Origin of the sequence: Sorangium sp. So ce117 (assembly GCF_051524395.1) — a bacterium.
Lineage (GTDB): Bacteria > Myxococcota_A > Polyangia > Polyangiales > Polyangiaceae > Sorangium > Sorangium cellulosum_B.
Window position 1 is genome coordinate 12,674,433 of the sequence record NZ_CP150309.1, and the last position, 115,343, is coordinate 12,789,775.

Below are 115,343 nucleotides of genomic sequence, written 5' to 3' on the forward strand. Positions count from 1 at the left end.
TTCGCTCCACGCGGCCTGGCGCTGACCGAGACCAACAGGCTGTTCGTGCACGCGTCGCTCAGCCGCACGGTGACGGTCTACGACGTCGCCGACATCGTCAGCTCGCACGACCTCATCACCAAGAAGCTGGCCGAGATCCCGACGGTCGCCGTCGAGAAGCTCGACCCGCAGGTCTTGCGCGGCAAGCAGCTGTTCTTCAACTCGGCCGATATCCGCATGAGCGACCAGGGCTACATCAGCTGCGCGTCGTGTCACTTCGACGGCGCGGAGGACGGGCGAGTCTGGGATTTCGGCAGCGCGGGGGAGGGGCTCCGCAACACCGTCTCGCTGCTGGGGCGGCGCGGCACGGGCCACGGCAACGTCAACTGGAGCGGCAGCTTCGACGAGATCCAGGACTCGGACGACAACATCCGCCACCTGTTCGGCGGGAAGGGCTTCCTGACCGCCGAGCAGCTCGCTGTGGGGACGGTCGGCACGCCGCGCGGCGACAAGAAGGCCGGCCTGAGCCCAGAGCTCGACGCGCTGGCGGCGTTCCTCGGTTCGCTCGACACGCACCACCCGAGCCCCTTTCGCAACGCCGACGGCTCGCTCACCCAGGACGGCGTCGCGGGTCGCGCGATCTTCAAGCGCCTGGGTTGCGGCTTCTGCCACACGGGTGCCGACGGGACCGACAGCGCGGGTGGCAAGCTGCACGACGTCGGCACCGTGAAGCCGTCCTCCGGGATGCGCGCCGGTGAGCCGCTGTTCGGCATCGACACGCCGACCCTGAACGGCGTCTGGGAGACGGCGCCGTACTTGCACGACGGCTCCGCGCCAACGCTGCTCGATGTCCTCGTCACGGCCAACCCCGAAGATCGTCACGCCTTCACCAGCGCGCTCAGCGAGGCCGAGCTCGGGCAGCTCATCGCCTACGTGCAGCAGCTGGACGGCACCGTCGACCTGGAGCCGAGCGAGGTGGACGGCGCGGATGGGGAGCCGAGCGAAAAGGGCCTCTTTGGCTGCAGCGTGGCGGGCGGGCGCGGCGACCGCCACGCGCCGCTCCTGGCGCTCGCGCTCGTCGCGGGGTTGATGGCGTTCGGCGTCCGCCGAGGGAGGCCCGCGTGAGGCGCCTGCAGAGCCTGTGCCTGGTTTCGCTGCTGCTGGCGGCGTGCGTCGGCGAGATCGGCGGGGGCGCTGCCACGGACGGGGCGACGACCGACTGGGACACGCTGCCGTCCGTGAATCCTCCCGACCCGGAGCTGTCGGGCCTACCCAGGCGCGAGGCGCAGCACCGCGCGCTGTGCGCGACGCCGCGCGGCGACAGCTTCTGGCAGGCGGTGTGCGAAACGCCCCGCCCGGACATCACCGACTTCGCCAGCTTGCTCAGCGTCGCGAAGCTCGACGAGAATCGCGCCTTCGCGCTCACCGGCAACTCCACCTCGCTCGTGAAGGGCGCCGTCTCCGCCGTCAATCCGCGCCTCATCGTCTTTCCGCGCGTGACCGAGATGCGCGAGAGGCCGGCTGAAATGACCGCGCTCGGCTTCGTCCGCGGCGAGCCCTTCGTCGAGATCGTGAGCCGCGACCTCTCGACCGGGGACTACAATTTCTACCTGTTCACGTTCGAGCGGCAGTGTGATTACGACGGCAGCTGCGATCTGGCGAGCCTGCTCACCGAAGAGATAGAGCACGGCTGGACCGCGTTCAGCGTTTACAGCGAGGAAGACGTCGAGAACACGTCGTTCGACTGTCGCTCGTGCCACCAGCCCGGCGGCCATGGCACGAAGAAGATCTTGCGCATGCAGGAGCTGGAGTTCCCCTGGATGCACTGGTTCCCGCAGCGCTTCGTGCAGCGGACGGAGTCCGATCGGGTGCTCACGGCGCAGTTCCTGGAAGCCCACGCAGCGGACGCGCAGTACGGCGGCATCCCCATTGCGGTCATCCAGAATGCCATCGACGAGGGCAGCGGCGCGCAGCTGGAGGCGTTGCTCGTCGCCGAAGGCCAGGCGGCGCAGCCGAACGCGTTCGACCCGCGCATCGAGGCCGAGGCCAAGGCCGGCTCGTCGAGCCCGATCTGGGAGGAGCAGTTCGCCTTGTCGCAGGCGGGTGATTCGATCCCGGTGCCTTACCCGCTCGTGGACGTGACGGATCCCGCGCTCCGCGCGGAGCGGGCCCGGTCCTATCTCGACGTGGTGACGGGCGCGGCCCCGCGACAATCCCTGCTCGATCTGCGCGACCTCTTCTCCGCAGACGCCAAGGTGAAGCTCGGCCTGGTGCCGCCGCCGGGGGCGAGCGGGCGCGCCGTGCTCACGCAGCTCTGCTCGCGCTGTCACGACGGTCGCGGGAACCCGGCGCTGAACCGCGCCAAATTCAACGTGAAGAACCTGGACGGCATGTCGCGAGAGACGAAGGACAAGGCCATCTTTCGCTTGCAGGAGCCCGCGACCTCGGCGCTGCGCATGCCGCCGTGGCGCGCCGCCGACGAGCTGCCCCCCGCGGAGCTCGCCGCGGCCATCGAAGAGCTGGCCAAGTAGCGCCGTCCGCGTGACCGCAGCGCGCCAGTTTGTGATTGACGCCGGCCATGTGAGCGTTCACATTTGCGCTGCAGGACCTGCATTGCCTTGCCCGCTTCGCGCTGGCGTGACGTAACGGAGGCGTACAGCGGCCGGCGATCGTGGCCTGGCTCCGTTACTGGATCTACAAGGACACCGGTGGGAAGCACTATGTCTACGGTGATGATTGCGTGATGTGCACCTCCCCTGGGTGAATCCCCAGCGCAAGAGCTGGGAATGACCTGGCGCTGAGGCAGACGGCGCGGCCCCATCCACCATCGGAGCCGCGGAGCCCCGCGCCCGTCCCATCGGTTGGTTGGGGAATGTCGCGATTCGCAGCGTCGTCGTGGGCTTGCGTACGGATCTCGCGTACATCTTCGGGGATGTCGACCTTGCCACCCCGGGCGCGCTCCGGATACAGTTCAGCACCTAGCGAATGACAGATGAGGGATTAGGGGAGATCGGGCGTCTCAGGGCAGAGATCGCAGCGCTGCACGCGCGCGTCGAGGAGCTGGAGAGCGCGCTGGCGGAGCGGTCGAGCGGCGGGGCGGCCGGGGGAGCAGCGCGGCCCGACGCGGTGAGCGCGGACGCTCACGCCGCCTGCGGCGCGCTCGCGTGGCTGCTCACGCCGGCGCCGGCGCTGATCCACTGGCGTCCCGATGGCGTGGTGACGCGCTGGAACGAGGGCGCCGAACGTGTCTTCGGCTGGAGCGAGGGCGAGGTCGTCGGCCGCAGGCTCTCCGAGCTCGTGGGCGCAGATCCCGTGTCCCCGGACGCGGTGCGTGCGCTCCTGCTCGACTGGGCGGAGAACCGGTTCTCCTCGGCCACGAGCGAGGGCAGGACGAAAGACGGGCAGGCGCGCCTCTTCCGGTGGACCCACGCGGTGCTGCGCGACGACCGCGGCGGCGCGCGTGAGATCGCGGCGATCGTCGAGGACGCCGGCGACCCACCGGGGAGCCAGCACGTGCTGCTCGGGCGGCTTCAGCTGCTCCTTCAGCTGCTGGACCACTCGCGCAATTCCATCTTCGTCAAGGACACAGGCGGGCGCTACGTCTTCGTCAACCGAGCTCACGCCGAGGTCCTCAAGAGCCACGTCTTCGAGGTCATCGGCAAGAACGATTACGAGCTGGGCCCCCTGGCCCCCCAGGCCATCGAGGAGGTCGTGGCGAGAGAGCACGACGTCATGGCCGGGGGAAAGGCGATGCAGTACGAAGAGGTCCTGCTGGTCGGCGACACGAGTATTCATTTCTCCACTGTCAAGTTCCCGATCCTCGACGGACGTGGCGAGCCGATCGGCCTCGGCGGTGTCGTCACCAACACCACCTTGCTGAGGCACGCTGAGGCCGAGCGGGCCGCGCTGCAGGAGAAGATCATCGTCGCCCAACAGGCGGCCCTACGGGAGCTGTCCACGCCGCTCATCCCGATCGCCGACCGGGTGGTGGCGATGCCGCTCGTCGGGACGATCGACAGCGCGCGCGCAGCGCAGATCATGGAGACGCTGCTGTCCGGCATCAGCAGTCAGAGCGCACACACCGCGATCCTGGACGTCACCGGCGTGCGCGCGGTCGACGCGCACGTCGCCGATGCGCTGACGCGGACCGCGCGCGCCGCCCAGCTGCTCGGCACGCGCGTGGTGCTCACCGGCGTGCGCTCGGAGGTGGCGCAGACGCTGGTCACCCTCGGCGTGGATCTGTCCGGTATCACCACGCTGGGCACCCTGCAAAGCGGCATCGCGCACGCCCTCCGCCACCCGGGGAACCAGCGGTCAGCGGGTTGAATCCGTCTGAGAGAGCAGGAGCTCGGGCGGACGCCGCCGGAGGGGCGGGCGGCAAGGCGCGTGGTCGGCCGGCGGGAGCTGGCCGGGAGGCTACAAGTGCCCGCCGGATCGGTTACGTTGTCTGGACCCCATGACGATCGACACCTCTCCCGACGCGCCCATCCCGTCGGTGCTGTCGAAGCTCGACGAGATCCGGCAGCGCATGGCCTCCCACACCGATCGGGACGACGAGCGGCGGGTCCTGGAGATCCTCGCGGGCTCGACAGCCGTCGAGCTCGACCAGCTGCTCCTCCAGCTCGATCTCCCCGCCCTGATCGGAGACATCGACGATCGCCTCATCGGCCCCGACAACCGCACGGCGCTGCTCGATCTCCTGACCGCCGAGCGCCTCGGCGACCTCGGGATCCCGGCCCGCGCGGCGCTCATCTCGGCGCTGCAGCGCGGCCGGACGGGTAGCCTCGACGAGCAGGCGCTGCGCCGCATCTGGCTCGGCACGCGCGGCGCGGACGTCACGCGGCTCAAGAACGCGCTCGACGGCCGCGGCGGCTACCGCGACCTTCACCAGCTCTTCTACCACGATATCGACGACGACTCCCTGCGCGAGGCGATCCTCGCGCACTTCGCGCGAGAGGCGGTCTCGGCGTCTGGCTCGGTCTCGGTACGCGAGGTGAAGATCCTGTCCGATATCGACGATACGTTTTATGCGAACTGGAAGGACGCCCGGTACCCGAAGAAGACCGTCTATCCCGGCGTCCTGCAGTTCTATGCGGAGCTCGACCGCGGCCCTGGCCCCGTGCCCGGGCGGGCCGGTGATCTGACCTTCGTCACCGCCCGCCCGGGCGACCGCCTCGGCCTCGTGGAGGACGCGACGATCAAGGCGCTCGCCGAGCGCGGTCAGCTCACCGCGACCGTGCTCGCGGGCTCGTTCACCCGCCTCATCGGCAACCGCACGATCGCGGAGAAGAAGCTCGAGAACTTCCTCGAGTACCGGCGGCTGTACCCGGAGTACGATTTCGTCTTCGTCGGCGACAGCGGGCAGGGCGATATCCACTTCGGCCAGCGCATGCTCGAGCTCGCGCCGGGCGCGGTGAAGGCGGTTTTCATTCACGACGTGGTCGCCACGCCCGATCTCGCGCGCAAGGAGCTCGCGGCCTCGGGCGTTCACCTGTTCGATACCTACATCGGCGCCGCGCTCACGGCCCTCGAGCGCGGCCTGCTCGGCCCCGAGGGCGCGGCGCGCGTGGCCGAGGCCGCCACGGCGGCGTTCGCCGCGATCCCGTTCCCGTCACAGGCGGACCAGGAGGCGCGCCGCCTCGAGATGGCGCGCGACGTCGCACGGCTGAACGAGGCGCTGCCGCCTTCGCTGCGGACAGGACAGCCGTGAAGGAGCGCGGCGGGGTTTCCCACGACCCCAGAGGGTATCAGGCTAGCCGCGCCGAGCGCCGCCCGGGCCTCGAAAGGGTAGACTGACAGGCATCATGAGCGGCGAGGGACGTCTGCTTGCGTGGTTCTTCGAGGCCATGGCGCGCCATCAGCCGGACGACGCGCTCTCGTTCACAGAAGCACAGGCGAACTTCACTTCGGTGCTGAAGGGCCTCATCGCGGTGGAGCGCGGCGGCGGGATGGTGTTCGGGTGGGTGCTCTCCGGCGAGCACGCCGATGCGGTCGTGCGCGCCGCGCCGCCGGCGCTCACGGACGCGGCGCTGGCCTGGCGCGCGTACTTCGAGCGACGTTATGGCGCGCGCGGGCGCCAGGAGGTCGCCCGCATCGCCGCCGCGCTCCGCTACACGCCGTTCCTCGACCGCGGCCCCCTCCGCGCCGACGCGGGCGTCGACGAGGCGCTCGCGGGGTTCATCGACGCCTGCCTCGACCCGCGCCACGCCGCGCCGCGCGCCGACGGGCCGGGCGCGGCGCCCGCGGACGACCGGCTCGGCGACACGCTCCGTGGCGCCATGGCGCAGCGCGACGCCTCCTCGCCGTGCGCCGGCCGCTCCGTCGCGGTGAAGACCCCCTCTCCGGATCGCCTCCTCGACGTGGCCGAGGTCGAGGGGCGCCACGGGGCGTTTCACCCGCAGATCGAGGCGCTCTACGCCGCCATCGACGGCCTGGCGCTCCTTGATTCGGCCTCTCCGCCGTCCCGGGTGCCGTGGCCCGCCGCTCTCCCGCCGGGGGCGCTTGTCCTCGTGTCGCCGCTCGCGTGGGCGAGCGCCGTCCGCAAATCGAGCTCGTCGAGCGCGATGGGCGAGATGCAGCTCCTCGTGCTTGCCCGGCTGCCACAGTACATGCTGCCCAGGGAGTCCGAGCGCGGCGTCGAGTTCACCGTGAACCTGTATCTCGCGTTCCGCGTCGGAACGGCGGAGATCTACCTGACGGACGAGTTTTACGGCTCCCCTCCGCTCTTGCTCGCGCGCGACGTGGTGACCTTCTTTCGCGCGATCCGCGGCGCGGCCCCGCGGCTGGAGGGCGTCCTCGCGGCCCTGGCGAAGGCGCTCGGCGGCGGCGGGTCGCGCGCTGGCTGATCCCGGGCCGCGTCGCAGCTCCGAGCCTCCCCCTCGCTCAGGCCGCGGCGAGCGCGGCGACGAAGCGGTCGATCTCGGATTCGTCGTTGTAATAATGGACCGAGGCGCGCACCAGATCGGGAATCCCGCGATCCTCGAAATCGAGCAGCGTCCCGGCGGCGGTCGACACGCTGACATGGATCGCCTGCGCGGCGAGCCGCTCCTTGATGGCCGTGGCGTCCTCGCCGGCCCGGGTGAAGGTCACGATGCCGCAGCGCTGCTCGCCGAGATCGCGCACGGCGACCCCGGGGAGCTCGGAGAGCCGCGCGCGCAGGCGCTCGGCCAGCGCACCCACCCGGTCGCGGATCGCCGGCAGGCCCAGCCGGAGCGCATACTCCGCGGCCGCGCCGAGCCCGAGCCGGCCGGCGACATAGCTCTCCCAGTTCTCGAACCGCCGGGCGTCGGGCCGCAGCTCGTAGCGGTCCGGCGCCGTCCAGCGCGCCGCGTGGAGATCGAGGAACGGCGGCTCCAGCCGGTCGAGCAGCGCGCGCCGGACATAGAGAAAGCCGGTGCCGCGCGGCCCGCGCAGGTACTTGCGCCCGGTCGCCGACAGGAGATCGCAGCCGATGGCCTCGACGTCGATCGGCAGCTGGCCCACCGACTGGCAGGCATCGAGCAGGAAGGGCACGCCCGCCGACCGGGCGCGGCGGCCGATCTCCTCCGCCGGGTTGACGAGCCCGCCGTTCGTGGGGACGTGGGTGATGGCGATCAGCTTGACCCGCTCGTCGAGCAGGCGATCGAGCGCGGGCAGCGAGACGGCGCCGCGCTCGTCGCTCGGGACAGGGACGATCTCCGCGCCGGTGCGCCGCGCGACCTGCAGGAACGCGATGTAGTTCGAGGCGTACTCGGTCCGCGCGGTCAGGATGCGATCGCCAGGGCCGAAGCGGAGCGAGTAGAACGCCATGTCCCAGGCGCGCGTGGCGTTCTCGACAAGCGCGATCTCGCCGGGCGCCGCGCCGATCAGCCGGGCGATCGCGCCGTAGACCGCCTCGAGCCGCTCGCCGGCCTCCGCCTCGGCCTCGTAGCCGCCGACGGTCGCCTCGCGGCGCAGGTGCTCGACCACCGTGTCGACCACCACGGCCGGAGGCAGCGAGGAACCCGCGTTGTTGAAGTGAAGGACGCTGGCGCAGGCCGGGGTGTCGCGGCGCAGCGCGGCGATATCCATCGTCATGACGTCGTCTCCTCGAGAGGCCGACACGCTGCCGGCTGGGCAGCTCCACGTCAATCGCGGCGGCCGCCGGCGGATCTCGTCGCGCGGCTCGGTGGCCTGGAGCTCGCGAGCGACGCGCCGTGGGAGCCGCGCCGGGCGATCCACGTGCACGGCCCGACGCGCCTGCCGATCCGCTTCGCGCCGGGGCCGCGCCTCGGCAGCGGCGCGGGGCCTTAGGGCACCCGCAGCGAGGCAGCGACGTCGAGCAGCGGCACGAGCGCCTTGTCGTCCGCCGCGCCGGCGAAGAGGTGCACCATCAGGCCCTTGATCCTCGGGTGCGGCAGGATCGCCTCCGCCATGACGCGTGTGGGGCTCATGGGCCAGACTTGCCAGCTCATCGCCTTTCCGAACACCTTGCCTGGCCTGGACGTGGGGGTCACCTTCACCCCGTTCTGGTTGTACTGGAACGATGGGTGATCACCGACATAGATGCCTATCGCGGACTGCGGCGCGCCGAGCTCCGCGGGCAATCGCACGCGGTGCACCGTGAAGTCCGGGCCGCGCTGCAGGGCGGTGCTCGCGCCCGCCGGGACCTTCATGAGGAAGCTGTCCTCGCTGCCCTGTCCCTTGATGGCGCGCTCTCCTCCGCCCGCGTCGATGCGCCGCGGCCCCGCGCTCACGGTGGCGGCGATCGCGCGCGCGAAGGCCGTGCAGCGGGGCAGCTCGCCGGGCGCCGCCGGCAGCGCGCCCGCGCCGGCCGCGAGCGCGCTGCAGCCCGCCGCGTCCTTCGCGGCCGGAGGATTCACGTAGAAGGCGAGCCTCTGAACGAAGCCGTCCGGGTGCAGGACGTACAGGCCGAGCACCGGGATCGCGACGCTGCCGCGATTCGTGCTTCCAGGGAACACGGCCCAGGCCCTGAGCTGCTCGTCGGACAGGCGGAGCGGCTCCACCGTGGCGCTGCCCCCGGGGAAGTCGGCGGCCATCGCGGCGCGAACGCCGCCCTCGGGGTCCTTGCCGCCAAGCGCGAAGAGCTCGGAGGCCATCATCACGAAGCGCTCATCGCCGGCGTCGAGCACCACGCGGGTCTCCTCTTCGTCCGGCTCCGCCGCGGCCATGACCGAATGCGCGCGCGCCTCGATCCGCGCTCCCTCGGGCAGCCGCACCGCGAGGCGACCCGAGAGCAGCGAGGTGGCCGGCCGCTTGCCCAGGAAGTCGGTCGAGGGCGCTGCGGGCCCGGGCGAGGCCTGGATCGGCGCGATGGGCGCCTCGCCCTGCGGCGCGGGCGCGGGCGCGTCGCCCTGCGCTGTGGCCGGCGCCTTGACCGGCGCGCCGCCGCTGCCGGAGCACGCGGCGCAGGCGAGCAGGGCTCCGCAGGCAAGCGCGAGCGCGGCAGGAAGGCGGAAGAGGCGGGCTCGACGCATGCGGTTCATCGGGCGCGACCGTAAAGCACCGCTTGCCAGCGGGCAATCGCGCTCGCGGCCGCAGGTCACGAGGCGTCGAGGGCGGCGCGCCGTGAGCGCCTCGTCGCATGGATGGCTCGGTCGCGCGGTCCTCCAGCGTTCCTGATGCCTGCGGGGCTGATGCCCGCGGGCCTCACCCGTCCTGCTGTGGGGTCCGGCGAAGCGAGCGGACGCGCCGCGATCGGCCGTCAATTTCGCGGCGGCGCCGCGCCGACGAGCCCGTCCGGGCCGGGCTGGCGCGTCGCGCGTGGCGCACGGCCGGCGGTGAGGGGAGGACCGTGGCGTCATCGCTGCTTCTCGCACCGGTGGCACCAGCATTGCTGGATGTGTTGGCGCTGATCGCGCCGGCGCCGACCGCGTGAACGACGCTGACGGTGCCCGGCCGACCGCCGTCCGCGGCCAAGGTTGGCGATGGGATGGGCAGGCATGGAGGATCCGATGAAAGACCAGAGCTCCGTCGAGGTTCTTGTTCCACGTGAGATGTCGCCGGATCAGAGACAGCGTCTCATCGACGAGCTCTATGGCTTACGCCGCGTGATCTTCGAGGGCGCGCAGCGGGAAAAGAGCTTCGCCACCCACGTCATCGACGCTGGCGCGGAGCACGGCGCCGTCGTGGTCCAGAGGGGCGCTGGCGGCCAGATCACCGGCTATTTCGCGGTCCAGATCATGGATCCGGAGCCTTCCGGCGCGCAGATCGCGATCTTCCGCGGCGAGTCCGGGGCGCTCGGCGAGCACGTCGGCGACGATGACGTCCTCCGCCACGTCCTTTTGCGCCTGATCCGGTACATGCTCGCCCACCCGGGTCGCCCCGTGTTTTGCCTGTGCTCGGTGGCTCATCCGTCGAGCTATGCGCTGTTCTCGCGCTTCGTTGACATCGCGCGCACGAGCCCGCCGGAGGGCGCGGATGAGCTCATGTCCAGGCTCGCCTCCTCGTTCGACCCGGAGGTGAACGATCGAGGTAGCCCGTTCGTCTTCGAGGTCGGGCAGACGGCGGCCGAGCCGGCGGGCGGCTGCGACTTCCTGCACGTCTACGAGAACCCATCGGCGCGCCCCCGCGCTGCGGAGGAGCGCGAGCTCGTAGCGCTCGTGCCGCTGCGCCTCGGCGGCATGCTGCGCGCCGCGGTGGGCTGCGCGCCGCCGGAGGCGAGGCGCTGGTAACGCGCCGCTCGCCGGGTCAGGCCAGCACTTCGGACAGGCTGTCGAGGAATCGCTGGTTCTCGCGCTCGGTGCCGATGGTCACCCGAAGGCTGGTCGGCAGGTTGCCGAAGGGCCGCACGATGACGCCCTTCCGGAGCAAGGCGTCGTACACGGCGCGCGCCGGCCGCCCGACGTCCACGAGCACGAAGTTCGCCTGGCTCGGCGCCACCGACAGCCCGAGCCGCGTGAGCTCGCGCGTGAGCCGGTCGCGCTCGCGGAGGTTCAGCGCGCGGCTCTTCTCGACGTGCTCGGCGTCGTCGAGCGCCGCGACGGCCGCCGCCTGCGCCAGCGCGCTCACGTTGAACGGCGCGCGCACCCGGTTCAGGTAGTCGATGAGCTGAACCGGGCCCACGGCGTAGCCGACGCGGAAGCCCGCCAGGCCGTAGATCTTCGAGAAGGTGCGGAGCACGAGCAGCCGCTCGCGCAGCCCGCGGAGGCGCAGGGAGTCCGGGAAGTCCGGCGCGTCCGTGTACTGGATGTACGCCTCGTCCATCACCACGATCACCTCGGGCGGGAGCTCCCTGAGCAGGCGCTCGACGGCGGCGCGGCCCACGTGCGTGCCCGTCGGGTTGTTCGGGTTCGCGATGAACAGGAGCCGCGTCTTCGGCGTGACGGCCGCGGCCATGGCCTCGAGGTCGTGCCGCTGGTCGCGCAGCGGCACGGCCGTGAACGGGACGCCGTAGGCGAGCGCGGCGAGCTTGTAGACGACGAAGGCCGGGTCGGCGAACACGATGTGCGACCCGGGCGTCGCGAAGGTGTGCACGATCAGGTCGAGCAGCTCGTTCGAGCCGTTTCCCTGGACGATCTCCTCCATCGTGACGCCGTGGACCGCCGCGAGCCGCTCGCGCAGCCGGTAGGCCGCCCCGTCCGGGTAGAGGTGCACGCTCTCGAGCGCCCGGCGCGCCGCCTCGAGGGCGCGCGGGCTCGGGCCGAGCGGGTTCTCGTTCGAGGCGAGCTTCACGGCGTCCGTCACGCCGAGCTCGCGCGCGAGCTCATCGAGCGGCTTCCCCGTCTCGTACGGCGAAAGCAGCTCGACGGAGGGCAGAACTAGCGCAGACATAGCGCGCACCCTATCACACCTTGGCCGTGGGGCGTGAGCCGGCTCGCCGGCGCCCTGCCGCGGGTTCGTCGCCGGGGTTTGCCGGGATCTGGCCTCTCCCACGGAGCTCCGTGTGATACTCGCCGTCCCGATGAAACCCGGGGACATCGTCGCCGACCGCTTCTTGATCGAGCGCCTCGCCGGGTCGGGCGGGATGGGCTCCGTCTACCGCGCCCTCGACCGGCACACGGGCGAGACGGCGGCGCTCAAGGTCATGTCGGGCCGCGGCCTCGAGCACGGCGAGCGCTTCGCGCGCGAGGCGCAGGTGCTCGCCGAGCTGCGGCACCCCGGCATCGTCCGGTACATCGCGCAGGGCGCCACGGAGAGCGGCGAGCCCTGGCTCGCGCTCGAGTGGCTCGAGGGCGAGAGCCTCGGCGACCGGCTGCGCCGGCGCGGGCTCACCATCGCGGAGAGCGTCACGCTCGGCCTCCGGGTCGCCGAGGCGCTCGCCGAGGCGCACCGCCACAACGTCGTCCACCGCGACCTCAAGCCGAGCAACCTGTACCTCGTCGACAAGTCGGTCGAGCAGGCCAAGCTCCTCGACTTCGGCATCGCCCGCCTCACGTCGCTCGCGCCCCTCACGATGACCGGCGTCGTGATGGGCACGCCGTTCTACATGGCGCCCGAGCAGGCGCGCGGCGAGCGCGACGTCGGCACCCAGGCCGACGTGTTCGCGCTCGGCTGCGTCCTGTTCCACTGCCTCACCGGGCGCCCGCCGTTCGTCGGCGACGACATCCACACAGCCCTCCTCCGCGTCGTGCTCGACGAGGCGCCGCGCCTCCGCGATCTGCGCGCCGACGTCCCCGAGAACGTCGACATCGCGGTGGCGCGCATGCTCGCCAAGGCGCCGGCGGACCGGCCCGCGAACGGCGCCGCCGTGGCCCTCGAGCTGCTCCGCGTCGGCGAGATCAAGAGCACCCCCCCCGCGCCCGCGAGCCGGCGCGCGAGCGCGCTCACGACCGGCGAGCGGCGCACGCTGTGCCTGATGCTCGCGCGCGTGGGCGCGCCGGAGGTCCCCTCGTGGCAGGGGCCCACCATGCCGATGACGCTCCCGATGACGATGCCCCTCGCGCGCACCGTCCCGGAGGACGAGGTGAAGCGCGTGGCGTCGCGCTTCGGCGGGGCGCTCCAGACGCTGCCAACGTCGGGCGACGGGCTCCTGCTCATCACGCTCGAGGGGCGCGGCCTTATCACGGACCAGGCCGCCCGCGCGGCGCGGTGCGCGCTCGAGGTGCGGGACCTCCTGCCCGGCGTGCAGATGGCCCTGGTCGCCGGCCGCGGCTCCGCCGACGACCAGCTCCCGATGGGGCCCACCATCGACCGCGCCGTGCGGCTGCTCGACCGCGCCGACGGCGGGTCGATCCGCCTCGACGAGGTGATGGCCGGCCTGCTCGACGCCCGCTTCGAGGTCGGCGGCGACGCGACAGGCCTCGTGCTCCGCGCCGAGCGCGATCTCGTCGAGGCCGCGCGGACGCTGCTCGGGCGCACGACGCCGTTCGTGGGGCGCGACCACGAGCTCGCCATCCTCGACGCCGTGCTCGACGAGTGCCTCTCCGAGCCGACGGCGCGCGCGGTGCTCATCACGGCGCCCGCGGGGCTCGGCAAGAGCCGGCTGCGCTACGAGTTTCTGCGCCGCGTCGAGGAGCGCAAGGAGCGGGTGCAGGTCTGGCTCGGCCACGCCGACCCGATGAGCGCCGGCTCGCCCTTCGGGATGCTGCGCCAGATGCTCCGCCGCGAGGCCGGGCTCTCGGGCGGCGAGCCGCAGGAGGTCCGCGAGCAGCGCCTCCGCGCCCGCGTGGGCCGGTACGTGAGCGGCGCCGACCTCGACCGCGTGACCGAGTTCCTCGGCGAGGTGGCGCGGATCCGCTTCTCCGACGAGGGCCGGGTGGAGCTGCGCGCCGCGCGGAGCGACCCGATGCTCATGGGCGACCAGATCCGCCGCGCCTTCGAGGACTTCGTGCTCGCCGAGTGCCGGGCCGAGCCGGTGCTCCTCGTGCTCGAGGATCTCCAGTGGGGCGACGTGCCCACGGTGAAGCTCATCGACGCGGCCCTCGCGCTCCGCGACCAGCCGCTCATGGTGCTCGCGCTGGCGCGGCCGGAGGTGGAGACCGTCTTTCCGAAGGTGTGGGTCTCGCGCGGCGTCCAGGAGCTCCGGCTGCGCGAGATCGGGCGGCGGGGGAGCGAGCGGCTCGTGCGCGAGGTGCTCGGCGACGCCGTGACGCCCGACCTCTGCGCGCGCCTGTGCGAGCGGGCCGGGGGCAACGCGTTCTACCTGGAAGAGCTCATCCGCGCCGCCGCCTCGGGCCGGACCGAGGCGCTCCCCGAGACGGTGCTGTCGATGGTGCAGGCCCGCCTCGAGTCGCTCGACGGCGAGGCGCGGCGGGTGCTCCGGGCCGCGAGCGTGTTCGGCCAGAAGTTCTGGCGCGGGGGGCTGATGGCGCTGCTCGGCGGCGAGCGTCGCGCCCCCCAGGTGGACGGGTGGCTCGCGGTGCTCGTCGATCGCGAGCTCATCGCGCGGCGGGGCGAGGGCAAGTTCCGGAGCGAGCACGAGTACGCGTTCCGGCACGCGCTCGTGCGCGAGGCGGCGTACGCGACGCTCACGGACGAGGATCGCGCGCTCGGCCACCTGCTCGCCGGCGAGTGGCTGGACGCGGCCGGCGAGCGCGACGCGGCGCTCCTGGCGGACCACTTCGAGCGCGGCGGCGACGCCGAGCGCGCGGTCGTCTGGTTCCGGCGCGCGGCGGAGCAGGCGCTCGGGGCGAACGACTTCCGCGCCGCGATCCAGCGGGCCGAGCAGGGGGCCGCGAGCGCCGACGTGGACGGGGAGTTCTTCGCGGCGCTGCGCCTCGTCCAGGCCGAGGCGCACAAGTGGCTCGGCGAGGCCTCCCAGGCCGAGCGGTGCGCCGTCATGGCGATGCGGGGCTTCCCCCGGAAGAGCGCGCTCTGGTACGCCGCGGCCGGGGAGGCCGCGTCGATGCGCGTGCGCCTCGGCATGGGCGACCGGCTCGCGGATCTCGTCGAGGAGCTCCGGGGGGCCGGCCCGGGCAGCGGGGACCGCGGCTCGTGGGTCGACGTCGCGGAGGCGACCGGCGCCTCCGTGAGCGCGCTGGCGCGCATCGCCGGGTCGCTCCTGCACGGGGGCCAGTACGCCGCGGCGGAGGAGATCGTGCAGGAGCTCTCCCGGGTGGCGATGCCGCTCGCCGAGCGCGACGCGGCGGTGGCAGCGCGCATCCACGCGCTCCGGGCGTCGCGGGCGCTCTGCTACGGCGACCCTGCGGCGTCGCTCGCGTGCACGGAGCAGAGCATCCCCGCCTACCTCCAGACAGGCGACCTCAGGAACGCGTGCCTGAGCCGCGTGAACGCGGCGCACTGCCTGCTTCAGCTCGGGGTGTACGGCCGCGCCGAGGCCGAGCTGCGCGACGCGCTCGCGGAGGCGGGGCGGCTCGGGCTCTACAACGTGGCGGCGTTCGCCAAGCAGAACCAGGGCCTGCTCTGGATCCAGCAGGGCGACCTCGGCGCGGCGCGCGCGGCCACGGCCGAGGCGATCGACGCCTTCGTGGCGCAGGCGAACCGGCGGCAGGAGGCGCGCTCGCGGGCGTACCTCGCCGCGATCCTGACGCGGCTCGGCGACCTCGACGCGGCGGACAACGAGGCGGGCGCGGCCGTGGCGATGCTGGCGCACGTGCCGACGCTCCAGGCGCACGCGCTCTCGGTGCGCGCGCGGGTGCTGCTCGAGCAGGGCCGGGCAGAGGACGCGCTCGAGGCGGCCCGGCGCGGGCTCGGGCTGCTCGTGTCGGTCGGCGGGACGGAAGAGGGCGAGGCGCAGATCCGGCTCGTGTACGCCGAGTCGCTCCGCGCCTACGGCCACCACGAGGCGGCGCGCGAGGCGATCACGGTGGCGATGCAGCGGCTCGTCGCGCGGGCGCAATGGATTCAGGACCCGGCGCGGCGGCAGAGCTTTTGCCAGGCCGTGCCGGAGAACGCCAAGACGTTCGCGCTGGCGGCGCTCTGGCAGCAAGAAGCGGAGCCGACGCTGCAGTGAGGCGCCGAGTCGCGGCCGCGCTGCGGACGGAAGAGCTCATGTGTGCTGGCTCGCCCGGCTGCGCCGGCGGGCGAGGGCGAGGGGGATGCGCAGCGCGCGTGTCATCGCGCCGCGGTGAGCGGATCGAGCTGAGCCGCGCCGCTGTCATAAGGAGTTCACTCACGCCATCTCCGCGGTAACCAATCGTGGCCGCGGGTGGCGTGGCGTGCGCAACATGTGGGTGGGCGCGCGTGGGTGGCGCGCGCGTGGGGAAGCGGCGACCCGGCCGCGGCTGCTTGACTGTGTGGCCGAGGTTCGAAAGAATCCTGAGCAGCCATGTATTCAACCCTCTTTCGGAACGTGCTCTTTCCGTTTTACGAGACGAAACTCCGAGGGAGAGCCACGCTGGCCTACCTGGGGGAGCTGGAGCGGTCCCAGTGGCGTCCGGAGCGCGAGCTCAGGGAGCTCAACTGGAGAAAGATGCTGGCGGCCCTCCGCTTCGCCGAGCAGAGCGTGCCCTTCTACCGGCGCCGCTTCGCCGAATACGGGGTGCGGGTCAAGGACGTTCACGCGCCCGACGATCTCGCGCGCTTTCCGGTTTTGACCAAAGCCGATCTCCGCGCGCACGGCAGCGAGCTCATCGCGGATGGGTGGCGCGGCAAGCTCTTCAGGAGCGGTACGGGCGGATCGACTGGAGAGCCGGCGCGCTTCTTTTACGATCACGCGACGTACGAGTGTAGAAGCGCCGCGGCCCTGCGCTCCGACGCGTGGGCTGGCGGCCGTATCGGGGACAAGGAGCTGTACATCTGGGGGATTCCGACCCTGGAGCCCCGCTGGAAGAAGGCGAAGCGCACGCTGCACGAGGCGCTGATCCGGAAGAAGACGGTCAGCGCGTGGAACCTGGCGGAGGAGCGGCTCGCGGGGGTGGTGGACGAGATCCGGCGCTACCAGCCGAACCTCGTTGTGGGGTACACGAGCCCTCTCTACTACACGGCGCGCTATGCGCTCGAGACGGGGCACCGGCTGCCCACGCCGAGGGGGATCATCGCGACGGCGGAGCGGCTCTTCCCTCACCAGCGCGAGGTGATCGAGCGGGCGTTCCAGGCGCCGGTCTACGACCGCTATGGGTGCAGGGAGATGATGCTGATCGGCGCGGAGTGTGAGCGCCACGAGGGCAAGCACCTCAACATCGAGAACGTCTTCCTCGAGGTGGTGCGCGGCGGCCGGCACGCGCGGCCCGGCGAGCCGGGCGAGGTGATCCTGAGCGATCTCGTGTGCCGGTCGATGCCGCTGCTGCGTTACAAGAACGAGGATGTGGTGGTCGCGGCCGACAAGGCCTGCTCGTGCGGTCGCGGTTTGCCGCTGCTCGCATCGGTCGAGGGGCGGGTGCTCGACATGATCGTCGGGACGGACGGCCAGCTCCTCTCGTCCGTGTTCTTCCCCTACTTCTTCAAGGACAACCCAACGGTGGAGCGGTATCAGGTCCACCAGGACAAGACGCGGGCGATCACGATCAAGATCATCCCTGGCGAGGGGTACGGGCCGGAGACGTCGCAGGCCATCGAGCGTGATCTGCGCCGGTTCCTCGGGGAGCGGGCGGATATCCGGGTCCAGCTCGTCAGCGACATCCCGGTCACCTCGGGGGGGAAGTTCCGCTTCACCATGACCGAGGTGCCGATCGAGTTCGGCCGCGGGGCCGCGGCATGATCGGAGCGTCCGGGGTCCGGCCGGCGCCGTCCGCCGCGCCGGGCCGGCCCGCGAAGGTCGCCCACGTCGTGCTCTCGCTCAACGTGGGTGGGCTCGAGCGGGTGGTGCTCCGGCTGCTCGACAGGATGACGCGCGACCGGTTCGCGCCGGTGGTGTGCGCGCTCCAGGAGCCCGGCGCGCTGGCCGAGGAGCTGGCGCGGCTCGGCGTGCCGCTCGTGGTGCTCTCGCGCAAGCCCGGCCTCGACCCGGGGCTGCCGTTGCGGCTCTCGGCGTGGCTGCGGCGCGAGGGGATCAGCCTCGTGCACACGCACAACCCGGGGCCGCACCTCTATGGCGCGCTCGCGGCGGGCCTCCTGCGGGCGGCGGCGTTCCCTGGCGGCGGCGGGCCGCGCGTCATCCACACGAAGCACGGGCGCAACTACCCGAAGCAGAAGCGGAAGGTGCTGGTCAATCGGCTGGCCGCGGCGCTCACGGACCGGGTGGTGGCGGTGAGCGACGACTCGCGGGCGGTCGCGCTCGAGGTGGAGCATGTCGACCCGGCCAAGGTCGTGACGATCTTGAACGGCGTGGACACGGACGTGTTCCGGCCGGGCGACGCGGGCGCGGCGCGGGCGCGGCTCGGGGTGCCGGCGACGGGCTATCACGTTGGGTGTGTCGCGCGGCTGTCGCCGGAGAAGGATCACGCGACGCTGCTCGACGCCTTCGCGCGGCTCCGCGCGACGCGGCCCGACGCGCATCTGACGCTGATCGGCGACGGCCCGCGGCGGCCTGCGCTCGAGGCGCAGGCGGAGCGGCTCGGGCTCGGCGGGGCGGTGACGTTCACGGGCACGCGCGGGGACGTGGCGGAGCTCTTGCCGGCGTTCGACGTGTTCGCGCTCGCGTCATTGACGGAGGGGATCTCGCTGACGCTCATCGAGGCGGCGGCGGCGGGGTTGCCCATCGTGGCGACGCGGGTGGGGGGCAATCCGGAGATTGTGGTGGATGGCGAGACAGGGCTGCTGGTGCCGGCTGCAGCGCCGGAGACCCTGGCGGGCGCGCTCGAGGCGGCGGCAGAGCGGGAGGATCGCGCGGAGATGGGGTTGCGCGGGCGGGCGCGGGTGATGGAGCGGTTCGGGATCGACCGCATGGCGCGCGCGTACGAGGACCTCTATGACGAGGTTCTTGGGCGATAGCGTTCGCAGCGCACGACACGGAATGTCTGCGCCGTCGATAAACGGTCGGCTTTCGATTTCGTCCCTGAGACAAGCTGCCGCGGGTGGCGCTGGGCCACGGCTCGCCGTTGAGCCTGGTGATTGACGTTGTCGCCGCATGTGAGGGGACCACGAAGGCCGACGTTGCGGGCGCAATTCACAGGATACCTTGTCCCTCGTGATCCTTGGCCCGCGGGACGCCTTGTCCGGCCCAGATCCACTGGCTCGCGGTGGTCCGCGCGGCGCGGGAGACGTCGGAGGCGATGGCCGACCAACTCCCGAGGCCCTGGTAGCGGTTGCCCCCTCGTCCGACCCCCGATCCCCTTCAGTTCGTACAAGGTTGCTCCCCTCGCCCGAGCGGTGGGACCTCGAACCTGCACAAGGTTGCCGCTTCGGCCGACGGGGGGTGTTTCAATCCGTGGACGGCCGCCTTCGCGCCACAGCCAGCCTGAGGGAGCGCACTCCCCGAGCTCTCCATGGCAGATCGCCGTGGGCGGGACGAACGTCTGCTGGACGCTCTCCGTAGAACTTGTGGGTGAGCCAAGGCGGCTCTGCCGATTGGCCGAGCGAGCGCCGCACGCGGGCCCGCAGCCTCACCCTTCTTCGTTCCCGCCCGCCGCGCGTTGCGCGAGCCAGCGGTAGAGCTGGGTCCGGTGCATGCCGAGCGCCCGGGCCGCGCGCATCACGCTGCCGTTTTCACGGCGCAGCGCCTCCTCGATCTCCGCCGCGGCGGGCCACGCCGCTGCCCCCCGCGAGGGCCCCTTCTCCGCCGCCGGCCGCTGCGCCCGCGCGGCGTCCTTCTCGGTCTCGCCCAGGACCCCGCCGGACATGCCCGCTGGTGGCTCAGGGACGCTCAGCCGCCCCGCCGACGGGGAGAGGTGCTGCTCGTGCACCACCGAGCTGCCCGCCAGGTGCGCCTCCTGCGCTGCTGCCCGGATCTCTGCGGTGAGCTCTCGAATGTTTCCTGGCCACGCCCGCAGGAGGCACGCCTCGATCAGCGACGCATGCGCCCGAGCGGGCGCGGTCGTCTCGTCGTGCGCGCCAGCCGACGTCGCATGTCGCAGGGCCGCATCGACGAGCCACGGGATGTCTTCCGCTCGCTCGCTCAGCGGCGGCACGCGGACCGAAGGCCGCGCGATGCGGAAGAAGAGATCGTCGCGCAGCTTCCCCGCGGCCATCTGGGCTCGCAAATCCCTGTGGGTCGCCGAGACCAGCGCGAAATCCACGCTCACCGGCCGCGAGGCCCCGAGGGGGATCACCTCCTTCGCCTCCAGCGCCCGCAGGAGCTTCGCCTGCACCCCGAGGTCGAGCTCGGCTACCTCGTCGAGAAAGAGCACCCCGCCGTGCGCTGCCTGCACATAGCCCTCGGCGTCCGCCGCGGCGCCCGAGTACGCCCCTTTGCGCGCGCCGAAGAGCAGCCGCTCGGCCAGCACCTCGGGGATGGCGGCGCAGTTCACGGCGACGAAGGGCCCATCGCGCCGCGGGCCGAGCACGTGGAAGGCCCGCGCCGCGTGCTCCTTACCCGTTCCGCTCTCGCCGGTGATGTGCAGCGTCGTCCCGAGGCCCGCCGCCCGACCGATCGCATCCCACGTGCGGGCGAGGGTCGGGCCGAGGATCGTGCCCTCGGCGCGCGAGATCCCCGCGCGGAACGGCTCCACATCGGCCTGGAGCAAGAACACCGACCAGCCTGTGCGCAGGATCCGGAGCTCGGCGCCGGCGCGCGTGCCGATCAGCGGGACGCCATCGAGCCAGGTGCCGTTCCGGCTGTCGAGATCCTCGACCTGCCACTTGCCCTCGATCCAGCGCACGCGCGCGTGCTTGCGCGACATCCGCTTGTCGTCCAGGAGCACGCCCGCTACCTCGCATCGCCCGAGCTCGATCTCGCCGTCCTCCAGCGGGAGCGCATCGCAGCGGGGGCCGTCCACCGAGAAGATCAGGAGCAGCCCGGGCCTTGGCTTCCGGAGGCCGCGGTGCTCCGACGGGGGGCCGGGCGCGTCGTCCAGGGTCGTGTTCGGTGCAAGGGGCGCCACGATCACCGCGGAGTGTAACGCAGCTCGCATGTCCTGTGCAGGGGGCACCCGCCGCGGTGGACGGAGCTCAGCGCCGCCGCTCCACGGCGAGGGGCGCGCTCAGGATGCCCTGCGCCTAACCCGTGTGCCAGCCATACGACGTGAGGGCGCGTGGGACGCGCCGATGGGGAGGCTAGCTTCCAGGCGGGCATCCATGGCAAATGGGTTGCTGTCGATGGCGATCGATGGCGACAGGAGGGTTCCTCGTCATGAATCAACATGTGTTCTTGATGTCGAGCCTCCTCCTCGTCGCGGCCGCATGCGCGAGCGACGTGTCCACTCCCTGCGGGGACGGCTACTGCCTGGCGGCTTACCAGTGCGCCGATTCGGATGGAGCGCCGCGGTGCGTGCCGCAGGATACGCCGCGGAACGTCTGCGGCAACCGGATCGTCGAGCGCGGCGAGGAGTGCGACGAGGGCGACGTCGCGGCGGGCGACGGGTGCGGCGCGACCTGCCGGCGGGAGGAGTGCGGCAACGGGATCGTCGATCCCGGCGAGGAGTGCGACGAGGGCGACGTCGCGGCGGGCGACGGGTGCGGCGCGACCTGCCGGCGGGAGGAGTGCGGTAACGGGACCCTCGATCCCGGCGAGGAGTGCGACGAGGGCGATGTCGCGGCGGGCGACGGGTGCGGCGCGACCTGCCGGCGGGAGGTGTGCGGCAACGGGATCGTCGATCCCGGCGAGGAGTGCGACGAGGGCGATGTCGCGGCGGGCGACGGGTGCGGCGCGACCTGCCAGCGGGAGGTGTGCGGCAACGCGATCCGCGACCCAGGCGAGGCGTGTGACTGCGGCGTCGATGCCGTCGCGCCCCGGGAGCCGGTGTGCAGCGATCGCCAGAACGCGTCGGCGGGCGGGGTGTGCCGCCTGGACTGCCGGCTTCATTGCGGCGACGGCGAGGTCGCGCAGGAGGAGACGTGTGACCCCGCCGCTCCTTTGGTCGCCTCCTGCGTGGATCTCCGTTACGATTTTGGCCGCCCTGCCTGCTCGCGCGCCTGCGACTCGCGGGAGGTCGTGGGCTGCGGCGACTTCAATTGGCGCTTGACGAATGTGCCTGTGCCGATAACGGAGTGGCTCGCCGACGTGTGGGGAAGCGGAGCGCGCGACGTCTACGCCGTCGGGGGCGGGGGCACCCTGGTTCATTACGACGGCACCGTATGGACATTGATCCCGTTACCGGTCGCTGCGAGCGCAGAGCTGCGCGGCGTGTGGGGCAGCGGTCCGAGCGACGTCTTCGTCGTCGGACTCGAGGGCCCCGCCGCCGGAGCCACCGGCCTCGTGCTGCACTATGACGGAGACTCATGGACTCGGATGCCCTGGCCCTACGAGCGGGCTCCTAACGACGTGTGGGGCAGCGGCCCGAATGACGTCTTCGCCGTCGGAGATGGGGGCACCTTGGCCCGCTTCGACGGCCGCTCCTGGACGAAGATGATTTCACCAGTCGATGTGGGGCTGTCCGGCGTGTGGGGCAGCGGTCCGAGCGACGTCTTCGCCGTCGGGGGACATGGCACCGTGCTGCATTTTGACGGAAATTCCTGGACACAGATGCGCTCGCGGGTCGATGAGTGGCTGTTCGACGTGTGGGGCAGCGCTCCGAACGACGTCTTCGCCGTCGGAGATGAGGGCGCGCTGCATTTTGACGGAAATTCCTGGGAAAAGGTGCCTTCGACGTCCAATATGGAACTTCGCAGCGTGTGGGGCAGCAGCGCGAGCAACGTCTTCGCCGTCGGAGATGTCCTGGCGCACTTCGACGGCCGCGCCTGGACGGAGATGAATTCACCGATCGATCAGATTGCGGCCGTGTCGGGCATCAGTGAGATTATGGCCGTGTGGGGCAGCGGTCCGAGCGACGTCTTCGCCGCCGCCGTCGGCACCGTGCTGCATTTCGATGGCATCACCCTGACAGAGCTGCCTGTCGCGGCCGATGACGAGTTGATTTACGTTTTGGATCTATGGGGAAGCGGAGCGAGCGACGTCTTCGCCGTCGGAGAGCGGGGCGCCGTGCTGCATTTCGACGGCAGCTCATGGACGGCGATGGCATCGCCGGTCGATGTGAATCTCCGCGGCGTGTGGGGGAGCGGAGCGAGCGACGTCTTCGCCGTCGGAGAGCGGGGCACCGTGCTGCATTTCGACGGCAGCTCATGGACGGCGATGGAATCGCCGGTCGATGTGAATCTCCGCGGCGTGTGGGGAAGCGGAGCGAGCGACGTCTTCGTCGTCGGAGCGCGGGGCACCGTGCTGCACTATGACGGTCGCTCCTGGACACCAATGTCTGTAGAGGGCATCGAACATGCGCTCTACGGCGTATGGGGGAGCGGGCCGAGCGATGTGTTCGCCGTCGGGGATTTTGGCGCCGTGCTGCATTTCGACGGCCGCTCCTGGACGACGATGGTATCGCCGGTCGATGTGGGCATCTTCCACGTGTGGGGGAGCGGACCGAGCGACGTCTTCGCCGTCGGAGAGCGGGGCGCCATCCTGCACTTCGACGGCAGCTCTTGGACGGCGACGACATCGGTGCGCAATTTTGCATTTACCGACCTGTGGGGCAGCGGGCCCAACGATGTCTTCGCCGTCGACGGCGCCGTGCTGCACTTCGACGGTGGTTCTTGGCTGCCCATGCGTTCCGAAGAACTTGGGTTCCCGCGGGCGGTATGGGGTGATTCTTTGGGTAATGTGTTTATTTTCAGCGACCAGGACCTCAGCCAACGCAGCCATCGACTCGGCCGGACAGCGCTCAGCCGCTGAAGGCCGAGGACGGATGCTTGGTTTCGGTTGGCTTCGCGCTGCGATGGACGCCCCGGAGCCGCTCTGCGCGCCGCGGCGCCGGGGACCGGCGTACGGCGGGCGCGACGGCCAGGCTTCCGGCCCGCAGGCATGAGCCTGTCGGGTTCGTGCGGTGAGATTGTCATGAGCCCGATGAAGGAAATACGCTTCGCTTCTGTGGGCGACTCGGGCGCCTCTGCCGTCGACGAGGAGGCGGCCGCCCCGCCGCCGAGCCGGAGGGGACGTCCGGAGTCAGAAGAGGGGATGTACCCGTCGGCGACCTGGAGCACCGACAACGATCTCGACGCGGCGCAGCTCACCGCGCCCAGGACCGGCCCTGCGCGGCGAGCGCCGCGCGACCTGCCCATCGACGCCGGGACGTCCCTCGGTCACTACGAGCTCATCCGCGAGCTCGGCCGCGGGGGCATGGGCACGGTCTTTCTGGCCCGCGACGTCCGGTTGGGCCGCCTGGTGGCGATCAAGCTCGTCACAACGCTGACCGGCTCCCGGCTCGACCGATTCCTTGTCGAGGCCCGCGCCACCGCGCTCTGCAAGCACGAGAACATCGTGACCATCCACGATGTGAACGAGCACAACGGGTATCCTTACATGGTGCTCGAATACATCGAGGGCCAGAGCCTCCGCGCGTGGATGGCGCAGCGGAGGCCGGCGGGCGCGCCAGCGGGCGTCGCGGCCACCTCGGTGTCGACGAGCGCCGCGGTGGAGCTGATGGTGCCCGTGGTGCGCGCCCTCGTGTGCGCCCATCAGCTCGGCATCGTGCACCGCGATCTCAAGCCGGAAAACATCATGTTGGAGCCGTCCGGAGCGATCAAGGTGCTCGATTTCGGCATCGCCAAGCTGCTCGACGTCGACGCCGCCGTCACGTGCGAGCCCCCTGCTCCCAGGAGCGAGCTGACCCTGACGCACGAAGGGGCCGTCATGGGGACGCTGGCCTACATGTCTCCCGAGCAGCAGGCCGGAGAGGAGATCGACCAGGCGACGGATATCTGGGCCGTTGGGATCATGCTCTATGAGCTCGTGACCGCCGCGCGCCCGTTCGACGGGGCGACGACGGTCGGCGCGCGCCTCGACGCGCTCGACGCGTCCGTCCGGAAGATCGGCGGGATGCGCGCCGAGCTGGGCGCGCTCGGGCCGATCATCGAGCGGTGCCTGCGCAGGCGGACCTCCGAGCGCATCGCCTCGGCGCGGCAGCTCCTGGCCGAGCTCATTCCACTCCTGCCGGGGCGCCGCGAGGTCGTCCTCGGCGCCGACGAGAGCCCATTCGCCGGCCTCTCGGCGTTCCAGGAGGTCGACGCGGACCGCTTCTTCGGCCGCGACGACGACATCGCCGGCATGGTCGCGCGCCTGAAGAGCCAGCCGCTCCTCGCGATCGTCGGCGCGTCGGGGGTCGGGAAATCATCGCTTGTGAGGGCGGGGATCATCCCGGCGCTCAAGCGCTCGGGGGCCGGGTGGGAGTCGCTCGTCATGCGGCCCGGGCGCGAGCCCATGGCGGCGCTCGCCGATCTGCTCAACCATCCATCCCTCCTGGAGCAGGGCGAGGTCGGCTCGCCGGCGGCGCGCGGCCGTGAGGCCGAGCGCGGGCAGGTGATCGAGCGGCTGCGCGCCGAGCCCGGCCACCTGGGCGCCGCGCTGCGCGCGTGGTCCGCCCGGACCCAGCGGCGGGTCGTGCTGTTCGTCGACCAGTTCGAGGAGCTCTATACCCTCTCGTGCGGCGCCCGAGAGCGCGCCGCCTTCTTCTCGTGCCTCGAAGGCGTCGCCGACGACGCCTCCTCGCCCCTCCGCGTCATCCTCTCCACCCGCTCGGACTTCATCGAGCGGGTGGCCGAGGACAGGCACTTCATGGCGGGGGTGACCCGCGGCCTCGTGTTCCTCTCGCCCATCGGCCGGGGAGGGCTGCGCGAGGCGCTCTTGAAGCCGGTCCAGGCGGCGCGGTACGAGATCGAGGACCCGGCGATGGTCGAGGGCACCCTCGATGTGCTGGAGACGACCCCAGGCGCCCTCCCCATCCTGCAGTTCACCGCGGCCAGGCTGTGGGACATGCGCGACCGCGAGCGGCGGCTCCTCACGCGGGCGAGCTACGAGGCCATCGGCGGCGTGGCGGGAGCGCTGGCGAGCCACGCCGACGCGGTGCTGGCTGGGCTCAGCGGCCGTCAGGCGAAGCTCTGCCGAGCCATCTTCGAGCGCCTGGTCACGCCCGAGCGCACGCGGGCCATGGCCAGCCTGGAAGAGCTCCGCGAGCTGCCCGGGGACGGGGATCCAGACGAGATCGAGCGCGTCGTCCACCTGCTGGCCGACGCGCGGCTCCTCGCCATCGAGACGGGGCGCGACAACGCCGGCGGCAAGGTGGAGATCGTGCACGAGTCGCTCATCGTGCGCTGGCCGACGTTGCAGCGCTGGCTCGACGAGAACCAGGGAGACTCGGTGTTCCTCGACAAGCTGCGCGCGGCGGCGCGGCAGTGGGAGTCGAGCGGCCGCGCCGAGGACCTCTTGTGGCGCGGCAAGCTCGCGGAGGAAGCGCGCCGCTTCTCGGAGCGCTCGGCGCGCCGGCTTCCCGAGCGAGAGCAGCGCTACCTCGACGCCGTGGTCAGGCTGGCCGGCCAGGCGCAGCGCCGGAAGCGCAATCTCATCGTCGGAACCATCGCGAGCCTGGCCCTCCTGGTCGTCGGCGCCGCCGCGGGGATCGTCACGGTGGCCCGCCAGAACCGGGTCATCGGCGCGCAGCTCGCGGACATCCGCCGGACCGAGCGCAGCCTCGAGGAGGCGCTCGCGAGAGAGACGGCGTCTCGACAAGCCGCCGAGCAGGCGAGGATGAGCACGGAAGAGCAGCGAAACCGGGCCGAGCGGCTGCAGAAGGAGGCCGAGGAGGCCAGGGACAGGGCCGAGGTCGAGACCGAGAGGGCGCACGCCGCGGCCGAGGAGGCTCGGACGGCGCGCGACGGGGCGCGGGCGTCCGAGGCCGAGGCGCGGCGCGCCGAAGCTCAGGCCGATGACGAGCGGGCCAGGGCCGGCGTCGAGGAGCGGAAGGCCAAGCAAGCGGCAGACGACGAGCGCCGGAGCAAGGAGGCGCTGGAGCAGCTCATCCAGCGCTCCGTCGGGCAGGTCCGGGACCGCTTGAGGTGAAAAGCGCTCCGGGAGATCATCGAACCATTCCCGTGCAGAGGACGCCGACGAGCACCCGAGCTGCGATCTGTTCATGGCTCTCGATCGCGATCCTCGCGTCCCGGGCCGTGCCCGCGTGGGCTCAGACCGAGCCGGCGCTGCCCCCCTGGCATGAGGGCGTCGCAGAGGAGCGCAAGCAGGCGGCGCTGGAGCTCTTCATGCAGGGGCGGGACCTGCACAGAAGGATGGTGCTCGGCGATGCCAAGAAGAAGTACGAGGAGGCGCTCGCCCTGTGGGAGCACCCGGATCTCCGGTTCTCTCTGGGCAGGGTGCTCAAGATGATGGGGATGCCGCTGCTTGCCTACGAGAACCTGCGCCTCTCGCTCCGGTGGGGGCCGGCGTCGCTCGAGCCCGAGGACCTCGAAGAGGCGCGCTCGCTGATGAAGGAGCTCGTCGAGCGCGAGCTGGCCGTCGTCGAGATGCGCTGCGCTGAGCCCCGCGCCGAGGTGCTGCTCGACGGGAGGTCGTGGTTCGTCGGTCCTGGTTCGGCGCGCCGGTTCGTGACGCCCGGAGAGCACGTCGTCAGCGCGAGGAAGGCGGGGTATTTCCCCCTCGTCGAGCCCGTCGTCGTGCTCGCCGGGGTCCAGGCCTCGGGCGTGCTCAAGCTGAGCGCCGACGGCATCATCACGGTGCGCAGGTGGTCCGCCTGGAAACCCTGGGCCGTGGTCGGGGCCGCGGCGGGCCTCGGGCTGGCTGGTGCGGTGTTGCGCTGGCAGGCCGACGAGCATCTGGAGGAGGCGGAGCGGCAGTTTGAAGAGACCTGCACGTCGGGCTGCCCTCCAACGACGACGGACACGTCGAGCCGGGGTATGACGGAGAGCCGTGTCGCCACCGGCCTGTTCATCGCCGGCGGCGCGACCCTGGCGGCAGGCGCGGTCCTCGTGTTCCTCAACATGCCGCGGACGTATCGCACCGAAAATCAAGGCGGCGTCCAGCTCCGGATCGTGCCCGCGGCGCCGGGCGCGGCGGCCGGGCTGTCCGCTCGGCTTTCCTTTTGAAGCGCCGAAGGCACCGGACGGCGCCGCCGTCACCGCGCCGCTGCTGTTCTATTTGCGCTCGTAGAAGGTGAGGCTCACCCCGCCGCCCGCCGCGCCGCCCGGATCGGAGCTCACATACTGCTTCGTGTTGAGGATCGCATAGGGGCCGTCCGCGCGCGTCTCGAAGACAGGAATGAGCGCGCCGAACGGTCCGCAGTTCCTCACCACGATGACCTCGCCGTCCTTCGAGGACAGCGCGTACCTCGCGTCCAGCACCGTGGTCGACCCGATGAGCTGGTAATCCGCGCCTCCGGGGAGCACCGAGCCCGACAGGCCGCTCAGCAGCATTCCGCCGGTGACCGTGCCCCCGGTGATGGGAATGATGTTGCGCGTGCCGCGCTTGCTCGCGCCGACAGACACGGATGCGCCGAGCGTGACGGACTCGGTGAACACGCTCGAGCCCTTCGCTCCGGTCACCTTCGAGCACTCCCACGATTGGTTCGGGACGCCCTCGGGATCCTTGAGCTGGATCTTCGGCTCTCCGGCGGCCACCTCGCTGATGTCGTAGACGTCGAGCTGGATCGTGCCCGCCGCTGCGTCGACGACACGGGTGCCCGCGAACTTCCCGGTGTTGAGCCACGCGAGCGAGCTCGAGTTGGGGACCTCGAAGTCCGGGACGATCCGGACGACGTCATCGCCGGCGGCGGCCACGCCGCAGGTCCGCATCAAGATGCTGGTGCCATCGCTCGCTTTCAGGATGTTGATCTCCTCGAGCTCGACGGATCCGTTCGACAGCGTGAGCTCGAGGTCCATGCCGCCCGTGAGGAACGTGGCCTGGATCTTGTCGCCCGTGAGCGTGCCCCCCTTCACGTCGAGGAGGCGGCGGTGTCCGAACTGGGTGGTCCCGACATCGTGGGTCTCGCCGAGCTGGAGCGTCGCCCGAAGGACGAGCTCGCCGCGCGTGGGGAGCGGAATGCCGCTCGGCATCCCGCAGGTCCACGACGGATCGGGGACGATCGTCGCCTCACCGCTGCCGTTGTCGCCCCCGCCAGCGCCGGGCATCCCGCCAGCGCCGCCGCTGCCGCCGCTGCCCGTCTCCTCGGCGCCACCGGCTCCCGTGGTTCCGCTGCCCGCGGTGGTTCCGCTGCCCGCGCCGCCCGTGCCGGCGTCGCCGCCCGTGCCTGTCGCTCCGACGGAACCGCTCGACGCCGCGCCGCCGGAGCTGCTGCTCGTCGTCCCTCCGCTGGTATCGTCGGTCGACGAACCACACCCTCCAGAGCAGATGCCCAGGATTCCAGTTATCAAGAGCTTCGCTGGCAGATTTTTGATCACCATGGCCGGACCCATCCATTCAATCCACGATGCGATTCGATGCACCCTGAAACGTGGCGCTGGTTCGAGCGACGCCCGCCTCAGAACTGCGAGAAGAAGCTCCAGATCGACTCGCCGGAGTTGTTCTGCGGGGCGTGGCCCCCGTCGAACTCGCACCAGACGACCGGATAGCCCGCGTCGCAGCCCTCGTAGCTGACGCAGGGGCTCGGCTCGACCGGTGTAGTCTGCTGGCCGCAGTGGTTTCGCTCGAGGAAGACATCGCGAGCGCTCTGACCGTTCTCGAGCGGAACCACGTTGTCGGTCTTGCCGTGGGCGCCCCACATGGCCACGGGATGGTCGCCGTCCTCGCAGCCGCTGTAGATCGCGCCGGACATGGAGGCGATGGCGCGGAACTCGTCGCCCATCGCGCAGCCGATCGCGTAGGACATCATGCCGCCGTAGCTGAACCCCGTCGAAAAGATCCTGCTCTCGTCGATGCAGAGCTCGCCGCGGAAGCGGTCGAGCATGGCGCGGAGGAACGCGATGTCGCGGCCTCCCGTGTTCGCCCAGCCCTGGTCGATGCCCTCGGGCGAGACGAAGATCGCCGAGCCGTCGGCGCGGCTCTGGAGCCCGTAGTAGCCGCCGCCGAACCCGGTCGCGACCTGCTCGGCCGAGCCGCCGCGGGGATGCCAGGCGAAGATCAGCCGGTAAGGGTGCTTCGGATCGTAGCCGTCCGGTACGGCGAGGATGTACTCGCGCGTCGTGCCCCCGACATCGACGCTGAAACGGCCGCTCTTCGGCGCGGTCGCGCTGCCGCAGCCGGCGCTCTGCGCCGCTCCTCCAGCGCCGCTCGAGCCGGAGCCGGCAACGCTCCCGCCGCCCGCGCCAGTTGCCCCCGAGTCCGGGCTCCCGCCGCTGCCGCCGGCGCCGCTGGCCGCCCCCGACGAGCCAGCGTTTGCCGCCGAGCCACCGTTTGCCGACGAGCCACCGGTCGCCGACGTGCTACCCGTGGCGCCGGAGGCGCTGGATCCGGGCCCAGCGGGCCCTCCGGCGCTGCCGCCGGAGGATGCCTCGGTCGTTGCTTCTCCCTCGCTGGCGCAGCCCAGCGCCGCGAACGCCGCGAGCGCAACGATCCCTGGAGCGATCACGCCGAAATTGCGAAGCGTTTTCATTCGTCCCCGCCTCTCTATTCTAAGATCGCCGTCCGTCCTCGCATCACCCGATGCAGGTCATCTGCGACGACGTCGTACCCTATGCCTCACACCCGAGGCATAGGCATATTCACCTATGCCTCGGGCGTGAGGCATAGGCATATTCGCCTATGCCACGATGCGAGACGTCACGCCCAGAGGGGCGGACTGGACGACGCGGGCGAGGGGCGAGCTCGAAGCGGCAAGGTCGGCGCGAACGGCGCGGTTCCAGCTAGCCGCTCGGATCGAGCTGCACGCCGACGGTCCACGCGGCGCCTCCCACCTCGTCCTTCACGGTGATGCGCCCCGTCGCGGCGTCGAGCTCGAACGCCGGGTCGCCGCCGTTCGGGGTCGTGTTCCCGTCGTGGACGCGGACGACCTTGTCCCCCTCCACCGTGCACTCGGCGACGCCGGTCGTGCCCGCGCCGTAGAGCATGCGGCCGGCGCACGCGAGGCGCGTCAGGCACTTGCCGCCGCGCGGGAGCGGCGAGACGAGCAGCGCGCACCTCTGGCCCACCTTCACCGGGCTCGGCCCCGTGGACTCGGTGACGCGCGCGGACCGGCGCAGCGCCCTCCGGGTGGCGTCGAGGAGCGGCTCCCCCGCGACGGACAGGCTCTGGTAAGCCAGCATGAACTCGACGCGGTACGCGGGCGCCGAGTCGCGCCAGACGGCGCCCGCCTTGCGGATGCTGTCGAGCGAGACCTCGGCCCGCTCGCCGGCGCGCGAGCCCTTGTCCTGGTACGAGAGGGCATAAGCATAGGTGCCAGGCTCAGGACCGGAGTCCTCCTCCACGCCGCTGCTGAACATCGACATGCCGTTCAGCGGATCGCTCGACCGGTAGATCGGCTTGCCGCCGCAGAGGACCCGGAGCGCGGGAACGCGGATGTCGTCGCCCGAGCTCGCGAGCTCCGCCTCGACGGTGCACGCCGCGCCGGCCGCGAGGGGGAGCCCCGTGGCGCGCGTGACGGCCGCCTTCCAGGTCGCTGTCGCGGTCCGCGACGGCGCCTCGCGCGCCGGCGGGGCCGGCTCCGGCGGCGCTTGCGCTGGCTCGGGGACCGGCGCCGGCGGCTCCGGGGGGGGAGGGGCAGGCGAGGGCAGGGCCGGCTGCTGGACGATCGCCATCGTCTCGCGCGCGGGCCGCGCCAGCAGGTAGCTCGCGATCATCGCGCAGAGCCCCACGCCCGCCATCGTCACGAGGAGCGGCACCGCCGACGATCGCTTCGGCCGGCCGCGCACCGCGGCGAGCTCCCGGCCGAGCTGGTCGAGCACGCGGCGGGCCTCCGCCATCTGGCGCTCGATCTGCTCGACCCGCGCGGCCCGATCGTCGTCGCGGTGCTCCGCGAGCTCCTTCCTGGCCGCCGCGAGCTGCTCCTCGAGGCTGTCCACACGCCCCCGCAGCGCGTCTCGTTCGTCGCGGTATTGCATTGCTCGACGATACCACCGACCAGCTCACCAGCGACGCCGGGCGCCGGCGGCGCGCCGGCCGTCGGAGCGCGTCGACACACGCGCCGCGCGTGGGGCGGCCATGTTCGCAGTCTGACGCTACGCTCCGGATTCCACGGCAGGACACGAGACTTCTCGCCCGGGCCGGCTGCGCAGCGTATACGATGTAGCCGGTCCTCAGCGGTCGTGGGGAGGGCGGTCAGGTTGTGGAGCAGGAGGCCGTCGGGAATGGGTCAGGGTCGCCAGGGCAGTGCGGTACCGTTGCCGGAGCAGTGGGGCGAGCTGCCTGGCGCAGCGGAGCGGAAGGCCAGGGGAAAGGCCGGCGTCTCCGGCCCTGTTGCGCGCCGCTCCGAGGGCGCGCCCGCGGCGGCCCGCCCTCCCACCCTCGGCGTCGTCGCCCCGTTTCTCTCCGGCGCGTTCTGGGGCCCTGTCCTGCTCGGCATCCATGAGTCGGCCCAGCGGCGCGGGATCCGCACGCTGGTGCTGCGCGGCACGCCGTCCGAGGTCCTGGCCCCCTCGCTCGCCAGAGAGCAGGTGGACGGGTGGCTCGTCATCATCGAGTTCGGCGGCATCGAGGCGCTCGCCGATGCGGGGGTCCCGTTCATCACGCTCGGCGCCCGCCCCGCCGGCGTCCGCTGTCCCGCGGTGGTCCCGGACAACCACGGCGGCATCCGGAACGCGGTGCTCCATCTGATCGAGCACGGGCACCGGCGCATCGCGTTCGTCGGCAACTTCGCCGCGTACGACGTGCGCGAGCGCCGCGACGCCTACATCAGCACGCTCGCCGAGGCCGGGATCCCCTTCGACCCCGATCTGGTCATCCCGTGCGACAACAACATGTACACCGGCGGCCGGGCCGCCGCGCCGGCGCTCCTCGCGCAGCTGCCCGCGTGCACGGCGGCCGTCTTCGGGACCGACAAGAACGCGCTCGGGACGATGTCCGAGCTGAAGGCGGCGGGCGTCCGTATCCCCGAGGATTTCGCGATCATCGGCTTCGACGACGTCGTGGAGGCGCAGAGCGCCGACCCGCCGCTGACCACGGTGCGCCAGCGGTTCGAGATGATGGGGAGCGCGGCGTGCGAGCTGCTCGCGTCGATGATCGCCGGCGAGCCCTTTTCGCCCGAGGGCGTGCGCACGGCCAACGCGCTCGTCCTGCGGAGCTCGTGTGGTTGCAACGTGGTCCAGAACTTCCTCGACACGGAGGACGCGGCCTCCGAGGAGGACGCCGGCGACACCCTGGCCCGACAGATGGTCGAGCAGCTGCTCCTGCCGCGCCCGCTCCCGCCGGATACCCCGCCGGCCGCGGTCTGGCCGGCGGTCACGCGGGTTGTCGACATGTATTTCGCGGCGCTCCGGGGCACCGCGCCCGCCCCGGCCGCCGAGCTCGAGCGCGCCTATCGCCAGGCCGTCGCCATCACGCCCGATCTGGGGGCCCTGCTGTCGACGGCCCGCCTGATGGATCAGCTCCCGGAGCGGCGCCGCATGTCCCTGGACGCCGCGGCCAGCCGGCGGGTCCAGGACTTCGTGGAGCTGGCGCGCCTCGCGAGCGCGCGGGCGCGGCTCGACGCCGAGACCCACTCCGTCCACCAGCTCGGGGTGCTCGCGAGGACCAACTACGATGTGAGCTTCGCCCTGCTCGGCGGCACCCAGCAGGAGTACCGGTCGCTCTCGTGGCTCGGGACGACCACGATGGTCTGGGGTTGCCTCGCGTTATGGGATGACCCGGCGGAGCGCACGGGCCTCGTCGTCGCGGGCGCCTACAGCCGCGACGGCAGCCCGGTCCCCCCGAACGGGAGCCGCCATCGGCTGGAGGCGTTCCCGCCGGCGGAGATGCTGCCGCCCTCGGCCGCGGACGGCACGTACATGGTGCTGCTCCTGCCGATACGCTCCGTGGAGCGCGACTGGGGGATCCTCGTGCTCATCGGCCCGGCCGTCGTCGCGATGACCGGGGACGAGGGCACGGTCGCGATCTGGGGGACGCTGCTCGGGGCGGCCCTCGAGCGCGACGCGCTGCTGGCGTCGCTGTCGGCGCGGCACGCCGACCTGCAGCAGGCGTTCGCGAGCGAGCGCGCGCTGTCGCAGACGGTGCGGGAGCTGGGCTGCCCGATCATCCCGCTCCTCGCCGGCGTGCTGCTCGTGCCGCTGATCGGGATGCTCGACAACGGCCGCGCCCAGCAGGTGCTCGAGAAGGTGGCCGAGGGGGTGAGCCGGCACGAGGCGCTGTCCGTGCTGCTCGACCTCACGGGCGTTCCGTTCGTGGACCTCCAGGTCGCCCATTTCCTGGGCATGACCAGCCGCGCGGCCGCCCTGCTCGGCGCGCGCGTCTACCTGGTCGGCGTGCGCCCCGAGATCGCGGAGAGCCTCATCGACGTCGATCTCGGCGAGCTGGCCACGTTCTCCTCGCTCGCGATGGCGCTCCTCGAGCTCGGGCAGGCGGGGGTGCGCGCGGCGCGGGCGGCGGGGCCGGGCGCGCGGTAGGCATCATCGCTTTCCTCACCTCTCGCCTGAAATCGATTAAGGATCGCGCTGCCGACGGAAGTCGAGAGGCTCGGCCGGACGTGGGCGAGCAGGCAGGGAGGGAGCGCGAGGATGGGTCAGGGGAGCCGGGACAGCGGCATCGTGGTGCCGGAGCAGTGGGGCGAGCTTTCCGGCGCACCGGGGCAGGGGGCGGGCTCGGGGCGCGGCACCGGCTCTTCTTTCCCTCCGGCGCGCCTCTCGTCTCTCCCTCCGGCGCGCCGCTCGTCTCTCCCTCCGGCGCGCCGCACCGACGCCCCGCCGATCCATGTCCCGGCAGCCGGCGCCGCGGCCCGCCCTCGCACCCTCGGGGTGATCTCCCCCTTTCTCGACGGCTCGTTCTGGAACCCTGTCCTGCTCGGCATCCATGACTCGGCCCAGCAGCGCGGGTTTCGCACGCTGGTGCTGCGCGGTACGCCGTTCGAGGTCCACGCGCCGTCGCTCGCCGGGGAGCAGGTGGATGGGTGGATCGTCCTGATCGAGCTGCATGGCATCGAGGCGCTCGCGCGCGGCCGGGTCCCGTTCATCACCGTCGGCACCCGCGCCGCCGATGTCGCCTGTCCAGCCGTGATCCCGGACAACCACGGCGGGATGCGGAGCGCGGTGCGCCACCTGATCGAGCACGGGCACCGGCGCATCGCGTTCGTCGGCTACTTCGACGCGTTCGACGTGCGCGAGCGCTTCGCGTCCTACAAGGACACGCTCGCCGAGGCGGGCATCGACTTCGACCCCGATCTGGTCATCCGGAGCGACAACAACTGGTACAGCGGCGGCCAGGGCGCCGTGCCGGCGCTCCTCGCGCGGCTGCCCGGGTGCACGGCGGCGGTCTTCGGGACCGACAAGAACGCGCTCGGGATGATGCCCCTGCTGAAGGCGGCGGGCGTCCGCATCCCCGAGGATCTCGCCATCATCGGCTTCGACGACATCGCGGACGCGGAGGGCGCCGATCCGCCGCTGACCACGGTGCGCCAGCGGTTCGAGATGATGGGGAGCGCCGCGTGCGATCTCCTCGCGTCGATGATCGCCGGCGAGGCCTTCCCGGCCGAGGGCGTGCGCACGGCCAACTCCCTCGCCGTGCGGAGCTCGTGCGGGTGCAACACGATCCAGGAGTTCCTCGCCAAGGAGGATACGGTGCCCGAGGAGGACGCCGGCGGCGCCCTGGCCCGGCAGATGGTCGAGCTCCTGCTCCTGCCCCAGCCGCTCCCGCCCGACCTCTCGCCGACCGAGGTATGGCCGGCGGTCACGTCGTTGATCGACGGCTATTTCGCGGCGCTTCGGGGCGCCGCGCTGCCTTCGGCGGCCGAGCTCGGGGGCGCCTGCCGGCAGGCGGTCGGCATCACGATGGATGTGGGGACGTTGCTGGCGGCGATCCGCCTGCTGGGCCAGTTTCACGAGCGGCGCGGCGCGTCCCTGGACGACACGGCCAGGCGGCGGGTGGACGCGTTCCTGGAGCTCGTGCGCCTCGCGATCGCGCGGGCCCGGCTCGAGGCCGAGAGCCAGTATGTCCGCCAGCTCGGGGTGCTCGCGAGGACGAATTACGATGTGAGTTTGGCCCTGCTCGGCGGCACCCAGCAGGCGACGCGGTCGCTCTCGTGGCTCGAGACGACAACGGTGGTCTGGGGCTGCCTCGCGCTGTGGGATGACCCGACGGCGCGCTCCCGCCTCGTCGTCGCCGGCGCCTACAGCCGCGACGGCAGCCCGACCCCGCCGATCGGCCGCCGCTGTCGGCCGGAGGCGTTTCTGCCGGAGGCGATGCTGCCGCCGTCGGCCGAGGACGGCACGCACATGGTGCTGCTCTTGCCGATACGCTCTGCCCGGCGCGACTGGGGGATCCTGGTGCTCGTCGGCCCGACCCTCGTTGCCATGGCCGGAGACGAGGGCACGGTCGCGATCTGGGGGACGCTGCTCGGCGCGGCCCTGGAGCGCGACGCGCTTGTGGAGTCGCTGTCGTCGCAGCACGCCGACCTGCAGAAGGCGTACGAGATCGAGCGCGCGCTCTCGGAGACGGTGCGCGAGCTGGGCTGTCCGCTCATCCCGCTCCTGCCCGGCGTGCTGCTCGTGCCGCTGATCGGGATGATCGACGGCGGCCGTGCCAGGCAGGTGCTCGAGAAGGTGTCCGAGGGGGTGAGCCGGCACAGGGCGTCTTCCGTGCTGCTCGATCTCACGGGCGTTCCGTTCGTGGACGCCCGGGTCGCCGACACGGTGGGCATGACCAGCCGCGCGGCCGCCCTGCTCGGGGCGCGGGTCTATCTGGTCGGCGTGCGCCCCGAGATCGCGATGAGCCTCGTCGGCGTCGACCTCGGCGTCCTGAGCACGTTCTCCTCGCTGTCGGCGGCGCTCCGCGAGCTCGCGCCGGCGGGCCGGCGCGAGCGCAAGGCGAGGCGGGAGGCGCGCTGAGGCGCCTTGACCTGCCGAGACGCGGCTGGCGTAGAATCGGTCCATGCTCGCCGTGCATTGCCCGCGCTGCGGGCGACCCGCGCCTGTGTCCCTCGCCAGCCCGGATCTCATGGCCTGCGCGGGGTGCCACTACCGTGGCCCGCTGCCCGGGGAGGCGGCGCAGGGCCTGCGTGCCGCGGCGCACGTCGTCTTCCAGACCGACGTGCGCCGCCGCCAGCTCTCGGAGGCGCTGCGGCGGAGGCTGGTCACGGCGTCCCAGCGGCACGCGCGGCTGCTCGTCGTGTTCGCGCTCGCGTCGGTGCCGATCACCCTGCTCGGCGCGCTCATCGTGCTGGGGGTCTGGGTCAGCCCCGACACCGAGGGGAACGTCATCACCGGCGGCATGACGGTGGCGGCGTGGCTCGGCACCGTCGGGACCGGCGCGGCCGTGCTCGCGGTCATGCGCAGCAGGCAGCGGCGGCTCGAGGAGGCGTGCGCCGCGCGCCCCCCGGCGGCCCCGGGCGAGCCGGCGGCGTGCCACGTGTGCGGCGCGCCGCTCGGCGCGGGTGACGGCGCGATCGCGCGGTGCGGCTTCTGCGCCGCCGACAACCTGGTCGCCGCGGCCGTCCTCGAGCGGGTGCGCGCGCGCCAGGTCGTGATCCTGCGGTCGTTCGAGCAGGCCGTGAGCGCCGAGCTCGCCTCGTTCGGCCGGGCGACGTCCGGCGCCGCCGCGGTCGTCGTGGCGACCGCGCTCGCGGTCCCGGTCGCCTCGTTCGTCCTCGCTGTCGCCGTCACCCTGGTGGGCGAATCGAGGCGGTCGCCGGTGGATGCCGCCGTGACGTACGCGGTCGTCGGCACGCCGCTCGGGCAGTGCATCGGAAAGATCATGCCGGGGAAGGGCGGCGGCACGGCGGTGCGGTTCGGCGGGTTCCGGCGCGCGGAGCTGCCCGAGGAGCAGGCGATCGCGCCGGGAGCGCCGATCGAGGCCGTGTCGCCCGGGTCCCTCGTCGGCCGCTCCGTGACGGCGAAGCAGGGGGCGGGCGTCGTTCAGGGGGTGTTCTCGTCGCCGCTCACGGGCAACTCCGTCGAGGTCCGGCGCGAGGAGGGGACGTCGTTCACGAGCAGCATCGCCGGCCTGTGCCTGAGCGGCCCGCCGCCGCGGTGATCTGCGCGTGTCTCGCGCCCGCGTCCAGCAATGGACGTCGAGACGTCGAGACGTCGAGCGCTCAATCGCTGTTGATCGCCGGATTCCGCGCGCGCTCCGCGATTGCTGCGCTGTCCGCAATCGCGGCGCGCGCCCGGCATTCGGCCGTCGCTCCTCTGCGCGGCGGCTCGGTGCGGGCGCGCACGGGGCGCCGCGCGCCGGAAAAGTTAGTTGTTCCGTGCCGGCGCCCTCCACGTATAGTGGGGGTAGTTGGTTGGGCGTAGTCGGTATTCACACCCAGTGGAGACAAGATGAGCCAAGGTGGCTGGGGCGGGGGATCAGGGGGCGGTCAGGGCGGTGGTGGTTACGGGCAACCGCCGGGCGGTGGCTACGGCCCGCCGCCGGGCGGTGGCTACGGACAGCCACCCGGGGGCGCTGGCCCCGGTCAACCGCCGGGCGGTGGTTACGGCCAGCCTCCGGGACAGCCGCCGGGCGGTGGTTACGGCCAGCCTCCGGGCGGCGGTTACGGCCAGCCGCCGGGGCAGCCTCCGGGCGGTAGTTACGGCCAGCCGCCGGGGCAGCCTCCGGGCGGCAGCTACGGCCAGCCGCCGGGGCAGCCTCCGGGCGGCGGTTACGGCCAGCCGCCGGGGCAGCCTCCGGGCGGCAGTTACGGTCAGCCGCCGGGGCAGCCTCCGGGCGGTGGTTACGGCCAGCCGCCGGGGCAGCCTCCGGGCGGCAGCTACGGCCAGCCGCCGGGGCAGCCTCCGGGCGGCAGCTACGGCCAGCCGCCGGGGCAGCCTCCGGGCGGCAGTTACGGTCAGCCGCCGGGGCAGCCTCCGGGCGGCAGCTACGGTCAGCCGCCGGGGCAGCCTCCGGGCGGTGGCGGCTGGGGCCAGCCTCCGGGCGGTGGCGGCGGCGGCTACGGCCCGCCCCCGGGGGGAGGCGGCGGCTGGGGCCAGCCTCCGGGCGGTGGTGGCGGCGGCTACGGCCCGCCTCCGGGTGGCGGCGCCGGCTGGGGTGGGGCTAACCCCTACCAGCCCCCGGGCGGCGGCGCGGGCTATGGCTCACCCCCGGGCACGGGCGTCGCGGGGCCGTGGGGAGCGGGAGATGCGGCGTCCTTCGGCTGGGAGCGCCTGAAGCGCGACCCGGCTGTCCTCATCGGCGCCATGGTCGTCGTCGGGCTTGCGTCGAGCGTCCCCAACGGCATCGGCGGAGGCATCCAGGCGGCGCTCGCGAGGGACGCGCCCACCGCGGGGGCGGCCATCCAGTTCCTGATGCAGGCCGTTGCGCTCGTGGTCGGCGCCTACTTCGCCGGAGGCATGAACAACCTGCTGCTGAAGGTCGCGCGCGGCGAGCCGTACTCGTTCAGCGACGTCCTTGGCGGCGGGCGGTGGTTCCTGTCCATCCTGGGCGCCCAGATCCTGACCGGTCTCGCTGTCGGCGCCGGCATGCTCCTCTTGATCGTCCCCGGCGTCATCGTCGCGCTCGGTCTGAGCATGACGACGCTGTGCATCGTCGATAAGAACCTGGGCGCCATCGACGCCATGAAGGAGAGCTGGCGAATCACGACCGGCCACAAGGGGGGCCTCCTCGTCTATGCCCTGCTCGCCTGCGCGCTCGTGCTGGCGGGCGTGCTCGCCTGCTGCCTCGGCACGCTCGTGGCCGCACCGGTCGCCGGCATCGGGCTTGCGTTCATCTACCTGCGTCTGACGGGCCAGCCCACCGCGAGCTGAGCCTCCCAAGGGCGCGCTCCCGCGCTGCCCTCCTCCCTGCAAGCCGAGCCCCTCCCGCGCGCCATCGTCGCGCCGCCTCGCATCTCCCGCCTGACAGATCCCCTCATTTAGCGGGAAATTGAACAGGGAGGCGGGGAGACGGGGAGATTGGTGGGATCTCACTCCCCGTCTCCCCGCCTCCCTGTGAATTTCTCCGAAAAATTCTAGGAGAAGCGTCAGACCTCCCTCTCCGCTTCCGTTTCCGCCCCGCGCCGAGCGCGCTCCTCCCTTCTCCCCCCCGTCCCCGCCCGCGCTCATCGCCTGTCCGATCGGCGCTCCTCGCCACAAACCCCCTTTACGACACATCGAGTCTCCTCTGCCATCCGGCGGCGCCGTACCCTCTCCAGGCGGCGCGGAAGGCGATACCGCTCGTCAAACAAAGCTCCTTCGATCGATTGCGGCTCTCCAGCTCGCATGTTAATCGGTGTCTCCTCAGGGACTCCCGCGCAGCGAGGCGCGGAGCCGGGGGGGGACATCGCGCGGCGGGCGGGCGTTCGGTCTGCCTGCCGCGCTGCGCCGTCGTGCGCCGTCCGTTCGCGAGGCGCTCTCTCTCATCGCCCGCTCGCCCGCCGCTCGTCCAGACCGGAACGGAGCATTCTATGCCTGACCATGTCCTGATCACGGGGGGAGCCGGGTTCATCGGCTCTCACCTGGCCGACGAGCTGCTCCGAAAGGGGGAGCCGGTCCTCGTCCTCGACAACCTCTCGCGCGGGTTCGTCGAGCGCAACGTCGAGCGCCTCAAGGGGCGTCACGGCGCTGGCGTGGAGGTCCGGGTGTGCGACGTCCGGGACGAGCAGGCCGTGAGCGACGCCGTGCGGCGCGCCTCGTTCGTCTTCCACCTCGCCGCGCAGGTCGCCATCGCGAGGAGCGTCGCCGACCCGGCGCACGACTTCGAGGTGAACGCGCGCGGCACCCTGAACGTGCTCGAGGCGCTCCGGAGGCTCGACCGCCCTCCGCCGCTGCTCTTCGCCTCCACCAGCAAGGTCTATGGCGCGCTGCCCGATCTGCCGATCGAGCGGGGCGAGGAGCGGTATCGACCCCTGTGCGAGAGCGCGCGCGAGCACGGCATCTCCGAGAGTCAGCCGCTCGATCTCCGCAACCCCTACGGGTGCTCGCGGGGCGCCGCCGACCAGTACGTCCTCGATTACGCCCGCACCTTCGGCCTCCACGCCGTGGTGCTCCGGGTGAGCTGCGTCTACGGCCCCCCGCAGTTCGGCAACGAGGACCAGGGGTGGATCGCCCACTTCGTCGCGCGCGCCATCCGCCGCGACCCGATCACCCTCTACGGCGACGGGCTGCAGGTCCGCGACGCGCTGTTCATCGAGGACCTCGTCGACGCCCTCCTGCGCGCGCGGCGCGCGCTCAAGCCCGCCTCGGGCCGCGTCTTCAACATCGGGGGCGGCCCGGGCACGGCGGTGAGCCTCGTCGAGCTGCTCGATCTGCTCGAGGAGCTCGACGGGCGCCGCCCGGTCGTCTCGCTCTCCGCGTGGAGGCGCGGCGATCCGCGGTACTACGTCTCCGACTGCCGCGCCTTCCAGGCGCTCACCGGCTGGGCGCCGCGGGTCCCCCTGCGCGACGGGCTGCGCGCGCTCTATCAATGGCGCCTCGGCGTCGAGGCGCGCCTCGGGGCCGTCTACGCCGACATCCCCTCGTCTGTCCGGATGGACCGGCTGGAGGCCGCGTCGTGAAGGTCGCGCTGGTCAACCCGCCCTGGACCTTCCACGGCAGCGTCTACCTCGGCTGCCGCGAGCCGCACCTGCCGATCGAGCTCGGGTACGCGAGGGCGCTGCTCGAGCGCGCGGGCCACGAGGCCGCCCTCATCGACGCCCAGGCCCGCGGGATCGACCTCATCGCGCTGCGCGCCGAGGTCGCGGCGCTCCGCCCGGCCATGACGGTGATCGCCACGGCGCCGAGCTACCTCTCCTGGCGCAGCCCCCCGCCCGAGCTGCGCGTGCCCATGGCGACGGCCGCCGCGCTGCGGGGCCACGGCGGCCTCCTCGTCGCCGTCGGGCCTCATGGCTCCGCGACCCCGCGCGCGGCTCTCCGCAAGCTCGGCGTGGACGTCGTCGTCCTCGGCGAGTGCGAGGAGATCCTCGTCATGCTCGCCGGCGCGACCGAGTCGCGCTTCTGGCAGATCCCCTCGATCGCCTACCGCAGGAACGGCATCGACCACGTGCAAGGAGGCCCTTACGCCGCCTGCCTGAGGACGCTGCCGGCCCTGCGGTGGGACGGCGCGACGCTCGCGCGGCACGTCCACCACCACCACCGCTTCGACGCCGTGCCCGAGGGGCCGAGCGCCGAGATGGAGACCTCGCGCGGCAGCCCCTGCCGCTGCGCCTCCTGCGCCAGGGACGGCGCGCGCGACAGGCTCCGGAAGCGCCCGCTCGCGACGGTGCTCGAGGAGCTCGACGCGCTGCTCGCCGAGGGCGTGCGCCACGTCTATTTCATCGACGAGCGCTTCCTGCCCGACCGGGCCCTGCTCGAGGAGCTCTGGGCGCGGGACATCGTGTTCGGCGTCCAGCTCAGGATCGACAGCTGGTCGCGCGACATGCTCGATCTCCTCGGCCGCGCCGGCTGCGTCTCGATCGAGGCCAGCGTCGAGCGCCCGTCGATCGAGGGGATGGACGCGCTCGCCAGGCGGTGCAGCGCGTCGACCGAGGAGCTCACCGCGCTGCTCGTCCACGCCCGGCGCAGCGTGCCCTTCGTGCAGGCCAACCTGGGCGACGCGGGCCCCGGCGATCCGGCCGAGGCCGCGTCGTGGCGGCAGCGCCTCCTCGGGCTCGGCGTGTGGGCCAACGAGCCTGTCCCGGCGTTCCCGTACCCCGGCTCCGCCGCGTACACCCGGCGCTGGGGGGCGCCCGACGACGGCGCCTGGGAGCGGGCGCACGCCCATTATATCGCCGAGCACCGGACGTTCGGCGATCTGCCGGACAGCCGGCCGCTGCCGCTCACGGAGCTCGAGCATGGCGCGCGTTGACCGCGGAGCCCCGGGCGCCGCGGCGCCGCGGCCCGGCCGGGTGCTGATGACGGCCGACACGCAGGGCGGCGTGTGGACGGTCGCGCTCGAGCTCGCGGGCGCGCTCTCCCGCGCCGGCGTGGCCACGGTGCTCGCGATCATGGGCGGGCCCCTGTCGCCCGCGGCGCGCGCGGCGGCCGCCGCGGTACCGGGCCTCGAGCTCGTCGAGAGCGCCTACCGGCTCGAATGGATGGATGACCCGTGGGACGACGTCGCGGCCGCCGGCGACTGGCTGCTCGACCTCGAGGAGCGGGTGCGGCCGGACCTCGTCCACCTGAACGGCTACTGCCACGCGGCCCTGCCGTTCCGGGCGCCCCGCGTCGTCGTGGCGCACGCCTGCGTGCTGTCGTGGTGGCGCGCGGTGCACCGCCGGCCGGCGCCGGTCCGCTACGAGCGCTACCGCGCGCGGGTCGCCGAGGGGCTCCGGGCCGCCGACGCGGTGGTCGCGCCGAGCGCGGCGATGCTGAGCGCCCTCGCGGGCGAGTATGGCGCGCTCGGCCTGGGCCGCGGCCATGTCATCCCGCACGCGCGCGACCGCAGGCGGTTCGCGCCGGGGCTGAAGGAGCCGTTCGTCTTCGCGGCCGGCCGGCTCTGGGACGAGGCCAAGAACCTCGCGGCCCTCGAGAAGGTCGCGCCCCACCTCGCGTGGCCCGTGCTCGTGGCCGGGAGCGACGTCGCGGCGGGCGGCGTCGGCCGCCGCGCCGGGGAGAGCCTCTGCTCCCTCGGGTGGGTCGATGAGCCGGAGCTCACGTGGTGGATGTCGCGCGCCGCGATCTACGCCTCCCCGGCGCGGTACGCGCCGTTCGGCATGGCCACCCTGGAGGCCGCCCTCTCCGGCTGCGCGCTCGTGCTCGGCGATCTGCCGAGCCTGCGCGAGGTCTGGCGCGACGCCGCCCTCTACGTCCCCGCGGACGATCCGCGCGCGCTCCACGCCGCGCTCGACCACCTCATCCGGGACGTCGCGCGCCGCGAGGCGCTCGGCGCGCTCGCCCGCCGGCGCGCGGTGCGCTTCAGCCCGCGCGCCATGGCCCGCCGCTACCTCGACGTCTACGCCCTCGCGCTCGCCGCCCGCCCGCCGGCCCCCCGGCGGGTTTGCCCTCCTTCGTCGCCTTCACCCTGCGGGACACCATGCGAATAGCCCTCTTCTGCCACTCCTTGCTCTCCGACTGGGACCACGCGGACGCGCACTTCCTCCGCGGGATCGCGGCCGAGCTCGACGCGCGCGGCCACGACGTGCTCGCCTTCGAGCCCGAGGACGCCTGGAGCGCCCTGGGCCTCGTCGCGGCGTACGGCCCGGACGCGCTGCGCGAGGCCGCCGCCGTCTATCCGCGCCTCCGCCCGCGCCGTTACGCGCTCTCCACGCTGGACCTCGACGCCGCGCTCGCGGGGGTCGACGTCGTGCTCGTCCACGAGCGGAGCGACCCGGAGCTCGTGCGGCGGCTCGGCGAGCACCGCGCCCGCACGGATCGTTATCGCCTCTTCTTTCACGACACGCACCACGGGCTCATCACCGATCCGGCCGCGATCGTGCGGCGCGATCTCTCGGGGTACGACTGCGTGCTCGGCTTTGGAAAGAGCGTTTGTGATCTCTACCTGAGCCGCGGCGTCGCGCGGCGCGCGGTGGTGTGGCACGAGGCCGCGGACGCGCGCCTGTTCCGGCCGCTGCCCGAGGTCGAGAAGGAGCGTGATCTCGTGTGGATCGGCAACTGGGGGGACGGCGAGCGCACGGCGGAGCTCCACGAGTTCCTCGTCGAGCCCGTGAGGGCGCTCGGGCTCCGCGCGCGGGTCCACGGCGTGCGTTACCCCGATCGCGCGCTCTCGGCGCTGGCGGACGCCGGCATCGAGTACGCCGGCTGGCTCCCCAACCACCGTGTCCCGGACGCCTATGCGCGCGCCAGGATCACGGTGCATGTCCCGCGGCGGCCGTACGCCGCGTGGCTCCCCGGCATCCCCACGATCCGGCCGTTCGAGGCGCTCGCGTGCGGGATCCCGCTCGTGAGCGCGCCGTGGACCGACGCCGAGCGCCTCTTCTCGCCTGGCCGGGACTACCTCGTCGCGCGCACGGGCGCCGAGATGACGGAGCACCTCCGCGCGCTGCTCGCGGACCCGGAGTTCGCGCGCGGCGTCGCCGAGCACGGGCGCCGGACGGTGCTCGCGCGGCACACGTGCGCGCACCGCGTGGACACGCTCCTCGACCTGATCGACGAGCTGCTCTTGCGGCCGTGCTACCGGCCCGGCGAGGCGGGGGACGACGACGTGGAGCGGAGCGGCCCTGCGTCCGGCGTTCGCCGCCGCGACCCGGGCCGCTACCGGAGCCCGCTCGCGTGAGGTGCTGCGCGGCGCGGGGGGGTCTCGGCGGTTCACGAGGGGCGGTGTTGCGACGACGGAGGTGTTCCTATGGGTGACGCGAACGGGAGGACGGTGGGGAGCGGCATGCGCGTCCTGGTGGCGGGGGGCGCCGGCTTCATCGGCTCGCACCTGTGCGAGCGGCTCCTCGCGGACGGCCACGAGGTCATTGCGCTCGACGATTTCTCGACGGGCTCGCCGGCCAACGTGGCTCACTTGATGCGCAACAGCCGCTTCTGGCTGGTCGAGCACGACGTGGCCCTGCCGTTCGACTACGAGGTCGACAGGGTCTACCACCTGGCGTCGCCGGCGAGCCCTGCGCGCTGGCGGGGCGATCCGGTGCGCTCCACGCTCACGAACGTGATGGGCACGCTGCACGCGCTCCTGTGCGCCGAGCGGCACGGCGCGCGGCTCTTGCTGGCGTCGTCGTGCGACGTGTACGGCGATCCCGAGGTCGACCCGCAGCCGGAGAGCTACCTCGGGCGGGTGGACCCGGTCGGGGTGCGCGCCTGTTACGACGAGGGCAAGCGCTGCGCGGAGTCGCTGGTGATGGCCTTTCACCGCCAGGGGCGGGCGTCGGGGCGGATCGCGCGGATCTTCGACACCTACGGGCCGCGGATGGCGATCGACGACGGGCGCGCTGTGAGCAATTTCATCGCCCAGGCGCTCCGGGGAGAGGAGCTGACGGTGTACGGGAGCGGGTCGCAGGCGCGGAGCTTCTGTCACGTCGACGACCTGGTGGAGGGGTGTTTGCGGCTGATGGAGCACCCGTCGGAGGTGGGGCCCGTCAACCTGGGGAATCCGGTGGAGGTGACGGTGCTCGAGCTGGCGCAGGAGATCGTGCGGCTCACGGGGAGCGCGAGCCGGATCGGGTACCGCCCGCTGCCGGAGGGTGATCCGATGCGGCGGCGTCCGGCGATCGATCTGGCGCGGCGGGCGCTGGGGTTCGAGCCGCGGGTGCCGCTCCGGCAGGGGCTCTATGCGACGATCCAGAGCTTCCGGCGCGCGCTGGCGGGGCTCGACGAATGCGCGAGGCGAGGGGAGCCGGCGATGGCGAGCTGACGGATTGCCGCCCTGCGATTGTGGTGTCGGGGGCGGAGCGGGCGCGTCGAAGCGCACGATCACCGCGTGTGTTCCTCGGCCACGTCGCTTGCGATGCTGCGCGTTGCGCTGATAGCCTCGCTCACCGTGAGCGCTTGGGTCGAAGCTCGGGAGGGGTGGAGCCGCGACGTCCGCGTGGTGCGCCGGCGCGCTCGCGTGGCGATTGCCGGGCTGATCGCAATGGGGGCGGTGGCGTCTTTCACGGCGCTGACCGGCGCCTGGCACATTGTGTTGCTCGGCTCGACGGACGTCTCGGCGCCGACGTGGCGGCTTGCCAACACGCTCCGTGAGGTCGGGGGTTTGCTCGAGCTGGGGCTCGGGCTCGTTGCTGGCGTGGTGTTCCTGCGCTGGCTCGCCAGGGCGGTCGCGCTGGCTGGCGTGCTGGATCTCGTGAGGGGGTTTTCCTGGACGCCGTCCGAGGCGGTCCTGGGATTCTTCATTCCCGTCGTGAACCTGGTGCAGCCGTACAGGGTGGCGCGCGATCTCCACGACGGCCTTGCCCCGGAGGCCGTGCCCGAGCCTGCGCCGCGCCCTCTCCTGGACGGCGGGGGTGGTTACCGGCGCGTCGAGATGGCGCACGCCCCGCGGGCGGGCGCGGTGCACCATGCCGCGCTCGGCGCGTGGTGGGGGTGTTATGTCGCGAGCCGCGGCCTCGGGTGGGTGGCCTCTACCATGGCGGATCTGACCGTGGCGGAGTTCATCCGGTCTCGCTATGCGTTCATTGCGTCCGACGCGGCGTCGATCGCTGCCGCGTGGCTCGGGGTGCGGATGATCCGGGCGATCGACAGCCGGGTCGAGGAGCGCCATCGACGGCTCGCGTACGCTTCCGACGAGGAGCTCGACCAGCTCCTCGTGGAGCGTGATCTCCAGCTGCGGCGGGACATGGCGAAGATCGCCGACTTCGACGATCCCGAGTAGGGCCCGCGCCTCCCGGCGGAGATCTTCTCTCTCCGCGTGGCGGCTTCAGAGCGAGAACTCTGCGCTTGTCCCCGCGGGCGTGAAGACGATCTCCTCCACCAGCGCGTAGAACGAAGGCGGCGTGGCCGCCCCGAGGGCGTTGAACACGGCGAGCGCCGCCGCCGCGCCGACCGCTGCGGGGCTGGTGTCGGTGCTCAGCCCTTCGATCCTGGTCACGGTGACCGGACGTGGGGCGCTGGCGAGAAGGCGGAAGGCGAAGCGCACGCCCGCTGCCGCGCCTCGTTTCCAGTCGTCGTATCCCGACGCTGGAGCTTCCTCGACGTGCCCCTGAGCGGTGAACCCCGACCCGCTGCAGCTGAACGACACGGCGGCGATCTCGGTCGGGACGTCGTGGACCGTCAGGCTGACCTGCGCGAAGGCCGGCCATCCCTTGTACCGCGCGAACCGGGCGACGCCGACCTTGTCCATCGGTCTTCACCAGCGTACCGGGGTTCAGCCGCAAGCGCCAGAAGGCGCCGGCCCGCGGGCCCGACGGCCGACGGCTTCGACCCGTGCAACGCGACCCAAGATAGGGTCGTGTGCGTAGGCTCAGTCGACGAGGCGGAGAGGACACTCCACCAAGAGGGGTACTTCGATGTTGTGCTCTGCGATGTTGTAATGCAGGAGGGCACGGACATTGAGCGCTACGAGTGGATCGCGGCTGATCTGTTGGCATTCGCGGGCCGGCTGCCATTCATGACGGGAAGGGCACGAGCGAGGCCAGCCGGAGGTTCCTAGCGACGCACCGGGACGCATGCTGCCGAAGCCGGTCGAGTCCGCAGAGCTGATGCAGCGCGTCGTGCCGCGGGTGTCGGCAAGGGCCGCGGAGCCGGCGAGCTTGACGTAGCGAAGCGCTTCCTCGCCGGTCGCTCATCGGTGTGCCCGAGGGGACGCGTGCCGGAAGAGTACCGCTGCGCCGCGCCTCCAGTGATATATAGGGAACGTGCCTCCCAAGACACACGCTGCGGAACTCGCGCAGATCGAGACCAAGATGGCGTCCCTCCCCGTGAAGACGAGAACGTGGGTCCTGCCCATATTCAAGGCACTCGGTGAGGCCGGAGGTCGTGCGCGCCCGAGCGAGGTCGAAGAGCGGATCTATGGCTACTTCAAGGGCGAACTCCGTCCCCAGCAGTGGGCTCACGTTATCAACAAGCGATGGATCCCATTCACCCGGAACGAGCTGCGGAAAGTGGGCATGCTGGCAGGCACTCAGGGCACCTGGGAGTGGACACCGCTTGGCGAGCGCTTCTGGCGGAAGCACCAGAACGAGCTGCTCGTAGCCCCGAAGGAGTGGCCGTCCCTCAGCGACGAGGAGACCGGCGGCATCGGTGCTCCGCTCGAGACGGTTGAGGTCACGAGTGTTCGGGCGTATCAGATCCCGCTCCTGCGGATCCTGTCGCGTGGGCCGTCCAGCAAGCGAGAACTCATGGCGGGTCTAGGGGTTGAACTCGGTAGCTCTCTGCTGCCCGGGGATACCCGGCTCGCCCCGCAGGGGACGCCCGTGTACCAATATCGCGCGTCTTGGGCGCTCATGGCGCTCAACAAGGATGGCGACGTGAAGAACGTCGGACATGGCATGTGGCAGATCACCGCCGCCGGCCGTTCCCGACTCGAGCGCGACGAGGCGACGTGGTCGATCGCGAGCTACCGCGGCTCGCAGGCGAAGGTCCGGCGGCTCAGCGCGGGACGCGTCGATCTGCCGGAGCCATCACCGCCGGATGATGCCCAAGAGAGAGTCGATGACGAGGAGGAGAGCTCGTGGCACATCAGCCTGTGGCAAGCATCTCGCGACAGGCTCGGGCAGCGGGTCTTCGCCGACGTCGACTCCCGCTTGCGTCCCGACCTCGGGCCGAGCCCGAGCGCGCTGAAGACGCCGCTGACGCGCAATCTAATCTTCTATGGACCGCCGGGCACCGGGAAGACCTTTGTCGCCGCGGAGATCGCGAAGGCGCTCACGGGCGAAGCGCAGCATACCGACGAGGGGCGCTACCGTATGGTGCAACTCCACCCGAGCTATGCCTACGAGGACTTCGTTCAAGGTCTGCGGCCTGACCTCGAGCGCACTGGCCTCCACTACCGCATCCAGCCCGGGCTGCTCCTCCAGATCTGCGAGGCAGCCCGGGAAGACCCCGACCGCTTCTACGTGCTGGTCGTCGACGAGATCAACCGGGGCGACCCCTCCCGCGTGTTCGGCGAGGCGCTCTACGCCATCGAGTACCGAGGTCGGCCGATAGGCCTCGCCTCGGGCGGCGAGCTGGTCGTGCCTCCCAACCTGGTCCTGCTCGGAACCATGAACAGCGTCGATCGCAGCGTGGCGCTCATGGATTACGCTCTGCGGCGGCGCTTCGGATTCATCTATATGCAGCCCGACCTCGACATCGTGCGTTCGCGAAACGCGAGCGCGCCCGGTATCGACGCGATCGTGCGCGCGGTGGAGCAGCTGAACGAATGGCTGCGGCTCCGCATCGGGCAAGAGCACGTCCTCGGACACAGCTTCTTCCTCAACGCGGCCCACCCGCTCGACCAGCGGGAGAGCCTCGCAGCGATCTGGCGCCTCGATATCGTGCCGTTGCTCGAAGAGTACCTGTTTCACGACCGCGAAGGGCTCAAGGAGGTGCGTCAGCACTGGGAGCGATGGACCGCAGACATCCCCACGACGTCGCCTTAGATGATGGCTGCGCTCGAGATTGTCGAGAACGAGACGTTCTCTGGCCTCTCCGACCGGGAGCTCGCTCACCTCGAGTGTCGCCTCCGCGGGCGTCTGGAGCGACGCCGCGGCGGTTACGCCGTCGTCCGTAGGGTCGGCCACGTCGTGTTGCCGGGCGGTCGCCTCCTGCGCATCCGCTCGAGCAAGGCCCCTGCGCACGCGCTGCTCGCGTGGCTCGGGTATGTGGACCCGACGCTGCAATCATTCTCGGCGAACGGGATCGCGCCGCACCTGGCCGACACCGGGGACCTGGCGAGCCTGCTGGCGCGTCTCTATGTAGGCGCACTGCTCCAGGCGTGTGCGCGCTGCGGGCTCCACCGGGACTATCGCCGGGCGAGCGTTCGGGGGGCGAGCGTCCGGGGTCGAATCGAGTTCTCCCGGCTCATCGCCGATGGCCATAACCTCGCCAAGCTTCCATGCGCAACCTGGACGCGGGCTGCGGATACGCCGCTCAACCGTTTCCTCGCGGCGGCGCTCCGCCGCGTGGTGGCAGACCCGTGCATGCGCACGGCGGCGGAGGACGGCGTCGCTGCCGCGGCGCGGCTGTTTCAGGGCATCCCCGCGGAGGTCACCGAAGCGCTGCTGCGCCCGCGCGTGCATCTGCAGCGCTCCCAGGAGGCCTTCCAGGAGGCCAGCGAGCTCGCTCGCTGCATCCTGCAGCACGGAGGTCTCGGCGACGGCTTTGGGCTCCCGGGCCTCGCGTTCGTCATCGATCTCGAGCGGCTGTTCGAACGCGCCGTCCTACGCGCCTTCAGTGACGCGCCCCACGCCTGCGAGCCCAAGCGCGTGGTGCAGTATACGGCCAGGACGCGGAGCGAAGCGGAGCGACGCTCGATGCAGCTCGATCTGCTGTGTCATTCTCCAGACGGACAGATCGTGGTCGACGCGAAGTTCAAGCACGAGGTCCGCGCGGACGACGTGCAGCAGATGGTGACGTACTGTTTCCTGACCGGAGCGCGCCGAGCGGCGCTCATCCTGCCGGGGAACGATATGTCAGGTGAAATATACGAGCTTCGCTCTCCAAGCGGGGCCTCGCTCGAGGTTCGGGTGGTCCGGCTCGACACGTGCGCCACGAGCGTCAGTGCCTGGCAGAGCAACGCGGCGTCGATGGTCGAGCGGGTCGTCGCAGCGGCGCCGGCCGCGGCGGCCTCGAGGTAGACGTCGGAGATGCCCACCCCTGTGCGGGAGGATGCGGCGAGCTCCGCAGTCGGATCGCGTGCGAGCGCGGTGAACGCGGCCAGAGCATGCTGCCCTCGCGCTCGGAGCTCAGTGAATTCGCGCTGCTGCACGGGGGCCGGTCCGCCGCTACGACGCCGGGCTGCTCATCCCGGGTTGGATTGGCAACGGATGTCCAACGAAAGGAGCTTGATGAGAGAGCATGCGGGACTCACATCATCTCTTTCTCCAATCGCCCGGTGTCCGCTTTGCGTGTGCGATACAGCCTGCGTTGGCTGGTGACAGTCGGGTCGAACTCTGACTTGCAGTGCGTCGACGAACTTCAGCACGTCGACCCACTCGAACGGCTCGGCCGGTCGTGGCGCGCGGTCGATCATGCCTGCGGGCAGTTCCTCATGCCCTGCCTTGCGCTGGACGAGGCGCCGGTGATCGCGCGCCACACGGCTGAGTATCGCGAACAGCCACGTCTTCACGCACGAGCGTTGCTTGAACTCGAGGAGCCGCCGGTGGACGACGAGGCAGACGTCCTAAAGGGCGTCGACGCGTCTCGCCTCGCGCACGCCGAGCCGGCGCAGGCTGCGCCACACGAAGTCCGCGTGCTCGTCGCACACCACGTGAAAGTCGAGCAGGACGCGCGCGTCGTCGGCGCCGGCGCGTGGATCGAAAACGAACCCCGCAAAGGGAAGCGCCGGTGCCGCGGACGTCCTCGTCACACGCAGGCCATGGCCGGCGCCCTCTGGCCTCGTCACGTAAGTCGCAGCTCGACCCTCGTGGGGGGGCGGAGCGTGGCCGCAAGGATCCGGTGGACCGCGTGACGCATTGGGATGTACACTTAACAAAGCGCGCGCGCGGGGGAGCCATGATCGCATTCCGTGTCTCGGTCAATGGAACGAAGGTCTGCACCGCAGGCGTCGGCCCGGCCGGCGTTCTGACGATCATCATCACGCGGCGCGCCGGCTCTCCGGAGGCGCTGCTCAGGGACGGCGACGTGTGGATCGGCGGGTTGGCCTCCGACCGCCGAGAGTTTTTTGTGTGGCCTTCTCGCGCGCTCAGGGTCGGGGACGAGATCGGGATCGAGGTCCTCGAGGCCGACACGGTCGACCCCCCCTGGAGACGCACGCCGAGCGGCGAGTCGTATCGTGACACGCTGCTCCGCCAGGTCCGTACCGCGCTGGGCGCGTTCGCCGGGCCGATGCTCCGCGATCCACGAGGGCAACTCGCGACCATCTCCCGGAGCGCCCGGGACCTTCTCTCGAGGACCGCGACAGCGATGGCGCGCCGCGCTCTCGGTGCGCCTGGCGCGCGCGCAGAACGCGCCGTCCGCGTCGAGCTGAACTCGCGGCGAGTCTGTGTCGCGGGGGTGCCGCGCCGTGGTCATGTGACGTCCATGATCACCTGGGCCGGACCCACGCGAAGCCGCGTCCCCAGCCATTTCTGGTTCTCGGTCCGTGGGCGAGACGCCCGCACGGACGAATGCCTGGACTGGGGCCGTCCGGCGCTGGCCGTCGGCGACTCTATATCCATCCGATTTGCCCGTTCGAGAGAGCACGACGCGCCCACGCGCCGACGTGACCGCCCGGTGGCGCGGTAGGCCAACGCTTTCGTCGCGCTCGGCCAATGTGAGGGCGCGCTCGCGTCTTTATAAAAGCCTCATGAACGACGGAGCTCCCGTCCGAAGGAGGCAGGTCATGACACGTGAGTTGCATCGACGAGCGTTCGTGCGTGGGATCATCGCGGCGGCGTCGGCGGCGTGGCTCGGGCTCTCGCTCGGCTGCGGCGCCGACAGCCCGGTGGACGCCGGCGACGCGAGCCCGGAAGCCCAGCGGATCGCCCGCAAGAGCGCGTCGGCGATGACCAGTGAAGAGATCGACAGGTTCAAGCGAGCCTACGAGTACGCCGTCGCGAACGGCTTCTTCGACGTCTTCAACGACGAGCACTACGACCACCACCGGCATCGCCACCACGGCGCCGACCTCCAGGCCACCTCGCCGATGACCGTCATGGTCATGGACGAGGCGTCGGGATACCGGCTCCTGCCGTGGCACCGCGCCTTCCTCCTCGAGGCGGAGCAGATGCTCCGCGCCGCCCTCCGCCAGCGAGACCAGGAAGAGGGCGTCGACCCGAGCGAAGCCGATCTCCTGTTCATTCCATACTGGGACGCGGCGCATGATCAGGACCTGCCGCACTGGGTCCACGGCTTCGAGCCCAAGGGCGGGACGGCCGTCGTGCCGCCCGGCCTGCCCGAGGGGCACGCCGGGTACGGCAAGGAGGTGGGCGAGCGCTACGACATCGTCTTCCGTCGCTGGCCCGGCAAGAACCTGGTCTTCGATACGCTGCAGGCGCCCGATCACGTCGGGCGCATCCTTGCGGAGGGCACGTTCGCCGATTTCTACGATGCGCTCGACGTCACCCCCGAGCTCCGCATCGAGAACTATCCAAAGGCGCTGTCGGCGCTGGAGGTGCTGAAGGTGAAGCTGCCGGACAGCGCGGCCGTCCAGACGCTCGTCGACGCTTTCGGCGGACCCCCGAGCAGCTCGCAGCAGGGCGCGGAGACGACCAACGCCCTCTTCGAGATCGGCTGGATCGGAGCCGTCGAGGCGCAGAGGGCGGCGCCCGACACCGAGCTCGTCGGCGCCGTCAAGGATGTCTATGGCCTCTTCAACTTCATGCCCCACGTCCGGATGCACCTGTGGGCGGGCGGGCTCGATCCGGCGAACGCGGACGTGCGCGGCACCGTGACGTATTTCAATGAGCTGACGGTCGACCCCGTGTTCTGGATGCTCCACGGCGAGCTCGATCGGTACTGGTACACATGGGAGAAGACGCACGCGGACAAGCCGCCGCTCCAGGGCGACGATGGGAGCTTCAACCCCCTCACCTCGAGCGAGGGCGCCTGGTACGGCGGCGGAAAGACGTACACGCTCGACGATCTCACCGCGCACGACGCGCTGCCGTACGTTTACGACGTGCTGTTCGAAGGGTGACGCGCCGCCGCGCGGGGGAGCTCTCGCGGTGGGCGCCCCGCGCCGCGACGGTAGGCGGCCGGCGTCACGCCGGTCCAGCGCTTGAAGGCGCGGTGGAACGTGCTCACCTCGGAGAACCCGAGCAGGAACGCGATCTCCGAGATCGCGTCGCGCGACTCGCTCAGGTAGCGCACGGCGAGATCGGCGCGCAGCCCATCGAGCACCGACGAGAGCGATGTGCCCTCCTCCTTGAGCCGCCGCTGGAGGCTGCGCGGGCTCATGCGCAGGCGCGCCGCGATCGCCGGCAGCGCCGGCTCGCCGTGGGCGAGCTCGGCCGCGATCGCGGCGCGCGCGCGCTCGAGGAAGCTCGCCTCGGCCGGCAGCGCGGCGGCGAGCGAGGCGAGGTGCTGGTCGAGCACCTCGCAGAGCAGGGGCTCGGCGTGCGCCTGGGGCCTCGCGAGGAAAGCGCGCTCGATCACCAGCTCGTCGTGGGCCTCCCCGAAGCGCAGGCCGGCGCCGAAGAGGCGGCGGTGCTCGTCGGTGCGCGCGGGCGCGGCGTGGCGAAACCGCGCCGCGCGCGGGGTGAACGCCGGGTCCGCGCCCCGCCTCGCGAGGACGACGAGGTTGCCAAGGAAGAACTCGACGGCGTGGCGCGAGGGCGCCGGGCTGCTCCGGGGCGGCTCGTGGCGGAGGCGGGCGACATCGCCGTCGATCTGGATCTCGAGCGAGGGGCCGATGGCCACGACGCGGAGGTAGCGAGCCGCGCGCGCGTAGGCTTCCCCGAGGGTGGCGCTGCTCCGCACCGCGAACCCGAGCGCTCCGAGGCTGCCCACCGCCAGTCTCTGCGCGAGGCGCAGGCCGAAGCTGTCGTCGCGGGTGAGCCGGGCGGCTTCGCTCCAGAGCCGGGCCTCGATCGCCCGCGGAAAGCGCATGTCCGGATCGGCGAGGTCCCCTGGATCGACCCCGGCGGCGGCGAGCAGCTCCGCGGGCGCCACGCCGTCGGCCGCCGCGCCGGCGACGACGGCCTGGAAGACCTTCACGGAGATGTCGCTCATAGCTCCCGCGAATTCAATCGCACCCGGCAGAGGCGGCGCAAGGAGTCCGCGCCCCCGCGGGGACGGCGCGCGTCAAGGCCTCAGGCGACGGAGGACGGCGGCTCGCGGCCGGGGCCATTCGCGGGCGCGGCGCCGAAGCGCGCCGCCATCATCGCGTTCACCGGCGTGGCCGGAGCGGTGCGATGGGCGGGGCAACCGGAGCCTTCACGGGCTGGAGCCGAGTGTTCTGACGAGAAAGCTAGGCTCCTCTCCATCTCCCTTTTCACGAAGGAACTTCAGCGCTTTCCCGAGGGGGTTCGCCGTGGCCATCTCTCCTCGAAAGGAGCACCTGTACTTGAGCGGTAACGTTCCTTGACCTGTGACGTCATAGAACCATGCACCTCCGTTGGACGTGCCGATCGCAGCACCTGCGAGCGCACCAAGCTCCAAGATGATAGTCCAGAATGTCGCGATGTCCGTTTCCTCGGGGAACCCCGATTCGGCGATTTTCAGTTCCAGCAGCTCAAGGACTCCAAGCGGTTCGGTCGCGACCGCTTCTGCCACGAGCTCGTGGGCAAGCTCGCGCATCGCATGGTCAGCGAGTCGGGACACTGCGCTCTCGTCGATCGCTGCCGGCGGCACACTCTGGTCGAGAATCGCGGGGTCATCGCCGATCCAGAGCCGAGCTCCGCATGCCGCGATGGTGTCGCGGAGAAATGCAGGCGGCTCGTGTAGGCAATTGTAGAACAGCTCGAGCTCGCCATAGGCTCGACGCGGGTTGAGACAGCGGATCAGTCCAATGATGGTTGAAAGTGCTGGTCGTGCCGCTATTTCGGCTGCGGAGCGGTGGTCGGTCTGGACCGCGCGTTCACGACCGTCCTTCGGTTTGAGTTGCACATCGATGCAATCCAAGGAAATGTACATGGTCTGGGTTCCCGTCGAGGTAACGATGTTCTGGACGCCTTCCGTGCGATCCGACCGTGTGAGGCGGTTGCTCAGGTTGTCCCGAAGACGGCGCTCAGGCGAAGGTCTTGATGAGCATCGCCTGCGAGTACACGGCCACGAGCCCCGCTCGCTCCAGGTTGCGCTGCGAGGTGCTCCCCGCCTCGGCCACCGAGTAGGCGAGGTCGCACCCCAGATCGTGGGCGTATGCGAGGCGGGCGTCGATGAGGGCGCGGTGCACGCCCCGGCCGCGGTGGGCTGCCAGCGTGCCGCCCGCGAACAGGAGGGCGACGCGCTCGCGCACGTAGACCGCGCCGACGCCGGCGATGGCGCCGGCGGTTGACGATGCCAAGAAGTGCGCCGCCCCGGGCACCTGGAAGCCCGTCTCGACGAGCTCGACCCAATCGGACGGAGGCTCGCCCGGCGTGGCGAAGGCAGAGAGCAAGGCCGCGACCCACGCCGAGGCCTCCTCGCGCGCGGCGCGCCGCGCGGCCATGCCGTCGCACGCGGCCGGCTCAGGCGCGTGCACATTGATGGCGGGGGCGAGGTGGCGCACGAGCACGGTGTCGAGCGAGTCGAGGCGGAAGCCGCGCTCCCCGAGCCGCGCGAGCAGCGAAGGGTGGGCAAAGGGCGAGACAAGGATGCGCGCCGCGGTGCCTCGCGAGGCGAAGAAGTCTTCGAGGGCCTCGACGTCGCGCGCTTCGACCGGGCCGCTCATGCCGAGGCCGGCCGCGCGCGAGAGCCGGACGTGCGGGACGACGAACGCGGCGCGGCCGCCGGCGATGACGGCGACGGCGGCGCGCCGCGCCGGAGCCCGCGCGGCGACCTCGCGCGCCAGCGCCTCGATGTTTGCGGCCTCGGTGGCCTCGATGCGGGCGGACAGGGCCTGATCGACGAAGACCGGTCGGGACGTCACGGGGGAAGCGTAGCGCCGGAGGCGGCGACGCGGACGCTCACTCCGGCCTGAAGGCCGGGCAAGGTCGTCGCTCGCCTCGCCGACGGCGGGCGAGGTCGACGCGACCTGAACAACGCAAGCCCGCCGAACGACTTCGTGTTCACCGGCGTGGCCGGAGCGGCGCGCTGGGCGCATCGGGGGCGACATGGAGTCGTGCGGCGGCGTCGTGGTGCGTTCTCGTTCGACACCTCGACACGGCAGCGTCCACGCCTGATTTCGAGCTGCTCAGAACAGGGATTCCGAGGTGATGGACCAGCTCGGCCGCGGGGGCCATCGACGCCTGAGCCAGAAGCACGAGATCGCCCGGGAGCGCTGTTGCTTCGATCGTCCTGGCGATCTCGTCAGCATAACCGGGATAGTCACCCCTCTCGAAGAGCCGCCACGCTCGCTCGCACAGGACTTCGACGACATCGATCGAGCGCCCCGCGTCAGCGGCTATCTGATGCAGCAACGCCCCGGTGGGCTGAAAGGTGCTCCGGAGCGCGGCCACGACGAGGATCCGGCGGCCGCTCGCGACGGCTTGCTCTGCCATCGGGCGATCGATCCGCATCACCAGACAGTCCGAGACGGGGACCGCCTCCGCGACGCCGCCGAGGGTCGAGCAGGTGCACACGATGACCCTCGCGCCCTCGTTCGCGAGCGCCTGAACGACCGTGGCGGTGGCCGAGCGGATGCCGTCCGTGATCGCGCCGGCCGCCAGCGCATCCGCAAGGAGGCTCTCCTGCACCTCATGCCGGACCATAATCGCGTCGTCTACGTCCCGAACGAGACGGCTGAACGTCTCGACGTGAACGCGGGAAGTATGAAGAAATACGAGCATGTTTCTCGGTGTCCGGAAGCGGCGTGCCTCGTCATGGGTCGATGAGCAGCCGCCTGGCAATCCTCTCATCAACGGCGTAGGGCCTCTCGCGCGGCAGCGACTTCGCCGCGCTGTCCGCGTGGCCGGCCTGAATCTGCTGGTACATCTTCCGGACCAGGGGAGTTCGGTCCTCGATGGCGACGACCCAGCTCTCTGCGTACTCGCGAATGAGATCGCGGCCGACGCCGACCTGGATGCTGTAGCAAGGCAGCGGGCCGCCTCGCAGGTTCCGCTCGGTATCCCATTGAATGTGGACCTTGGCTTCGGCAAACGCCTTGCTCCACTCGTCCGGCGAGCGAAACACAGTCGCTTCCGGCGAGGTGAGGACAGCGAGGGAGAGCGCCTGCTCCCAGCCCGTCCGCCGGATGCGGACGGCGAGGATCCGCTCCTGCCCGGCCTTGCGCCCCCAGTTGCTGCGGTGCATGAGCCAGAGGAACGACGGCTTGATCCAGGTCATGCGACCGAACGAGAACGGGGCGACGAAGCGCTGGGCAGCGAGCGCAGGCTCGGCGATGGCCGGCGCGTAGGCCTGGTACATGACGATGGTCTCCGCGTCGTAGTCCGCTCGGATCTCGTGAAGCTTCGGCATGCAATCCACTCTTCGCGATCGGTAGGGTCTGACGGGAGGCTACCCCTGAAGACGGCGCTCAGGCGAAGGACTTGATGAGCATCGCCTGCGAGTAGACGGCGACGAGGCCCGCGCGCTCCAGGTTGCGCTGCGAGGTGCTCCCCGCCTCGGCCACCGAGTAGGCGAGGTCGCACCCCGCGTCGCGGGCGTACGGGAGGCGGGCGTCGATGAGGGCGCGCTGCACGCCCCGGCCGCGGTGGGCCGCGAGTGTGCCGCCCGCGAACAGGAGGGCGACGCGCTCGTGCACGTAGACCGCACCGACGCCGGCGACGGGGCCGGCGGCTGACGATGCCAGGAAGTACGCCGTCCCGGGCACGTGGAAGCTCGCCTCGAAGATGTCGGCCCGATCGGACGGAGGCTCACCCGGTGTGGCGAAGGCGGAGAGCGAGGCCGCGACCCACGTCGAGGTCTCCTCGCGCGCGGCGCGCCGCACGACCACGCCGCAGTGCGCGGCCGGCTCAGGCGCGTGGACCTCGACGGCGGGGGCGAGCTGGCGCACGAGCACGGTGTCGAGCGAGTCCAGGCGGAAGCCGCGCTCCCCGAGCCGCGCGAGCAGCGAAGGGTGGGCGAAGGGAGAGACAAGGATGCGCGCCGCGGTGCCTCGCGAGGCGAAGAAGTCCTCGAGCGCCTCGACGTCGCGCGCCTCGACCGGGCCGCTCAACCCGAGGCCGACCGCGCGCGAGAGCCGGGCGTGCGGGGCGACGAACGCGGCGCGACCGCCGGCGATGGCGGCGACGGCGGCGCGCCGCGCCGGGACCCGCGCGGCGACCTCGCGCGCGAGCGCCTCGATTTTCGCGGCCTCGGTGGCCTCGAGCCGGGCGGACAGGGCCTGATTGACGAAGACGGGTCGGGGCGTCACGCGGGAAGGATAGCGCCGGAGACGGCGGCGCGGACGCTCACTGCGGCCCGACGGTTCGGCGGCATCGTGCTGCCTCATCCGCAGAGACATCGACGACATCGAGCGAGCGCTCCGCGTCAGCGGTGTACGGTCAGCGCTCTGGATGCGTGCGCTGTGCCCAAATGACCGCGTATGCCTGGGCATCCTCCACGTCCAAAGGCACAGCAGTCCAGGCGCCGACTGCATCGCCAACCTCGAACTTTAGCTGGTCTTCAGCGTTCTCGCGGCATTCGTGCCATGTGTCGCCAGCGAAGATGCCGTCCCGTGTGAAGCGGTAGAGGAGCGCTGGTCCGTCGTCGAGGACCTCCATCAAGACGACTTCAGCCGGTGGCATGAGGCGGCCTGCGCCTCCGAGCGTGCCCATGGTGTGGCGAGTGCCAGGCTCACCCCGCAGGGGACCAACGTGCGCTACCAGGCGAAGCTTGGACATAGAGCGAACCTCACCGCTTTCGGCCTTCTGCTTCTGCGAGGGAGCGCGGTCGCTGGCGGCGACCCGTGACGACGTCGTCGATCAGCTTCAGCAGGCCACGCGTGATGGCGTCGGTGGGATCGAGCGACAGTGCGGAGGTCGCTTTGGCGAGCGCGCCCTCGACGTCTCCTGTCAGCAGGAGGATGAGGGCGAGGTTGCAGTGCAGTCCGGCATCATCGGGCCGAAGCTCGATCGCGCGTCGGGCGACCGGCAGGGCGTCGTGCGCGCGATCGAGCTCCAGGTAGACGGCGCCGAGCTCGCGACATCCGTCCGGCTGCTCGGGATCGATCGCGTGCGCGCGCTGAAAGGCGGCAAGCGCGGCGTCCATATCGCCCAGTCGCATCTCGACCTTCCCGAGAAACCAGAGCGTCGGAAACGTGCCCTTTCGCTCGGCCGCCTGCCGGAGCAGCGCCCGGGCTCGCTCCAGAGCGTCTCGATCCGCCGTTGTCAGGGGTTTTGACGGCGGTTCGAGCGCGAGGCATCGACTCATCTCGGCAGCCCGGGAGAAGAGCGCCTTTCCGTCGCGGAGATCGGTCGCGAGCGTCTCCGCTTCGGTGCGGACCGACGCTGGAAGCGCCGCGTCGCACAGGAGCCCGTCCAGCACCTCGAACGCGTCGCGCTCCTTGCCGTTGAGAGCGAGGGTCCGCGCCAGAGGAACGCGCACTCCTGCGAGCTTGCGGTCGGGGTCGGCAAGCACCGCGCGCCGGAACCAGGCTTCGGCCTCGGACCGATGGCGTTCCTTTGCTTCCGGATCTGTAGCCGCCTCGGCGCGTGCAGACGAGAGTTGACCCAGCTCTGCGTAGCCTGGCGCGCAGCCTGGCCATGAGCCGATGATTCGCCGGAGCCAGAACTCCGCGTCGTCGAACTGCCCGTTCGACGCGTGGGCTGCCGCCTCTCGCCCATACTGGCCTGACTCTTCGGCGCTGAGGAACCGCGGCATCGCCGACCACCCGCACCCTCGGCACATCCACCCATCGATAGCCAGCGGGTACTCTCGCCAGATCTCGGCCTGAGCACCACGACCCGCGGTCGTGAACACCACCTGACGGAGCGGCCTGTCGCACCGCTCGCATGCCGCTATCTCCCTGCGGCCTGGCTCTCTCGGCTCCTGCGGAAACGCCTTCGCACGATGCAGATCTCGCAAGATGACTCGGTCCTCCTCGAACGCGACGTCTCCCGTGCTCGTGTAAATACCGAAAGCGGCGAGAGCGCGACTCCAGAGTGAGAACAATGAGGGCATAAAGGAGTGTCTCGACGACAGGGCTCGACGGGGGCGAAGGAGAGGACGTGGTGGACCTGTTACCTCTGCCCGTTCGGCACGGCAAGATCGCATCCTTGCTCGCCGGCCGAGCGTCGCGATCGATCGTGGCGCATGGCCTATCTCCGGCTTCCCGCGTGTCTTCTTCTTCGTTCGGGGCAGTTTCATCGGCTTGTTCGGCGGTGTCAGGTGAAACCACCGGTGGTGACTTTTGCTCGGAGGCCATGGCCAACCCGTCGCTCCAAGGTCGCCGCGTCCAGAGACCCGCGACTGATCGACGCGCGAGGGCAGCCTGCTCGACGCTCGGGCCTGGGCACGCACCGATCGATCAGCCGCGTCGCGCGGCCGCGCCGTCGACCACCGCCGGTACGGACTCCCGCATCACCTCGATGAAGCGACGCAGCCGGGCCGGATAGAAGCGGGCATGGGGATAGACCAGGTGGACCGGCAGCGGATCCGCCTGCCACGACGGCGCGAGGTGCAGCAGCCGCTTCTGCGCCAGGTCGTCGGTCAAAAGCCAGGACGAGGCCACGCAGACGCCGAGTCCCATCAGCGCGGCGCTGCGCAGGGCATACAGGCTGTCGGTGCTCATGCGCGGGCGGATCGCGAGCTCGACCCGTTCACCGCCCGACGCGTGGGTCAGCGTGATCGTGTCGCGGTAGTAGGTGCGCAACGCCAGCCAGGGCATGTCGGCCAGGTCCGATGGATGAGCCGGCCGCGCGGCCCGGCCCAGCACCGAGGGCGCGGCGGCCACGATGCGCGGCACCTCGGTCAGGCGGATCGCCACCACGGCCGGATCGGCCACCGCGCCGACCAGGATGGCGCAGTCGATGCCGTCGGCGATGAAGTTCGGCTGCCCGTCGTGCAGCAGCCACTCGACCGAGACGCGCGGGTAGCGGCGCAGGTAGTCGGCCAGCGGCTTGACCAGCTGGTGCTGGCCGAACGCGTGCGGCACGACCACGCGAAGCGTCCCGTCGGGCTGGTCGCGGTCGCCTCGCATGTCCGACGCGAACGCCTCCAGGCTGGCCAGCAGCGCCTTGGCGCGCTCGAAGCACCGTTCGCCGTCCTCGGTCAGCTTCATCGTGTGCGTGGAGCGCTGTAGCAACGGCAGGCCCAGCGAGCGCTCCAGCGCCTGCAAGCGCCGGCTCACGGTGGGCTGCGTCGTCCCCAGCAGGGTGGCCGCGGCCGACAGGCTGCCGGCCTCGACGATCCTCACGAAGGTCTGCAGCAAGCCGATGTCGTCCAGCGACGAGGGCGAGGGAGGTGCCGGCCTGGTCATACGCCGAAGGTATAACCATCGTGCGCTCCATGCCACTACAGCGCTGGAGCGATGCGTCCCAACCTAGGTGTACCATGCACGCCATTCAGTTGACGCATACACCCCCCGCCACCCAGCCGCCGCCCGCCGCGTCCGCGCCGCCCCTGCCCGCCGCCCTGGTGCTGCTGCTGGCCACCGGCGCGGGCCTGGCCGTGGCCTCGATCTACTACAGCCAGCCCATGCTCGGCGTGCTGGGGGCCGAGATCGGCGCCTCTGACCGCGCGCTCGGCCTCGTGCCCACGCTCACCCAGCTGGGCTATGCGCTGGGCATCCTGCTGCTTGCGCCGCTCGGCGACCGCTACGACCGGCGGCGCATCATCCTGGCCAAGGCTGCCCTGCTGGCGGCCGCGCTGCTGCTCGGCGGCGCCGCGCACGCGATCGGCACGCTGCTGGTCGCCAGCCTGGTCACCGGCCTGGCCGCGACCCTGGCGCAGGACATCGTGCCCGCCGCCGCGACGCTGGCCCCGGAGGCGCATCGGGGCAAGGTGGTCGGCACCGTGATGACCGGCCTCTTGCTGGGCATCCTGCTGTCCCGCGTGATCAGCGGCTTCGTGGCGGAGAATTTCGGCTGGCGCGCGGTGTTCGTCGCCGCCGCGGCCAGCATCGCGCTGCTCGGCGCGGCGATGTGGCGCAGCCTGCCGCGCTTCAAGCCGACCACGCAGCTGAGCTACGCCGCGCTGCTCGGCTCCCTGGCCGAGCTGTGGAAGCGCCACGGCGCCCTGCGCCGCGCGACGCTGGCCCAGGGGCTGCTGTCGGTGGGGTTCAGCGCGTTCTGGTCCACGCTCGCCGTGATGTTGCACGGCGCGCCGTTCCACCTCGGCAGCGCGGTGGCGGGCGCCTTCGGCCTGGCCGGGGCGGCCGGCGCGGTGGCGGCGCCCCTGGCCGGCCGCATCGCCGACCGCAGCGGGCCCGAACGGGTGACGCGCATGGGCGCCGCCCTCTCGTTCGTGGCCTTCGCCGCCATGGCGCTGTCGCCCATGCTGTCGGCGCATGGACGGCTGTGGCTGCTCGGCGCCAGCGCCGTCGCCTTCGACCTCGGCATCCAGGCCGCGCTGGTGGCGCATCAGACCATCGTTTATGGCATCGAGCCCGGCGCGCGGAGCCGTGTCAATGCCGTGCTCGTCGTCGGCATGTTCGTCGGGATGGCCGCCGGCGCCGCGCTGGGCAGCGTGCTCTTCGCCCGGTGGGGCTGGCTGGCGGTGACGGCCCTCGCCTCGTCGGCGGCGGCCAGCGCGCTCCTCGTCCGACTCTGGCCGGCGACGCGCCCCTCTCCGAGCGCGTGACGGCTCACCTGAGCTGACGGCCATGATGTCGATCACGGACCGGGGAGCACCAAGACGGCCGGGAGCCCAGCGACGGCCGTGGTCACCATGACCTCCTTAAAACGGGAATTCCTTCGTGTTGCAATGTCCGCACTTCTTCGTCTTGAACCCGCCCTGCTCTGCCCAAGCGAGCAAAGCCGCCAGGCTGTTGGAGCAGACTTTTCGCGCAGTGGTGTAGCAGCCATCCTTGTCTGCTCGATAGTCATTGCCGCTGCCACCCTGATGCCAGCAGCCTCGTCCTTCGGGATTTTCCCGCTTGTCTTGCGTGTAGTGAATCGTGAACGTGCCAGCCGGGCCCTCCGTCATATCAAAGCCGTCGATATTGGCGCGCCTCCACTCCTGGAAGGCTTGATGGGTAGCGGCGTCGTCGCCGTGAAAGATCTTGACCATCTGACATTCTCCTCGGTTCTGGAGCCAGAGCTCTTCGAGCGCGGCTACAGTGGACGTGCTCCTGTCCTTCAGCCCTGCTTTTGCCAGCGAGAACCGCGCGACGTCCCCTTCTGTACCTCGACAATGTCGAGCGACACATGGTGATCGCTCAGCGCGCCGCCGACGAACGCGTGGTAGTGGCTATGGCTCGCGAGTTCAGGGTGGGCCGCAAGCATCCGCTCGTCCTCTGAGATGTCATTGGTAGAGAATTGTTGGTCGGCGCTTGCTACGACCTGCTTTAGAACGCTCACCTGAATCGATTTTCGGCTCATCGCTGCCTCCAAATTTCGATCGTCGCGATTGCGCCAGTGCGCGCCATCACTGCGCCGGCACCCCGCTCTCTCCGTCGTGGAAGAACTCCATCCCTTCGTAGGGCTTCTCGCGGCAGGATGCGAGGCGCGTCCGGAGGTCGCCGATGTGGATCTCGAGCTTGTGGCCGTCCGGGTCTTCGAAGTAGAGCGATGCCCCTTCGGAGCGGTTCTCTTTCCAGATCCGGGCCCCGCTCTGGCGAATGGCCTCGCCCAGGGAGGCGAAGCCCTCTGCATCGACCGAGAACGCGAGGTGCGAGTCGTCGGCCTGCCGAGCGGCGCGCGCGTCCAGCTCCAGACACAGCCAGAGCGCTCCCAGCTCGAGGTACGCGCCCCTGGCCCACTGCGCTCGCCGCGTTCCCCCGAGCACCTGGACGTAGAAATGGACGGCGCGGTCGAGATCTCGAACCGCGAGGGTCACGTGGTTGATGCCGCCGATCGCCATGGCTCCGGCAGCATAGGCGACAGCGGGCCCGTGCGGGAGCGTTCGATCGCTCGAAGCACCCGGTTGACGACCCGGTGCCGGAGCGCCCCGCCAGCAACGACGGCAAGAGCCGTCAGTCCATGCTCCGCGATCTCGCCCGGCGCGAGAACCTCACCATCCGGCAGCTCTACCTGCGGATCGCCGAGGCGCGGCCACAAGATGTGCCGAGATCAAGTTCGTGTTCGGCAGCGCGGGGCAGCTCCTGCCGCAGCCGCTGACCGAGGACGAACTCACGCTGTCGCAGGCGATCAAGGGGTACTGGTCCAGCCATGTCGTCCCGACGCCGAGCCGCGCGGGAGCGAGGCCGCGCGGCTCCATGCGCCCGGACGCAATGAATTTCATGCTCCTTTACATTACTTCACACGATAGTTTTCGAAATTAAACCACGAAATCGCTCCTTGCACATGGATCCATGTCGCCGAGGATGGGTGGTACGCCAAGCGCACGAGGATCCGTGCTGAAGTCCGGAAGAACCCTACTGGCGCAGCCGTCGAAGAGCGACTATGCAATGCGCCGCCATCGGCCGTCCGGCGATGGGAGAAATGATTTTGCACTGCTGAGCTTGACAGGGCTCCTTTGTTTGCCAATAGCGTTCGTCGCACCGAGACCGACCGCCCGCCGCGCCGGCACGAGCGCGCGGCGTGCGTCGTCAGGTGTGAGCCCCGGCATCACGGCTGAATCACGGCATCGCGCATGCGCATCGGGTCATCCTCAGCGCTTGCCAGGCCATGAATCCGGACGCTAGATCGGTTCGAGTGTCAGCAGCTCGTCGTGACGCACGGGGTGGTTCGTCGCCCTGCCGAACGAGGCGCGACGATCGGACGCTTCATCACCAACTTGGGTAAGAACCATGCACAACTTCAGCTTCCAGAGCAGATGGAACACGTGGGCGGCGGCTGCAGCGCTGGCGCTGCTGCCGGCATGCAGCGACGGCTCGACGGAGTCGATCGGCACATCGCAGGCCGCGCTGCAGGGCGCGAACGGGATCAGCGCGGATCGCGTGATCGATTCGCAGTGGGCTCAGGGGTACTGCGCGCGCATCGTCGTGAGCAACCAGCACCCGAGCGCCACGACGGGGACGTGGAGCGTCGCGCTCGACGTTGGCCCGGGCGCTATCTTCTCGTCCTGGGACGGCACGTTCAGCGGGAGCACGGGGCAGATCACGGTCACGCCCCAAGGCAGCAATGCGGCGATCCCCCCGTCGGGCAGCCGCCAGTTCGGGTTCTGCGCCAGCATCCCGAGCCCGGGGATCGAGCCGGTCGTGCTGTCGGTGAGCAGCGACCTGCCGCCGATGGGCAGCGGCGTGGCGATCGCGGAGTACAAGTTCCCGGCCGCGATCGACGCGATGGTCAGCCCTGACTACGCGACCGAGCTCTGGGCGTCCTTCTACCGCCCGACGAGCCTCGAGGCCGGCAAGCAGTATCCGCTGCTCGTGTTCATGCACGGGAACCACCCGACGTGCGGCACGGGCGTGAATCCTCGCACGGACAACAACAACCAGTATGCCACGACGGGGACGTGCCCGGCGAACTATGTCGTCGTCCCCAACCATCGCGGCTACGACTACATGGCGGCGGACCTCGCCGCGCGCGGCTATTTCGTTGTGTCCATCAACACGAACCGGGGTATCCATGCCGCGTCGGGCTCGCCCAGCGACGAGTTCGTCATCGGGCCGCGCGGACGCCTGCTGCTCCGCCACCTGGAGCGGCTGAGCCGCTGGGACAGCGGCGCCGAGCCGACGCCCCCGGAGCTCGGCGTGGATCTGCTCGATCGCATCGATTTCGACCAGGTGGGCTTGCTGGGGCACTCGCGCGGCGGCGAGGCCGTGCGGTTCGCCTACAACGAGTACCGCCGGAGCGGCAGCCCCTGGCCTGGGCTGATAGAGAGCCCGGTGAGCATCCGCGGGATCTTCGAGATCGGCCCGACCGATCAGGGCCAGAACGGCCAGCGCCTGAACGCTGACCAGACGGCCTGGAACGTGATCCTTCCGGCCTGCGACTGGGACCTGAGCGATCTGCCCGGGATGCGCCCGTTCGATCGCATGATGAGCATCTCCGAGCCGGAGCCCCTCTCCAAGTCCTTCTATCATGTGTGGGGCGCCAATCACAATTACTACAACAGCGAGTGGCAGCTCGCGGACGGGAACAGCGGCGGGATCACGGGTTGCATCGACCATGAGGAGCTCTTCGATCCGCTGGAGCACGGCTCGCCGGCGCAGCGCGAGACGGGTCGCCTGGCGGCCGTTCAGTTCTTCACCGCCAACGTGGGCGCGGAGCGCGACGAGGCCGCGAACGCCCTGTTCGACCCCGCCTTCCCCTTTCCGGACGTCCCGTACCGCGTCCGCCGCGGCTATCACCCGGGCGGCGGCTCCGCCGACAGCCTGATGCTCGAGGATTTCATCAATCCGACAGGCACGAGCTCCTACGGACTGCCGAACACAACCGGCGGCACGCTCTCGGTGGAGCACACGCCCTTGAGCGGGCACGACCCTTCACTCTCGGGCGCCTGGATCCACGACGTGGCCGCGGGCAGCGCGACGTTCTTCCAGTCGAACTGGTCCGCAGCAGGCACGGGCTTCGATCTCACGGGGTACGACACCCTCGATCTTCGCGCCGACCGCAGCTGGGGCTCCGACCCGACCGAGGCGTCGTTCCTCGTGGAGCTCGTGAACGCCGACGATACCCGGTCGAGCGCCGTCGCCATCGATGAGTTCCTGGAGCTCGGTCCACCGCCGCGGGGCGGCACAACGCTGCCGACCGCGCGCATTCCGCTGTCCTCGTTCAGCGGCGCCACGCTCGCTTCGGTGCGCGGGGTTCGGCTGACCTTCACCACCCCGCTCGACGGAAGCAGCCTGTACCTGGCGAACATCCGCGCGACCCGTGCCACCACCGAGGCCCTGGCGGCGTCGGGGCAGCTCGCCTCCGTTGCGTCGAGCGCGGCGCCGCCCAGCGCCCGTGCGCGCGCCGCAGGGACGTCCCTTCCCGAGCAGCGGCGGATCACGGCGGGCAACGCCATCCAGAGCGTGAGGCGCAGCGGATCCGACGCTGTCGAGCTCACGCTCACCAGCTCCGAGTTCTTCGACCTCCGCGCCACCAACCTGGTGCTCACCGTCGGCGCCGAGCGAATCACCGCGGCTCGCCATCCGAACGGCGATCTCCACACCGTTCAATTCACGCTCCCGCGCGCCGCCTTCGACCGCCTCGCCGCGCAGGAGCCGGTGACGGTCGACTACGGTCCTGGCTCCTCCGTGGCCTGGGACTTCGGTCATCTCGACAAGACAGCGCTCGCTCCCTGAGCCGACGACGGCGCGCCCTGGCCTGCATCAAGGACCAGCCGGGGCGCGCCGCCTGCTTTGCGCTGAAAATCCCAATGAATCGAGGGGGGTCAGGTGTTGCCCTGGAAGCACCTCCGCAGCACCTGTGCTTCCCCACGGGCTCTCGTTGCGCCGCTCGGCGGCCACTCAGGCGCACCCGTACCGGCACGACGCTTGCCCAGGCCCCCGGACGGTCGGTTCACCAGGGCCGACCGAGCCCGCCGTCCCGCCACGGGCCCGCGGCGGCTGACCTCTTCACGACCCAGCCCCAGGACCCTTCTCATGAGCTCACCCCGCAAGCAGCTTCGGCTCGGCGCGTTCATCCCCGCCACCGGTCACCACGTCGCGGCCTGGCGGCACCCCGACGCGCACGCCGATGGAGGTCACAGCTTCAAGCACTACAAGCGGGTCGCCCAGGCCGCCGAGGAAGCCAAGTTCGATGCCGTCTTCCTCGCCGACAGCGCCGCCGTCTGGGGAGGGGCGTCCGATCTCGCTTCCCTGTCCCGGAGCGCCCACGCCGCGGCGTTCGAGCCCATTACCCTCCTGTCCGCCCTCTCGTCGGTCACGGAGCAACTCGGACTCATCGCCACCGTCACCACCACCTACAATGAGCCGTATCACCTGGCGCGCAAGTTCGCGTCGCTGGATCATCTGAGCGGCGGCCGCGCCGGCTGGAACCTTGTCACGTCGGCCAACCAGGCCGAGGCCCAGAACTTCGGGCTGGACGCCCACGTGGAGCACGCCCGCAGGTACGAGCGCGCCGAGGAGTTCATCGACGTCGTGACGGGGCTCTGGGACAGCTGGGAAGATGACGCCTTCCTGCGCGACAAGGAGTCCGGCGTCTTCGTCGATCCGGACAAGCTGCACCCGCTGAACCACAAGGGAAAGCACTTCTCCGTGCGCGGGCCGCTCAACGTGGCGCGCTCGCCGCAGGGGTACCCGGTTCGCGTGCAGGCGGGCTCGTCGGAGCCGGGCAAGGAGCTGGCCGCGCGCACCGCGGAGGTCATCTTCACCGCCCAGCAGACCCTCGCGGACGCCCGGGCCTTCTACGCGGATGTGAAGGGACGCCTGGCCAAGTACGGGCGCAGCCCCGAGCACCTGAAGATCATGCCCGGCCTCTTCCCGGTCGTCGGGCGCACCCAGGCCGAGGCGCAGGCGAAGTTCGACGCCCTCCAGGACCTGGTCCATCCGACCGTGGGGCTCGCGCTGCTGTCGGGGATGATCGGGGGATTCGACCTCTCGAAGTACCCTGTCGACGGTCCGATACCGGAGCTCCCCGTCAGCAACGGCGGCAAGAGCCGCCAGGCCCTGCTCCTCGATATCGCGCGGCGGGAAAACCTCACCATCCGCCAGCTCTACCTCCGGATCGCCGGGGCGCGCGGGCACAAGCAGCTCGTGGGCACGCCGGAGACCATCGCCGACCTGATGGAAGAGTGGCTGTTGAACGACGCCGCCGACGGCTTCAACGTGATGCCGCCCCACCTGCCCGGCGGGCTCACCGACTTCATCACCTTGGTGCTCCCCGAGCTGCGCCGCCGCGGCCTCTTCCGCACCGAGTACGAGGGCCGCACGCTGCGCGAGAACCTGGGGCTGCCGCGCCCCGAGAGCCGATTCGCCCGGCGCGCAGCCGGCGCGGCCTGAGCGAGCGCCGGCCGCTCGCTGGACCGCGCGGCTGTCAGCCTCTGATCGAGTAATCGGGGAGCTCGATCTTGTCGGCCGCGGAGGAGCCGAACCACCCCTCGCGGCGCTGCAACAGGGGAGTGGAAGCGAGCCAGAGGACCCGGTGAAGGAGCGAGACCCCGAGCCTCGACTTCGGGTGCGCGATCCAGGGGACGCCTGGCGGGAGCTTCTGGGCCAGGTCGACATAGGGGCGCATGAGCTTTTCATAGGCCGCGAAGGCGTCTCGATGGCCGGCGTGCCGCGACAGCTCTCCCGCGAGCACGTAAGCGCCGACGAGAGAGAGGCTCGCGCCCATCCCGCTGACCGGCGACGGGCAATACGCAGCGTCACCCACGAGCGCGGCGCGACCGTGGGACCAGCGTGGCGCCATGACCTGGCTGACCGCGTCGAAATAGACGTCCTCGGCGTCTGCCAGCGCCGCGAGCACCCGCGGCGATTCCCAGCCGGCGCCGGCATAGACGCGCGCGATGACCGCCTTCTGCTCGGCGGCGCTCAACCTTTCATAGCCGCGCGGGGGCGACAGGAACCAGAGCGACGCCCGGGTGGTACCCGTGTTGTCTGGACGCAGGAGCATCGATCGCCCGCCGGGGGCGTGGTACCAGCGCGCCCAGGCGCTGTCGGATGCTCCGCGGGGGATCGTGAAGTAGCTGGCATACAGGTCGAGCGGGCGAATCCTGGGCTCATCGCCGACGATGAGCGTACGGGTTCGCGAGCGGATGCCATCGGCGGCGACCACGAGGTCGAACTCCCGCGCCGCGCCATGCTCGAACGAAACCGTCACCCGGTCGCCATGGTCCCGGAGGCCCGTGATCTGGTCGCCAAAGACATACTCCGTCGTGTCTCGGGTGCGGTCGTAGAGGATCCTGGCGAGGTCACCGCGGAGGATCTCGAGCTCCTTCGTAAACCCACCGGTGTCCGAGGTCTCCGCGGGGAACTCGGCCCTGGTCACGTCGTGTTCGTCGACGAAGCGGAGTCCCAGCTCCCCCGTCGTGGCGGCTCGGATGTCGCCTTCGATCCCCATCAGGCGCACGATCTTCCGCGCCGCTCCCTGGACGTCGATGTTCTGCCCGCCGAGCCGGAGCGAGGCGGCGCGTTCCACGACGACGGGTCGGACTCCGTAGCGCGCTAGCCAGAAGGCGAGCGCGGGACCGGCGATGCTCGCACCCGAGATCAAGACCGTCCGATGTTCCACCGGTGGAGTGTCACCGGGCGGGCGCAGGTGTCAACCCCGTCCGGTTCGCCGGAGCCTCACCGCGGCTGGAGCATCGCCGGGCTGTGGCGTCGCGGTCCGCTCGGCGGGGCTCGGGCCCTTGGTATCCCCGGAGCGTCGTGCAGGCGCCGGCCTGGCGGTGCGTTCGGCCGCCGCTTCGTCTATCCTGGTCGCCATGATCAAGCGCAGCGGGAGCAGCCGAGTCGCGCCGGCGGACGACGTGTTCGCCGCGAGGAAGCGCGAGCTGGTACCCCACGAGTTCGTGCTCGACGCGCTCGCCCCGCTCGGGCCCGAGACGCGGCGGATGTTCGGCTGCCTGGCGGTCTATGTGGAGAACAAGATCGTCCTCGTCCTGCGCGACAAGCCCGCGCCCGCGCAGGACAACGGCGTCTGGCTCGCCACGACGGCGGAGCACCACGCGGCCCTGCGCCCCGAGTTTCCGAGCATGCGAAGCATCGAGGTGCTCGGTAGCGGGGTGACAGGCTGGCAGGTGCTCCCGGCGGAGGCGCCCGATTTCGAGGAAGCCGCGCTGCGGGCCTGCGCGCTCATCGAGGCGGGCGATCCGCGCATCGGGAAGGTGCCGGGCGAGCGGCGGAAGCGGGGCGAGGCGGCGGCGAAGCGGGTGGTGAAGAAGGCGCCGGCGAAGAAGGCACCGGCGAAGAAGGCGGTCAAGAAGGCGCCGGCGAAGAAGGCGGTCAAGAAGGCGCCAGCGAAGAAGGCGGGGAAGGCGACCGCGAAGAGGGGATCTTGAGCGTTCGCGATGAAGGTCCTGGTCGACTCATCGCTCCTCGCGCGGCGCGGTGACCCTCGCCCACACCGCGAGGATCATGGCCTGTTCCATGGTCCTCGGCGGGGGATGGCCCTTCGGGGGCTCGGCCGGCAGGGGCACGGGGGGCTTCCCCCTGCGCCATGCCGCGTCGTGGCGCGCCGAGGCCCCGGCCGCGGGGCCGCGGCGCGCGACCTCGTAATCGACCGCGGCCACCGCCTCTTCGAGGGTGGAGAAGCGCTCGACCTGCCTTCCGTCCAGCAGGACGTGCCACCGCTTCCCGCGAGCGCCGCGGGCGAGGACGACGACCTCGCTGATCGCGCCGGGCTTCCTCTCGTAATGGAGCGCGAGCCCGAAGCGGCCGAGAGAGGCCCACGCATTGCGCGAGATGGCCATCACCTCGGGGTCGACGCGGAGGCTCAGCGGATCGAAGTGCGCGGCGCGCTCCTGGATCTCGCGCAGCGTGATGCGGCCCGCCTCGACCTCGAACCCGGGGTAGTCGAAGGTCACCTGCCGAAAGAAGCGGCTCGCCTCCGACGCGTCCCTGCCCTCGAGATCGAGGTCGCGGGGCATGCCGAAGAGCGAGGGCAGCGTGCACAGCTGGAGCGAGGAGAGGTCGACGAAGTCGAGGATGAGGCAATCCTTCTTGCCTGGATGCAGGCGCGTGCCGCGCCCGACGCACTGGGCATAAAGCCCATCCGAGCGGGTGGGGCGGGCCATGGCGATGCAAGAGACGCCGGGGTCGTCGAAGCCCTCGGTGAGGACAGCGACGTTGGTGAGGACCTGCACGCGCTCTTCCCGGAAATCGGCGAGGATCCGGCCGCGGAGGTCGGAGGGCATGTCGCCGTGAACATAGGCGGATCGGACGCCGAGGTGGTTGAGCGCCTTCGAGAGGTTCCTGGCGTGCGCGACCGTGACGCAAAAGGCGATGGTGCGTCGGTCGCGGGCGAGCTCTTGAATGGAGCGGGCGACGAGCGCGTTGCGCTCCTCCAGGTCCACGGCATCCTCGAGCTCGTCCGTGGAGAAGTCGAGTCCGCCGGCGTCGAGGGGGGAGAGGTCGGTGGCGGTGGCGACGCGGTAGCCGGTGAGGGGGGCGAGGTAGCCGTCCGCGATCATCTCGGTGAGGGAGCGGCTGTAGACGATCGCCTCGAAGACATCGTCGAGGCCTTTGCCGTCGCCGCGGGCCGTCGTGGCGGTGAACCCGAGGAGGGTGCCTGTCCACGCGGGGTCAAAGGCGCCGAGCTGGCGGAGGACGCGGCGGTTGTCGTCGGCGGGGGCGTGGTGGCATTCGTCGTAGATCACGAGGCCGATATCGCGGCCGCCGGTGACCTGTTCGAGCCGCTTCTCGTGGAGGGAGCGTATAGAACAGACGATGACGCGCGCGTCCGCCGGGGCGCGGAGCTCGCCCTGCTCGACGGCGACCGTGGCCTGTCCGGCGAGGGCGCGCTCGATCTTGTCCTTGGCCTGGAAGAGGAGCTCTTCGCGGTGGGCGAGGACGAGGACCTGCCGCCTGGCGAGGCGGGCGAGATGGGAGAAGATGACCGTCTTGCCAGCGCCGGTGGGGAGGCACACGACCATGCGCCGGACGCCGCGCCTGCGGGCCGCGAGGACGGCATCGACGGCGGCGCGCTGGTAAGGGCGGAGGGCGGGGGCGCCGGGGCCCATCGGTGCTGAGGCGGTCGCGGGGGTGGTCATGAGCTCTCGCGCGTGCGTCGCGCACCATAGCCCGGAACCCCAGTCCGTGCTCATCGGCGATCGGCAGCTCCCGCACGCCATGCAACGAGGGAACCTCCTCTTGACGCGGCGCCCCCGGGGATCCCCGCGGCCGGGCCGATTGGAATTGACATCGACCATGTGAGCGAACACATTTCACGAGCGGTGTCCTCTTTCTTCGACTTGGGTGTGTCGCCATGCGCATCGAGACCTTCGTCGGCTGTGTGCCGACAGCACTGCTAGCCTCGGCCCTGTGCGGCCTTGTCGTCGCTTGCTCCGAGCCCGCGGGACCCGGAGCGGCCGGAGCGGGAGAGGGGAGCAGCGGAACCAGCGGGCCGACGGGCGGCGGCGGGGGCCAGGCGGGTTCGAGCGGAGGCGCCGGCGCCGGGACGGGCGAAACTGGGTCGGGTGGGCAGGCGTCGGGCGGAGCAGGAGGCGGTCCTGATCTCAGCGCCGAGATCTACGACCCCACCAACCTGCCGCGCTTCGACATCGAGCTGCCCCCGGAGTCGGTTCAAGCCCTGCAGCAGGTGTCGGGCCCGGACGATCCCCTCCAGGACGAGTACGTGTCGGCCACGCTGCGCTACGGGACGGTCACGGTTTCGAACATCGGGCTGCGCATCAAGGGCGAAGGCAGCTTCCGCGGCCTCGACGAAAAAGCGCCGTTCAAGCTCAAGTTCGACGAGTTCGTGGACGACCAGACCTTCCTCGGCCTCGAGCGCATGACGCTCAACAACATGGTCGAAGATCCGTCGTTCCTCGCGGAGCGCCTGGCGTACGACCTCTTCCGCCACGCCGGCTTGCCCGCCCCGCGCTGCAACAGCGCGCTCGTGTATGTCAACCGTGAGTTCTACGGCGTGTATGCCAATGTCGAAGCCGAGGACACGACCTTTCTCTCGCGCTGGTTCGCGAGCAACGACGGAAACCTGTACGAAGAAGGGCAGGTCGACTTCGTGCCGGGCGCCGAAGCGAAGTTCGATCTCGAGACCAACGAGACCGCGAACGACCGCACGGACCTCGCTGCGCTGATCGCCGCCGTGGACACCGCGAAGAGCGCGACGTTCCTCGAGGACATCGGCGGCTCGCTCGACACCGATCACTTCCTGCGCTTCACCGCGGCCGAGGCTGCGGTGAATCAGTGGGACATGTACGCTTACACGGTCTTTTATCCGAACAACTTTCGTATCTACAACGACCCCGCTTCCGGGAAGTTCGTCTTCTTGCCGTGGGGGATGGACCTCTCGATGAAGCCCTTCCGCGACTCGGGCAAGCCCCACATCGCCCTGTTCGAGCTCGCGCGCCAGGGGGACTTCCCGGACAGCGCGATCTCGACGGGGCTCATCTTCCGGCGTTGCCTGGAGAGCCCAAGCTGCGTGACCGCCTATCGCGGCGCCGTGGAGAGCATCATCGAGGCGTACGAGAGCGCCGACCTCGAAGGGCTCGCCAACAGCTACTACGAGCAGATCAGCGAACAGGTCGCCGCCGACCCGCGCAAGGAGTACTCCCAGAGAGAGTTCGAGCGGGGCTTCCAGAGCTTGCTCGACACCATCCGCGAGCGCCCGGACGCGCTGCGCGCGGATCTGGCCGAGTAGCGCCGCCCGGATCGGGCGGCTTCGCGCCGCGCCGGGCAGACTGCGATGGCGCGTTGGGTCCGTTCAGCGGCGGTCGCGACGCCGCCGCGCGCGGCTCGCGAGGGACAGCGCGAGCCCGATCGCGGGGAGCGCCCAGCCGGACGAGGCGCCGCGGCCCGCGCTGACCGAGCAGCCGGCGCTGCCTTGCTCGGTATCCGGGTCCTCCGGAGAGGTACCGCCGCCACCCGCACCGGTGTCCTCGCAGGAGCTCACGTCATCGTTGGCGCAGAGGCTGATATTCTCCGCGCAGAACGCCTTCCTCGCGCTGCACCAGGCCTCCTCGAAGCCCTCGGGCGGAGAAGCGCACGCCTCGATGGTCTCGCCGATGCCCGCCGCGTCGGCCGGGAAGACGCCCGTCGCGCCCGCGTCGCCGTGCGCAACACAGGTGCGCTCCTTCTCGACCGTCGCGCCGTCGACCAGGCTCTTGTACGTGAGCTGGTAGCAGTACTCCGTGGCCGCGACGTCGTACGTCGCGGTCAGGGCCCCTCCCCAGGACGTCTGTTTGCCGAGCCCCTCCCCCTCTGGGCTCGAGAAGGTGACGATTTGCACGTACTGGCCCACGCCGTGGTCCACCCCCCCGCTCGCATCGAGCAAGACGGTGACGTAACGCTCCACTTCGTCTGCCACGCAGCTTCTTTCCCCACCGCAGCTCCCCGGGCCCCAATCGGGGGTGCAGCAGCTCGCCTCGCCGTGCCAGCGCTCCCCCAGGAGGACGCTGGCCTGGACGGGGACGGCGCCGACGTCCATGTCGACAGCCGCGCTGGCCTGGGTCTCCTTGAACGGGGCGCTGAGGTTCGGTCCCTCGACGGTGACCTGGTAGGTGTGGCCGTCGACGAGCGGGGCCGCGGGGCGAAAGGCGAGCACGCTCTCGCCCTCGCGGACAGGCACGTCGGCGACCTCCTCCTGGGTTCCGGTGAGGACCTCACCCGTGTCCTTGTCCTTCACCACGAGCACGGGCGCGCTCTCCGGACAGCTGGAGTAGCAGACGGTCCGGGCCACGATGACCCCATCGATCGGCACGGCGCGCGGGACCAATGACGCATAGGGCCCGTCCAGCGGAGGCGAGCAGGCAGAGCTCGGACGGGAGATACCGAGAGCGCTCACGCCTCCCATGGCGGCGAGGATCAACGCGGTGAAGCGAGAACAAGACATCGAAGTTCCTCCTCGAGGGTACGAGGTCGTCAGCACGTCCCATGCGAAGTAGTCCTGGTGGTCGGCGAGCGCGTAGCGCCAGCGATCCCGGCGGGGATCTGGCTCGGACCGGTCAGCGGCGGTCGCGACGCCGCCGCGCGCGGCTCGCGAGAGATAACGCGAGCCCCAGCGCGGGGAGCGCCCAGCCGGACGAGGCGCTGCGGCCCGCGCCGACCGAGCAGCCGACGCGGACGTGATCGCCATCCGGGTCCTCCGGAGCGTCACCGCCACCACCCGCCCCGGATCCCCCCGAGCCGCCGGCACCCGTATCGGGGGCCTCGCAGGAGCTCACGTCGTTGTCGGCGCAGAGGTGGGGGGCCTCTTCGCAGAACGCCGCCCTCGCGCTGCACCAGGCCTCCTCGAAGCCCTGGGGCGGAGAAGAGCACGCCGCGATGTTCGCGGCGATCTGCGCCGGGTCGGCCGGGAAGACGGCCGTCTCGCCCGCGTCGCCGTGCGGAACGCAGGTGCGCTCTTTCTCGACGGTCGTGCCGTCGATGAGGCTCCTGTACGTGAGCTGGTAGCAGTACTCCGTGGCCGCGACGTCGTACGTCTGGCTCGGGGACTCATTCCAGACCGTTTTCTTGCCGAGCTCCTCCCCGTCCGGGCTCGAGAAGGTGACGACTTGCACGTACTGGCTCTCGCCGGCGTCGACTCCCCCGGTCACAGTGAGGAAGACGCTGACGTAACGCTCCATTTCCTCCGCCACGCAGCGCTCGTCCGGACCGCAGGTCCCCGGGAGCTGATCGACGGTGCAGCAGCTCGTCTTGCCGTGCCAGCGCTCTTGCACGATGACGTGGCTCTGGACAGGGATGGCGCCCACGTCCATGTCGACAGCGGTGCTGGCGTAGATCTCCGAGATGCCGGCGCTGATGTCCTGACCCTCGATCTCGACCTGGTAGGTGTGGCCGTCGACGAGCGGGGCCGTGGGGCGAAAGACGAGCACGCTCTCGCGCTCGGCGACGGCGACGTCGGCGACCTCCTCCTGGGTGCCGCTGATGGCCTCGCCCGTGTCCTTGTCCTTCACCAGAAGCACGGGTGCGCTCTCCGGACAGTTGGAGTAGCAGCTGGCCCGGGCCACGATGACCCCGTCGAGCGGCACGACGCCAAACACCCCGGACAGATAGCGCCCGTCCGGCACAGGCGTGCAGGCAGAGCTCGGACGGGAGATACCGAGAGCGGCCAGGCCTCCCATGACGGCGAGAGTCAGCGCGGTGAAACGAGAGTAAGGCATCGAAGTTCCTCCTCGAGCGACCCGACGCGGTCAGCTCCGCGCGGGCATTTGCAGAGACCACGCCGGTATGCAGACGCCGTGCCGACCGCGACTCGCCCGATCACCGCGGGATCCTTGTGGGTCCCCGCGCGTGTCGCGCATGACCGTGGTGTCAACCTGTGCCGGCCGCCCTGTGTCACCTCGCCCATTGGGAAAAGAGATATTCGTAGAATTGTTCGAGATCCACATGGTCGAGCGCCTGCACCGGGCGGCCGCCGGGCACGACCCTGGTGCGCCCTTGCGAGGGGCCCGCGGTGACGATCTCCGTCTCCCAGGCGCGGAGGGTGAACATCTCCGGCTTGCCGAGGTACGAGGTCGTCAGCACGTCCCACGCGAAGTAGTCCTGGTGGCCGGCGAGCGCGTAGCAGGTGCCCGCGAGGTCGGAGAGGGGGTATCGGCGCTGGCGGGACAGGCGGCGGAGGAACGCCTGGGTGACGGGGACGAGGTTCGTGATGTCCAGCGGACAGAGGGTGATCGGGATGGCGGTCTTCCAGATGCGGTCGGCGGCGATCGGGTCCCAGTAGACGTTCCACTCGGCGGAGCCGTCCTGCCCGCTCTCGAAGGCCGTCTGCACGTTCCCGTGCACGTTGAGCGCCCCGCCCATCCAGACGATCTCGCGGATGTTCCTCTCGATGCGAGGATCGATGTCGAGCGCGGCGGCGACGGTGGTGAGCGGCCCGGTCACGAGGAGCGTCACGGGCTCGGGGACGGCGCGCAGGGCGCTCGCCATGAAGGCCTGGCCCGCCTCGGGGACGCGCCGGGTGAGGATCTCCTCGCGCTCGTTCAGCACGGGGATCTTGTCGATGCAGAAGGCGTCGCGCCGGAAGATGGGCGGGAAGGGGTTGAGCCCGCGGACGGTGCTCTCGGCGACGGGGACGTCGTGGCGGCCCACCAGATCGAGGATCTTGCGCGTGGCGCTGACGGCGGGCTCGATGTAGCAGTCGGCAGGGGTGACGATGACGCCGAGGACATCGACGTGGTCCATCGTCAACAGGAGGAGCATCGCGAGGTAGTCATCGACGCCGCCGTCGTGATCCAGGAGAACGCGCGTTCGTGTCATGAAGAGCTCCTTGCGAGCGCGGAGGGTTGGTGCCGCGCGCCAGGGATCCCGCCGGGGATCTGGCGCGCGGTGAGAAGGAGAATCTCAACGCAAAGGCGCAAAGACGCAAGGGCGCAAGAAGGCACGAAAATGGTTCTCCGCTGCCGATGAAGGGGCTCGTCCCCACCATGGCCGGGTCCCCTGGGGGCCTGCTGTGTCCTGACCCCTGTGCGCTCGGAGGGACGTCGTGGTCGGACAGGTACCTGAACGAGCGCCCGGCGTCGTGATCCGGAGGCGACGACAGCGCGCGCACGCGGGTGCTAGCGTGGGCTCGTGCGCGAGCGCCTCGACGGGATCATCGCCAAGCTGGCCGCCGTTCGTGAGCGGGGACTCAAGTGCTTCGGCAGCGCCGCGCATTGCTTCGAGCTGCGGCCGCCGGCCGCCGAGGCCGAGGTGGCCGCCTTCGAGGCCGCGCGGCGGGTGCGGCTGCCCGAGGACTACCGTGCGTTCCTCCTGCACGCGGGGCACGGCGGGGCCGGGCCGTTCTACGGGCTCATGACGCTCGCAGCGTGCGACGACGCGCGGTACGAGGCGCTCGACGACCTCGACGCCGAGTGCCCGCTGCACCCCGATACGCTGCCTCCGGGCGACGGTTGGCTCGAGGCGCTCCTGCCCGGCGAGGAGGAGGCGATGGACCGCGCGCTGCGGGGCACGCTGAGCCTCGGCTCACAGGGCTGCAGCTACTACACGCAGCTCGTGCTCACCGGGCCTGCGCGCGGGCAGGTCGTGTACATCGACCTCGACGGCGGGCGCCCGTACTTCCCGGAGAGCGCGGGCTTCCTTGACTGGTACGAGCGGTGGCTCGATGAGCTCCTGGCCGGGTGCAAGATCCATTGGTTTGGCACCGGCATGCCTGGCTTCGAGTCCGAGCTGGCCGATGCGCTGCGCCGGGGCGAGCGCCTCGCGGATGCGCTGGCGGCGATGAGGCGACTGCCGCAGATCGGCGAGGGCACGCTCGATCGGGTGATCGCGCGGCTCGATCACCCCGATGCTCGCATCCGGGAGCGGGCGCTCCAGGTGCTCGGGGATTTCGACGGCGATGCAGGGGCGCGGGCGCGGCCGTTCTTGCGTGATCCCGAGCCGGGGCCGCGCCGGGCGGCCCTGGATTGCGTGTGCAAGGGCGATGCGGCGCGCTGGGCCGCCGATGCCCGCGCCATGCTCGAGGACGCCGACGGCTCGATCGCGGCGGCGGCCCTCAGCGCCCTGGATGACGCGAAGGTGATGACGCTGGCCGATCTCCTGCCGCGCCTAGGCGATGCGCGGCAGGGCGTGGCGGCGGATGCGGGCCGGCGCCTCGCGGCGATGGCGGGCCGGGGCGTGTCGCCGGCGGACGCCCCGGTGTTCGCCGCCGCCGCGACGGCGATGCTCGATCACGCCGAGCCGCGCGTCGCGATGCACGGCCTGCAGGTGCTCGCGCACGTGGACGCGCCGGAGCTGCCGGAGTTCCTGGCGCGGCTGCGGGCGTTCGCGCTCGGCGAGGAGCCCTCTCACCGGCTGAACGCGTGCCGGGCGCTCGTGCGGCAGGATCGCGCCGCGGGCTTCGATGCGCTGGCCGAGCTGACGCGGCACGCTGATCCGTTCGTGCGCCAGGACGCCGCGCGCACGCTGGGTGAGCTCGGCGATGCGCGGGTGCGGCCGGCGCTCGAGCGGCTGCTCGAGGACGAGACCAAGCCGTTCGAGCGCACCGCGACCGGCAGCCGCACCAACATTTACCGCGTGTGCGACACGGCCCGGATGGCGCTCGAGGCGATCGCGCGCCGCGGCGAGGCGTAGCGACTGGGCCCGCGTCGTCCTCGAGCAGCGCCGCCACGTGGTCCAGAAGGACCGAGTGGTCAGGCCGCGCTGCTGGCCCAGCTCGCGAACCTGGGAAGTTCGTCGACCACAGGAACACGAACCTCATCTCGCTTGACCGAGCTCCGGTGATTGAACCAGACGCCTTGCACGCCGAACTGGCGTGGATACATGGCGTCCTGCTCGTAGGAGTCGCCGATCATGGCGACGTTCTTGAGCGGCACGCCGAGGGTGCGCTCCACGGCTTGCCAGAACTCGGGCTGGCTCTTGCGGAATCCGAGCTCGGTGAAGCAGAAGATGTGGCTGAAGTAGCCCTTGAACCCGACGCGGGAGAGCGCGAGCTCGATCATCGGGCGTCTCGAGACCGAGGCGTTGGTGGCGATGGCCAGCGGAAGCCTGCCCGCCAGGGCATCGAGGCACTCTGCTGCCCCCTCGATGGCCTGAACTTCGGGCCATTGCCCCATGGGGATGTCTTCGGGGCCGTGCTCGGACATCAGCGTGCCGCCCCAATCGAAGCAGACTGCCCGGACTTCGCGAAGGGGATTCATGGCACGCGCCGTCCCGAGGCGTGCGTTGCGCTCACGCGGTGCGGGCCGCCGGGAGAGGCGAGCTTCGCGAGTGTGCGGCGGTCGCAAGCGCGGCGGATGCGCGAGCGCTGGGCCAGCGTGGAGAGGGCCTTGGAGAAGCCATGGAGAGCGCTCATCGCCAGGTGATCGTTCCGCGCCGTGCGGCTCAGCCCGGGTGCTGCTGCAGGCGGTGCAGGTGGTGCTCCTCGCCGTTCAAGGTCAGCACCGCCATGAACCCGTCACGCGCGAGCTCCTTCTCGATCCTGAACTCGTGTGTTCCCTGGGAGACGGAGGTGTCGGCGACGCGCGCGACCTCCGGCTCCAGGGCGCCGCCGGGGTAGCTGTAGATGTCGAGGCGCAGCGCGCAGGCGCGCTCGATCGTCGCGCGCGCGACGAAGGTGTCATTGGCCTCCGTCACCGAGAAGGCGCCCCCGAGCTCTCCCTCGACGGAAGATCTCCTGAGCGCCCAGGCGATCTGCTGGCTGGCGATCGGGGCGTACACGTCCAGCACCATCACGTCCTTGTTCTGCTCCTTGAAGCGCGCGTGGAGGCGCGCCCGGGTGACGGCGTCCACGCCGCCGCCGAGCGTGATGAGGTCGAAGTCGCCGGCGTGGAACTCCGTGTCCGGCGACGCGCTCAACGTGCCGACAGCCGAGTGCCCCTGCTTGTTCAGCGCTGCCACGCCCCGCTCGAGGACATCGGCCCTCTTGCCGATGACGAGGATCCTGGTCGCTCTCGATGCCATGCTCTCTCCTCCTTGGCGATCTGCCGCCGCGCCCTACTGGAACGCTTTCACGTGGCGTTCCAGCCATTCGTCGAACGTCCGCGCCCTGCGCCCGAGGAGCTGCTCGACGGCGGACGACGGCTCCTCTCCCTTCCCGGACCTGATCAACGCGAACGCCTCGAGCAAGGCGCGGATGAAGCCCTCGGGGAGCCTCGCCTTCACCATCGCCTCGCGGGCGGCGTCCTCGCTCACGTCGACGTACCTGAGCGGCCTTCCGATCGCGGCGCCGATCTTCGCCACCTGCTCCGCTGCGCTCAGCGCCTCCGGCCCGGTGAGCTCGTACTCCTTGCCTTCGTGCCCCGGCGAGGTCAGCGCCTTCACCGCGACCGCCGCGATGTCGCGCTCGTCGATGGGTCTCGTCTTGGCGTCGCCCAGGGGCTGGAACACCGCGCCCTGCGCCTTGATGGACGCGGACCACCGGAGCGTGTTCGAGGCGAACCCTCCCGGCCGGAGCATCGTCCAGGCGACGCCCGACGCCTTGACCCTCGCCTCGGCCTCGCGGTGCCAGCGGGCGATCTGGACGTCGGGCGCGCGGGCGACGCTCGACGACGAGAGCAGCACGATGTGCTTCACGCCCGCCCTCTTCGCCGCGTCGGCCGCGTTGCCGGCGAGGTTCGGCAGGTCGCCGCCCACGCAGACCAGGAACGCCCTGTCCGCGCCCGCGAACGCGGCGTCGAGCGTCTCGGGCTTCGAGAGATCGCCCTTCACGACGGCGATGTCGCCGCCGAGCGCCCCCAGCCTCGCCGGATCGCGCACGAGCGCGCGGACCGGCTGGCCCGCGTTGACGAGCTGCTCGAGCACCGCACCGCCAACATTCCCTGTTGCTCCGGTCACCAGGATCATCTGCCGCTCCCTTTCATCGCGTTCACCTTCCATGACGCACCTCCCTCGCCTCGTCGGCGGGCCGCGCCCGAAGAGCAGCGTGCAACGGAGCCTCCCGCATGTTGGATCTCACGCCAATGGATTGGAATAACTCTGCTCGTTTGTTTCCTGCCCACCGTGCGCTCCCGAGCGGGAAGTGCTCTGTCGGCCGAGCTGGATCGCTCTGATGTCGAACCGTTTCGAGCGCTCATGCGGGCAGCCCTGCCGGCCGGAGACTGCGCTATAAGCCGCCGGTCGAAGGAGACTGAACATGCGTCCGCTCTTCCGTGTCGTGTTTTTCTCTGTGATTGGATTGATCGCTTGTGACGGCAAGTCGGATTCTAGCGGGGACGTGTCATCGGCAAGCTCCGGCACGACGGGTGGGGCGACGGCTGGCGGCGCGGGTGGGGCGTCCTCGGGCGGCGCGGGCTCTGGCGCCGCCGACGCGAGCAGCGGCAGCGGCGGCCAGGCCGGCGGGGGTGGGAGCGCGGGCACAGGCGGGGCGGCCGGCGCGGGCGCGGGCGGGGAGGCCGGCGCGGGCGCAGGCGGTGAAACCGGCGCGGGGGGGCAGGGCGGAGCAGCGTCGTTTCCAGCGCTCAAGATCTCGAGCGACACGGCGTCCATCGAGTTCACTCCTGCGCTGATCGCGGCGCAGGACTTCTATCCCGGTGAAGCGACCGTCCAGTCCGGCGGCATCGTGGGCATGCTCAACGACGCCAGCGTCGATCTCGGCACCAACGCGGAGACGCAGGCGCTGCGACAGTCGGTGGCTCACCCGAACCTGCGGATCATCTTCACGGTGACGGAGACGTTCTACCGGATCGTGGCCAACCGGGCGGCGGGGATCCGCTCGCTCGCGGATCTGCGCGGCAAGCGGATCGGCTCGATCGCCAACACGTCTGCGGCCTTCTTCATCCACAAGTACCTGGGCACGGTCGGCCTGACCGACGCCGACTACACGGTTGTTTCCGGGGGCATCTGCATGGCCGCGCCCTGCGCGAGGAACACGTTGCCGGCCATGCTCGAGGAGGGCGCCGTGGACGCCGTCGCGCTCTGGGAGCCCTCGACCCAGCTCGCGGCGAACGCGATCGGGAGCAACGCCGTCGTGTTCCAGGATCGCTCGCTCTACCGCGAGATCGTGAACCTCCACAGCACCGCCGAGAAGCTCGCGGATCCGGAGAAGCGGCGCGGCATCGTCGAGTTCGTGCGCTCGCTCGCGAGCGCGCAGGAGCTCTATCGCACCGAGCCAGAAGCGGTCTGGCCGAGGATCTCGGACGCGATCGGCATCGAGCCTTCCGTGCTCGAGCAGGTCTGGGAGGACGAGCGGTTCCAGGGCACGCTGGTGCCCGACATCCTGGATGTCCTCGAGGAAGAAGAGGGCTGGGTCGCCGCCCAGACCAACCGCACCCCGCGCACCCGCGCGGAGCTCGCGCCGCTGGTCGACGACAGCGTGATGCGGGAGGCCCTCGGGCTTCGGTAGGTGCGCGGCCGCCCGGGGGGCCGCATCGGGACTCGCAGCGGTCGCTACATCGGGCTGCCGGTCTGGCTTGGGTTCATCAGGGGAGCCCCCGACTTCGGACTCGATGCTTTCGAGCTGTCTTCGGCGTTCCACGGCGAGGACTGTGCCGGCGAGCTTACCGCGATCGCCTCCGCTTGTCGTATCGTTGGCGTCGTGCGGCCTAGCCCACCCGCCTCGCCCTCCCGTCTTCGCGAGTACCTGGCCATCCTCGCTGGCGCGCTGGCGGTGGGCATCTGCGGCGCGCTCTTCGATCAGGTCACCGCCACGATCTCCCCAGAGTATTTCCTCGACGGAAAGGGCCTCGCCGCGTCGAGCTTGCCGTTCCGGCTCGCGGTCGCCTGGACGGGGTTCCGGGGAGGTCTGCCGCTCGGCGCCCTCGTCACGGGCGTGGGCCTCCTCCGCTCCGCGCGCAGCGACCGGTTCTCGTGGCGCGCCTGGCTGGTCAGGATGATGGCGGCGCTCGCCGCGGCGCTCGCGCTCTGCCCGGCCGTCATGGCGGCGCTCGACCCGTTCGGCGTGCGCGAGGCGAGCCTCGGAGTGTGGTCCCGCGGCGCCGTCACGAGATACCTCGTCTGCTGGGGGCTCCATGCCGGCGCATACCTCGGCGTCCTGGTCGGCGTCTTTCTGGAGGGCCGACCCGCCCTCCGCCGATCGCAAGGGCCGTGAGCAGGCGGGTCCTCCCGGCCGCGCTGCTCGCCGCCGCGAGCGCGCTGCTCGCCGCGTGCGCGCCGCTCCCCGCGCCGCGCCGCTTCGCGGGGAGCCTCGATGTGCCGCTTCCGACCACGAGCGGCCGCGTCGCCGTCATCGCCGATCTGCAGCGCACCTCGTACCTGGAGTTCTGGCGCGAGTCGAACGATCCCGAGCGCGCTGCGCTGGTGCAGGCGCTGGCCGCCGCTCGCCCCGACGCCGTGTTCGTGATCGGCGATCTGGTGTTCGACGGCGGCTCGGCGCAGCACTGGGCCGATCTCGACGCCCTGATGGCGCCGGTGCGCGACGCCGGGATCCCGGTGTTCGCGGCGTTCGGCAACCATGAGTACTGGGGTGGCCGCGACGGTGCGCGCCACCTCTTCGCGCGCTTCCCGCACCTCGGCGGGCGCCACTGGTACGAGGTTGCCTATGGCCCCATCCGCGTCGTGGTCCTCGACAGCAACATCGACGAGCTCACCCCCGCGGAGTGGGACGCCCAGATCCGCTGGTACGAGGGCGCGCTCCGCCGCCTCGACGCCGATCCTTCAGCGCGCGCGACGCTGGTGCTCGCGCACCATCCGCCCTACACGAACAGCACGGTGACGGGCGACGAGCCCCACGTGCAGCGCCACATCGTCCCGCCCCTCCTCCGCTCCCGGAAGGCGCTGGCGCTGATCAGCGGCCACGTGCACAACCACGAGCGCTTCCAGCGCGGCGGAAAGCTCTTCATCGTGGCTGGCGGAGGCGGCGGCCCACGGGCCGCGCTCGCCCTGGGCGCGGCACGCCGCCATCCCGACGATCTCGCCCGCGGCGCGGCGCTCCGCCCATTTCATTTTCTGCTGATCGCGCCCGCCCCGGAGGGCCTCGCCGTCGAGGTCCACGGGCTCCCCAAGGGCGGCAGAGAGGCCGCCGCCCTTGACCATTTCGTGATTCCCTGGCCGGCGCGCTAGCTCTACTGCGCGAAGTTGCCCCGGATCAGCAGAAAAGCCGCCAAGCCGCCAAGGGGAGAGGGGGAAGGGGGCCGCCCCGGCATTCCCCCCGATTCCCCGGGGTTTCTTGGCGCCCTTGGGTGCGCCGGTAAAACCGGCATCAGGAAGTAGGTGAGCATGCAGCAGTACAGAAGCAAGTCCTACCCCGGGAGGTGCCCACCCCCGGGAAGTCAACCTTGCGGCGGCGTGGGCGACCACGACGGCGAAGCGTAGGAAGACGAGCGGACGGGCCGGGCGATGGAGCCTCGAAAACAAGTCAGTCAGTGGGAGCCGACGCGTTCCAAGACCGCGGAAGGCCACGGTGCAGCGGCCGCAAAGACAGCGGTGGGCGATGGCACTGCACTCCCCTCGGGGTCGGAGAGTTCGGCACGTCAGCACTTGCCTGATGAACGGGAACCGGGAGGCCTCGGAGGCGCCTCTTCGCCAGTGGTGGGCGGGAGGCAGGCGCGGGAAGGCGACAAGCCGCAAGCCGCAAGGGCGAAAGCCCCGGAGCCGCATGCCCCGATGGAGTCGGACGAGCCCATAGTACCGAAGAAGTCGGCGAACTCGCGGGTAACGCCCGAGGAGTCGATGGAGGGAAGGGGCGAGGCCAACGGGAATCTCGACCAGCGAAACGCGTCCCGGGCTCAGGATCGGCAAGACGCGCTCACGCACCTGGATCGAGTCGGAAAGCGAGCGACGAAGGAGAAAGGGACGCGGTTCGATAACCTGCTGAGCTACATCAAGGCGCCGCTGCTGAAGGAGGCGTACGAGCGCCTGCGGAAAGACGCGGCACCTGGCGTCGACGGTGAGACGTGGAGCAGCTACGGCGAGAGGCTGGACGCACGGCTGCTCGACCTTCAGGACCGCGTACAACGCGGAAGCTACCATCCGCAACCGGTACGGCGCGTGCACATCCCGAAAGGCGATGGCCGCACGAGGCCGCTCGGGATCCCCGCGCTGGAAGACAAGATCGTCCAGCTGGCGGCGCGGATGCTCCTGGAACCGATCTACGAGCGAAGCGAGTTCCTGGGGTTCTCGTACGGCTATCGGCCAGGCCGGTCGGCGCACGGGGCTCTGGACGCGCTGAGCGTAGCGATCGTCAGCAGAAAGACGAACTGGGTGCTCGACGCAGACATCCGGGCGTTCTTCGACACCATCGATCACGGGTGGATGCAGAAGTTCGTCGAGCACCGGATCGTGGATCGACGCATGGTGCGGCTGCTGATGAAGTGGCTGCACGCGGGCGTCATGGAGGACGGCCAGCTCCACGACGTGGAGGAGGGAACGCCGCAGGGGGGGATCATCAGCCCCCTGCTGGCAAACATCTACCTCCACTTCGTGCTCGATCTGTGGGCGCATCGATGGCGGAAGCGGCACGCGCGCGGGGAGATGTACATCGTGCGCTACGCCGACGATGTCGTGATGACCTTCCAGTACGAGCGGGACGCACGGGCGATGCAGGAAGCGCTTGCGGAGCGCCTCGCTCAGTTCGGACTGGAGTTGCATTCTGAGAAGACGCGGGTGCTCCGGTTTGGGCGGTACGCATCGGAGCACTGCGGCAAGGAAGGACACGAGCGGCCAGAGACGTTTGATTTCCTCGGCTTTACGCACATCAGCGCGAAGCGCGTGGATGGACGTTTCGCGCTCGTGCGCCGGACCTCCCGGAAGAAGAGGGCAGCAAAGCTGCGGGATCTCCGTAGGAAAATGAGGCGCAAGGCGCACGACCCAGCCAGGGAGCAACACCGATGGCTGAGCGCCGTGCTCCGAGGGCACTACAACTACTACGGGGTACCTGGAAACGCGCGAGCCCTGGGCTCGTTTCGCCACCAAGTGCGCGAGGCGTGGCACAGGGGCATGCAACGTCGCAGCCAGCGGGCTCGTTGGACGAACGACCAACGGACCCGTTTCGACGAGCGTTTCCCGCTTCCTCCGCCGCGCATCACACACCCCTATCCCACCGTGCGCTTCTCATCCGTAGACCGGAGGTGGGAGCCCGGTGCGGGAAAACCGCACGCCGGGTTCTGTACGGGGGGCGGCCCGAAAGGGCCGTCCCTACCGTGACCGGTTCGCTTCCCCGGCCGACTTCCCGCAGTAGAGCTATGGCCCGCGCTACGCGGCCACGCCGAGGGTGCCGATCTCCTCGAACTCGCGGATCATCCGAGCGAGCCCGCCCTCGTCGACGCGGAGGTCGAGCGCCGCCGCGGCGTGGACGAGGAGCTTCCGCTCCCGCAGCGACGCGACCTTGTCCACGGCCGCCGCGATCTCGAGCGCGCGCAGCAGCGGGGCGCGCGCGCCCTCCGGCACGCCGCGGAGGCGCTCGATCCAGGTGATGTCGTCGGCGAGGCGCTCGTTCAGGCCAGCGCGCGCCGGGGCCGGCAGCCGCCGCAGCACGGCCGCGAGCAGCGCGGACTCCTCCGGCGTGAGGCGTCCATCGGCGGTGAAGATGAACCAGAGCCCGTCGAACAGCCGATCGAGGTGCGGGCGCAGCGTCTCGTCGCAGAGCGCCTCGTCGAGCGCGCGCCGGTAACGCAGGTATCGACGCGCGGTATCGCCGAGGCGCCGGGTGACTACCCAGCTCGTGATCGACGACGAGGCGACCGAGAGCACGGGCACCAGGTTGCGCGCCACGCTCTCGCCGGCGAGCCGCGCCGCGAGCTGCTTCGCCACATCCGAGCCGCGCCCGCGCGCCGAGCGCACGAGCACGCCCGCTGGATCGTCCGTGTCCTGGGGGTGCTCCACGACGCCGAACGCGAGGGCGAGCAGCGCCCACACGTCGGCCGGCTCGTCCGGATCGAACCGGAGCCCGAAGAGATCCGCGAGCTCGCAGAGCATCTGCACGTGCAGGAGCAGCCGGAGCACCGTCTCAGCGCCGATCGCGAGCATGGCTGCAGGGATAGCGACGAGCCCGCCGAGCCCGTTCGTCTCGGCCGTGGCCACGGCCGCGCCGGTCGAGAGCGCCCCGGTCGTGCCGCCCGCGAGCGCCGAGCGGATGCAGGCGCGCCGGATGACCGCGCGCGCGTCGGTCGACTCCGTCACGCCGGTCGACGCCGCGATGCTCGCGGGGCGAGGCCGCCGGTTGTAGCGGCGCACCGCGCGGGACAAGAGCTCTTCGAGCCACGCATCGACAGGGCGCCCGCCCACGCCTGCTTCGCTCGTCGCCTCGCTCAGCGGGAGCGCCGTGGCCCCCGCTGCGTCACCAGGATGCGCAGCCTCGTCGCCCATGGATCAGAGGGGTTCAAGATGCATTCCGCGCCCCGCGCGTGCCGAGGCCGAGCCCGCTCGCAGCCCTGCGGAGATCGGCTATCGCCTTGATCGGGCGTACAAGGATTCACCTGCTCCCTCGCCGAGCAGGAGAGCACCTTCCGCTCACACGGCTCGACGAGCCGACTCAGCTCCAGGAGGCTCCGGCCGTCTGGGCCTGAACGGATGATCCGTGGCATGGGCGTCTCGCCCTGCCTCCCGTCTCAGCATGTATACCGGAACTCTGGCGTTGATACGATGAAAAAACGCGTCTCCGGTGCCATCGTCGCCTCCGTCATCCACGCGGCCTGCGTGGTGGAAGGGAGAGAGACGATGCGGGTATTGCTGACGGGAGTGGGGACTCGCGGTGACGTGCAACCCGTGGTGGCCTTGGCCGTCGAGATGCGGCGTCGGGGGCACGATGTGAGGCTGTGCGTCCCGCCGAACTTCATCGCCTGGGTGGGCGGCCTGGGCTTCACGGCGACCCCGATCGGAATCGCGATGCGGCAACCGAGCGGGGCCGCGCCGGCCGTCCCGCCGACGCCGGAGCAGATCCGCGCGCTGGTCGAGCACCTCGCGAGAGACCAGTTCGACGCGACCGCGTCGGCCGCCGAGGGATGTGACATGATCGTGGCCGGCGGAGCGCACCAGTACGCCGCGCGGTCCATCGCGGAACGCCTGGGCATCCTGTCCGTGGTCGCCGTGTACGCGCCGGTGGCCCTGCCGTCGCCGGACCATGCGCCCGGCGGGGAGCCCGGGGGCGACCCGGAATCGAACCTCCGGCGCTGGCAGGACGAATCGCGGAGCTGGAACGAGCGCCTCCTCGAGCGGCTCAACGCCAACCGAGAGCGCCTCGGCCTGGGTCCGCTGAGCGACGTCTTCAGCCACGTCCTGGGCAAGGCGCCGTGGCTCGCGACGGACTCGGTCCTTGGGCCGCTGCCGTCGACGCCCGGCCTGCAGGTCACGCAGACGGGCGCCTGGCTCCTTCCCGACCAGGCGCCGCTCGTACCCGAGCTGGAAGCGTTCCTCGCCGCCGGCGAGCCGCCCGTCTACATCGGCTTTGGCAGCATGCCTGTCGACCCGCAGACGGGCCGTGTCGTCATCGAGGCCGTGCGGGCGGCGGGGCGCCGGGTGGTGCTGTCGCAGGGGTGGGCCGAGCTCGGTCTCGTCGACGACGCTCCCGACGGCATCGCGATCGGCGACGTCAACCAGCAGGCCCTGTTCCCGAGGGTCGCCGCGGTGGTGCACCACGGCGGCGCGGGTACGACCACGACGGCGGCGCGCGCGGGCGTCCCGCAGGTGATTGTCCCGATGTTCGCCGATCAGCCCTACTGGGCGTCGCGCGTCCGGGCGCTCGGGCTCGGGACGTCCGTGGCCCGTGGTGCGCTGAGCGCGGAGTCCCTTCTGGCCGCGCTGGAGGGCGCCCTCGACCACGGGGTCGCCGCCCGCGCGGCCGCGAGCGCGGGCGCCGTGGCGGTGGATGGAACGACCGTCGCCGCCGACCTCATCGAGCGGGCCTCCGCGTGAAGCTCGGGTGATGGCCGCGTTCGTCCGGCCGTGTCCGCAGGTCGACCCGGGGTGATGCTCAGCTCGAACGAGCCGGCAGAGACGTTGTTGTAACTGTCGACGAAGATGTCGAGCGGAGTCCCCGCGGCCACATCCAGCGTGACCGACTCGGCGTCTCCGGCGTAGCCGGCGTCCAGGCAGTTGATCTCGGTCGCGCTCTCGCCGCAGTCCGTCCGCACGTGGAGGACGAGATCGGCGGATCCCGTCGGCGTCACGGTGATCGTCGCGCTGCCGTCCGCCTCGGGGGAATAGCGGTACACGAGCTCCGGGCCGTCGCCCGCGCATGTCGCCGTGAAGCCGCGCGTGCCCTCGGACGTGTCGCCCGTCACCGCCGCGGCCGTCACCGGCGCCGCACCCGCGCACGCCGCCTCCGGGGCGAGCACACACGCGCTCGAGCACGTGTCACCGTTCGCCGCATTGCCGTCGTCGCACTCCTCCGTGCCCACCCTCACCCCATCGCCGCAGACCTGCTTTGCGAAGGTCACCTCGAGCGCATACTCCGGGTCCCTTTCACCGGTGTCATCGATGAAGAGGAAGCGCGTGTCCCCGGCCTCGACAAGGAGCTCGACCGCAAGCTCATCCGGGCCGAGCGCGACCGAGCAGCCGAGCAGCGTCGACGAGTCGTCGCAGCCCGTCCGGACGTACCAGTCGTAGCCGCCGCCCGCGGCCGACCTCGGGGCCAAGACGACCGCCCCCTTGGTCGGCGCCACGAACCGGAAGACCTTCTCCTTCACGCCCACGCCGACCGCATACGTGCCGTTGGAGGCAGAGCAGATCGTGGCGAACACGTTCGTACCGTCCTTGGTGCTGCCCGTGAACGCGCCGCCCGCCGACACGTCGATCGCCCCCGCGCACGCCGCGGCAATGCCGTCCACGCAGGCTTCGTGCTTGGAACAGTCGCGCTCCTCGCAGTCCTGCAGGACGTCCCCATCGTCGTCCTCGTGGTTGTCGCACGCCTCGTCGAGGGAGCAGCGCTGCGTCTCGCTGTTGCAGGCGACCTGGCACTGATCGTCGCTGTCGCAGCCGCCAACGCACGCCGCCGTCGCGCCGTTCTGGCGCGCCACGAGGCAGCTCCGCCCCGCGCCCGGACAGTCGGGCGCCTCTTCACAGGATCTGAAGCAGAGCGAGAAGTTGCTGTCAGTCGCGACACAGATCGAGCCAGACTCGCACGGGGCGAGCGGCTCCGCGCAGAGCGCCGAACAGTAACCCCCCGCCCAGCCCAGGTCTGCCTCGGTCAAGCAGAGTCCCCCGCTGCATTCCTCGTCGGCGGTGCACGGCTCGCCGTCCGCTCTCCCCGCCTCCGGCGCGCCGCCTTCGCCGCCCGCGCCGCCTTCACCCGTCGCGCCGCCTTCACCCTCTGCGCCGGACGCCGCTCCCAGCGGCGACAGCTTCTCATCGTCATCGCCGCACGCGGCGAGCGCCAGCCACATGGTTGTCACCGCGGACAGGGAAGTGCCAAGTCGCATGTCCTGTTCTCCTCTTCCGGGGAGCGTAACGCCCTCGCTGCGCGGTGTACGACAGAACGTGCCCCAGGACCGCAATGGCAGAAATGGGGAAATTCTTGTATTGGGGGCGAAATTTTCCGGGGGCGTGACGACGGAATTCCCGAGGGGCGCCGCGGTGCGCGAGGGCGTCTGATAACCAGCGTGCGTAAATTCCTGCTAGACGGAGGGCTCCCGTCGCCGGACATGCTGTTCGAGCCAAGCGAGGAGCTCGTGTCGTGAGAGCGCGCCGGAAGCAAGCGAGAGCATGATGCGCTCTTGAACATCGACGTGGGCATCAAGGGAGTAGCCGTTCAGCATCAGGAAGACTTCCATCGCTGCATGACCGACACGCTTGTTACCGTCGATGAATGGGTGGCCTTGCACGAGCGAGAAGCACAGAGTTGCTGCCTTGGCGATCACGGTAGGATAGAGCTCTTCACCTCCGAAGGTCGCCTTCGGCTGGGCCACGGCAGCCTCGACGGCGCGGAGGTCGCGAACGCCTGCGGCGCCACCGCTCGCCGCAAGAACCCGCTCGTGGAGGAAGAAGACCTCCGCCAAGGTCAAGTAGCGCACGCTCAGGCGAGCCGCCTGTACAGCTCTGCGTTCTTCACGAGGACAACCTCGGCAGCAGCGCGAAACTCGTCGTCCGGCGTCGTCAGCAGATCCGCCACGGCGGCCCGCGCCAGCTCTTCCGGCTGCAAGCCGAGGCTCTTTGCGCGTTCCTGGAGGCGGTCGGCTTGCGCGGGCGACAGGTCGATGGCGAGCTTCATGGGACGAAGTGTACCTCGGGCGACCCTGGCTCGTCACCCGGTATACGGGTGGGCCGGCGAGCGATGAATCCCGGCGGAGAAAGGCGGTTCCATCCGTCCCGAGAGCGCAGCGGCCGATGGGGGGTTGAGGCTGGAGAGAGGAAGATTCCGGAGCGCTCGGGAGTAACGGCGTGCCATGCGGAGCCGTTCCGCGCCGGGTCGTCAGAGACGCTCCGGCGCCACGCGATGGCCGCCCGGCCCGGGTCGCCCTCATCCGGGTCCGGTGGCCGCGCTTCGTCAGCATGTTTCGTCGGCGACACGCCGCACCAGCGCGAAAGAGAGCACGAACGACGGGAAGCTGAACTTCCGTGAAACCACCCGCCCGCTGCCGCGTAGAGGTGGCATCTCCGCGCCGCCAACGCCGAAAGCAGCGCCCTACGGGGCGCTCGCAGGCGTACCGCTCACCGCTGCAGCGCGGGGAGACGCCTGGCTGTGGGCGCTTCTGCCCGCAGCGGGCTGTGCTCGGCCGGCGCCCCTGGCGCCTTCACGTGGGCCACGAGGCCCGAAAGAGACAATGACCATGAAGACGATCCGATTCGCGCTCTGCTCTCTCCCCCTCATGCTCGCCGCCTTTGCCGTCCCCGCGATCGCGGCGGCCGAGACCGGCCCGAGCTCTGCCGCGAGCGGCGTGCAGCTCGAGTCCACGGCCGTGGACGCCTCGGCGGAGCTCGGGGGCGCTGCGGACGATGCGGCGTGCTCCGGTGGTGACGTGACCGACGCCGACGACACCTCGCTGATGAGCACCGCCGCGCGCTCCGATCGTCCCAATGCCCCTGGCCTGAAGCTGTGCTGTGGAACGGCGGGGGACTACGGCGTCATCTGCTGGCGCTGCTGAGTGGGCGCCGGACGTTAGCTGTTGGCCGCGGTGCGCTGGCGCGCGATCGACCCGATCTCGCGCCAGCGCCCGGCCAGGGATCAGATGTCAGGAGGGGGTCGATGATCTGTTGCCAAGTGAGCAGGGCCAGCTAGGGTGCGGGCCTCGACGGACGGAAGGCGCGGATGAAGGACACCCTGTCGGCGGCGGAGGCCCGGCGCATCGCGCTGGCGGCGCAGGGCTTCCGGGCGGAGCGACCCGGGCCGGCGACGACGAAGCAGCAGTTGACCCGGCTGATCGAGCGGCTGGGCGTGGTGCAGATCGACAGCGTCAACGTCGTCTCGCGCACCCATTACCTGCCGGCCTTCTCGCGGCTGGGGGCCTATCCGCGGCCGATGCTCGAGGAGCTCGCGTGGGCGAGCAAGCGGCCGCTGTTCGAGTACTGGGCGCACGAGGCGTCGCTGCTGCCGCTCGCCACCCAGCCGCTGCTGCGCTGGCGGATGGCCGACGCGCGCGACGGGGCGGGCGTCTGGAAGGGTGTGGCGCGCTTCCTGCGCGAGCATCGGCCGATGGCGGACCAGGCGCTGGAGCAGATCCGCGAGCGCGGGCCGCTGGCCGCCTCCGAGCTCGAGATCGGCAAGAAGGGGCCGGGCGGCTGGTGGGGCTGGAGCGACGCCAAGCGGGCGGCCGAGTGCCTGTTCTGGAGCGGCGAGCTGACGACCGCCACCCGGCGGGGGACCTTCGAGAGGGTGTATGACCTGCCGGAGAAGGTGCTGCCCAGGGCGGTGATGGAGGCGCCGACGCCCGCGCGCGAGGACGCCCAGCGCGCGCTGATCCGCATCGCCGCCCGGGCCCTGGGCGTGGCGACCGAGCGGGACCTGCGGGACCATTTCCGCATGGGGGTCGCCGAGACGAAGGCGCGGCTCACCGAGCTCGCCGAGGCCGGTGAGCTGATCCCCGTGGGCGTGAAGGGCTGGCGGGAGCCGGCCTTCCTCGATCCCGCCGCCCGGCGACCGCGGCGGATCGAGGCCTGCGCCCTCCTCTCGCCCTTCGACAACCTGATCTGGTTCCGCGAGCGCACCGAGCGGATGTTCGGCGTGCGGGTGCGGCTCGAGATCTACACCCCCGCGGCGAAGCGGACCCACGGCTATTACGTGCTGCCGTTCCTCGAGGGCGACGCGATCACCGCGCGGGTGGACCTGAAGGCCGATCGCAAGGCGGGCGTGCTGCTCGTGCAGGCAAGCCACGGCGAGCCCTCGGCGGGCGCGCAGACGCCGGAGCGGCTGGCAGGCGAGCTGCGGACCATGGCCGCGTGGCTGGGGCTGGAGCGCGTGCGGGTGGAGCCGAAAGGCGACCTGGCCAAGCGGCTGGCGGGGGCCCTGTCGGGCAGATAGCTACGACAACACGCTGCGTGTAGCCAGGCGCCCAGCGGGCAATCTTCACACGTCTCTCCAGGTGGGTCGGGTCGCCGCCGGAGATCGCTTCAAGGCTCGCGGAAGTATCGCGCAACCCCGAGCGCCACTCTCGCCGGGTCCGTGCCCTGGTGTCGGGGCGCACGCAGATCACACGGCGTGACAACTCGAGGGAGGTGCCCGGAATTGAAGAGCAGGACACGGCTGCTCCGACTCCTGCGGGGCCCACGCATGAGCTTGGCATACCGCCTGGAGAGCCACGATGTCCGGCATGGCTGTAACCACCCGAGAGACGCCCCGATGCTCTCCGTGACCCATGAAGCCCTGGTGGAGCTGTTCAAGAACCGGCCGACGCTGGCCGATGGCGCACGGGCAGGGCGAGGCGGGGGAGGCGATCGGCGTGGCGTTCCTGGCGGCGGCAGGCGGGCTCGATGAGGAGCGCCGCGCCGTCTACGGGGACCTGGTGCTATCCTCGCTGAACGCAGCGGCGAGGCGGATGTTGGAGGCGATGATGAAGAGCGGATACGAGTTTCAGAGCGAATTCGCGCGCAGCTACGTGGCCAAGGGCGTGGAGCAGGGGCGGCAGCAGGGGCTCCTCGAAGGGAAGGTGCAGGCCGTGCTGGCCGTCCTCGAGGCCCGCGGGCTGGAGGTTCCTGCCGAGGTCCGGGAGCGCGTCCTCGCGAGCACGGATATCGCCGAGCTGGACCGCTGGATCCGCCGCGCTGCATCCGTCGGCGACGCCAGGGAGCTGCTCGCGACGACCGGCTCCTGAGCGCGTACAGCGTCGGGAAGCCGTCGAGCGGCCGGCGACACGGCCGCGCGCCCGGTTTTCATGGAAGACCGCTCCTGAGCTCAGCGAGATACTCTTCCGACATCACCGCAACCTCGGTCGGGTCGCTCCGACGAGCTCGATGCGGCTCCACACGTCGCCCTCACACGAGCCCTCGGCTTCGAGCCAGGCGCGGCAGAGCTCACAGTCGGTATAGATCTCGAAGTGCGCGGGCAGCCGGAAGCGCTCCCGGTCGGACGCCGGTATGGCACATTCCTCGTCGACGTGTTGCCGAGGCGGTGAACGCATCCCCTGCACCCATTCGAACAGGCCGCAGGGACCATCCTTTCCCTGCCAGCCGTCGACCGTAGTCCCACACCTGGGGCAAGCGAGCTGCGGCACCGGCGTATACCAGTCGAACATCCCCATGATGAAAACCTGTCAATGAGGTCGGTTAGCCCAACGGCGCGGCGGTGCGCTGCCGCGCCGCACGCGGGGTCGGCACCAGCGCCTCCTCGGTCGCACCTTTCGTGGCATCTTGAACGGTTCGCGACCTGGACGCCACGCGGCTCCGCCTCGTCGCGCCGCTTGTTCGCGTCGCGGATCCGTCGGTGGGGTTCGGGCGCTCGGGTATTCTCAGGGCGTCGTCCTCCGCGAGCAGCGCCGCCACGTCGTCCAGGATGCCCGCATCGCCGGGCGGCGCCTTGCGCAGCCGCGCGGTCTGCTCGGGCTTGAGCGGCGGCGGGAACGTCACGCCCAGCATGTCGGCCACCGAGGGCCACCGTCCGGCGCAGCGGGGCCCGGCGTCGCCCCCGGCGCCGATCCGTGCCAGGATGCGGCCGGATCGTCGCATGGGAAACCACCTGGAGCGGGTCGTCGGGGTGCTCAACGGCGTCCTCGGCGACTACCTGAAGCGGACCAGCAACGGCCTCGCGACCGCGATGCAGCTCGTCCGCGACGGGCACCCCGTGCCGATTGCCAGGGCATTTCCCGCGGCCGTCTCTGCCCAGGCCACGCCCCGCGTCGTCGTGCTCGTGCACGGGCTGATGAGCACCGAGGAAGTCTGGACGATGCCGGACGGCGAGACCTACGGATCGCTGCTTGCGCGCGACCTCGGGTACACACCGTTTCATGTGCGGTACAACAGCGGCCTTCGTGTCTCCGAGAACGGCGAGGCCCTGGATGTCCTCCTCGAACAGCTCGTCTGCGCCTACCCTGTTGCGGTGGAGGAGCTGGCCCTCATCGGCCACAGCATGGGCGGCCTCGTCGCGCGCAGCGCCGCGCACGCGGCGAGCGACAAGGATCGACGGTGGCTGCCCCTCGTCAAGCGGGCCTTCTATCTCGGAACACCGCACCTCGGCGCCCCGCTGGAGCGCTTTGGCAACGTGGTCACGTGGACGCTCGCGAGCATCGACAATCCGTACACGAAGCTCATCGCCGACATCGTCAACCTCCGCAGCGGCGGGATGAAAGACCTGGCGTACGCCAATCTACGCCGCGAGGACTGGGAGGGCGCCAGCGCGAACGCCCTGCTCCAGAATCGCCGCCATCCCGTGCCCCTGCTCCCCCACATTCGCCATCATCTCATCGCCGGCGCGCTCACGGCCGACCCGAGGCTCTCCCTCCTGTTCGGGGACGCGATGGTCTCGCTGCGGAGCGCCACGGGGCGGGCGGTCGTCGAGGACCGGTGCTCGCCCTTCCCTCAGGAGCACGCGCGGATCATGCCGTCGCTCGGACACCTGCGCCTTGCTCACGACCCGGACGTCTACGCGCAGATCCGCGCGTGGTGCGAGGAGGCGGTGTGATGGACCGGTGGCGCGGCCTGAAGGACCTCGTGCAGGACGCGGTCGACCACGGCTCCCGGCGGGTGGAGCGCATCCAGAAGGACGCGGCGAAGCTGCCCTTCGACCTGCTGGAGCAGATTCCCCCGATCAAGGCGCCCGTGAGGGGGATCCGGCTCATCCACGATACGACGCTGTCCGGCGTCCACGGGGCGATCCGCCTCGTCAACCGCGCCGTGGGGGGCGCGGTGGATGTGGTCCTCTTTCTCGTGGAGCAGAAGGCACGGCCGGGGGAGGCGCCGGCCGGCAGCGCGGGCGCCACGCCGGACACGCCCTCCGGGAGCTCGGACGACAAGGTGATTTGAGCCCGGCGTCGGACGCGGATTTCGCCGGCGAACTTCACCCGGTTCCCGCGGCTTGCCGAGATCATGCCGGTGCAGCTGTTCTTTACGATGAACCTGGGCTGAGAGCTTTCGCTGTGAACACCAGCAGGCGGCTCGGAGACGTCAAGCCCGGCGAGTGTTCGCCGCGCCTGAGAGGGTGTTCGCCGCGCCGCCCGCCGGTGCTGGGCGAGTGTTCGCCGCGCCGCCCGCCTGTGCTGGGCGAGTGTTCGCCGCGCCGCCCGCCTGTGCTGGGCGAGCGTTCGCCGCGCCGCCCGCCGGTGCTGGGCGGGTGTTCGCCGCGCCGCCCGCCTGTGCTGGGCGAGTGCTCGCCGCGCCGCCCGCCTGTGCTCCCTGAGCGTTCCGGCGTGCGCGGTCTCGCGGGCTGCTCGGTAGAATCACCACCTCGACCTTGCGAGGCGGGGACGATACGCCCCGCATGCTCCGCCCCTGCGTCTCACGGCGGCGGCGCTCGTCGTGGTTGGCATCGCTGATGAGCTCCAGGACCGAGTCGGTATCGACCCGCCTCGAAGACGCCTGGAAACGGCCGCTCAGCCGTGTCTCGGGCGTGAGCTGGCTGCACGAGTAGAGCTCCCACATCTCCTGCGCGTAAGGGCGGGGCTGTCGATTGGGAGCGAACCGAGAGAGGAAGCGCTGGAGGTTGTCGACGTCGCGCAGCAGCAGTTTTCGCGCGTTCTGATTGCTGGAAGCGTCCACTGCCTGCGGGAAATCGATGACGACCGGCCCGTCCGCCCCCATCAGCACGTTGAAGTCGGACAGATCGCCGTGCACGACCCCGGCGCTCAGCATCCGGACCGCTTCTGCCAGCAATCGGTCGAAGACCCTCACCGCCTCGTCGGGGTTCAGTCTCACCTCGGCGAGCCGCGGGGCCGGGCTGCCGTCGGCGTCGGTGATGAGCTCCATGATCAGCACACCGTCGATGAAATGGTGAGGTATCGGGACGCGCACCCCCGCGCTGTGCAGGCGGAAGATCATGTCCACCTCGGTCGATCTCCAGGCGGCTTCGTCCTGCGCACGACCATGGCGCGAGCGCTTGTTGATCGCGCGCTGATCGCGGCTGTTGCGCACCTTGCGCCCCTCCGTGTACTCCGCCCGGTTCTTGAAGGTCCGGTCCTGCGCCTCTTTGTACACCTTGGCCACCCGAAGCTCGCCGCCGGAGCGCACCAGGAAGACCTCCGCTTCCTTGCCGCTCATCAGCGGGCGCACGACCTCCTCGATGAACCCTTCGTCGGCCAGAGACATCAGGCTGCTGGGAATTCGCATCTCGTTCTTGCTTCTCCGCCGGGGATCGTTCTCCGCCTTCTAGCCACACGATCTGGGGCGCCGCAACTGGATTGGTCCTCCCCGCTTGCGCGGACACCCCGGACGACACCAGGGAGCAGGAATGGGACGGTGAAGGAGGAGGGCGTTCATGCCCGAGTCGAAGGCGGAGGTGTACCGGCTGGCGAAGGTGGGCGACCGGAGAGCATCGGCCAGGTGGCGACGGACCTCGACCTGACCGAGACGGCGCTGCGCGGCTGGATCAGGCGCACGGAGGGGATACGACGAACAAGGGCGATCGCGGGGAGCAGGGGCAACGGCTGCGAAGTTGCAGAAAGCGTGCTTCGAAAGATTTCGCTGTGCCCGAAGCGCCGGAACGCCGCGGGGCCGGTAGGGTGGACGCAGGCCCGCCTTGCGCGTGGTCCTGCCACGAAGAGCGCTCCACCGGTCGGAGCTGGGCTACCGTGATCGCCATGAACCTCGCCGGAATCGCCCATATCCAGCTGTCGGTCACGGACTTCCCGCGCAGCCGCGCGTTCTACCGCGCGCTGTGCGAGCACTTCGAGATGCAGTGCCAGTACGACGATCCGGGCAGCGAGAGCGAACGGCCCATGCTCTATTACATCGGCGGCAAGACCGGCCTGTTGATCCGCCCCGTGAACCCGGAGCACGCCGGCGCCCGCTTTCACCAGTACAAGCCGGGCCTGCACCACCTGTGCTTCCGCGCCCGCAGCCGCGAGGACATCGACGCATTCCACGGGTTCTTCGAGAGCACGCTGGCCGCGCTCGGCGGCAAGCTCGTGCAGGCGCCGCAGGACGGTGCGTGGGCGGCAGGCTACTACTCGATCGTGTTCGAGGATCCGGACGGCATCCGGCTCGAGATCAACCACGTCCCCGGCAAGGGCAACCTGTCCGAGGGCGTCGAGCTTCCGCTGCCCGCGCGCGTCCCGGGGGGCGTGCCCGAGCAAGCGTGAGGGATGCTGATGCTCCGTCCCACGGGCACCTCCACGTCCGCTCAGCCGGGGGTGGCGCCCCCTCTGCGCTCCCTGGTCCGCAGCGCGTAATCGATGCCGCTGCGCAGCGTGGCCTCTGTCACGAGGCCCTGCCAATCCACGCCGAGGTCGATGAGCATCCGCGCGATGGCCGGCTGAATGCCCGTGAGCACGACTTTCGCCCCAAGCAGCCCCACCGCGCGAGCGGCCTGCATGAGCACCCCCGCCACCTGGGCGTCGACCGATCTCACCCCCGTGATGTCGATGATGGCGATGGTCGCCTGGTGCGCGCCGACCCCGGAGAGCAAGGTCTCGATGATCCGGCTCGCCCGCTCGGGGTCGAGCGTGCCGATGAGCGGCATGACGAGCACTCCGTCGGCGATCGGCAAGAGCGGCGTCGCGAGCTCCCGGATGATCGCCTGTTGCGCCGCGATGACCGCCAGCTGCGCCTCCTGGCGCTCGGCCTCCGCCCGCTTGATGGCCGTGATATCGATGGCCGCGCCCCCGACCGTCCCCTCCGGGATGCCAGGACCCCGGACGGGAAACTTGACGGAGTGGAACTGCTTTATCCCTTCTGTCGGGTGAGGGACGCTCTCCTCGAACATCGTCGCAACGCCGGTGTTCCTCACCGCGTCGTCCGCGGCCTTCACCTGAGCGACGATGTCGTCCGGGAGCATGTCGTGGTCGCGCATGCCAGCGCCGCTCCCCGGCTCCATGCCCATGAACCGTTCAAATTGAGCGTTGAGCACGACATACCTGCTGTCCGAATCCTTGGCGAACATCATGGCAGGCATGTACTCAAGGAACGCGTGGAACAGCGCTTCGCTCTTCTGCAGCTCCACCTCACGGCGCGCTTTCTCGGTGACATCCTCGGCCGAGACGAGGATCTGATGCGCCGCCCCGTCGTCGCCGCGCGTGAGGACCACACAGCGCAGGGCAAAGGAGCGCTCGACGTCTCCACTGCACCGCGCGCGTAGCGCGCGTTCGAGGGGCTGGCCGTCCAGTGAAGCCGTGAGCTGCCGCACATGACCTGCTGACCCATCGAGGTCCTCGGGGTGGATGCGAGAGATGAGGGTCTCCCAGGCGCGCTCTGGCGTCTCCTGGTCGTTGATCCCGAGCGCCCGGACGAAGGCGCGATTGCGGGCGACGATCCGCCTGTCCCTGAGATCGAGGACACAGAGGATGGTCGGCGCCAGATCAAATATCTGCTCGACCAGCGTGCCTTCCGGCCCCTTTGCCCGCGCGGCCATCGAGCCGTTCGAGGTAGGCATATCCGTCATACTGTCCGTGCCCTCCTTGTTTACGCCTAGCGGATTTCTTCGCCTCTGTGGTGCGAGAATTCCGTGCTGCACGGCGGATCGGGCGGGCGAACGAGCGCATGGCCGGTAGGCGGGACGCGTTGGATTGTGCCCAATGATGTGGGCAGTGCTTCATCGCAGCAGCGATTCCGGCTTTCGAGGCCGCCCGGCGGCTCATCCAGGAGGCGTGCCCGCTCAGCGGGGCGGCCCGGGGTCCGCCGCAGCGCGCTTCGCGCGGAGCTCCGCGAGCGTCCACTGCGCCACGCCGCGCGCCCCCTCGATCGTGAAATGCACGCCGTCGGGCCGGATCGCCCCGTCCTCGTACATGCGCCGGCACTCGCCCCCGGGGCAGATGTTCTCCTGGAGGTCGAGGAGCGCGACGTCGGGCAGCGTCGCCACGACCTTCCGGATCGAGCGGTTGATGCACGTGACCTGCTCGCGGACGTCCTTCGTCTCCCAGTCGCCGAGCGCGTAGGGGACGGTCGCCATCCAGACGCGCCCGTGCGGGTTCCGGAGCTTGTCGAGGTTCGTGACGAGGTTCGTCTCGAAGCGCTCGTGCCACGCCGGCTTGCACGCCTTCGTCCACTCGTCGTTCACCGTGATGCCGTGCATGAAGGCGCCGCCGAGGTAGAGGACCGCGGCGTCGGGCTTCGCCTGCGCGAGGAGCGCGGGCCACTCGGTCATGCCGCAGAGGTCCGCCATGATGGTGCAGCCGTCCCGCCCGTGGAGGTCCACCGCGAGCCCGCGCTCCTGCAGGCCGCGGAGCGCCCAGCCGAGCGTGTTCGCTGTCGAGTCGCCGACGACGACGACGCGGAACGTGACGTCGTCCTTCACGACCGCGGTGACGAGCGCGTCGATCATCGCGGAGCCCTTCGGCGCCTCGCCGTCCTGCGCGTGGGTCGCGCGGACGGCGATGAGCAGGCCGAGCGTGACGCCGGCCGGCACCGCCCAGAACGAGCGCCCCTTCGGCAGCCCGCGCTCGCGGATCGGCTTCTCGAGGAAGCGGTAGGAGACGAGCGCGACCGCGAAGGTTACCGCGAAGCGGAGCGCGGTGAGGGCGGGGCCGTGCAGGCGATCGCTCGACACGAACACGTGCACCGGCCAGTGCCAGAGGTAGACGCCGTAGCTGATGGTGCCGACCCACGCGAGCGGGCGCCACGCGAGCGCGCGCGCGACCAGGCTCCGCGAGCCCTGCACGGCGCACGCGATGAGGACGAGGGCCCCGAGCTCCGTGAGCCAGAACCCGCCGTGGTAAAGGAGCCACGACTGGCCGTCGAACAGGGACCACGCGATCGCGAGGCCGATCGCCGAGGCGACGCCGGCGCCGTCGAGGAGGCGCACCGCGCCCGCGGAGAGCTCGGCGCGCGGCGTGAGCACCGTCGCGAGCGCGGCGCCGAGGAGGATGCCGGAGGCGCGCGTGTCCGTGCCCATGTACACGCGCGTCGTGCTCTCCGGCGCGAAGAGGACGAGCATCGCGATCGCGGAGAGCGCGGCCAGCGCCAGCGTGAGGACGAGCACGCCGCGGCGCGACCACCGCGAGAGCACGAAGACGATGACGAGCGGCCAGACGACGTAGAACTGCTCCTCGATCGCCAGGCTCCACGTGTGCTCGAGCGGCGAGCGCGACGTGAAGATCTCCCAGTAGCTCTTGTGCGCGTAGATGGCGCGCCAGTTCGCCACGTAGCCGAGCGTCGCGAGCACGTCGGCGCGGAGGCCGGCGAGCGCGCTCGGCGGCCCGAAGAGGCGCCCGTGGAGCACGACCACCGGGACGAGCGCGAGGAGCGCCGGGAGGAGCCGGCGCGCGCGGCGGATCCAGAAGTCCTTGAGCGAGATCGCGCCGCGCGCCTCGTGCTCCGCGAGGAGGAGCGACGTGATGAGGTAGCCCGAGAGGACGAAGAAGAGATCGACGCCGAGGAAGCCGCCGCGCAGCATCCCGTTCGCGTGGAAGAAGAGGACGCCGAGCAGGGCGAGCCCGCGCAGCCCGTCGAGCGCGGGCAGGTGAGGGAAGAGCGGGCGACGGGCGGGCGTGTCCACGAGAGGAGGGCGAGACTATCAAAACGCCCGGGCGGCGCCTCCCCTGCCGCGCGCTCGCGTCGCGCGGATCGCGCCGTGGTCGAGGTTACTCGTCAGTAATGATCGCCCTTCTTCGTGACGCCGAAGGGGATGAGCTGCGACGGTTGACCGTTGATCGTCGTCCCCCCGGCCTGGATCATGTGCGCCAGATTGAGGAACTCGGCCGGGAAGTTGAGCTTCGGAGCGGTGAGCGCGTCGAGCGCCGCCGTCTGCTCCGGCGTGAGCTTCACCTCGAGCGCCCTCACGTTGTCGTCGAGCTGCGCCAGCGTGCGCGCCCCGATGATCGTGGACGACACCGCCGGGCGCGCCTGCACCCAGCTGAGGGCGACGCGCGCGACGGTGGTCTCGAGCTGCTTGGCGATCCGCTCGAGCTCGTCGATCACCGCGTAGCTCCTCTCGTCGAGGTAGCCCGCGGCCCACTGCCGCCCTTCCGGCTTGACCGTCGCGGCGTTCCTCCGCGTGTACTTGCCGCTCAGGATCCCGCTCCGCAGGGGGGACCACGGCGTCACCCCCAGCCCGAGCTCCTGGGCCATGGGGATCAGCTCCCCCTCGACCGTCCGCTCGAGGAGCGAATACTCGATCTGCAGCCCGATGAACGGCGCCCATCCGCGGAACTGAGCGATCAGCTGCCCTTGAGTCACCTTCCACGCAGGGGTGTCGGACACGCCGATATAACGCACCTTCCCCGACTGGACGAGATCGTGGAGCGCCGCCATGGTCTCCTCGATCGGCGTGAACTTGTCCCAGTTGTGCAGCCAGTAGAGATCGATGTAGTCGGTGCGCAGCCGGCGGAGCGACTGCTCGCAGGCGGCGAGGATCGATTTGCGGTTCGAGCCGCCGCCGTTGGGATCACCGACGTACAGGTTTCCGCTGAACTTCGTGGCGATCACCAGCCGGTCGCGCTTCTGCCGGTCGTGGCCGAGGTGGTCCCCGATGATCTTCTCCGAGTGTCCTTTGGTGTAGAGGTTCGCCGTATCGATGAAGTTCCCCCCGAGCTCGATGAAGCGGTCGAGGATGGCTTCGGAGTCCTTGACGCTGCTCCCCCAGCCCAGGTCTTCGCCGAACGTCATGGCGCCGAGGCAAAAGGGGCTCACCCGCAGACCTGAGCGACCGAGCGTGACATAATGATCGAGCGGCATCGCATCACCTCCGGAACTTGTTCCGTTTCGAACAGTTCAATGTTGAACTAGTAATGCCGCACCGATCCATCGTCAAGCGCGAGCAGAGAGAACATGGACAAGCCTTCGCCCTGGGAGCTCTGGACGCTGAACTTCGAGTTCAGCATGGCGGTCATGGCCGAGGTGGAGCCAGAGGTGCGCGCGCTGGGGCTCGAGATGAAGGAGTTCTTCCTCCTCGGCAAGCTCGACGACCACCCTCACCCTGCCGAGCTCGCGCGCGCGCTGATCACGCCCAAGCCTTCGATCACCTTCATGGTGAAGCGGATGGAGGCGGCCGGCTTCGTCCAGCGTGAGACGGAGGCGGGCGATCTGCGGCGTTTTCGGCTGACGCTCACCCGCTCGGGGCGCAAGGCGATGGAGGCGGCGCGGGCGATCCTCGACGACGCCTTCGGGCGAAGGCTCGCGCGGATCTCCGCAGGCGAGCGCGCCGAGCTGGCGCGGCTCCTCACGCGGCTGACGGGGGAGCGCGCCCGCCCGCGCTGACGGCCGCCCTCGCGCTCACTCGTAGTCGCTCCGCAGCGCTTCGTAGAACGCGTCGCTCATGAGGTAGTCCGCCCACCACTGCTCGACCGGCGTCGCGCCCCGGCGCTGCTGGAAGAGCACCAGATCGTCCAGCTCGCCGTCGTACCAGCCCCACAGGAACCGGGCCCGCAGCACGTCCACGTTTCGCCCGCGGAGCTCGGCCACCGCGTCCTCGAGCGACTCGTCGTCGAACTCGTCGACCAGCGCCTCCGCCTCGTCGATGATCTCGCCGAGGTAGGCCAGCCCCTTCTTGGTGAGCTCGAACCGCGCCTTGCGGCGGTTGACCTCGACGAGGTCGGCGTTCACGAGCTCCTGCAGGACGTCCTCCAGCGGGCTCAGCTCGGACGGCAGCACGAGCGGCATCTCCATGCCTCCGTCGGCGGGCTTCAGGTCCATCTTCTTCAGCACGTAGATGCCGGCATAAACCAGCTTCTGCTCGCGCGACACGATTGGCTGTCTGCGTCCTTCGAACATCGTCTCACTCCGCGGTGCGCCAGGCCTCCGCCTCGAGGCGGATGTGCCGGCGACCGTCTGGGTCGGTGTCGAGCCACGCGTCGACGTCGCCGTCGGCATAATACACGGGGGTGCGCCCCGCCGCCTCCGGCCGCCGGATGCGCGCGGCGTGGGGGTTGCACATGGCGAGCACGATGGCGCGCTCGGCCGACAGCGCGGCCGGCAGCCAGCGCTCGAGGAACGCCGACAGGAGCACGGTCACCGAGTAGTCCTTGGCGACCTCCTCGACGAAGAACTCGAGCTCCACGTCATCGGGCAGCACCTCCGGCTCGTCCGCGGCGTGCACCGCCACGACGAGCGCGTCGGTCACCCGGAGCGGCCCGCGACCCGCGCGGCCATCCAGCCAGAGCGCGTCCACCCGGCACCAGCCGAACTGCGTGGACTCCACGTCCGGCTCGTCGCGGTGCTGTTCGAGGTTCAGCAGCTCCAGCGCGGGACGGCAGCGGAACGGGAGCTCGGAGATGCTTCGCAGGGGCTGCATCGCGGCGGCCGGCGCGCGCGGCTACGCGACCAGGCGCTCGGGCCTGCGGCCTCGCTCGCTGCGGCGGACGCCGAAGCGCGAGCCGGCGCCGGACTTGCCGCTGCCGAAGCGGCTGCCGCCGGCGTTGTTGTAGCGCCGCCCGGTCTGCGACGACCTGCTGTGGTCGACGCTGGACGGGTTCGAGGCGCGGTACGCCTCGCGGTGGGATCGCAGATCGGGCGCGCGGCCGGGCGGCGTGGTGTACGGCTGCGTGTACACCGGCACGTAATTCGGGCGCAGCGCCGACGACACCATGGCGCCGAGGAGCATGCCCGACGCCAGGCTCATCACCGGCGAGTGGTAGTACCCGTAGGGGCCGAACCCGGACGTCTGGATCTGCGCGGCGCCTTCGCCCGAGACGTCGCGGCGGATCGAGAACACCTTCTCGGGGTCCTGCACGCCGCCGTCGCTGTTCTTGTCGAAGAACCCGGTGACGACCTGCGTCTTGGCGTCCAGGTCCTGTACGGCGACGCTGATGACCTCGCTCCCCTGGTAGATCTCGTTGACGCGCCGCTCGAAGTCCTCGGGCCCCTCGGCCGCCTTGAAGGCTTCGTTGACCTTGTCGAAGTCGAGCTCGACGTTGGTGTTCTCGGTGGTCGCCCAGCGCTCCCTGGACCGCCCGCCGCTGCCGCTGGAATCGCAGCCGGCAGTCGCGACGGCGAGGGCTGTCATGAGCACGACGGGCAGGGTGGTCTTCGTCATCATCTGGAGGGATCTGTCTGGTGCTGTTGGAGGATTCTGTCAAGCAGGCGCCGAGCCCAGCACCGGGAGCCCGCAGGCGCCGGGAGAGAACCTGCGCACGAGGGGGCGCCGCGCAAGATCCGCGAGATCATGGAGGGCGCGGCAAGATCATGGAGGGCGCGACGCGTCAGGGCGCGCGCCGGCGGGAGCGGCCCCCGGGGCCGCCGGGCGGCGGCAGCTCGGCCGGGCGCAGCCGCTCGGGCAGGGGTCGGGTCGCCAAGCGCGGGGTACTCAGGTCGCCTTCGGCTTGTGGGTGGCGAAGAAGAGGCCCGGCAAGACGAGCGCCGCGCCGAGCCAATGGTAGGGGGCAAACGCCTCGCCGAGGAGCAGCCACGCCAGCACGGCGGTATAGACCGGCGACAGGTAGAGCAGCAGGCCAGTGCGGCTGGGGCCGAGATGCTCGGTGATATAGCTGTACGTGGCATAGGCGCCGACGCCCGGCACCAGGACCAGGGTCACCACGGTGGCGATGGTGCGCAGGTCGAAATGCGGCGCGCCGCGGCTGGCCAGCTCCCAGCCGAGCGGCGGCAAAAGGAGGATCGCCCCGGCCAGCGCGATCGCGGTGAGCCGCGCCTGGACCCCCAGCGGATCGGGCCATCGCTTCAGCAGCACCGTGTAAAGCGCCCAGGAGATCGCGGCGCCGAGGATCATCAGGTCACCGGTGCTGAAGCGGAGCGCCAGCAGCGCCGCCGGGTCGCCGCGCAGCACGATGACCAGCACGCCGGTCAGCGCCAGCGCGGCGCCCAGGCCCTGGCGCCGGCTGAGCCGCTCTCCGAACATGGCCCGTGACAGCAGGATGATGATCACCGGCGAGACGGCGTAAATCAGGCCGATATTGGTGGCCGTGGTGGTGGCGGCGCCGTAATAGACGCCGGCGCCGCAGATGCCCATGCCCAGCAGGCCGAGCAGGGCATATCGGGCCCAGTCGCGCCGTAGCGCGGCGCGGTTGCGCCACAGCTCGCGGCCGCAGAAGGGGAGCAGCACCAGCGCGACGCCCATCCATCGAAGCTCCGCCAGCGCCACGGGCGGGATGAAATCCGCCGTGGCGCGCGCCAGCAGCATGTTGGCGGTGAACAGCGCCGGAGTGACGAACAGCAGGACGTGGGCGATGCGCTGCTGGCGGGACTCGGCGAAGCCGAGAGAGCTGGAAGCCATTGGCGCCGACAGTAGGGAAGCGCCGCTACCCTGGCCAGGGCTCGTCGTCCCGCTACGCCTCCCAGCGCTCTATCCCGACCCGCCTCGCTGCCTCCGCCGCTGTCGGCCAATACACCTCTTCCCGCGGGATCTCGATCTGCCCGGCACCCCCGCCGCGCAGCACCTCCCTCTGCTCCGCCACGAGCGCGGAGATGTCCTCCACGCCCACCGTCCACTCCTCGGCGAACCGCCGCAGCGTCGCGCCCCGCAGACCGAGCTGGATCGCCCTCCGCTCGACCGGCGCGCCCGACGGATGGTGGTCCGGATCCCACTGGAGCCGCACGTCCGAGCGCTGGAGATCGCTCTTCCACGCCTCCTCGCTCGGGTAGAGCTCGGGCACGAAGCCCGATGGCACCGCGGCTGCCAGGATCGCGTCGAACCCCGCGCGCTGGATGCGGATGGCCAGCACCGCCTCCTGGTCGGGCTTCGTGCCCCAGCCCGAGCGGAACATCATCCAGAGGAAGTTCGGCTTGATCCAGCTCATGCGGCCAAAGCTGAACTCCGGCCCTCCGAGCCGCTGGTGCAGGGCCGCGTGGCGCGCGATCGACGGACGGTACGCCTGATAGACCACGACGGTCTCGGCGTCGAACTGCGCGAGGATGTGGCGTCCTGCCGAGGGCCAGCGGGCGGCCTGCGCAGAATACGACTCGAGCTCCAGCTTCTTCATCACGCCTGCATCACTCCCTCCTCATGCTCTCCTCGACCCACCCTGCCTCGTCCGAGCTCCCGCGTCACCGCGGCGCTCCTCTTCCTCCTCACTTCCTCACTGGGCCCTCCGGCGCCTGCGCGCTGACCCCATCCGCTGTCAGGCGCAATTTGTGCCGGCATGTGCCAGGTGGTATCCGCCGTATCTGCCCGTAATTGCTGACGAAATGTCTCGGCATGTCGAGTGCTTCTCCTGAGGCCATCGATCCGAACGACAGACGGACACGGAGACTCACATGCGATCATTCTACAGGGGTTGTACGCTTGTTTCTCTGCTTGCGCTCGGCGCCAGCTTCGCCGCCTGCTCGCGCGGAAGCGGATCGGGCGGGCCCGCGGAGACGGGCCTGGCACAGAGCGCCCTCACGCCCGCGACGAGCTGCGACGATGTCGAGGCGCTGCTCCGCGAACGGCTGAAGCAGAACATGATCAAGTCGGTCGACGTGGCGCGGAAGTCCGCCCTGCAGCAGCTCGAGGAGGGGTGCTACTGGTCCGGCGCGGACGGCGGGGTCGTCGCATCCGCCTCCTCCGGCTCCTCCTCCTCCACGGGAGGGCCCGTCTCGCCGCCGGCCGAGGAGGCAGGAGGGGACGACGGGGCTGCCACGGAGTATTCGACGACCAACACGCAGGAAGCGGACGTCGACGAGGCCGACTTCATCAAGAACGACGGAGAGCACGTCTACATCCTGGCCCACGGGCAATTCCAGATCTTCGACGCGTGGCCCGCCGCCGACACGCACCGCGTCGCGTCGGTCGTGATCGAGGGGGATCCGAAGAAGCTCTTCGTCCACGAGAAGCGCGCCCTCGTGTACTCGTCGCTGTCCCCGTCCTCGTCGCCTGACGGCGAGCTCCCTTATTACGGGGGTGAGTGCACGTACGGATATGATTGCGAGTTCACGGGCGACGGCACGCCGCTCCTGGTCACCGAGCTCGACATCAGCGATCTCACGGCGCCGACGGTCGTTCGGACGCTGAAGTTCTCCGGATCGTTCCTCAACGCCCGGCGCATCGGGAGCGCTGTGTACACGGTCGTGGCCTCCCCCGAGCCGGTGGTGGAGGGACTCTCTACCTGGCCAGAGGGCATCGATATCTGCACCCTGTCCGAGCAGGGGGTCAACCCGTCCACGGTGGCCGCCGTGAACAGCGCGTACGACAAGCTCGTGGAGAAGAACCTCGCCGTGATCGACGCGGCCCCGCTCGACATCCAGCTGCCCACGGTGGAGGACACGCTGTACCGGGACGGCGTGGCCTCGACGAGCAGCCACGCCCCGTTCGCGAGCTGCGAGAACTTCTACCTGTCGAACACGGGCGACGGGCAGAGCTTCCTCTCGGTCGTCTCGACCGAGCTCGGCACCGAGGCGCTCGGCCAGACGACGATCGTGGGCAGGCCCGGCGCCGTCTACGCGACCGCGGACTCGCTCTACGTGGCGAGCCGGCACCAGTACGGAGAGACGTACGGCTGGTTCTACGACGACGGCGAGACGACGCCCGACGCGACGACAGTCCACAAGTTCGCGCTGAGCGAGCGCGCGGCGCCGAGCGCGTACCTGGGGAGCGGCGTCGTGAAGGGGCGCGTGCTCAACCAGTTCGCCCTCAGCGAGCACGAGGGGTATCTCCGCATCGCGACCACCACCGGGCACCTGCCCGACCCGGACACGCACAACACCGTCGCGTCGCTGAAGCAGGAGGGCGGCGCGCTCGTGGTCAAGGGGATGGTGGACCAGCTCGCGCCCGGCGAGGACATCCGATCCGCCCGCTTCTACGGCGACGTCGGGTTCGTCGTGACCTTCAAGAAGACCGACCCGCTCTACACCATCGACTTCTCGGATCCCGAGGCGCCGAGGGTGCGCGGCGAGCTGAAGATCCCCGGCTTCTCGACCTACATGCACATGATCGACGAGGGGCACGTCATGAGCATCGGCTACGACGCCGACGACCAGGGCGACTTCGCGTGGTTCCAGGGGATCCTGCTCCAGATCTTCGACGTGACGGACCTCGACGCGCCGACGCTCACGCACAAGGAGGTGATCGGGACGCGCGGCTCCGCGAGCGACGCCGCGACCAACCACCTCGCGTTCAACTACTTCACCCAGCGGGGGCTGCTCGGGATCCCCATGGTCATCTGCGAGGGCGGGAGCGGCGGCGACTTCGGCGACACGATGACGTTCAGCGGGCTGCTCGTCTACAAGGTGGATACCGGCGCGGGCTTCACGTCCGTCGGGGGCGTGCCCCACCCGCTGCCGGACGCGAGCGCGGGCGGGAACGGCCCGAGCTGCGGGAACTGGTGGAGCAACGCGACGTCGTTCGTGAAGCGGAGCGTCTTCATGGAGGATTACGTCTACTCCGTCTCCGAGGACGAGATCCGGGTCGCCAACATCAGCGATCTCGCGACGCCGGAAGCCGTCGTGTCGCTCGTCCCCTGAGCGAGATCGAACGTACGCCGCGCCGAGCCGAGCGACGGGGATGGGCCCGTGGCGCACGAAGATGCGCCCCGCTATAGAGCTCCGGCATGGAAGCGCTGGACCTCCCCGCCGAGCAGCTGGCCTCGGCGGTCGGCGCGCGGCCCTTGCTGCTGCTCGCGCTGCTCTTGATCGGAACGGTGGGGGTGCTCCTCGGGCTCGTCGCCGTCGCGCGCTTCTCCGACCGCCACGCGCGGGCGCTGTGGGCGTGGGCCGTCCGGGCCTACGCCGCGGCGGCCGCGCACCCGGCCACGCAGCGCCTCGCGGCCCGGTTCCCCGCGGTCGCGAGGGTGCTGCGCGAGCTCTCCGCGGCCGAGTACCTCGTGATCCACCTCGGCCTCGGGCTGGTGCTCAGCATGGCCGCGCTCGTGTTCGTCGCGCTCGCGGAGGGGGTGCGCGAGGGCGAGCCGATCGTGGACGTCGATCTCGCGCTCGCGCGCGCGCTCCACGCGTCGTCGAGCCGCGCCGGGGTGGAGGCGCTCCGCGCGTTCACCCTCCTCGGCAGCTTCTGGGCGCTCGCGCTGCTCGCGGTCGTCGTGGCCGCGGCGCTGCTGAGGCGGGGCCGGCGGGTCCTCGCGGTCGGGTGGCTCTTCGCGCTCGCCGGCGGCGGGCTCCTCAACTTCGCGCTCAAGGCCCTGTTCGCCCGGCCGCGGCCGACGTTCGCCGATCCGCTCGCGGTGGCCGCGGGGTGGAGCTTCCCGAGCGGGCACTCGATGGGCACGTTCGTCGCCTTTGGCATGCTCTCGTACCTGGGCCTCCTGCTCCTCCGGACGCTGCGCGCTCGCCTCGCGCTCGTCGCGCTCGCGCTCGGCTGGACGGTGGCGATGGGCTTCAGCCGCATGTACCTCGGCGTGCACTACCTGAGCGACGTGCTCGCGGGGTTCGCCGCAGGCACCGTGTGGCTGGCCGTCTGCATCTCGGGGATCGAGGTCGCGCGGCGCAGGCCGGGCCGGATCGACGGGCAGCCGCTGCCTTCCTGAGACGGCCAGTCGCTGATCGCCGGGTGAGCGGCGGCTGGCCCGCGTAAACCTCGCCGCCGCCGCCCTGATCCGCGGCGAGCCCGGCGATGTCAAGATCGAACTCCGGCCGTGCCCGATTCGACATCAAGCCGCGAGCTCGTCGGCAGAAGCCGTGTTGAGCCACGGTGGAAATAGACATTACTATCGAAATTTGCGCCGAGACGAAGGCGCAGGACCGAGGTGGACGCCTGGGCGCAGAACCAAGGCGCAGAACCACAGCGGCGACTGGCGATGAGCGCGAATGAAGCGCGAATGAAGACCCGCGCCGAGCACAGCAGCGCCGCCAATTTCGCCTGGAGCCGGGGTGCACTTTTACGATAAAGTGTGTCTAGCGCCGTTTGCTCGGGAAGAGCGCTACGTGCGTTATCGAGGTGGCCGTGGGTTTAAGGACTTCTTATCTGGCTTTGGCGGTGGGATTGCTTCAGATCACGGTCGCTTGCGGCGGGGGCGGCGCGACCACGAGCGATGCGACCGGCTCCGGGAGCGGCGCGAACTCCGGCGGCGGCCCGCCTGGCGTCGGCGGCGCCGGCGGAACCGGCGGTGTGCCCGAGTTCACGGTGGGCAGCGGCATCGGCCTTGGCGGCAACGGCGGCGGCGAGCCGGACCCGTGCGACGTCGCCGATCCGCCCCCCGAGTGCTTCCTGCCTCCCGACCCCGCCTGCGGAGACGCGGCGCTGAACCAGGCGTCCGAGGCCTGCGACGACGGCAATACGCTGCCGGGCGACGGCTGTTCTGGGCAGTGCCAGGTCGAGCCTTACTGGGAGTGTCCGACGGCCGGTCAGCCTTGCGAGCTGACCATCGCGTGCGGCGATGGCGTCGTCGACCCCGGCGAGTTCTGCGACGACGGCAACAACGTCGATGGCGACGGCTGCAGCGCCGACTGTTACTACGTCGACCCCTCGTACGTGTGCCCGAAGCCGGGCCAGCCGTGCATCCTGCTCTACGACTGCGGCGACGGCCGCGTGAACGGCTCGGAGGAGTGCGAGGACGGCGACGACCCGCCTGCGTCCGGCGACGGCTGCAGCGCGGACTGCAAGCGCGAGGCGGGGTTCCAGTGCAGCCGGCCCGGTCTGCCGTGTACGCGGCTGCCGGTCTGCGGCAACGGCGCCAAGGAGACAGGCGAGGGGTGCGACGACGGCAACACCGCGAGCGGCGACGGCTGCTCGAGCCTGTGCCGGCAGGAGCCTTATTACAACTGCCCGACCCCCGGATCGCCCTGCGTGCGGCTGATCGAGTGCGGCGACGGCAAGGTGCAGCCGGGCGAGCTCTGCGACGACGGCAACGCCGCGGACGGCGACGGCTGCTCCGCCGACTGCCAGGTGAAGGACCCGGCGTACGTGTGCCTCGAGCCGGGCGAGCCGTGCATCCCGCTCTACCTGTGCGGCGATGGCCGCGTGAGCGGCAACGAGCAGTGCGACGACGGCGACGACCCGCCGGCGAGCGGCGACGGCTGCTCCGCGGACTGTCGGCTCGAGGAGGGCTGGGTCTGCAAGCCCGGCCAACCCTGCACCGTGAGGACCTATTGCGGCGACGGCGTCGTGCAGCTCGGCGAGCAGTGCGACGACGGCGGGGGGGCATCCCCCGAGGGCGGCGACGGCTGCACCGCGCAGTGCAAGATCGAGGTCGGCTGGACGTGCCCGCCGGCGGGCGGGCGCTGCACCCCGCCGCCGCCGCCCGTGTGCGGCGACGGCAAGGTCGGCGGCACCGAGGTGTGCGACGACGGGAAGCAGCCCCCGGCGAGCGGCGACGGCTGCAGCGCCGATTGCCAGACGATCGAGGAGGGCTGGGACTGCTCGCGCGTCGGGTTCCCCTGCAAGACCATCTGCGGCGACGGGCGCAAGCGCGGCGCCGAGCAGTGCGACGATGGCGATCTCGTCTCGGGCGACGGCTGCGACGATACGTGCCGCATCGAGCCCGGGCGGGTGTGCACCAACGCCGTGCCCCAGGACTGCACGGGCTACTCCGTCTGCGGCAACGGCGTCCGCGAGGGCACCGAGGCCTGCGACGACGGCAACGGCAACTGGCGCGACAACTGCACGCCGGACTGCAAGGGCGAGCCGAACTGCAGCGGCGGCGCGTGCATCTCGAGGTGCGGCGACGGCATGCTCCTGCCCGGCGACGCCACCGAGGCGTGCGACGACGGCAACACCGCGAGCGGCGACGGCTGCTCCGCCACGTGCACGATCGAGCCGGGCTACGCCTGCACCGTTCAGCCCACCGAGATGCGGCTGCCGATGGTCCTCCGCGACTTCATCGGCTGGTGCCCGACCTCGTACGACCGCACCGTCAGCAACAGCGCGTGCGACAACAACCTGAACGACACCCTCGTCGGGCACTTCGATTTCGAGATCGATCCCAGCGGCAATCAGATCGACCAAATGGTCCAGTCGACGCTCGACGCCGCCGGCAAGCCCGTCAGCAGGTTCGGCCCCGGCTTCGTCACGCCGAGCGACGCGAACGGCTGGACTACGGGGCAGAACAACTTCCAGTGGTGGTACCGGGACAACCCGACGTACAACAGGACGCTCGTCACCTCCATCGAGCTGACCCCGCAGGCCGGCAGGTACGTGTACCAGCGGAGCCCGTTCTGGCCCGTGGACCCCACCCCGCCGAACGGCGATCCCGTGCTCAACAACCTGGTCTCCGCCGGGCTGGAGAAGGCGCAGCAGAGCAACCCCTCGCACAACTACTACTTCACGAGCGAGGTCCGGTACTGGTTCCAGTTCACGCCGAACGGCGCCGCGGCCGATCCGGTGCTCACCTTCTTCGGCGATGACGACGTCTGGGTGTTCATCAAGAACACGCTGACCGCGGACATCGGCGGCATCCACGGGCAGCTCCAGGAGAGCGTGACCATCCTGGACAACGGCGACGCCCGCGTGACCCCCTGCACCCAGAACACCTGCCCTGCGGGCGCCCGCACGCCCTACGACGTCGACCTGAACCTCGAG

At 70.7% G+C, this 115,343-nt stretch carries 88 protein-coding genes and 5 pseudogenes (2 of these 93 cut by a window edge); 51 read left to right on the plus strand and 42 right to left on the minus strand.

Features of this window, described 5'->3' with window-relative positions; all coding sequences use genetic code 11:
- The 5 genes from WMF46_RS47610 to WMF46_RS47630 form a co-directional block, all read left to right on the plus strand.
- Positions 1-1,104 carry the 3' portion of a PKD domain-containing protein gene (locus WMF46_RS47610; RefSeq protein WP_437983318.1) on the plus strand. 1,245 nt of this gene lie to the left of the window's left edge, so the window shows 1,104 of its 2,349 coding nt (coding positions 1,246-2,349); its start codon lies off the left edge, out of view; it ends in the stop codon at positions 1,102-1,104.
- Positions 1,101-2,510 (plus strand): c-type cytochrome, encoded by a 1,410-nt coding sequence (locus WMF46_RS47615; RefSeq protein WP_437983319.1) that lies wholly within the window; start codon positions 1,101-1,103, stop codon positions 2,508-2,510. The genes WMF46_RS47610 and WMF46_RS47615 overlap by 4 nt, the downstream gene beginning before the upstream one ends.
- 454 nt (positions 2,511-2,964) lie before the next feature.
- Complete coding sequence (locus WMF46_RS47620; RefSeq protein ID WP_437983320.1) at positions 2,965-4,305, plus strand: PAS domain-containing protein; 1,341 nt, start codon at positions 2,965-2,967, stop codon at positions 4,303-4,305.
- A gap of 130 nt (positions 4,306-4,435) precedes the next feature.
- Positions 4,436-5,689 (plus strand): phosphatase domain-containing protein, encoded by a 1,254-nt coding sequence (locus WMF46_RS47625; protein WP_437983321.1) that lies wholly within the window; start codon positions 4,436-4,438, stop codon positions 5,687-5,689.
- A 94-nt stretch (positions 5,690-5,783) separates the two neighbouring features.
- Positions 5,784-6,824 carry a hypothetical protein gene (locus tag WMF46_RS47630; RefSeq protein ID WP_437983322.1) on the plus strand — a complete coding sequence of 347 codons (1,041 nt, stop codon included), beginning with the start codon at positions 5,784-5,786 and terminating at the stop codon, positions 6,822-6,824.
- A 37-nt stretch (positions 6,825-6,861) separates the two neighbouring features.
- On the opposite strand, the gene WMF46_RS47635 is transcribed toward WMF46_RS47630, so the two are convergent.
- Both WMF46_RS47635 and WMF46_RS47640 read right to left on the minus strand, forming a co-directional pair.
- A complete protein-coding gene (locus WMF46_RS47635; protein WP_437983323.1) occupies positions 6,862-8,034 on the minus strand; it encodes an aminotransferase class V-fold PLP-dependent enzyme in 1,173 nt (390 codons plus the stop codon).
- Positions 8,035-8,246: 212 nt separating this feature from the next.
- Positions 8,247-9,434 (minus strand): hypothetical protein, encoded by a 1,188-nt coding sequence (locus WMF46_RS47640; RefSeq protein ID WP_437983324.1) that lies wholly within the window; start codon positions 9,432-9,434, stop codon positions 8,247-8,249.
- Positions 9,435-9,911: 477 nt separating this feature from the next.
- On the opposite strand from WMF46_RS47640, the gene WMF46_RS47645 reads away from it, so the two are divergent.
- On the plus strand, positions 9,912-10,631 hold the full coding sequence (locus WMF46_RS47645) for a hypothetical protein (RefSeq protein ID WP_437983325.1): 720 nt from the start codon (positions 9,912-9,914) through the stop codon (positions 10,629-10,631).
- Between the two features lie 16 nt (positions 10,632-10,647).
- On the opposite strand, the gene hisC is transcribed toward WMF46_RS47645, so the two are convergent.
- Entirely contained in the window at positions 10,648-11,730 is a 1,083-nt protein-coding gene (gene hisC / locus WMF46_RS47650; protein WP_437983326.1) for a histidinol-phosphate transaminase, read from the minus strand.
- A gap of 130 nt (positions 11,731-11,860) precedes the next feature.
- On the opposite strand from hisC, the gene WMF46_RS47655 reads away from it, so the two are divergent.
- The 3 genes from WMF46_RS47655 to WMF46_RS47665 all read left to right on the plus strand — a co-directional run bounded on the left by WMF46_RS47655 (position 11,861) and on the right by WMF46_RS47665 (position 18,669).
- Entirely contained in the window at positions 11,861-15,811 is a 3,951-nt protein-coding gene (locus WMF46_RS47655) for a protein kinase domain-containing protein (protein ID WP_437983327.1), read from the plus strand.
- Between the two features lie 315 nt (positions 15,812-16,126).
- On the plus strand, positions 16,127-17,497 hold the full coding sequence (locus WMF46_RS47660) for a phenylacetate--CoA ligase family protein (protein ID WP_437983328.1): 1,371 nt from the start codon (positions 16,127-16,129) through the stop codon (positions 17,495-17,497).
- The gene (locus WMF46_RS47665) at positions 17,494-18,669 is read left to right on the plus strand and encodes a glycosyltransferase family 4 protein (RefSeq protein WP_437983329.1); all 1,176 of its coding nucleotides are present in this window, start codon (positions 17,494-17,496) and stop codon (positions 18,667-18,669) included. Before WMF46_RS47660 ends, WMF46_RS47665 begins: the two co-directional genes overlap by 4 nt.
- A gap of 611 nt (positions 18,670-19,280) precedes the next feature.
- Here WMF46_RS47665 and WMF46_RS47670 read toward each other — a convergent pair.
- Positions 19,281-20,717 (minus strand): sigma 54-interacting transcriptional regulator, encoded by a 1,437-nt coding sequence (locus WMF46_RS47670; protein ID WP_437983330.1) that lies wholly within the window; start codon positions 20,715-20,717, stop codon positions 19,281-19,283.
- A 269-nt stretch (positions 20,718-20,986) separates the two neighbouring features.
- On the opposite strand from WMF46_RS47670, the pseudogene WMF46_RS47675 reads away from it, so the two are divergent.
- The 4 genes and pseudogenes from WMF46_RS47675 to WMF46_RS47690 all read left to right on the plus strand — a co-directional run.
- Positions 20,987-21,394 (plus strand): annotated as a pseudogene (locus WMF46_RS47675) (hypothetical protein); the annotation flags it as partial.
- A 12-nt stretch (positions 21,395-21,406) separates the two neighbouring features.
- Entirely contained in the window at positions 21,407-23,497 is a 2,091-nt protein-coding gene (locus WMF46_RS47680; protein WP_437988016.1) for a glucosyltransferase-I, read from the plus strand.
- A gap of 162 nt (positions 23,498-23,659) precedes the next feature.
- Positions 23,660-26,656, plus strand: a complete 2,997-nt coding sequence (locus tag WMF46_RS47685) for an nSTAND1 domain-containing NTPase (protein WP_437983331.1) — start codon at positions 23,660-23,662, stop codon at positions 26,654-26,656.
- A 32-nt stretch (positions 26,657-26,688) separates the two neighbouring features.
- Entirely contained in the window at positions 26,689-27,693 is a 1,005-nt protein-coding gene (locus WMF46_RS47690; RefSeq protein WP_437983332.1) for a tetratricopeptide repeat protein, read from the plus strand.
- A 48-nt stretch (positions 27,694-27,741) separates the two neighbouring features.
- Here the strand turns inward: WMF46_RS47690 and WMF46_RS47695 are convergent, their stop codons facing one another.
- The 3 genes from WMF46_RS47695 to WMF46_RS47705 all read right to left on the minus strand — a co-directional run bounded on the left by WMF46_RS47695 (position 27,742) and on the right by WMF46_RS47705 (position 31,599).
- A complete protein-coding gene (locus tag WMF46_RS47695) occupies positions 27,742-28,977 on the minus strand; it encodes a DUF3237 domain-containing protein (RefSeq protein ID WP_437983333.1) in 1,236 nt (411 codons plus the stop codon).
- Positions 28,978-29,084: 107 nt separating this feature from the next.
- Complete coding sequence (locus WMF46_RS47700; protein WP_437983334.1) at positions 29,085-30,155, minus strand: alpha/beta hydrolase family esterase; 1,071 nt, start codon at positions 30,153-30,155, stop codon at positions 29,085-29,087.
- Between the two features lie 250 nt (positions 30,156-30,405).
- Positions 30,406-31,599, minus strand: a complete 1,194-nt coding sequence (locus tag WMF46_RS47705; RefSeq protein ID WP_437983335.1) for a hypothetical protein — start codon at positions 31,597-31,599, stop codon at positions 30,406-30,408.
- A 246-nt stretch (positions 31,600-31,845) separates the two neighbouring features.
- Between WMF46_RS47705 and WMF46_RS47710 the strand changes: the two genes are divergently transcribed.
- The 10 genes from WMF46_RS47710 (at position 31,846) to WMF46_RS47755 (ending at position 46,804) form a co-directional block, all read left to right on the plus strand.
- A complete protein-coding gene (locus tag WMF46_RS47710) occupies positions 31,846-34,095 on the plus strand; it encodes a substrate-binding domain-containing protein (RefSeq protein ID WP_437983336.1) in 2,250 nt (749 codons plus the stop codon).
- A 111-nt stretch (positions 34,096-34,206) separates the two neighbouring features.
- The gene (locus WMF46_RS47715; protein ID WP_437983337.1) at positions 34,207-36,528 is read left to right on the plus strand and encodes a substrate-binding domain-containing protein; all 2,322 of its coding nucleotides are present in this window, start codon (positions 34,207-34,209) and stop codon (positions 36,526-36,528) included.
- A gap of 43 nt (positions 36,529-36,571) precedes the next feature.
- Positions 36,572-37,672, plus strand: a complete 1,101-nt coding sequence (locus WMF46_RS47720) for a hypothetical protein (RefSeq protein WP_437983338.1) — start codon at positions 36,572-36,574, stop codon at positions 37,670-37,672.
- A gap of 290 nt (positions 37,673-37,962) precedes the next feature.
- Positions 37,963-39,384 carry a hypothetical protein gene (locus WMF46_RS47725; protein ID WP_437983339.1) on the plus strand — a complete coding sequence of 474 codons (1,422 nt, stop codon included), beginning with the start codon at positions 37,963-37,965 and terminating at the stop codon, positions 39,382-39,384.
- 638 nt (positions 39,385-40,022) lie between these two features.
- Positions 40,023-41,111, plus strand: a complete 1,089-nt coding sequence (locus tag WMF46_RS47730) for an SDR family NAD(P)-dependent oxidoreductase (RefSeq protein ID WP_437983340.1) — start codon at positions 40,023-40,025, stop codon at positions 41,109-41,111.
- Positions 41,108-42,400, plus strand: a complete 1,293-nt coding sequence (locus WMF46_RS47735; RefSeq protein ID WP_437983341.1) for a TIGR04295 family B12-binding domain-containing radical SAM protein — start codon at positions 41,108-41,110, stop codon at positions 42,398-42,400. The genes WMF46_RS47730 and WMF46_RS47735 overlap by 4 nt, the downstream gene beginning before the upstream one ends.
- Positions 42,387-43,577, plus strand: coding sequence for a glycosyltransferase family 4 protein (locus WMF46_RS47740; RefSeq protein ID WP_437983342.1), 1,191 nt, complete (start codon positions 42,387-42,389; stop codon positions 43,575-43,577). The genes WMF46_RS47735 and WMF46_RS47740 overlap by 14 nt, the downstream gene beginning before the upstream one ends.
- Positions 43,568-44,767 carry a CgeB family protein gene (locus tag WMF46_RS47745; RefSeq protein WP_437983343.1) on the plus strand — a complete coding sequence of 400 codons (1,200 nt, stop codon included), beginning with the start codon at positions 43,568-43,570 and terminating at the stop codon, positions 44,765-44,767. Before WMF46_RS47740 ends, WMF46_RS47745 begins: the two co-directional genes overlap by 10 nt.
- A gap of 69 nt (positions 44,768-44,836) precedes the next feature.
- Positions 44,837-45,847 (plus strand): UDP-glucuronic acid decarboxylase family protein, encoded by a 1,011-nt coding sequence (locus WMF46_RS47750; protein WP_437983344.1) that lies wholly within the window; start codon positions 44,837-44,839, stop codon positions 45,845-45,847.
- Between the two features lie 126 nt (positions 45,848-45,973).
- Complete coding sequence (locus WMF46_RS47755; protein ID WP_437983345.1) at positions 45,974-46,804, plus strand: DUF4328 domain-containing protein; 831 nt, start codon at positions 45,974-45,976, stop codon at positions 46,802-46,804.
- Between the two features lie 45 nt (positions 46,805-46,849).
- On the opposite strand, the gene WMF46_RS47760 is transcribed toward WMF46_RS47755, so the two are convergent.
- A complete protein-coding gene (locus WMF46_RS47760) occupies positions 46,850-47,272 on the minus strand; it encodes a hypothetical protein (protein WP_437983346.1) in 423 nt (140 codons plus the stop codon).
- A 766-nt stretch (positions 47,273-48,038) separates the two neighbouring features.
- Between WMF46_RS47760 and WMF46_RS47765 the strand changes: the two genes are divergently transcribed.
- From WMF46_RS47765 to WMF46_RS47785, 5 genes are all read left to right on the plus strand, one after another.
- Complete coding sequence (locus WMF46_RS47765; RefSeq protein ID WP_437983347.1) at positions 48,039-49,511, plus strand: AAA family ATPase; 1,473 nt, start codon at positions 48,039-48,041, stop codon at positions 49,509-49,511.
- Positions 49,512-50,708, plus strand: a complete 1,197-nt coding sequence (locus WMF46_RS47770) for a 5-methylcytosine restriction system specificity protein McrC (RefSeq protein ID WP_437983348.1) — start codon at positions 49,512-49,514, stop codon at positions 50,706-50,708.
- 320 nt (positions 50,709-51,028) lie between these two features.
- Positions 51,029-51,541, plus strand: a complete 513-nt coding sequence (locus WMF46_RS47775; RefSeq protein WP_437983349.1) for a hypothetical protein — start codon at positions 51,029-51,031, stop codon at positions 51,539-51,541.
- Positions 51,529-52,317 carry a hypothetical protein gene (locus WMF46_RS47780; protein ID WP_437983350.1) on the plus strand — a complete coding sequence of 263 codons (789 nt, stop codon included), beginning with the start codon at positions 51,529-51,531 and terminating at the stop codon, positions 52,315-52,317. Before WMF46_RS47775 ends, WMF46_RS47780 begins: the two co-directional genes overlap by 13 nt.
- A 97-nt stretch (positions 52,318-52,414) precedes the next feature.
- Positions 52,415-53,710 carry a tyrosinase family protein gene (locus tag WMF46_RS47785; protein ID WP_437983351.1) on the plus strand — a complete coding sequence of 432 codons (1,296 nt, stop codon included), beginning with the start codon at positions 52,415-52,417 and terminating at the stop codon, positions 53,708-53,710.
- Here WMF46_RS47785 and WMF46_RS47790 read toward each other — a convergent pair.
- From WMF46_RS47790 to WMF46_RS47800, 3 genes are all read right to left on the minus strand, one after another.
- Positions 53,686-54,744, minus strand: a complete 1,059-nt coding sequence (locus WMF46_RS47790) for an AraC family transcriptional regulator (RefSeq protein ID WP_437983352.1) — start codon at positions 54,742-54,744, stop codon at positions 53,686-53,688. The two genes, WMF46_RS47785 and WMF46_RS47790, sit on opposite strands and share 25 nt — an antisense overlap.
- 204 nt (positions 54,745-54,948) lie before the next feature.
- Complete coding sequence (locus WMF46_RS47795; protein WP_437983353.1) at positions 54,949-55,647, minus strand: hypothetical protein; 699 nt, start codon at positions 55,645-55,647, stop codon at positions 54,949-54,951.
- 94 nt (positions 55,648-55,741) lie between these two features.
- Positions 55,742-56,581 carry an N-acetyltransferase gene (locus tag WMF46_RS47800; protein ID WP_437983354.1) on the minus strand — a complete coding sequence of 280 codons (840 nt, stop codon included), beginning with the start codon at positions 56,579-56,581 and terminating at the stop codon, positions 55,742-55,744.
- Positions 56,582-56,867: 286 nt separating this feature from the next.
- On the opposite strand from WMF46_RS47800, the gene WMF46_RS47805 reads away from it, so the two are divergent.
- Positions 56,868-57,485 carry a hypothetical protein gene (locus WMF46_RS47805; protein WP_437983355.1) on the plus strand — a complete coding sequence of 206 codons (618 nt, stop codon included), beginning with the start codon at positions 56,868-56,870 and terminating at the stop codon, positions 57,483-57,485.
- Here WMF46_RS47805 and WMF46_RS47810 read toward each other — a convergent pair.
- The 5 genes from WMF46_RS47810 to WMF46_RS47830 form a co-directional block, all read right to left on the minus strand.
- On the minus strand, positions 57,472-58,068 hold the full coding sequence (locus tag WMF46_RS47810; protein ID WP_437714254.1) for a DUF4291 domain-containing protein: 597 nt from the start codon (positions 58,066-58,068) through the stop codon (positions 57,472-57,474). The two genes, WMF46_RS47805 and WMF46_RS47810, sit on opposite strands and share 14 nt — an antisense overlap.
- A 58-nt stretch (positions 58,069-58,126) precedes the next feature.
- On the minus strand, positions 58,127-58,966 hold the full coding sequence (locus WMF46_RS47815; RefSeq protein WP_437983356.1) for an N-acetyltransferase: 840 nt from the start codon (positions 58,964-58,966) through the stop codon (positions 58,127-58,129).
- Between the two features lie 130 nt (positions 58,967-59,096).
- Positions 59,097-59,435: a hypothetical protein gene (locus WMF46_RS47820; RefSeq protein WP_437983357.1), complete on the minus strand. Its 339-nt coding sequence runs from the start codon at positions 59,433-59,435 to the stop codon at positions 59,097-59,099.
- A gap of 10 nt (positions 59,436-59,445) precedes the next feature.
- The gene (locus WMF46_RS47825) at positions 59,446-60,900 is read right to left on the minus strand and encodes a tetratricopeptide repeat protein (RefSeq protein ID WP_437988017.1); all 1,455 of its coding nucleotides are present in this window, start codon (positions 60,898-60,900) and stop codon (positions 59,446-59,448) included.
- 160 nt (positions 60,901-61,060) lie between these two features.
- The gene (locus WMF46_RS47830; RefSeq protein ID WP_437983358.1) at positions 61,061-62,011 is read right to left on the minus strand and encodes a LysR family transcriptional regulator; all 951 of its coding nucleotides are present in this window, start codon (positions 62,009-62,011) and stop codon (positions 61,061-61,063) included.
- 74 nt (positions 62,012-62,085) lie between these two features.
- On the opposite strand from WMF46_RS47830, the gene WMF46_RS47835 reads away from it, so the two are divergent.
- Positions 62,086-63,333, plus strand: coding sequence for an MFS transporter (locus WMF46_RS47835; RefSeq protein ID WP_437983359.1), 1,248 nt, complete (start codon positions 62,086-62,088; stop codon positions 63,331-63,333).
- 96 nt (positions 63,334-63,429) lie between these two features.
- Here WMF46_RS47835 and WMF46_RS47840 read toward each other — a convergent pair whose 3' ends face one another.
- The 3 genes from WMF46_RS47840 to WMF46_RS47850 all read right to left on the minus strand — a co-directional run bounded on the left by WMF46_RS47840 (position 63,430) and on the right by WMF46_RS47850 (position 64,554).
- On the minus strand, positions 63,430-63,762 hold the full coding sequence (locus WMF46_RS47840) for a hypothetical protein (protein ID WP_437983360.1): 333 nt from the start codon (positions 63,760-63,762) through the stop codon (positions 63,430-63,432).
- A 68-nt stretch (positions 63,763-63,830) separates the two neighbouring features.
- Positions 63,831-64,073 (minus strand): hypothetical protein, encoded by a 243-nt coding sequence (locus WMF46_RS47845; RefSeq protein WP_437983361.1) that lies wholly within the window; start codon positions 64,071-64,073, stop codon positions 63,831-63,833.
- 46 nt (positions 64,074-64,119) lie between these two features.
- Positions 64,120-64,554: a fosfomycin resistance glutathione transferase gene (locus tag WMF46_RS47850; protein ID WP_437983362.1), complete on the minus strand. Its 435-nt coding sequence runs from the start codon at positions 64,552-64,554 to the stop codon at positions 64,120-64,122.
- Between the two features lie 35 nt (positions 64,555-64,589).
- Between WMF46_RS47850 and WMF46_RS47855 the strand changes: the two are divergent.
- From WMF46_RS47855 to WMF46_RS47865, 3 genes and pseudogenes are all read left to right on the plus strand, one after another.
- Positions 64,590-64,745 (plus strand): annotated as a pseudogene (locus tag WMF46_RS47855) (nitrilotriacetate monooxygenase); the annotation flags it as partial.
- A 698-nt stretch (positions 64,746-65,443) separates the two neighbouring features.
- Positions 65,444-67,888, plus strand: coding sequence for a cellulose binding domain-containing protein (locus tag WMF46_RS47860; RefSeq protein ID WP_437983363.1), 2,445 nt, complete (start codon positions 65,444-65,446; stop codon positions 67,886-67,888).
- Between the two features lie 300 nt (positions 67,889-68,188).
- Positions 68,189-69,547, plus strand: a complete 1,359-nt coding sequence (locus tag WMF46_RS47865) for an LLM class flavin-dependent oxidoreductase (RefSeq protein WP_437983364.1) — start codon at positions 68,189-68,191, stop codon at positions 69,545-69,547.
- Between the two features lie 34 nt (positions 69,548-69,581).
- On the opposite strand, the gene WMF46_RS47870 is transcribed toward WMF46_RS47865, so the two are convergent.
- Positions 69,582-70,778 carry an FAD-dependent monooxygenase gene (locus WMF46_RS47870; RefSeq protein WP_437983365.1) on the minus strand — a complete coding sequence of 399 codons (1,197 nt, stop codon included), beginning with the start codon at positions 70,776-70,778 and terminating at the stop codon, positions 69,582-69,584.
- A 193-nt stretch (positions 70,779-70,971) separates the two neighbouring features.
- Here WMF46_RS47870 and WMF46_RS47875 point away from each other — a divergent pair, with 193 nt between their 5' ends.
- The gene (locus WMF46_RS47875) at positions 70,972-71,547 is read left to right on the plus strand and encodes a hypothetical protein (protein WP_437983366.1); all 576 of its coding nucleotides are present in this window, start codon (positions 70,972-70,974) and stop codon (positions 71,545-71,547) included.
- A gap of 27 nt (positions 71,548-71,574) precedes the next feature.
- Here WMF46_RS47875 and WMF46_RS47880 read toward each other — a convergent pair whose 3' ends face one another.
- Positions 71,575-73,257 carry a DEAD/DEAH box helicase gene (locus WMF46_RS47880; RefSeq protein ID WP_437983367.1) on the minus strand — a complete coding sequence of 561 codons (1,683 nt, stop codon included), beginning with the start codon at positions 73,255-73,257 and terminating at the stop codon, positions 71,575-71,577.
- 215 nt (positions 73,258-73,472) lie between these two features.
- On the opposite strand from WMF46_RS47880, the gene WMF46_RS47885 reads away from it, so the two are divergent.
- On the plus strand, positions 73,473-74,867 hold the full coding sequence (locus WMF46_RS47885; RefSeq protein ID WP_437983368.1) for a CotH kinase family protein: 1,395 nt from the start codon (positions 73,473-73,475) through the stop codon (positions 74,865-74,867).
- 63 nt (positions 74,868-74,930) lie between these two features.
- Here the strand turns inward: WMF46_RS47885 and WMF46_RS47890 are convergent, their stop codons facing one another.
- The 3 genes from WMF46_RS47890 to WMF46_RS47900 all read right to left on the minus strand — a co-directional run bounded on the left by WMF46_RS47890 (position 74,931) and on the right by WMF46_RS47900 (position 78,427).
- Positions 74,931-76,058 carry a hypothetical protein gene (locus WMF46_RS47890; RefSeq protein ID WP_437983369.1) on the minus strand — a complete coding sequence of 376 codons (1,128 nt, stop codon included), beginning with the start codon at positions 76,056-76,058 and terminating at the stop codon, positions 74,931-74,933.
- A 112-nt stretch (positions 76,059-76,170) separates the two neighbouring features.
- Entirely contained in the window at positions 76,171-77,328 is a 1,158-nt protein-coding gene (locus tag WMF46_RS47895; protein WP_437983370.1) for a hypothetical protein, read from the minus strand.
- Between the two features lie 175 nt (positions 77,329-77,503).
- Positions 77,504-78,427 (minus strand): nucleoside hydrolase, encoded by a 924-nt coding sequence (locus tag WMF46_RS47900; protein WP_437983371.1) that lies wholly within the window; start codon positions 78,425-78,427, stop codon positions 77,504-77,506.
- A 312-nt stretch (positions 78,428-78,739) separates the two neighbouring features.
- Between WMF46_RS47900 and WMF46_RS47905 the strand changes: the two genes are divergently transcribed.
- Positions 78,740-80,239 (plus strand): HEAT repeat domain-containing protein, encoded by a 1,500-nt coding sequence (locus WMF46_RS47905; protein WP_437983372.1) that lies wholly within the window; start codon positions 78,740-78,742, stop codon positions 80,237-80,239.
- A 59-nt stretch (positions 80,240-80,298) separates the two neighbouring features.
- Here the strand turns inward: WMF46_RS47905 and WMF46_RS47910 are convergent, their stop codons facing one another.
- The 3 genes from WMF46_RS47910 to WMF46_RS47920 all read right to left on the minus strand — a co-directional run bounded on the left by WMF46_RS47910 (position 80,299) and on the right by WMF46_RS47920 (position 82,483).
- A complete protein-coding gene (locus tag WMF46_RS47910) occupies positions 80,299-80,805 on the minus strand; it encodes an HAD family hydrolase (RefSeq protein ID WP_437983373.1) in 507 nt (168 codons plus the stop codon).
- A gap of 184 nt (positions 80,806-80,989) precedes the next feature.
- Positions 80,990-81,568 (minus strand): hypothetical protein, encoded by a 579-nt coding sequence (locus tag WMF46_RS47915; RefSeq protein WP_437983374.1) that lies wholly within the window; start codon positions 81,566-81,568, stop codon positions 80,990-80,992.
- A gap of 33 nt (positions 81,569-81,601) precedes the next feature.
- Positions 81,602-82,483 (minus strand): SDR family oxidoreductase, encoded by an 882-nt coding sequence (locus WMF46_RS47920; protein ID WP_437983375.1) that lies wholly within the window; start codon positions 82,481-82,483, stop codon positions 81,602-81,604.
- Positions 82,484-82,820: 337 nt separating this feature from the next.
- Between WMF46_RS47920 and WMF46_RS47925 the strand changes: the two genes are divergently transcribed.
- The 4 genes from WMF46_RS47925 to ltrA all read left to right on the plus strand — a co-directional run bounded on the left by WMF46_RS47925 (position 82,821) and on the right by ltrA (position 87,706).
- A complete protein-coding gene (locus tag WMF46_RS47925; protein WP_437983376.1) occupies positions 82,821-83,948 on the plus strand; it encodes an ABC transporter substrate-binding protein in 1,128 nt (375 codons plus the stop codon).
- 192 nt (positions 83,949-84,140) lie between these two features.
- Complete coding sequence (locus tag WMF46_RS47930) at positions 84,141-84,653, plus strand: hypothetical protein (RefSeq protein ID WP_437983377.1); 513 nt, start codon at positions 84,141-84,143, stop codon at positions 84,651-84,653.
- Positions 84,650-85,624 (plus strand): metallophosphoesterase family protein, encoded by a 975-nt coding sequence (locus tag WMF46_RS47935; protein WP_437983378.1) that lies wholly within the window; start codon positions 84,650-84,652, stop codon positions 85,622-85,624. The genes WMF46_RS47930 and WMF46_RS47935 overlap by 4 nt, the downstream gene beginning before the upstream one ends.
- A gap of 543 nt (positions 85,625-86,167) precedes the next feature.
- Complete coding sequence (gene ltrA, locus WMF46_RS47940; RefSeq protein WP_437979957.1) at positions 86,168-87,706, plus strand: group II intron reverse transcriptase/maturase; 1,539 nt, start codon at positions 86,168-86,170, stop codon at positions 87,704-87,706.
- A gap of 48 nt (positions 87,707-87,754) precedes the next feature.
- Here ltrA and WMF46_RS47945 read toward each other — a convergent pair whose 3' ends face one another.
- The gene (locus WMF46_RS47945) at positions 87,755-88,867 is read right to left on the minus strand and encodes a hypothetical protein (RefSeq protein WP_437983379.1); all 1,113 of its coding nucleotides are present in this window, start codon (positions 88,865-88,867) and stop codon (positions 87,755-87,757) included.
- Positions 88,868-89,218: 351 nt separating this feature from the next.
- On the opposite strand from WMF46_RS47945, the gene WMF46_RS47950 reads away from it, so the two are divergent.
- Positions 89,219-90,412: a glycosyltransferase gene (locus tag WMF46_RS47950; protein ID WP_437988018.1), complete on the plus strand. Its 1,194-nt coding sequence runs from the start codon at positions 89,219-89,221 to the stop codon at positions 90,410-90,412.
- A 428-nt stretch (positions 90,413-90,840) separates the two neighbouring features.
- Here the strand turns inward: WMF46_RS47950 and WMF46_RS47955 are convergent.
- From WMF46_RS47955 to WMF46_RS47965, 3 genes and pseudogenes are all read right to left on the minus strand, one after another.
- Positions 90,841-91,917, minus strand: a pseudogene (locus tag WMF46_RS47955) (hypothetical protein); the annotation flags it as partial.
- A gap of 195 nt (positions 91,918-92,112) precedes the next feature.
- Positions 92,113-92,508 (minus strand): type II toxin-antitoxin system death-on-curing family toxin, encoded by a 396-nt coding sequence (locus WMF46_RS47960; protein ID WP_437743225.1) that lies wholly within the window; start codon positions 92,506-92,508, stop codon positions 92,113-92,115.
- 2 nt (positions 92,509-92,510) lie between these two features.
- Complete coding sequence (locus WMF46_RS47965) at positions 92,511-92,705, minus strand: DNA-binding protein (protein ID WP_437906052.1); 195 nt, start codon at positions 92,703-92,705, stop codon at positions 92,511-92,513.
- Positions 92,706-93,264: 559 nt separating this feature from the next.
- Between WMF46_RS47965 and WMF46_RS47970 the strand changes: the two genes are divergently transcribed.
- The 3 genes and pseudogenes from WMF46_RS47970 to WMF46_RS47980 all read left to right on the plus strand — a co-directional run.
- Positions 93,265-93,579 (plus strand): hypothetical protein, encoded by a 315-nt coding sequence (locus tag WMF46_RS47970; RefSeq protein ID WP_437983380.1) that lies wholly within the window; start codon positions 93,265-93,267, stop codon positions 93,577-93,579.
- A 164-nt stretch (positions 93,580-93,743) separates the two neighbouring features.
- Positions 93,744-94,952 (plus strand): winged helix-turn-helix domain-containing protein, encoded by a 1,209-nt coding sequence (locus WMF46_RS47975; RefSeq protein ID WP_437983381.1) that lies wholly within the window; start codon positions 93,744-93,746, stop codon positions 94,950-94,952.
- A 379-nt stretch (positions 94,953-95,331) separates the two neighbouring features.
- Positions 95,332-95,742, plus strand: a pseudogene (locus tag WMF46_RS47980) (hypothetical protein); the annotation flags it as partial.
- A gap of 102 nt (positions 95,743-95,844) precedes the next feature.
- Here WMF46_RS47980 and WMF46_RS47985 read toward each other — a convergent pair.
- Together WMF46_RS47985 and WMF46_RS47990 are read right to left on the minus strand one after the other, a co-directional pair.
- Positions 95,845-96,168 carry a hypothetical protein gene (locus tag WMF46_RS47985; RefSeq protein WP_437983382.1) on the minus strand — a complete coding sequence of 108 codons (324 nt, stop codon included), beginning with the start codon at positions 96,166-96,168 and terminating at the stop codon, positions 95,845-95,847.
- 25 nt (positions 96,169-96,193) lie between these two features.
- Complete coding sequence (locus WMF46_RS47990; protein WP_437983383.1) at positions 96,194-96,592, minus strand: hypothetical protein; 399 nt, start codon at positions 96,590-96,592, stop codon at positions 96,194-96,196.
- On the opposite strand from WMF46_RS47990, the gene WMF46_RS47995 reads away from it, so the two are divergent.
- Together WMF46_RS47995 and WMF46_RS48000 are read left to right on the plus strand one after the other, a co-directional pair.
- Complete coding sequence (locus tag WMF46_RS47995) at positions 96,591-97,544, plus strand: lipase family alpha/beta hydrolase (RefSeq protein ID WP_437983384.1); 954 nt, start codon at positions 96,591-96,593, stop codon at positions 97,542-97,544. The genes WMF46_RS47990 and WMF46_RS47995 overlap by 2 nt on opposite strands.
- On the plus strand, positions 97,544-97,885 hold the full coding sequence (locus WMF46_RS48000; protein WP_437983385.1) for a hypothetical protein: 342 nt from the start codon (positions 97,544-97,546) through the stop codon (positions 97,883-97,885). Before WMF46_RS47995 ends, WMF46_RS48000 begins: the two co-directional genes overlap by 1 nt.
- Positions 97,886-98,290: 405 nt before the next feature.
- On the opposite strand, the pseudogene WMF46_RS48005 reads toward WMF46_RS48000, so the two are convergent.
- Positions 98,291-99,184, minus strand: a pseudogene (locus tag WMF46_RS48005) (PA4780 family RIO1-like protein kinase); the annotation flags it as partial.
- A gap of 470 nt (positions 99,185-99,654) precedes the next feature.
- On the opposite strand from WMF46_RS48005, the gene WMF46_RS48010 reads away from it, so the two are divergent.
- Entirely contained in the window at positions 99,655-100,155 is a 501-nt protein-coding gene (locus WMF46_RS48010) for a VOC family protein (RefSeq protein WP_437983386.1), read from the plus strand.
- Between the two features lie 41 nt (positions 100,156-100,196).
- Here the strand turns inward: WMF46_RS48010 and WMF46_RS48015 are convergent, their stop codons facing one another.
- The 3 genes from WMF46_RS48015 to WMF46_RS48025 form a co-directional block, all read right to left on the minus strand.
- Positions 100,197-101,453 carry a PAS domain-containing protein gene (locus tag WMF46_RS48015; RefSeq protein WP_437983387.1) on the minus strand — a complete coding sequence of 419 codons (1,257 nt, stop codon included), beginning with the start codon at positions 101,451-101,453 and terminating at the stop codon, positions 100,197-100,199.
- Between the two features lie 213 nt (positions 101,454-101,666).
- Entirely contained in the window at positions 101,667-103,505 is a 1,839-nt protein-coding gene (locus WMF46_RS48020; protein WP_437983388.1) for a DUF459 domain-containing protein, read from the minus strand.
- A 92-nt stretch (positions 103,506-103,597) separates the two neighbouring features.
- The gene (locus WMF46_RS48025; protein WP_437547835.1) at positions 103,598-104,683 is read right to left on the minus strand and encodes an aldo/keto reductase; all 1,086 of its coding nucleotides are present in this window, start codon (positions 104,681-104,683) and stop codon (positions 103,598-103,600) included.
- Between the two features lie 93 nt (positions 104,684-104,776).
- Here WMF46_RS48025 and WMF46_RS48030 point away from each other — a divergent pair, with 93 nt between their 5' ends.
- Positions 104,777-105,205, plus strand: coding sequence for a MarR family winged helix-turn-helix transcriptional regulator (locus WMF46_RS48030; RefSeq protein WP_437983389.1), 429 nt, complete (start codon positions 104,777-104,779; stop codon positions 105,203-105,205).
- Between the two features lie 15 nt (positions 105,206-105,220).
- Here WMF46_RS48030 and WMF46_RS48035 read toward each other — a convergent pair whose 3' ends face one another.
- The 5 genes from WMF46_RS48035 to WMF46_RS48055 all read right to left on the minus strand — a co-directional run bounded on the left by WMF46_RS48035 (position 105,221) and on the right by WMF46_RS48055 (position 108,879).
- Complete coding sequence (locus WMF46_RS48035; protein WP_437983390.1) at positions 105,221-105,691, minus strand: hypothetical protein; 471 nt, start codon at positions 105,689-105,691, stop codon at positions 105,221-105,223.
- Positions 105,692-105,722: 31 nt separating this feature from the next.
- Positions 105,723-106,238 (minus strand): hypothetical protein, encoded by a 516-nt coding sequence (locus WMF46_RS48040; RefSeq protein ID WP_437983391.1) that lies wholly within the window; start codon positions 106,236-106,238, stop codon positions 105,723-105,725.
- 21 nt (positions 106,239-106,259) lie between these two features.
- Positions 106,260-106,982: a hypothetical protein gene (locus WMF46_RS48045; RefSeq protein WP_437983392.1), complete on the minus strand. Its 723-nt coding sequence runs from the start codon at positions 106,980-106,982 to the stop codon at positions 106,260-106,262.
- Between the two features lie 267 nt (positions 106,983-107,249).
- Positions 107,250-108,173: a DMT family transporter gene (locus WMF46_RS48050; protein WP_437983393.1), complete on the minus strand. Its 924-nt coding sequence runs from the start codon at positions 108,171-108,173 to the stop codon at positions 107,250-107,252.
- 52 nt (positions 108,174-108,225) lie between these two features.
- A complete protein-coding gene (locus WMF46_RS48055; RefSeq protein ID WP_437983394.1) occupies positions 108,226-108,879 on the minus strand; it encodes a DUF4291 domain-containing protein in 654 nt (217 codons plus the stop codon).
- Between the two features lie 274 nt (positions 108,880-109,153).
- Here WMF46_RS48055 and WMF46_RS48060 point away from each other — a divergent pair, with 274 nt between their 5' ends.
- The 3 genes from WMF46_RS48060 to WMF46_RS48070 all read left to right on the plus strand — a co-directional run.
- On the plus strand, positions 109,154-111,337 hold the full coding sequence (locus tag WMF46_RS48060) for a beta-propeller domain-containing protein (protein WP_437983395.1): 2,184 nt from the start codon (positions 109,154-109,156) through the stop codon (positions 111,335-111,337).
- An 86-nt stretch (positions 111,338-111,423) separates the two neighbouring features.
- A complete protein-coding gene (locus tag WMF46_RS48065) occupies positions 111,424-112,353 on the plus strand; it encodes a phosphatase PAP2 family protein (RefSeq protein ID WP_437983396.1) in 930 nt (309 codons plus the stop codon).
- 455 nt (positions 112,354-112,808) lie between these two features.
- Positions 112,809-115,343, plus strand: partial view of a DUF4215 domain-containing protein gene (locus WMF46_RS48070; RefSeq protein WP_437988019.1) — the 5' portion only. 1,353 nt of this gene lie beyond the right edge of the window; only the first 2,535 of its 3,888 coding nucleotides appear in the window; its start codon is at positions 112,809-112,811; the stop codon falls past the right edge of the window.

What these genes read in the sequence shown, in the direction of transcription:
- WMF46_RS47795 (WP_437983353.1), bottom strand. Translation starts at nt 55,647, where the DNA reads ATGTACATTTCCTTGGATTGCATCGATGTGCAACTCAAACCGAAGGAC.
- WMF46_RS47840 (WP_437983360.1), bottom strand. Translation starts at nt 63,762, where the DNA reads ATGGTCAAGATCTTTCACGGCGACGACGCCGCTACCCATCAAGCCTTC.
- WMF46_RS47640 (WP_437983324.1), bottom strand. Translation starts at nt 9,434, where the DNA reads ATGCGTCGAGCCCGCCTCTTCCGCCTTCCTGCCGCGCTCGCGCTTGCC.
- WMF46_RS47850 (WP_437983362.1), bottom strand. Translation starts at nt 64,554, where the DNA reads ATGGCGATCGGCGGCATCAACCACGTGACCCTCGCGGTTCGAGATCTC.
- WMF46_RS48055 (WP_437983394.1), bottom strand. Translation starts at nt 108,879, where the DNA reads ATGAAGAAGCTGGAGCTCGAGTCGTATTCTGCGCAGGCCGCCCGCTGG.
- WMF46_RS48045 (WP_437983392.1), bottom strand. Translation starts at nt 106,982, where the DNA reads ATGATGACGAAGACCACCCTGCCCGTCGTGCTCATGACAGCCCTCGCC.
- hisC (WP_437983326.1), bottom strand. Translation starts at nt 11,730, where the DNA reads ATGTCTGCGCTAGTTCTGCCCTCCGTCGAGCTGCTTTCGCCGTACGAG.
- WMF46_RS48015 (WP_437983387.1), bottom strand. Translation starts at nt 101,453, where the DNA reads ATGACGGATATGCCTACCTCGAACGGCTCGATGGCCGCGCGGGCAAAG.
- WMF46_RS48050 (WP_437983393.1), bottom strand. Translation starts at nt 108,173, where the DNA reads ATGGCTTCCAGCTCTCTCGGCTTCGCCGAGTCCCGCCAGCAGCGCATC.
- WMF46_RS47790 (WP_437983352.1), bottom strand. Translation starts at nt 54,744, where the DNA reads ATGAGCGACATCTCCGTGAAGGTCTTCCAGGCCGTCGTCGCCGGCGCG.
- WMF46_RS47785 (WP_437983351.1), top strand. Translation starts at nt 52,415, where the DNA reads ATGACACGTGAGTTGCATCGACGAGCGTTCGTGCGTGGGATCATCGCG.
- WMF46_RS47945 (WP_437983379.1), bottom strand. Translation starts at nt 88,867, where the DNA reads ATGGGCGACGAGGCTGCGCATCCTGGTGACGCAGCGGGGGCCACGGCG.
- WMF46_RS47720 (WP_437983338.1), top strand. Translation starts at nt 36,572, where the DNA reads ATGCTCGCCGTGCATTGCCCGCGCTGCGGGCGACCCGCGCCTGTGTCC.
- WMF46_RS47635 (WP_437983323.1), bottom strand. Translation starts at nt 8,034, where the DNA reads ATGACGATGGATATCGCCGCGCTGCGCCGCGACACCCCGGCCTGCGCC.
- WMF46_RS47835 (WP_437983359.1), top strand. Translation starts at nt 62,086, where the DNA reads ATGCACGCCATTCAGTTGACGCATACACCCCCCGCCACCCAGCCGCCG.
- WMF46_RS47990 (WP_437983383.1), bottom strand. Translation starts at nt 96,592, where the DNA reads ATGCGACGATCCGGCCGCATCCTGGCACGGATCGGCGCCGGGGGCGAC.
- WMF46_RS47665 (WP_437983329.1), top strand. Translation starts at nt 17,494, where the DNA reads ATGATCGGAGCGTCCGGGGTCCGGCCGGCGCCGTCCGCCGCGCCGGGC.
- WMF46_RS47825 (WP_437988017.1), bottom strand. Translation starts at nt 60,900, where the DNA reads ATGAAACTGCCCCGAACGAAGAAGAAGACACGCGGGAAGCCGGAGATA.
- WMF46_RS48030 (WP_437983389.1), top strand. Translation starts at nt 104,777, where the DNA reads ATGGACAAGCCTTCGCCCTGGGAGCTCTGGACGCTGAACTTCGAGTTC.
- WMF46_RS47750 (WP_437983344.1), top strand. Translation starts at nt 44,837, where the DNA reads ATGGGTGACGCGAACGGGAGGACGGTGGGGAGCGGCATGCGCGTCCTG.
- WMF46_RS47875 (WP_437983366.1), top strand. Translation starts at nt 70,972, where the DNA reads ATGATCAAGCGCAGCGGGAGCAGCCGAGTCGCGCCGGCGGACGACGTG.
- WMF46_RS47700 (WP_437983334.1), bottom strand. Translation starts at nt 30,155, where the DNA reads ATGAAAACGCTTCGCAATTTCGGCGTGATCGCTCCAGGGATCGTTGCG.
- WMF46_RS47860 (WP_437983363.1), top strand. Translation starts at nt 65,444, where the DNA reads ATGCACAACTTCAGCTTCCAGAGCAGATGGAACACGTGGGCGGCGGCT.
- WMF46_RS47965 (WP_437906052.1), bottom strand. Translation starts at nt 92,705, where the DNA reads ATGAAGCTCGCCATCGACCTGTCGCCCGCGCAAGCCGACCGCCTCCAG.
- WMF46_RS47885 (WP_437983368.1), top strand. Translation starts at nt 73,473, where the DNA reads ATGCGCATCGAGACCTTCGTCGGCTGTGTGCCGACAGCACTGCTAGCC.
- WMF46_RS47625 (WP_437983321.1), top strand. Translation starts at nt 4,436, where the DNA reads ATGACGATCGACACCTCTCCCGACGCGCCCATCCCGTCGGTGCTGTCG.
- WMF46_RS47655 (WP_437983327.1), top strand. Translation starts at nt 11,861, where the DNA reads ATGAAACCCGGGGACATCGTCGCCGACCGCTTCTTGATCGAGCGCCTC.
- WMF46_RS47895 (WP_437983370.1), bottom strand. Translation starts at nt 77,328, where the DNA reads ATGCCTTACTCTCGTTTCACCGCGCTGACTCTCGCCGTCATGGGAGGC.
- WMF46_RS47770 (WP_437983348.1), top strand. Translation starts at nt 49,512, where the DNA reads ATGATGGCTGCGCTCGAGATTGTCGAGAACGAGACGTTCTCTGGCCTC.
- WMF46_RS47810 (WP_437714254.1), bottom strand. Translation starts at nt 58,068, where the DNA reads ATGCCGAAGCTTCACGAGATCCGAGCGGACTACGACGCGGAGACCATC.
- WMF46_RS47950 (WP_437988018.1), top strand. Translation starts at nt 89,219, where the DNA reads ATGCGGGTATTGCTGACGGGAGTGGGGACTCGCGGTGACGTGCAACCC.
- WMF46_RS47710 (WP_437983336.1), top strand. Translation starts at nt 31,846, where the DNA reads ATGGGTCAGGGTCGCCAGGGCAGTGCGGTACCGTTGCCGGAGCAGTGG.
- WMF46_RS48025 (WP_437547835.1), bottom strand. Translation starts at nt 104,683, where the DNA reads ATGCCGCTCGATCATTATGTCACGCTCGGTCGCTCAGGTCTGCGGGTG.
- WMF46_RS47985 (WP_437983382.1), bottom strand. Translation starts at nt 96,168, where the DNA reads ATGGGGATGTTCGACTGGTATACGCCGGTGCCGCAGCTCGCTTGCCCC.
- WMF46_RS47715 (WP_437983337.1), top strand. Translation starts at nt 34,207, where the DNA reads ATGGGTCAGGGGAGCCGGGACAGCGGCATCGTGGTGCCGGAGCAGTGG.
- WMF46_RS47645 (WP_437983325.1), top strand. Translation starts at nt 9,912, where the DNA reads ATGAAAGACCAGAGCTCCGTCGAGGTTCTTGTTCCACGTGAGATGTCG.
- WMF46_RS47845 (WP_437983361.1), bottom strand. Translation starts at nt 64,073, where the DNA reads ATGAGCCGAAAATCGATTCAGGTGAGCGTTCTAAAGCAGGTCGTAGCA.
- WMF46_RS48060 (WP_437983395.1), top strand. Translation starts at nt 109,154, where the DNA reads ATGCGATCATTCTACAGGGGTTGTACGCTTGTTTCTCTGCTTGCGCTC.
- WMF46_RS48000 (WP_437983385.1), top strand. Translation starts at nt 97,544, where the DNA reads ATGGACCGGTGGCGCGGCCTGAAGGACCTCGTGCAGGACGCGGTCGAC.
- WMF46_RS47830 (WP_437983358.1), bottom strand. Translation starts at nt 62,011, where the DNA reads ATGACCAGGCCGGCACCTCCCTCGCCCTCGTCGCTGGACGACATCGGC.
- WMF46_RS47730 (WP_437983340.1), top strand. Translation starts at nt 40,023, where the DNA reads ATGCCTGACCATGTCCTGATCACGGGGGGAGCCGGGTTCATCGGCTCT.
- WMF46_RS47805 (WP_437983355.1), top strand. Translation starts at nt 56,868, where the DNA reads ATGGACCAGCTCGGCCGCGGGGGCCATCGACGCCTGAGCCAGAAGCAC.
- WMF46_RS47745 (WP_437983343.1), top strand. Translation starts at nt 43,568, where the DNA reads ATGCGAATAGCCCTCTTCTGCCACTCCTTGCTCTCCGACTGGGACCAC.
- WMF46_RS48065 (WP_437983396.1), top strand. Translation starts at nt 111,424, where the DNA reads ATGGAAGCGCTGGACCTCCCCGCCGAGCAGCTGGCCTCGGCGGTCGGC.
- WMF46_RS47725 (WP_437983339.1), top strand. Translation starts at nt 37,963, where the DNA reads ATGAGCCAAGGTGGCTGGGGCGGGGGATCAGGGGGCGGTCAGGGCGGT.
- WMF46_RS47995 (WP_437983384.1), top strand. Translation starts at nt 96,591, where the DNA reads ATGGGAAACCACCTGGAGCGGGTCGTCGGGGTGCTCAACGGCGTCCTC.
- WMF46_RS47620 (WP_437983320.1), top strand. Translation starts at nt 2,965, where the DNA reads ATGACAGATGAGGGATTAGGGGAGATCGGGCGTCTCAGGGCAGAGATC.
- WMF46_RS47740 (WP_437983342.1), top strand. Translation starts at nt 42,387, where the DNA reads ATGGCGCGCGTTGACCGCGGAGCCCCGGGCGCCGCGGCGCCGCGGCCC.
- WMF46_RS47910 (WP_437983373.1), bottom strand. Translation starts at nt 80,805, where the DNA reads ATGAATCCCCTTCGCGAAGTCCGGGCAGTCTGCTTCGATTGGGGCGGC.
- WMF46_RS47900 (WP_437983371.1), bottom strand. Translation starts at nt 78,427, where the DNA reads ATGACACGAACGCGCGTTCTCCTGGATCACGACGGCGGCGTCGATGAC.
- WMF46_RS48040 (WP_437983391.1), bottom strand. Translation starts at nt 106,238, where the DNA reads ATGCAGCCCCTGCGAAGCATCTCCGAGCTCCCGTTCCGCTGCCGTCCC.
- WMF46_RS47865 (WP_437983364.1), top strand. Translation starts at nt 68,189, where the DNA reads ATGAGCTCACCCCGCAAGCAGCTTCGGCTCGGCGCGTTCATCCCCGCC.
- WMF46_RS47890 (WP_437983369.1), bottom strand. Translation starts at nt 76,058, where the DNA reads ATGTCTTGTTCTCGCTTCACCGCGTTGATCCTCGCCGCCATGGGAGGC.
- WMF46_RS48010 (WP_437983386.1), top strand. Translation starts at nt 99,655, where the DNA reads ATGAACCTCGCCGGAATCGCCCATATCCAGCTGTCGGTCACGGACTTC.
- WMF46_RS47630 (WP_437983322.1), top strand. Translation starts at nt 5,784, where the DNA reads ATGAGCGGCGAGGGACGTCTGCTTGCGTGGTTCTTCGAGGCCATGGCG.
- WMF46_RS47920 (WP_437983375.1), bottom strand. Translation starts at nt 82,483, where the DNA reads ATGGAAGGTGAACGCGATGAAAGGGAGCGGCAGATGATCCTGGTGACC.
- WMF46_RS47760 (WP_437983346.1), bottom strand. Translation starts at nt 47,272, where the DNA reads ATGGACAAGGTCGGCGTCGCCCGGTTCGCGCGGTACAAGGGATGGCCG.
- ltrA (WP_437979957.1), top strand. Translation starts at nt 86,168, where the DNA reads ATGGAGTCGGACGAGCCCATAGTACCGAAGAAGTCGGCGAACTCGCGG.
- WMF46_RS47820 (WP_437983357.1), bottom strand. Translation starts at nt 59,435, where the DNA reads ATGTCCAAGCTTCGCCTGGTAGCGCACGTTGGTCCCCTGCGGGGTGAG.
- WMF46_RS47685 (WP_437983331.1), top strand. Translation starts at nt 23,660, where the DNA reads ATGAGCCCGATGAAGGAAATACGCTTCGCTTCTGTGGGCGACTCGGGC.
- WMF46_RS47765 (WP_437983347.1), top strand. Translation starts at nt 48,039, where the DNA reads ATGCTGGCAGGCACTCAGGGCACCTGGGAGTGGACACCGCTTGGCGAG.
- WMF46_RS47660 (WP_437983328.1), top strand. Translation starts at nt 16,127, where the DNA reads ATGTATTCAACCCTCTTTCGGAACGTGCTCTTTCCGTTTTACGAGACG.
- WMF46_RS47705 (WP_437983335.1), bottom strand. Translation starts at nt 31,599, where the DNA reads ATGCAATACCGCGACGAACGAGACGCGCTGCGGGGGCGTGTGGACAGC.
- WMF46_RS47915 (WP_437983374.1), bottom strand. Translation starts at nt 81,568, where the DNA reads ATGGCATCGAGAGCGACCAGGATCCTCGTCATCGGCAAGAGGGCCGAT.
- WMF46_RS47975 (WP_437983381.1), top strand. Translation starts at nt 93,744, where the DNA reads ATGAAGGACACCCTGTCGGCGGCGGAGGCCCGGCGCATCGCGCTGGCG.
- WMF46_RS47970 (WP_437983380.1), top strand. Translation starts at nt 93,265, where the DNA reads ATGAAGACGATCCGATTCGCGCTCTGCTCTCTCCCCCTCATGCTCGCC.
- WMF46_RS47880 (WP_437983367.1), bottom strand. Translation starts at nt 73,257, where the DNA reads ATGACCACCCCCGCGACCGCCTCAGCACCGATGGGCCCCGGCGCCCCC.